The sequence below is a fragment of the Aquabacterium sp. genome (assembly GCF_044226965.1).
Lineage (GTDB): Bacteria > Pseudomonadota > Gammaproteobacteria > Burkholderiales > Burkholderiaceae_C > Pseudaquabacterium.
This window is the reverse complement of record NZ_JBGAGA010000004.1, coordinates 55,610-161,802: the sequence shown is the minus strand read 5'-3', so window position 1 is coordinate 161,802 and position 106,193 is coordinate 55,610. Positions and strand designations below refer to the sequence as shown.

96 protein-coding genes (1 of these 96 cut by a window edge) are annotated in these 106,193 nt (G+C 71.7%); 53 read left to right on the top strand and 43 right to left on the bottom strand.

The window, feature by feature from the left end:
- Positions 1–59 precede the first annotated feature (59 nt).
- From ACILR4_RS03555 to ACILR4_RS03540, 4 genes are all read right to left on the bottom strand, one after another.
- Positions 60–644: an amino acid synthesis family protein gene (locus ACILR4_RS03555; protein ID WP_395699447.1), complete on the bottom strand. Its 585-nt coding sequence runs from the start codon at positions 642–644 to the stop codon at positions 60–62.
- Between the two features lie 414 nt (positions 645–1,058).
- On the bottom strand, positions 1,059–1,706 hold the full coding sequence (locus tag ACILR4_RS03550) for an amino acid synthesis family protein (RefSeq protein WP_395699446.1): 648 nt from the start codon (positions 1,704–1,706) through the stop codon (positions 1,059–1,061).
- A 36-nt stretch (positions 1,707–1,742) separates the two neighbouring features.
- Complete coding sequence (locus tag ACILR4_RS03545; protein WP_395699445.1) at positions 1,743–2,630, bottom strand: UPF0280 family protein; 888 nt, start codon at positions 2,628–2,630, stop codon at positions 1,743–1,745.
- Between the two features lie 4 nt (positions 2,631–2,634).
- A complete protein-coding gene (locus ACILR4_RS03540) occupies positions 2,635–4,230 on the bottom strand; it encodes a 6-hydroxynicotinate reductase (RefSeq protein WP_395699444.1) in 1,596 nt (531 codons plus the stop codon).
- 80 nt (positions 4,231–4,310) lie between these two features.
- On the opposite strand from ACILR4_RS03540, the gene ACILR4_RS03535 reads away from it, so the two are divergent.
- From ACILR4_RS03535 to ACILR4_RS03525, 3 genes are all read left to right on the top strand, one after another.
- Positions 4,311–4,994 carry a TetR family transcriptional regulator gene (locus tag ACILR4_RS03535; RefSeq protein ID WP_395699443.1) on the top strand — a complete coding sequence of 228 codons (684 nt, stop codon included), beginning with the start codon at positions 4,311–4,313 and terminating at the stop codon, positions 4,992–4,994.
- Positions 4,987–6,180 (top strand): amidohydrolase family protein, encoded by a 1,194-nt coding sequence (locus ACILR4_RS03530; RefSeq protein ID WP_395699442.1) that lies wholly within the window; start codon positions 4,987–4,989, stop codon positions 6,178–6,180. Before ACILR4_RS03535 ends, ACILR4_RS03530 begins: the two co-directional genes overlap by 8 nt.
- 117 nt (positions 6,181–6,297) lie before the next feature.
- Positions 6,298–9,294, top strand: a complete 2,997-nt coding sequence (locus ACILR4_RS03525; protein ID WP_395699441.1) for a two-component regulator propeller domain-containing protein — start codon at positions 6,298–6,300, stop codon at positions 9,292–9,294.
- Positions 9,295–9,324: 30 nt separating this feature from the next.
- Here ACILR4_RS03525 and recJ read toward each other — a convergent pair whose 3' ends face one another.
- Together recJ and ACILR4_RS03515 are read right to left on the bottom strand one after the other, a co-directional pair.
- Positions 9,325–11,064, bottom strand: coding sequence for a single-stranded-DNA-specific exonuclease RecJ (gene recJ / locus ACILR4_RS03520; protein ID WP_395699440.1), 1,740 nt, complete (start codon positions 11,062–11,064; stop codon positions 9,325–9,327).
- The gene (locus ACILR4_RS03515; RefSeq protein WP_395699439.1) at positions 11,061–11,987 is read right to left on the bottom strand and encodes a hypothetical protein; all 927 of its coding nucleotides are present in this window, start codon (positions 11,985–11,987) and stop codon (positions 11,061–11,063) included. The genes recJ and ACILR4_RS03515 overlap by 4 nt, the downstream gene beginning before the upstream one ends.
- 121 nt (positions 11,988–12,108) lie before the next feature.
- Between ACILR4_RS03515 and ACILR4_RS03510 the strand changes: the two genes are divergently transcribed.
- The 6 genes from ACILR4_RS03510 to ACILR4_RS03485 all read left to right on the top strand — a co-directional run bounded on the left by ACILR4_RS03510 (position 12,109) and on the right by ACILR4_RS03485 (position 18,109).
- Positions 12,109–13,260 (top strand): sensor histidine kinase, encoded by a 1,152-nt coding sequence (locus ACILR4_RS03510; RefSeq protein ID WP_395699438.1) that lies wholly within the window; start codon positions 12,109–12,111, stop codon positions 13,258–13,260.
- Positions 13,257–14,018, top strand: coding sequence for a LytR/AlgR family response regulator transcription factor (locus ACILR4_RS03505; RefSeq protein WP_395699437.1), 762 nt, complete (start codon positions 13,257–13,259; stop codon positions 14,016–14,018). Before ACILR4_RS03510 ends, ACILR4_RS03505 begins: the two co-directional genes overlap by 4 nt.
- Before the next feature lie 108 nt (positions 14,019–14,126).
- Positions 14,127–15,338, top strand: coding sequence for an acyltransferase family protein (locus ACILR4_RS03500; protein ID WP_395699436.1), 1,212 nt, complete (start codon positions 14,127–14,129; stop codon positions 15,336–15,338).
- Positions 15,335–16,591, top strand: a complete 1,257-nt coding sequence (locus ACILR4_RS03495) for a lipoprotein-releasing ABC transporter permease subunit (protein ID WP_395699435.1) — start codon at positions 15,335–15,337, stop codon at positions 16,589–16,591. Before ACILR4_RS03500 ends, ACILR4_RS03495 begins: the two co-directional genes overlap by 4 nt.
- Positions 16,584–17,276, top strand: coding sequence for a lipoprotein-releasing ABC transporter ATP-binding protein LolD (gene lolD / locus ACILR4_RS03490; RefSeq protein WP_395699434.1), 693 nt, complete (start codon positions 16,584–16,586; stop codon positions 17,274–17,276). The genes ACILR4_RS03495 and lolD overlap by 8 nt, the downstream gene beginning before the upstream one ends.
- Positions 17,277–17,323: 47 nt before the next feature.
- Entirely contained in the window at positions 17,324–18,109 is a 786-nt protein-coding gene (locus ACILR4_RS03485; protein WP_395699433.1) for an IclR family transcriptional regulator, read from the top strand.
- Here the strand turns inward: ACILR4_RS03485 and ACILR4_RS03480 are convergent.
- Entirely contained in the window at positions 18,021–18,890 is an 870-nt protein-coding gene (locus ACILR4_RS03480; RefSeq protein ID WP_395699432.1) for an N-formylglutamate amidohydrolase, read from the bottom strand. The two genes, ACILR4_RS03485 and ACILR4_RS03480, sit on opposite strands and share 89 nt — an antisense overlap.
- A gap of 204 nt (positions 18,891–19,094) precedes the next feature.
- On the opposite strand from ACILR4_RS03480, the gene ACILR4_RS03475 reads away from it, so the two are divergent.
- The 5 genes from ACILR4_RS03475 to ACILR4_RS03455 all read left to right on the top strand — a co-directional run bounded on the left by ACILR4_RS03475 (position 19,095) and on the right by ACILR4_RS03455 (position 24,668).
- On the top strand, positions 19,095–20,003 hold the full coding sequence (locus ACILR4_RS03475) for an N-formylglutamate amidohydrolase (RefSeq protein WP_395699431.1): 909 nt from the start codon (positions 19,095–19,097) through the stop codon (positions 20,001–20,003).
- Between the two features lie 5 nt (positions 20,004–20,008).
- A complete protein-coding gene (locus ACILR4_RS03470) occupies positions 20,009–21,028 on the top strand; it encodes a porin (RefSeq protein WP_395699430.1) in 1,020 nt (339 codons plus the stop codon).
- A gap of 30 nt (positions 21,029–21,058) precedes the next feature.
- Positions 21,059–22,018, top strand: a complete 960-nt coding sequence (locus tag ACILR4_RS03465; RefSeq protein ID WP_395699429.1) for a Bug family tripartite tricarboxylate transporter substrate binding protein — start codon at positions 21,059–21,061, stop codon at positions 22,016–22,018.
- 3 nt (positions 22,019–22,021) lie between these two features.
- Positions 22,022–22,729: an ABC transporter substrate-binding protein gene (locus tag ACILR4_RS03460; protein ID WP_395699428.1), complete on the top strand. Its 708-nt coding sequence runs from the start codon at positions 22,022–22,024 to the stop codon at positions 22,727–22,729.
- Positions 22,730–22,817: 88 nt separating this feature from the next.
- Entirely contained in the window at positions 22,818–24,668 is a 1,851-nt protein-coding gene (locus ACILR4_RS03455) for a diguanylate cyclase (RefSeq protein WP_395699427.1), read from the top strand.
- Here the strand turns inward: ACILR4_RS03455 and ACILR4_RS03450 are convergent.
- The 4 genes from ACILR4_RS03450 to ACILR4_RS03435 are packed head-to-tail and all read right to left on the bottom strand — an operon-like array spanning position 24,661 to position 28,723.
- On the bottom strand, positions 24,661–25,689 hold the full coding sequence (locus ACILR4_RS03450; protein ID WP_395699426.1) for a VWA domain-containing protein: 1,029 nt from the start codon (positions 25,687–25,689) through the stop codon (positions 24,661–24,663). The two genes, ACILR4_RS03455 and ACILR4_RS03450, sit on opposite strands and share 8 nt — an antisense overlap.
- A 42-nt stretch (positions 25,690–25,731) precedes the next feature.
- A complete protein-coding gene (locus tag ACILR4_RS03445) occupies positions 25,732–26,718 on the bottom strand; it encodes a DUF58 domain-containing protein (protein WP_395699425.1) in 987 nt (328 codons plus the stop codon).
- A complete protein-coding gene (locus ACILR4_RS03440) occupies positions 26,715–27,713 on the bottom strand; it encodes an AAA family ATPase (protein WP_395699424.1) in 999 nt (332 codons plus the stop codon). Before ACILR4_RS03440 ends, ACILR4_RS03445 begins: the two co-directional genes overlap by 4 nt.
- 20 nt (positions 27,714–27,733) lie before the next feature.
- Positions 27,734–28,723: a S1C family serine protease gene (locus ACILR4_RS03435; RefSeq protein WP_395699423.1), complete on the bottom strand. Its 990-nt coding sequence runs from the start codon at positions 28,721–28,723 to the stop codon at positions 27,734–27,736.
- Positions 28,724–28,835: 112 nt separating this feature from the next.
- Here ACILR4_RS03435 and ACILR4_RS03430 point away from each other — a divergent pair, with 112 nt between their 5' ends.
- Positions 28,836–29,678 carry a TatD family hydrolase gene (locus ACILR4_RS03430; RefSeq protein WP_395699422.1) on the top strand — a complete coding sequence of 281 codons (843 nt, stop codon included), beginning with the start codon at positions 28,836–28,838 and terminating at the stop codon, positions 29,676–29,678.
- Here ACILR4_RS03430 and ACILR4_RS03425 read toward each other — a convergent pair.
- Positions 29,605–30,564 carry a LysR family transcriptional regulator gene (locus ACILR4_RS03425; protein ID WP_395699421.1) on the bottom strand — a complete coding sequence of 320 codons (960 nt, stop codon included), beginning with the start codon at positions 30,562–30,564 and terminating at the stop codon, positions 29,605–29,607. The genes ACILR4_RS03430 and ACILR4_RS03425 overlap by 74 nt on opposite strands.
- A gap of 138 nt (positions 30,565–30,702) precedes the next feature.
- Here ACILR4_RS03425 and ACILR4_RS03420 point away from each other — a divergent pair, with 138 nt between their 5' ends.
- Positions 30,703–30,957, top strand: a complete 255-nt coding sequence (locus tag ACILR4_RS03420; protein ID WP_395699420.1) for a hypothetical protein — start codon at positions 30,703–30,705, stop codon at positions 30,955–30,957.
- Positions 30,958–30,970: 13 nt separating this feature from the next.
- Here ACILR4_RS03420 and ACILR4_RS03415 read toward each other — a convergent pair whose 3' ends face one another.
- The gene (locus tag ACILR4_RS03415) at positions 30,971–32,173 is read right to left on the bottom strand and encodes a helix-turn-helix domain-containing protein (RefSeq protein WP_395699419.1); all 1,203 of its coding nucleotides are present in this window, start codon (positions 32,171–32,173) and stop codon (positions 30,971–30,973) included.
- Between the two features lie 128 nt (positions 32,174–32,301).
- Here ACILR4_RS03415 and ACILR4_RS03410 point away from each other — a divergent pair, with 128 nt between their 5' ends.
- Positions 32,302–34,452 (top strand): PQQ-dependent dehydrogenase, methanol/ethanol family, encoded by a 2,151-nt coding sequence (locus ACILR4_RS03410; protein ID WP_395699418.1) that lies wholly within the window; start codon positions 32,302–32,304, stop codon positions 34,450–34,452.
- Between the two features lie 18 nt (positions 34,453–34,470).
- Here ACILR4_RS03410 and ACILR4_RS03405 read toward each other — a convergent pair whose 3' ends face one another.
- On the bottom strand, positions 34,471–35,433 hold the full coding sequence (locus ACILR4_RS03405; protein ID WP_395699417.1) for a sterol desaturase family protein: 963 nt from the start codon (positions 35,431–35,433) through the stop codon (positions 34,471–34,473).
- 144 nt (positions 35,434–35,577) lie between these two features.
- On the opposite strand from ACILR4_RS03405, the gene ACILR4_RS03400 reads away from it, so the two are divergent.
- Positions 35,578–36,156 carry a TetR/AcrR family transcriptional regulator gene (locus tag ACILR4_RS03400; RefSeq protein WP_395699416.1) on the top strand — a complete coding sequence of 193 codons (579 nt, stop codon included), beginning with the start codon at positions 35,578–35,580 and terminating at the stop codon, positions 36,154–36,156.
- A 43-nt stretch (positions 36,157–36,199) separates the two neighbouring features.
- On the opposite strand, the gene ACILR4_RS03395 is transcribed toward ACILR4_RS03400, so the two are convergent.
- Together ACILR4_RS03395 and ACILR4_RS03390 are read right to left on the bottom strand one after the other, a co-directional pair.
- Positions 36,200–38,356 carry a TonB-dependent receptor family protein gene (locus ACILR4_RS03395; protein ID WP_395699415.1) on the bottom strand — a complete coding sequence of 719 codons (2,157 nt, stop codon included), beginning with the start codon at positions 38,354–38,356 and terminating at the stop codon, positions 36,200–36,202.
- Between the two features lie 64 nt (positions 38,357–38,420).
- A complete protein-coding gene (locus ACILR4_RS03390) occupies positions 38,421–39,230 on the bottom strand; it encodes a mechanosensitive ion channel family protein (RefSeq protein WP_395699414.1) in 810 nt (269 codons plus the stop codon).
- A gap of 62 nt (positions 39,231–39,292) precedes the next feature.
- Between ACILR4_RS03390 and ACILR4_RS03385 the strand changes: the two genes are divergently transcribed.
- From ACILR4_RS03385 to ACILR4_RS03355, 7 genes are all read left to right on the top strand, one after another.
- Positions 39,293–39,820 (top strand): DNA-deoxyinosine glycosylase, encoded by a 528-nt coding sequence (locus ACILR4_RS03385; RefSeq protein ID WP_395699413.1) that lies wholly within the window; start codon positions 39,293–39,295, stop codon positions 39,818–39,820.
- Positions 39,821–39,861: 41 nt separating this feature from the next.
- Complete coding sequence (locus tag ACILR4_RS03380; protein WP_395699412.1) at positions 39,862–42,774, top strand: DUF3857 domain-containing protein; 2,913 nt, start codon at positions 39,862–39,864, stop codon at positions 42,772–42,774.
- Complete coding sequence (locus ACILR4_RS03375) at positions 42,771–43,580, top strand: spermidine synthase (RefSeq protein WP_395699411.1); 810 nt, start codon at positions 42,771–42,773, stop codon at positions 43,578–43,580. Before ACILR4_RS03380 ends, ACILR4_RS03375 begins: the two co-directional genes overlap by 4 nt.
- 15 nt (positions 43,581–43,595) lie before the next feature.
- On the top strand, positions 43,596–46,952 hold the full coding sequence (locus ACILR4_RS03370) for a PAS domain S-box protein (protein ID WP_395699410.1): 3,357 nt from the start codon (positions 43,596–43,598) through the stop codon (positions 46,950–46,952).
- Positions 46,953–47,023: 71 nt separating this feature from the next.
- Entirely contained in the window at positions 47,024–49,270 is a 2,247-nt protein-coding gene (locus ACILR4_RS03365) for a putative bifunctional diguanylate cyclase/phosphodiesterase (RefSeq protein WP_395699409.1), read from the top strand.
- Positions 49,271–49,289: 19 nt separating this feature from the next.
- A complete protein-coding gene (locus ACILR4_RS03360; RefSeq protein WP_395699408.1) occupies positions 49,290–49,904 on the top strand; it encodes a LysE family transporter in 615 nt (204 codons plus the stop codon).
- A gap of 14 nt (positions 49,905–49,918) precedes the next feature.
- Positions 49,919–50,452 carry a methylated-DNA--[protein]-cysteine S-methyltransferase gene (locus ACILR4_RS03355; RefSeq protein WP_395699407.1) on the top strand — a complete coding sequence of 178 codons (534 nt, stop codon included), beginning with the start codon at positions 49,919–49,921 and terminating at the stop codon, positions 50,450–50,452.
- A gap of 23 nt (positions 50,453–50,475) precedes the next feature.
- On the opposite strand, the gene ACILR4_RS03350 is transcribed toward ACILR4_RS03355, so the two are convergent.
- The gene (locus ACILR4_RS03350) at positions 50,476–52,404 is read right to left on the bottom strand and encodes a methyl-accepting chemotaxis protein (protein ID WP_395699406.1); all 1,929 of its coding nucleotides are present in this window, start codon (positions 52,402–52,404) and stop codon (positions 50,476–50,478) included.
- A 219-nt stretch (positions 52,405–52,623) separates the two neighbouring features.
- Positions 52,624–53,061, bottom strand: a complete 438-nt coding sequence (locus tag ACILR4_RS03345) for an FKBP-type peptidyl-prolyl cis-trans isomerase (RefSeq protein WP_395699448.1) — start codon at positions 53,059–53,061, stop codon at positions 52,624–52,626.
- 159 nt (positions 53,062–53,220) lie between these two features.
- Here ACILR4_RS03345 and ACILR4_RS03340 point away from each other — a divergent pair, with 159 nt between their 5' ends.
- The 5 genes from ACILR4_RS03340 to ACILR4_RS03320 all read left to right on the top strand — a co-directional run bounded on the left by ACILR4_RS03340 (position 53,221) and on the right by ACILR4_RS03320 (position 56,235).
- Positions 53,221–53,943 carry a hypothetical protein gene (locus ACILR4_RS03340; RefSeq protein WP_395699405.1) on the top strand — a complete coding sequence of 241 codons (723 nt, stop codon included), beginning with the start codon at positions 53,221–53,223 and terminating at the stop codon, positions 53,941–53,943.
- Between the two features lie 132 nt (positions 53,944–54,075).
- Complete coding sequence (minC, locus tag ACILR4_RS03335; RefSeq protein WP_395699404.1) at positions 54,076–54,840, top strand: septum site-determining protein MinC; 765 nt, start codon at positions 54,076–54,078, stop codon at positions 54,838–54,840.
- Between the two features lie 22 nt (positions 54,841–54,862).
- The gene (gene minD / locus ACILR4_RS03330) at positions 54,863–55,678 is read left to right on the top strand and encodes a septum site-determining protein MinD (RefSeq protein WP_395699403.1); all 816 of its coding nucleotides are present in this window, start codon (positions 54,863–54,865) and stop codon (positions 55,676–55,678) included.
- 7 nt (positions 55,679–55,685) lie between these two features.
- A complete protein-coding gene (gene minE / locus ACILR4_RS03325) occupies positions 55,686–55,949 on the top strand; it encodes a cell division topological specificity factor MinE (RefSeq protein WP_395699402.1) in 264 nt (87 codons plus the stop codon).
- A 7-nt stretch (positions 55,950–55,956) separates the two neighbouring features.
- Positions 55,957–56,235, top strand: coding sequence for a DUF2164 domain-containing protein (locus tag ACILR4_RS03320; RefSeq protein ID WP_395699401.1), 279 nt, complete (start codon positions 55,957–55,959; stop codon positions 56,233–56,235).
- On the opposite strand, the gene ACILR4_RS03315 is transcribed toward ACILR4_RS03320, so the two are convergent.
- The 3 genes from ACILR4_RS03315 to ACILR4_RS03305 all read right to left on the bottom strand — a co-directional run bounded on the left by ACILR4_RS03315 (position 56,232) and on the right by ACILR4_RS03305 (position 59,026).
- Complete coding sequence (locus tag ACILR4_RS03315; RefSeq protein ID WP_395699400.1) at positions 56,232–56,639, bottom strand: hypothetical protein; 408 nt, start codon at positions 56,637–56,639, stop codon at positions 56,232–56,234. The two genes, ACILR4_RS03320 and ACILR4_RS03315, sit on opposite strands and share 4 nt — an antisense overlap.
- A 96-nt stretch (positions 56,640–56,735) precedes the next feature.
- A complete protein-coding gene (locus ACILR4_RS03310; RefSeq protein WP_395699399.1) occupies positions 56,736–58,385 on the bottom strand; it encodes a wax ester/triacylglycerol synthase family O-acyltransferase in 1,650 nt (549 codons plus the stop codon).
- 26 nt (positions 58,386–58,411) lie between these two features.
- Complete coding sequence (locus ACILR4_RS03305; RefSeq protein WP_395699398.1) at positions 58,412–59,026, bottom strand: DUF1415 domain-containing protein; 615 nt, start codon at positions 59,024–59,026, stop codon at positions 58,412–58,414.
- A 108-nt stretch (positions 59,027–59,134) separates the two neighbouring features.
- Between ACILR4_RS03305 and ACILR4_RS03300 the strand changes: the two genes are divergently transcribed.
- On the top strand, positions 59,135–60,133 hold the full coding sequence (locus ACILR4_RS03300; RefSeq protein ID WP_395699397.1) for a tRNA dihydrouridine synthase: 999 nt from the start codon (positions 59,135–59,137) through the stop codon (positions 60,131–60,133).
- Here ACILR4_RS03300 and ACILR4_RS03295 read toward each other — a convergent pair.
- A complete protein-coding gene (locus ACILR4_RS03295; RefSeq protein WP_395699396.1) occupies positions 60,079–60,480 on the bottom strand; it encodes a DUF1761 domain-containing protein in 402 nt (133 codons plus the stop codon). The two genes, ACILR4_RS03300 and ACILR4_RS03295, sit on opposite strands and share 55 nt — an antisense overlap.
- 47 nt (positions 60,481–60,527) lie before the next feature.
- Here ACILR4_RS03295 and ACILR4_RS03290 point away from each other — a divergent pair, with 47 nt between their 5' ends.
- The 5 genes from ACILR4_RS03290 to ACILR4_RS03270 all read left to right on the top strand — a co-directional run bounded on the left by ACILR4_RS03290 (position 60,528) and on the right by ACILR4_RS03270 (position 64,496).
- A complete protein-coding gene (locus ACILR4_RS03290) occupies positions 60,528–61,667 on the top strand; it encodes a sensor histidine kinase (protein WP_395699395.1) in 1,140 nt (379 codons plus the stop codon).
- Positions 61,664–62,446 (top strand): LytR/AlgR family response regulator transcription factor, encoded by a 783-nt coding sequence (locus ACILR4_RS03285; RefSeq protein WP_395699394.1) that lies wholly within the window; start codon positions 61,664–61,666, stop codon positions 62,444–62,446. Before ACILR4_RS03290 ends, ACILR4_RS03285 begins: the two co-directional genes overlap by 4 nt.
- Positions 62,443–63,735, top strand: a complete 1,293-nt coding sequence (locus ACILR4_RS03280; protein WP_395699393.1) for an NAD(P)/FAD-dependent oxidoreductase — start codon at positions 62,443–62,445, stop codon at positions 63,733–63,735. Before ACILR4_RS03285 ends, ACILR4_RS03280 begins: the two co-directional genes overlap by 4 nt.
- A 105-nt stretch (positions 63,736–63,840) precedes the next feature.
- On the top strand, positions 63,841–64,104 hold the full coding sequence (locus tag ACILR4_RS03275; RefSeq protein WP_395699392.1) for an AbrB/MazE/SpoVT family DNA-binding domain-containing protein: 264 nt from the start codon (positions 63,841–63,843) through the stop codon (positions 64,102–64,104).
- The gene (locus ACILR4_RS03270; protein WP_395699391.1) at positions 64,101–64,496 is read left to right on the top strand and encodes a PIN domain-containing protein; all 396 of its coding nucleotides are present in this window, start codon (positions 64,101–64,103) and stop codon (positions 64,494–64,496) included. The genes ACILR4_RS03275 and ACILR4_RS03270 overlap by 4 nt, the downstream gene beginning before the upstream one ends.
- A gap of 17 nt (positions 64,497–64,513) precedes the next feature.
- Here ACILR4_RS03270 and ACILR4_RS03265 read toward each other — a convergent pair whose 3' ends face one another.
- Entirely contained in the window at positions 64,514–66,295 is a 1,782-nt protein-coding gene (locus tag ACILR4_RS03265) for a glutamine--tRNA ligase/YqeY domain fusion protein (protein ID WP_395699390.1), read from the bottom strand.
- Positions 66,296–66,374: 79 nt separating this feature from the next.
- Here ACILR4_RS03265 and ACILR4_RS03260 point away from each other — a divergent pair, with 79 nt between their 5' ends.
- Positions 66,375–67,601, top strand: a complete 1,227-nt coding sequence (locus tag ACILR4_RS03260; RefSeq protein WP_395699389.1) for a hypothetical protein — start codon at positions 66,375–66,377, stop codon at positions 67,599–67,601.
- Here ACILR4_RS03260 and ACILR4_RS03255 read toward each other — a convergent pair.
- From ACILR4_RS03255 to ACILR4_RS03210, 10 genes are all read right to left on the bottom strand, one after another.
- On the bottom strand, positions 67,588–68,400 hold the full coding sequence (locus ACILR4_RS03255; RefSeq protein WP_395699388.1) for a LytR/AlgR family response regulator transcription factor: 813 nt from the start codon (positions 68,398–68,400) through the stop codon (positions 67,588–67,590). The genes ACILR4_RS03260 and ACILR4_RS03255 overlap by 14 nt on opposite strands.
- 2 nt (positions 68,401–68,402) lie before the next feature.
- Positions 68,403–69,524 (bottom strand): sensor histidine kinase, encoded by a 1,122-nt coding sequence (locus tag ACILR4_RS03250; RefSeq protein WP_395699387.1) that lies wholly within the window; start codon positions 69,522–69,524, stop codon positions 68,403–68,405.
- Positions 69,525–69,581: 57 nt separating this feature from the next.
- Entirely contained in the window at positions 69,582–70,097 is a 516-nt protein-coding gene (locus tag ACILR4_RS03245) for a DUF6622 family protein (protein WP_395699386.1), read from the bottom strand.
- 119 nt (positions 70,098–70,216) lie between these two features.
- Positions 70,217–71,542, bottom strand: coding sequence for a hypothetical protein (locus ACILR4_RS03240; protein WP_395699385.1), 1,326 nt, complete (start codon positions 71,540–71,542; stop codon positions 70,217–70,219).
- 3 nt (positions 71,543–71,545) lie between these two features.
- Positions 71,546–72,283 (bottom strand): outer membrane lipoprotein-sorting protein, encoded by a 738-nt coding sequence (locus ACILR4_RS03235; RefSeq protein WP_395699384.1) that lies wholly within the window; start codon positions 72,281–72,283, stop codon positions 71,546–71,548.
- 10 nt (positions 72,284–72,293) lie between these two features.
- A complete protein-coding gene (locus ACILR4_RS03230; RefSeq protein ID WP_395699383.1) occupies positions 72,294–73,502 on the bottom strand; it encodes an ABC transporter permease in 1,209 nt (402 codons plus the stop codon).
- Positions 73,499–74,191 (bottom strand): ABC transporter ATP-binding protein, encoded by a 693-nt coding sequence (locus ACILR4_RS03225; protein ID WP_395699382.1) that lies wholly within the window; start codon positions 74,189–74,191, stop codon positions 73,499–73,501. The genes ACILR4_RS03230 and ACILR4_RS03225 overlap by 4 nt, the downstream gene beginning before the upstream one ends.
- Positions 74,191–74,862, bottom strand: coding sequence for a hypothetical protein (locus ACILR4_RS03220; protein ID WP_395699381.1), 672 nt, complete (start codon positions 74,860–74,862; stop codon positions 74,191–74,193). Before ACILR4_RS03220 ends, ACILR4_RS03225 begins: the two co-directional genes overlap by 1 nt.
- 120 nt (positions 74,863–74,982) lie before the next feature.
- Positions 74,983–75,483, bottom strand: a complete 501-nt coding sequence (locus ACILR4_RS03215; protein ID WP_395699380.1) for a cupin domain-containing protein — start codon at positions 75,481–75,483, stop codon at positions 74,983–74,985.
- 19 nt (positions 75,484–75,502) lie between these two features.
- Entirely contained in the window at positions 75,503–76,138 is a 636-nt protein-coding gene (locus ACILR4_RS03210) for an RNA polymerase sigma factor (protein ID WP_395699379.1), read from the bottom strand.
- A 304-nt stretch (positions 76,139–76,442) separates the two neighbouring features.
- Here ACILR4_RS03210 and ACILR4_RS03205 point away from each other — a divergent pair, with 304 nt between their 5' ends.
- The 3 genes from ACILR4_RS03205 to ACILR4_RS03195 are packed head-to-tail and all read left to right on the top strand — an operon-like array spanning position 76,443 to position 79,533.
- Positions 76,443–77,024, top strand: a complete 582-nt coding sequence (locus ACILR4_RS03205) for a YMGG-like glycine zipper-containing protein (RefSeq protein WP_395699378.1) — start codon at positions 76,443–76,445, stop codon at positions 77,022–77,024.
- 29 nt (positions 77,025–77,053) lie between these two features.
- Entirely contained in the window at positions 77,054–77,890 is an 837-nt protein-coding gene (locus ACILR4_RS03200; protein WP_395699377.1) for a DUF6515 family protein, read from the top strand.
- A gap of 32 nt (positions 77,891–77,922) precedes the next feature.
- On the top strand, positions 77,923–79,533 hold the full coding sequence (locus tag ACILR4_RS03195; RefSeq protein ID WP_395699376.1) for a M14 family metallocarboxypeptidase: 1,611 nt from the start codon (positions 77,923–77,925) through the stop codon (positions 79,531–79,533).
- A 42-nt stretch (positions 79,534–79,575) separates the two neighbouring features.
- Here ACILR4_RS03195 and ACILR4_RS03190 read toward each other — a convergent pair whose 3' ends face one another.
- Genes ACILR4_RS03190 through selD form a run of 3 tightly spaced genes read right to left on the bottom strand, consistent with a single transcriptional unit; the run spans position 79,576 to position 82,991 of the window.
- Entirely contained in the window at positions 79,576–81,159 is a 1,584-nt protein-coding gene (locus ACILR4_RS03190; RefSeq protein WP_395699375.1) for a helicase HerA-like domain-containing protein, read from the bottom strand.
- 37 nt (positions 81,160–81,196) lie between these two features.
- A complete protein-coding gene (locus ACILR4_RS03185; RefSeq protein ID WP_395699374.1) occupies positions 81,197–81,925 on the bottom strand; it encodes a hypothetical protein in 729 nt (242 codons plus the stop codon).
- A 13-nt stretch (positions 81,926–81,938) separates the two neighbouring features.
- Positions 81,939–82,991, bottom strand: coding sequence for a selenide, water dikinase SelD (gene selD / locus ACILR4_RS03180; RefSeq protein ID WP_395699373.1), 1,053 nt, complete (start codon positions 82,989–82,991; stop codon positions 81,939–81,941).
- Positions 82,992–83,142: 151 nt separating this feature from the next.
- Between selD and ACILR4_RS03175 the strand changes: the two genes are divergently transcribed.
- From ACILR4_RS03175 to ACILR4_RS03140, 8 genes are all read left to right on the top strand, one after another.
- Entirely contained in the window at positions 83,143–83,868 is a 726-nt protein-coding gene (locus ACILR4_RS03175) for a YebC/PmpR family DNA-binding transcriptional regulator (protein WP_395699372.1), read from the top strand.
- Positions 83,865–85,145: a phosphoribosylamine--glycine ligase gene (gene purD, locus ACILR4_RS03170; protein ID WP_395699371.1), complete on the top strand. Its 1,281-nt coding sequence runs from the start codon at positions 83,865–83,867 to the stop codon at positions 85,143–85,145. The genes ACILR4_RS03175 and purD overlap by 4 nt, the downstream gene beginning before the upstream one ends.
- A gap of 17 nt (positions 85,146–85,162) precedes the next feature.
- Positions 85,163–86,092, top strand: coding sequence for an oxygen-dependent coproporphyrinogen oxidase (gene hemF / locus ACILR4_RS03165; protein ID WP_395699370.1), 930 nt, complete (start codon positions 85,163–85,165; stop codon positions 86,090–86,092).
- A gap of 65 nt (positions 86,093–86,157) precedes the next feature.
- A complete protein-coding gene (gene rsfS / locus ACILR4_RS03160) occupies positions 86,158–86,832 on the top strand; it encodes a ribosome silencing factor (RefSeq protein ID WP_395699369.1) in 675 nt (224 codons plus the stop codon).
- Positions 86,832–87,302, top strand: a complete 471-nt coding sequence (gene rlmH, locus ACILR4_RS03155) for a 23S rRNA (pseudouridine(1915)-N(3))-methyltransferase RlmH (RefSeq protein ID WP_395699368.1) — start codon at positions 86,832–86,834, stop codon at positions 87,300–87,302. The genes rsfS and rlmH overlap by 1 nt, the downstream gene beginning before the upstream one ends.
- Positions 87,299–87,910 carry a Maf family protein gene (locus tag ACILR4_RS03150; protein WP_395699367.1) on the top strand — a complete coding sequence of 204 codons (612 nt, stop codon included), beginning with the start codon at positions 87,299–87,301 and terminating at the stop codon, positions 87,908–87,910. The genes rlmH and ACILR4_RS03150 overlap by 4 nt, the downstream gene beginning before the upstream one ends.
- A 2-nt stretch (positions 87,911–87,912) precedes the next feature.
- The gene (gene rng / locus ACILR4_RS03145; RefSeq protein ID WP_395699366.1) at positions 87,913–89,391 is read left to right on the top strand and encodes a ribonuclease G; all 1,479 of its coding nucleotides are present in this window, start codon (positions 87,913–87,915) and stop codon (positions 89,389–89,391) included.
- Positions 89,392–89,488: 97 nt separating this feature from the next.
- On the top strand, positions 89,489–90,277 hold the full coding sequence (locus ACILR4_RS03140; protein ID WP_395699365.1) for a VOC family protein: 789 nt from the start codon (positions 89,489–89,491) through the stop codon (positions 90,275–90,277).
- Between the two features lie 16 nt (positions 90,278–90,293).
- Here the strand turns inward: ACILR4_RS03140 and ACILR4_RS03135 are convergent, their stop codons facing one another.
- Complete coding sequence (locus tag ACILR4_RS03135) at positions 90,294–93,761, bottom strand: AAA family ATPase (RefSeq protein WP_395699364.1); 3,468 nt, start codon at positions 93,759–93,761, stop codon at positions 90,294–90,296.
- Between the two features lie 4 nt (positions 93,762–93,765).
- Positions 93,766–95,016: an exonuclease SbcCD subunit D gene (locus ACILR4_RS03130; RefSeq protein ID WP_395699363.1), complete on the bottom strand. Its 1,251-nt coding sequence runs from the start codon at positions 95,014–95,016 to the stop codon at positions 93,766–93,768.
- Between the two features lie 173 nt (positions 95,017–95,189).
- Between ACILR4_RS03130 and ACILR4_RS03125 the strand changes: the two genes are divergently transcribed.
- From ACILR4_RS03125 to ACILR4_RS03105, 5 genes are all read left to right on the top strand, one after another.
- Entirely contained in the window at positions 95,190–95,624 is a 435-nt protein-coding gene (locus ACILR4_RS03125) for a hypothetical protein (RefSeq protein WP_395699362.1), read from the top strand.
- Between the two features lie 109 nt (positions 95,625–95,733).
- Entirely contained in the window at positions 95,734–97,095 is a 1,362-nt protein-coding gene (locus tag ACILR4_RS03120) for a TolC family protein (RefSeq protein ID WP_395699361.1), read from the top strand.
- 22 nt (positions 97,096–97,117) lie between these two features.
- Positions 97,118–98,506, top strand: a complete 1,389-nt coding sequence (locus tag ACILR4_RS03115; protein ID WP_395699360.1) for a multicopper oxidase family protein — start codon at positions 97,118–97,120, stop codon at positions 98,504–98,506.
- Positions 98,507–98,543: 37 nt separating this feature from the next.
- The gene (locus ACILR4_RS03110) at positions 98,544–99,041 is read left to right on the top strand and encodes a plastocyanin/azurin family copper-binding protein (protein WP_395699359.1); all 498 of its coding nucleotides are present in this window, start codon (positions 98,544–98,546) and stop codon (positions 99,039–99,041) included.
- 47 nt (positions 99,042–99,088) lie between these two features.
- Entirely contained in the window at positions 99,089–99,718 is a 630-nt protein-coding gene (locus ACILR4_RS03105) for a copper-binding protein (protein WP_395699358.1), read from the top strand.
- Here the strand turns inward: ACILR4_RS03105 and ACILR4_RS03100 are convergent.
- The 5 genes from ACILR4_RS03100 to ACILR4_RS03080 form a co-directional block, all read right to left on the bottom strand.
- On the bottom strand, positions 99,702–102,830 hold the full coding sequence (locus ACILR4_RS03100) for an efflux RND transporter permease subunit (RefSeq protein ID WP_395699357.1): 3,129 nt from the start codon (positions 102,828–102,830) through the stop codon (positions 99,702–99,704). The two genes, ACILR4_RS03105 and ACILR4_RS03100, sit on opposite strands and share 17 nt — an antisense overlap.
- 20 nt (positions 102,831–102,850) lie before the next feature.
- Complete coding sequence (locus tag ACILR4_RS03095; RefSeq protein ID WP_395699356.1) at positions 102,851–104,155, bottom strand: efflux RND transporter periplasmic adaptor subunit; 1,305 nt, start codon at positions 104,153–104,155, stop codon at positions 102,851–102,853.
- Positions 104,152–105,477 carry a TolC family protein gene (locus ACILR4_RS03090; protein WP_395699355.1) on the bottom strand — a complete coding sequence of 442 codons (1,326 nt, stop codon included), beginning with the start codon at positions 105,475–105,477 and terminating at the stop codon, positions 104,152–104,154. The genes ACILR4_RS03095 and ACILR4_RS03090 overlap by 4 nt, the downstream gene beginning before the upstream one ends.
- A 154-nt stretch (positions 105,478–105,631) precedes the next feature.
- Positions 105,632–105,997, bottom strand: a complete 366-nt coding sequence (locus ACILR4_RS03085; protein ID WP_395699354.1) for a hypothetical protein — start codon at positions 105,995–105,997, stop codon at positions 105,632–105,634.
- Between the two features lie 154 nt (positions 105,998–106,151).
- On the bottom strand, positions 106,152–106,193 hold the 3' end of the coding sequence (locus tag ACILR4_RS03080) for a hypothetical protein (RefSeq protein ID WP_395699353.1). The gene runs 792 nt beyond the window's last position; 42 of the gene's 834 nt are visible here — the last part of the coding sequence; the start codon falls outside the window, past its right edge; its stop codon occupies positions 106,152–106,154.

The window sequence follows — 106,193 nt, the reverse complement described above, 5'->3', positions numbered from 1 at the left end:
TTGAGCAGCTGGACGACGAAGCCTGAAAAGTTCATGCGGTACGGTGCTCTCGTCGTCGTTCAGCGCAGGCCGTCTTCGCCCTTGATCTCGCTGACCTGCAAGCCGCCGATGCGCGGCAGCGGCCGGCCGCTGTCCGTCACCGCGACGGCGACGACGATCTCGTCGGCCCGCGGCGCATCGCTGACGCGGGCTTCGATCGCGTCGAAGTGGCTGCGCACGAAGGCGGCATCCTTGTGGCCCAGCGGCACGTCGATGGCCGTGCCCAGACCGCCGCGCTTCTTGGCCGAAGGCACCAGCGCGGCGCCTTTTTCCACCGCCTTGCGCAAGGGGGCGCCGAGCTTGGGATGCAGGATGGCCGCGGCATGCTCCAGCTCGCCGTTCTCGCCGACGATCGCGGCCTTGCCGTAGCTCTGCGCTGCGCCGGGCGCGATGCCCAGCGCCTGCACGCATTTCTCGCCGAGCAGGCCGCCGAGTTCCTCGCCGATGGCGATCAGCTCGTCCAGGTTCTCGGCATAGCGACCGGCATACGGGTTCGCGATCACCGCGATGGCCAGCGCGCGGCGCGTGGGCGGCTGCACCTCACGGCCCATCTCGATGCGGGTTTCGTCCACCTGGACGATGAGCTTGCGGATCTTGGCGGTCATGGCAATGGCTCCATCAGGGATGGGGTGTGCGGGGAGTCGTGCGGATGGGGCTATGAGGTGCGGCTGCTCTCGGCAGGTTGCCGCCTTTCGCGTGCGGCGGCAGGTGCGCGATCAGGCCGCCGGGGCGCTCCACTCCGCTCATGTCCCCCGGCCCGGGCTGCGCCCGAGCCTCCTCCTTTACTTCGCTGCGCGAAGCGCCCCACCGTCCTGATCCGAGCCACTGTGGGCATGCGCCTGCCAGAGCGCTGCGCGAGCCAAGGGCGCCGGGTGTCCGGTGGAGCGAAGTAAAGGAGGAGGTCCAGGCGCAGCCTGGGCCGGGGGACATGAGCGGAACCGGACACCCGGTGGCCTTGGCCTGCTCGGTACAAGCATGCAAAGACCGCAACGGGCCGACAGCGGACGAGGACACGAGCTTCATCGCAACCCGTTCCACTGCGAGATGCCCGAGGCCTGCAGCCCACCGACGCGGGCGTGCACGCGGGCGCCGGTGCTCATCACGAGGATGAACACCAGCTCGTCGGCGGCCGGGGCGCCGGGCACGCGCACTTCCATCGCGTCGTAGTGGCTGCGCACATAGCTGGCGTTGATGTGGGTCAGCGGAATGTCGAGCGTGGCGCCAGGCCCGGCGACCTTCTTGGTGGAGGGCACGATGGCCAAGGCATTGCCGGGCTGGCCTGTCTTTTCCTCGACCGCGCGGCCCTGCATGTAGGCCTGCTTGTCGCCCTTCCAGCCCAGCAGCTCGCGCATCGCATAGCCGCCGGGCACGTGCCACAGCGCACCGTGTTCCAGCTCGCCTCTTTCGCCGACGATCGCACCCTTGCCATAACTTTCAATGCGCGCGGCCGGTACGTCCATCGCGGCCAGCAGGCGGTGTGCCATTTGCAGGCCGACGTCGTTCAGCGCTTCCATCATCGGCAGGATGTCGGGCTCGTAGCGACCGGCGTACGGATTGGTCAACACGGCGGCCACCGCGCCGCGGCGCTGCGGCTGCGGCGGCGGCGGGCCGAACTCGTGGAAGATGTCCTCGACCTGGGTCAGCACGCGGCGGATCTCGATCTTCATCGTGGGCTCGTTGTCTTCGGATGGGCTCTCAGGCGCTCAGGCCAGCGCGGGCTCGGCATCGGCCAGGTGCTGCGGCAGCGGCGTGTGCAGCAGCTCGCCCTGGCACACCAGTGCGGCGCCGACGATCAGGCCACGCGCTTGCAAGTCCTGCGCCCGCTTCAGGCCGGCGCGCAGCGCGGCCTGGCGCAGCGCCGGCGGCAGCGGCTGCACGTCCACCGTGACCGGGATGTCGCCGAGGTCGGTGTCGTCCTTCAGCGTGCTGGCCGGGCGGCGCTCGATCAAGGCTGGCGCATCGACGTTCACCGAGTTGGCGATCATCGTCGCCGCGGCATCGGCCTCGGCCGCGTGGCGCGCGAGCACGGTGACGCTGTCGGCCACGCCGAGCGAGAAGCTGCGGCCGCGCCAGCCGCTGGTGGCGATGCCGCGCACCGACATCGCGGCGTCGATGGTGAAGCGGCCGTCGAGCGCCAGGCCCTGGCGCAGCTGGCGCGCGTCCAGCCGCGCCAGGTCGGCGAACAGGCCGACGCGCAGGCTTTCGCCGGCGGCCAGGTGCAGCGCGATGTCGCCCCCGTTGTTGACCCAGGCGCGCACGACGCCTTCGCGCTGGTAGTGCGCGATCAGCTCCTGCGCCACCGCGCCGGCCACGGCGGCCATCGGCGTGACGTACTCGTCATGAAAGGGCCGGCAGGCGCACCACATGCGCCGCGCCACGGTGCCGCGCAGCGGGCAGGGCCCGCGCACCGGCTGGCGCAGCAGCGGCAGCTCGGCCACCAGCGCCGGCAGGACGTCGCCGAAGCGCTGCCACGCGGCTTCGTGCGCGGCCTGCAGTGCCTCGGGCTCGCCATCGGCGCCGATGACGATGTCGATCGGGCCGTGTTGAAGGTGCCAGCGGCCACCGGGCAGGAGATGACGCGTCGCTTGCACGTTATCAACCCAACATGGGAGGACGGCCCAGCGGCCAGGGGTTGTCGGACACGACTTCGGCGAAGCGCCGGCCCTGCGGCGCACCGTCGTTGTGCCAGGCGCCGCTGGCCAGCACCTGTTCGAGCGTGTGCACCTGGGCCAGGTGGCCGCCCAGTGCTTCGTAGTCGGCCAGCCGCATGCTGAACTCGATGGGTGCGACGATCGCCGGTGTCGGCACGGTGCCGAAGCTGCGCTGGGGCATGCGCATCACGTCGGCCATCACGGTGATGCCGCCGCCCGGCCACACATAGGCCGGCGCGCCGCCGCAGGTGACGTTGACCAGCGCCTGCTTGATCGCGCGGGTCAGCCGCACCGGGTTGTCCGTCACCCCGGCGCGCAGGCTGCCGCCGGCGCCGCCGAGGAACAGCACCGAGCACAGCGAAGGCTCGCAGTTCTCGCCGATGCGCTCGACCACCTGGCGCACGGCCGCCGGCATCTCGTGCTCGACCGGCCGCAGCTGTTCGTCGAGCACGTACCACGCGGCATGCTCGCCGGTGGTGGAGGTCATCAGCAGCTTCAGTCCCGGCCAGGCCAGCTCGGGGTCCCACGATTCGATGATGCCCAGCGGCTCGGTCAGGTCGGTGCCGCCCCAGCCGGTGCCGGGGTTGGCCACCTGGAAGTAGCGGCCCGGCGTGGACTTGCGGCCATTCATGCGGATGCCCGAGCGGCGCATGTCCAGGCAGCGGCCGGCCTGGTGTTCGCTGAGCACGCCGGTGATGTGGTCATCGACCACCACCACCTCGTCGGCCAGGCCGAACAACTGCTTGGCGAAGATGCCGATGGTGGCCGAACCGCAGCCCACGCGCATGCGCTGCTCCTCGACGCCGTTGACGATGGGCGCGCGGCCGGCCTGCACGATGACGTTCGAACCGCCGTCGATGGCCAGCTCCACCGGCTCGCGGTTGCCCAGCGCCTGCATCGCCTCCATCGTCACGCGGCCTTCCTTCTTGCTGCCGCCGGTGAGGTGGTGCACGCCGCCGATCGAGAGCATCTGCGAGCCGTATTCCATCGTCGTGACATGGCCCACCACCTCGCCCTTGTGGCGCACCTCGGCACGCTCGGGGCCGAGGAAGCGGTCGGTGTCGATCTTCAGCTTGAAGCTGCAGTAGCTGAAGATGCCCTCGGTGACCACGGTGACGAGGTCGACGCCCTCGACCTGCGAGGCCACGATGAACGGCGCGGGCTTGTAGTCGGGGTAGGTGGTGGAGCTGCCGACGCCGGTGACGAAGACCTCGCCGCCGGTGACCGGGTTGCCGTCCCACGGCGCATCGGTGCCGCGGGCGACGAAGGGCACCACCGCGCCGGCTTCGTCGGCGGCCAGCTGGCGCTTGAGCAGGATGACGGGATCGACACGGATCAGCGTGCCGCCCTGGTTGGCATAGCGGTCGCAGGCGCCGGACTTGCCTTCGCTGATCTGGCACAGCACCGGGCAGGCGTTGCACTCGATCTTGCTGCTGGCCATGCGCTCGTTGCGCGGGCGGGACTTGTCCAGCACCACCGGCTCGGCGGACGCTGCGCTGTCGCTCAGGGCCGGTAGGCCGTCGGTCTTGCTGTGCTCCATCGTCACTTGTCCGGCTCGATGGCTCAATGTAGCATTCACTACATGAACTGCAAAGCGGTTCGAACCCTGACAAGGCCCGCATGCCCGCAGCGAAGAAGAAGCAGGACCTGAAGGCAGACAGCAAGCCCGGCGTGCGTCAGCTGGCGGCGCAGGCCACGCGCGACAGCATCCTGCGCGCGGCGATCAAGGTCTTCGCCAAGCATGGCTATGCCGGCGGCCGGGTGGAGCAGATCTCCAAGGCCGCGAAGTCGTATGACCGGATGATCTACTACTACTTCGGCAGCAAGGAAGGCCTGTTCGTGGCCGCGCTGGAGGAGATCTACCGCCGCTTCAACGAGGCCGAGAGCGAGCTGGCCATCGACGAAGCCGACCCCGAGTCCGCGCTGCGCACGGTGATCCGCTTCATGTGGACCTATTACCTGAAGCACCCGGAGTTCATCACGCTGCTGAACACCGAGAACCTGCACCGCGGCAGGCACATCGCCAAGTCGCCGCGGGCGCGCGAGTATTCGTCGCCGGCCATCGGCGTGATCGTGCGCGTGCTGCAGCTGGGGGCCGAACGCGGCATGTTCCGCGGTGATCTGCCCGCGCGCGACGTGTACCTGATGGTCGCGGGCCTGTGCTATTTCTACCTGTCCAACCGCTACACGCTGTCGGCCTTCCTGGGCGAGAACCTGGAAGCGCCGGCCGCGCTGGCGCACTGGGAAGCCACCGTGTGCGACGCCGTGCTGCGCGCACTGAAGAAGGAGTCTGCTCATGGCTGAAGCCGCCGCCACCGGCAAGTCCGGCAAGGTCGTCATCCGCAACATCGGCCTGCTGTTGTCGGGCGACATCGACCGGCCGGTGCTCGAGGCCGACACGATCGTCGTCGACGATGGCGTGATCGTCGCGGTCGGCCGCGAGCCCGATCTCGACACCGCGCACGCGAAGACGGTGATCGATGCGCGCGGCACCTGCGTCTGCCCCGGCCTGATCGACAGCCACGTGCACCCGGTGTTCGGCGACTGGACGCCGCGGCAGAACCAGATCGGCTGGATCGATTCGACGATGAACGGCGGCGTCACCAGCATGGTCTCGGCCGGCGAGGTGCACCTGCCCGGCCGGCCGAAGGACATCGTCGGGCTGAAGGCGCTGGCCATCACCGCGCAGCGCGCGTTCGACAACTTCCGCCCCGGCGGCGTGAAGGTGATCGCCGGTGCGCCGGTGATCGAGAAGGGCATGGTCGAGCAGGACTTCATCGACCTGGCCGCGGCCGGGGTGAAGCTGCTCGGCGAAGTGGGCCTGGGCTCGGTGAAGGCCGGCTACGAAGCCAAGGCGATGGTGGACTGGGCCCGGCAGCACGGCATCCAGAGCACCATCCACACCGGCGGCCCGTCGATCCCCGGCTCGGGCCTGATCGACAAGGACGTGGTGCTGGAAGCCGATGCCGATGTCATCGGCCACATCAACGGCGGCCACACCAGCTTGCCCGAGCGCGACGTGTGCACGCTGTGCGAGAAGAGTTCGCGCGCGATCGAGATCGTGCACAACGGCAACGAGCGCGTGGCCATCGCCGCGGCGCAGGCCGCGATGCAGCTGAAGTGCCCGCACCGCGTGATCCTGGGCACCGACGGGCCCGCCGGCTCGGGCGTGCAGCCGCTGGGCATGCTGCGGCTGATCGCGCTGCTGTCCAGCCTCGGCAACATTCCGGCCGAGCTGGTGTTCTGCTTCGCCACCGGCAACACCGCGCGCATCCGCGGCCTCAACGGCGGGCTGATCGAGCCCGGCCGCGATGCCGATTTCGTGTTCATGGACCGCGCCCAGCACACCGCCGGCCGCACGCTGCTGGACAGCGTGCAGCTCGGCGACATTCCCGGCGTCGGCATGGTGATGATCGACGGCATCGTGCGCTGCGGCCGCAGCCGCAACACGCCGCCGGCGACGGAGGTGCCGGTGGTGGTGGGCGGCTGAAGCGCCGCCGGGCCCGCCGCGAGCCGGGCCGCCAGGCGCCAGGAATGCCCTGTCAATCCGGTGCATCAGCACCGACCGGGCAGGCCGGCGCTCTTGCAGAATGGGTCCACAAGTCCAATGACCCTGCTCGCTTCCTCCTGCCTGCCCGCCTGGCGGCGCTGGCTGCTGCTGATGCTGTCGATGGCGCTGCCGATCTGGCTGGGCGCCCAGCCGGTGCTGCCCGCGCCGAACGTGCCGGCTTCAGGCAGCCTGGACCCGGCGCGCCCGGCGCTGTCGCAGTTCAAGATCGACCGCTGGCAGACCGAGCAAGGCCTGCCGCTGAACACCGTGCAGGCCATGCTGCAGGCGCGCGACGGCACGCTGTGGGTCGGCACCGGTGGTGGCCTGGCCCGCTTCGACGGGCTGCGCTTCAGCACCTTCGAAGACGCGCCGGTCACCGAGCTGGCCTCGGGACCGATCTTCGGCTTCATGGAAGACGCGCAGGGCGCGCTGTGGATCGGCCACAGCCTGGGCGCCACACGCTACCGTGCGGGCCGCTTCGAGCGCGTGTTCACCGACGAGCAGATGGAAGGCCGGCGCGTCTGGGCCTTCGCGCAGGGCCGCGATGGCGTGGTGTGGTCGGCCACCGAGAACGGGCTGGTGCGCTGGGACAAGGGCGCGGTCAGGATCTTCAAGGAAGCCGACGGCCTGCCGACGAACCGGCTGCGCACGCTGGCCTTCGACAAGGACGGCACGCTGTGGATAGGCACCACCGGCGGCGGGCTGGTGTCGTATGCCGGCGGCCGCTTCCAGGTCTTCAATCCGTCCAACGGCTTCCCGCACCTCGAGGTGCGCCAGGTGCTGGCCGATCCGGCCGGCGGGCTGTGGGCCGCGACCGCGGGCGCCGGCCTGGTGCGGGTGCAGGACGGGCACTTCACCATCTACACCACCGCCAATGGCCTGCCCACCAACCACCTCACCGCGCTGGCACGCGACACCGCCGGTGCGCTGTGGGTCGGCAGCTGGGGCGCGGGCATCAGCCGGATGGTGGGCGAGGGCCGCTTCGAGACCCTGTCCAGCAGCAGCGGGCTGGATGGCGACCAGATCTGGGCGCTGCACGCTGACCGCGAAGGCAGCCTGTGGGTCGGCACCTGGTACGGTGGCCTGAACCGGCTGCGGCCGCGGCCCTTCATCGTGTTCGGCAAGCCCGAGGGCCTGAGCAGCGACAACGTGCGCTCGGTGCTGCCGGCGCGCGACGGCAGCCTGTGGCTGGCCACCGCCGGGGGCGGCGTCAACCGGCTGGCGAACGGCCGCATCAGCCTGCTGGGTCGCCAGCAGGGCCTGCGCACCGACGAGACTTCGGGCCTGTTCGAGGACCGCGACGGCGCGATCTGGATCGGCACCTACACCGAAGGCCTGGCGCGGTGGCGCGACGGCCGGCTCGAGCACTTCGGCGTGGCGCAAGGCCTGCCGCACGTGGACGTGCGCGTGCTGTACCAGGACCGCCAGGGCACGCTGTGGGTCGGCACCAAGGGCGGGCTGGCCCGCTTCGACGGGCAGGGCTTCGTTGCCGTGCGCGGGAATGGCGTGCCCATCGAAGGCGTGGCGGCGATCCTCGAGGACCGCAGCGGCACGCTGTGGTTCGGCACCACCGGGCAGGGCCTGGTGCGCCTGCGCAACGGCGAGTTCCAGACCTTCACCCGCAAGGACGGGTTGGCCTCGAACTGGATCATGGCGCTGTACGAGGACGCCGACGGCTCGCTGTGGATCGGCTCCAACGGCGAAGGCCTGAGCCGCCTGCGCGACGGCCGCATCCGCAGCATCCGCGTGACCGACGGCCTGTGGGACGGCATGGCGCAGGTGATCCTGGAAGACCGCCAGGGCAACCTGTGGATGACCTGCAACCGCGGCTTCTACCGCGTGAAGAGAACGGAGCTGGACGCCTTCGTCGAAGGCCGCGTCGCGCGCGTGCAGGCCAGCGGCTACGGCCCTGGCGACGCGCTGCGCTCGACCACCTTTGCCGGCGGCCTGCAGCCCGCCGGCGCGATCGACGCCCAGGGCCGGCTGTGGCTGCCCTCGTTCCGCGGGCTGGTGATCGCCGACCCGGCGCGGCTGCCCGGGGCCGGCGACCCGCCGCCGGTGCGCATCGACGAAGTGCGGGTCGGCGGGCAGCGCGTGCCGCACGACACCGAGCTCGTGCTGCCGCCGGGCCCGGCGCCGCTGCTGATCCGCTACCTGGCCGGCACGCTGGCCGATGCCGAGCGCGTGCGCCTGCGCTACCGCCTGGAAGGCCTGACGCCCGGCTGGGTGGAAGCCGGCAAGGCGCGCGAAGCCAGCTTCGCGGCGCTGCCGCCGGGCCGCTACGTGTTCAGCCTGGCCGTGTCGCTCGACGGCCAGCGCTGGCAGGACGCACCGCAGGCGCTGCACATCACGGTGCAGCCGCGGCTGGTGCAGACGCCCTGGTTCATCGCGCTGGTCGCGCTGGCGCTGCTGCTGGCCGCGGCCGCGCTGTACAAGCTGCGCACGCATGCGCTGCGTCGCCGCTCGGCCGAGATGGAACGGCTGGTGGCGCAGAAGACCGAGGAACTGCGGCAGGCCAACGAGCACCTGTCGCGCCTGTCCTTCGCCGACGCGCTGACCGGCCTGGCCAACCGCCGCCGGCTCGACGAGGTGCTGGACACCGAATGGCGGCGTGCGCAGCGCATGCAGACGCCGCTGGCGGTGGTGATCGCCGACATCGACGCGTTCAAGGCCTACAACGACACGCTGGGCCATCCCGAGGGCGATGCCTGCCTGGTGGCGGTGGCCGAGGTGATCCGCCAGGCCGCCAACCGCGCCAGCGACTTCGCCGCGCGCTATGGCGGCGAGGAATTCATCCTGCTGCTGCCGGGCGCCGACGCCGAGGCCGCGCGCGCCTTTGCCGAAGTGCTGCGCCAGGCCTGCGAGGCGCGTGCGCTGCCGCACCCGGCGTCCAGCGTGAGCCCGGTGGTGACGCTGAGCCTGGGCGTTGCGGCATGCGTACCGACCGCCGAATCCTCGTCCGCCGCGCTGGTGGCCGCGGCCGATGGGGCGCTGTACCGCGCCAAGCAGGAAGGCCGCAACAGGGTCTGCGTGGCCGCTGCAGTCGTGCGCTAGGCACGCGCGGCTGCGCGCCGCGGCCCCCGGTCAGGCCGGCAGCGCCGTCTCCACCACCATCTGCAGGCGTTGCTGGCCCTGGAACTCGTCCAGGTTCAGCCGGTAGGCCAGGCGCACGCGCGGCGGCAGCGGGTCGGCATGGCCGAACCAGATGGCGTCACGGATCGCGCCGGCATGGCGCACGCGCAGCTTCAGGTGCTTCTCGCCGACCAGGCGCTGCTGCAGCACCTCGACCTCGTCGCAGAACACCGGCGCCTCGAAGCCGGCGCCCCACACCTGCGCGTCGATGCGGGTGACGGTGTCGGCGCAGAAGTATTCGCCGGCCAGCGGCCCGTCGGTGGCGACGGTGCGGCTCAGCGCCTCGGGCTGCAGCCATTCGCGCGCCACCTGCTGCAGCGCGGTGTCGAAGGTGGCGAAGTCGGGTTCGCCGATGGTGCAGCCGGCCGCCATGGCATGGCCGCCGAAGCGGCGCAGCACGCCGGGGTGGCGCTTGCTCACCAGGTCCAGCGCATCGCGCAGGTGAAAGCCCGGGATCGAGCGGCCCGAGCCCTTCAGCAGCCCGTCGCTGCCGCGCGCGAACACGAAGGTCGGCCGGTGCAGCCGGTCCTTCAGGCGGCCGGCGACGATGCCGACCACGCCTTCGTGGAACTCGGCGTCGAACAGCGCCAGCGCCGGCGGCGTGCCGTCGGCCTGCTCGTCGGCCATGAGCTGGTCGACGAGCAGGGCCGCCTGCTCGCGCATGTCCGCTTCCAGCTCGCGGCGTTCGCGGTTGATCTCGTCGAGCTGCTTCGCGAGCGCGGCGGCACGTGTCGGGTCGTCGGTCAGCAGGCATTCGATGCCCAGGCTCATGTCCGACAGGCGCCCGGCGGCATTGATGCGCGGGCCCAGCGCGAAGCCGAAGTCGAAGGCCGAGGCGCGCTGCGGTGCGCGACCGGCGGCGGCGAACAGTGCCGCGACGCCCGGCTGCATGCGCCCGGCGCGGATGCGCCTGAGCCCCTGCGCGACCAGCCGGCGGTTGTTGTCGTCGAGCTTCACCACGTCGGCGACCGTGCCCAGCGCCACCAGGTCGAGCAGCGCATCGAGCCGCGGCTGGCTGGCCGCGTCGAAGCGGCCGCGCCGGCGCAGCTCGGCCCGCGTGCCCAGCAGCACGTAGAACATCACGCCGACACCGGCCAGCGCCTTGCTCGGAAACTCGCAGCCCGGCTGGTTGGGGTTGACGATCACGTCGGCCGCGGGCAGCCGCGCACTTTGCGTGTCAGGATCGATCGCCGGCAGGTGGTGGTCGGTGATCAGCACCTGCAGGCCCAGCGCGCGGGCATGGGCCACACCGGCTTCGCTGGCGATGCCGTTGTCCACCGTCACCAGCAGCTGCGGGCGGTGCGCCAGCGCCAGGTCGACGATGGTCGGCGTCAGCCCGTAGCCGTGCACCTGCCGGTCGGGCACCACATGGCTCAGGGTGCCGGGCGCGGCGCCCAGCATCGCCAGGCCGCGCAGGCCCACCGCGCAGGCGGTGGCGCCGTCGCAGTCGTAGTCGGCAACGATGCAGATGCGCTCGCCGCGCTCGAGGGTGTCGGCCAGCAGCCGGCCGGCCTCGGCCGCGCCCTTCAGCGCGTCGGGCGCCAGCAGCCGGCCCAGGCCGTCGTCCAGGTCGTCGGGGTGGCGCACGCCGCGCGCGGCGAACAGGCGGGCCAGCAGCGGATGCACGCCGGCCTGTTCCAGCGCGAAGGCCACGCGCGGCGGAACGTCGCGCAAGCGGAGGGTGGGGGTCACAAGGTTTCCAGCAGGGGGGTGGCCGCGGGCGCGCGCCAGCGTGCGGACAGGCGCTGCCACAGGCCGCGTGGCAGGTCTTCGAAGGTCTGGGCCGCGCGCTCGCCGCACAGCACCAGGCGCAGCGGGCCGGGCGTGGCGGCCAGCGTGGCCAGCGGGCCGGCGTCCAGCGCGGCCCAGGCCTCGCGCCAGGCGGTCCAGTCCTCGTTCAGGGCCGGGCCGCGCAGGCGGTCGTCGACGCGCGGGGTGGGCAGCGTGGGGCCGGCGGGCAGGCGGCCGCAGCCGCTCAACCAGAACGAGTTCACCGTCGGCAGGCCGGCGGCTTCGCGCCGGTCGTTCACCGCATGCGTGTACAGCAGCATCTGCACTTCGTTCTGCAGCCGGCGGATCAGCCGCGCGCTGCGCTGGTCGGGCAGCCAGGGGTCGATGTTGCGGCCGATCACGCGGTCGATCGAGGCGGTGGCCAGGCCGTCGAACAGCGCGTGCGTGGCCAGCCACTGCAGCGGTCCGGCCCAGTGCAGCGTGAAGCCTTCGGTCTCGAACAGCGGCGCCACGATGGACAGCAGCTCGCGCGAAGCGGCTTCGTCGAGTTGCAGCGCCGCCGGGTCGGTCATCGAGACCTGCTCGGTGCCCACGTGCAGGTGCACCGGGGTCAGCAGGCCCCAGGGCTGCGTGTTGTCACCGGACAGCCGCGCGGCCCAGGGCAGCGTGCCATCCTCGGCCTGCCAGCCCAGCGCCGCGGCCAACGCGCGCTCGTGCGGGGGCGAGAGGCTCAGCGCATCGGCCTCATCGCGCGTGCCCGGGCTCAGGCGTGCCAGCAGTCGGTCCAGCTGCGGCAGCGGCAGGTCGTGCAGGGCATGGCGGGCGGCTTCGTTGGACGCACCCGCGAAGGGCACGATCAAGGTGGCAGGGGACGGCGAAGACATGGGTGCGCGATTATCGGCGGCGCGGTGCCGTGCGCCTTGGGGCCGGCGGGTTCCGCGGCGGGGCGAAGCGGCCGGGGAAACGCCGGACGTGGTGCTAGCCTGCACGGCTGTGAGTGCGCCCTTGACCCTGCCGGCCTCCGCCGAAGCTTTTGCACCGGCCTTGCCGCGCCTGCACCTGCGGCCGCTGCACGCGCTGCTGTACGTCGCGTTCTGGGCCGCGGTCGGGCTGTTCCTGGCGATCGCCGAGCTGCAGCACTACGTGCAGCGCGGCGGACAGCACCGCTGGGAGCCCTTCCTCTGGGAGCTGTCGAGCAGCCTGGTGGTCGGGCTGCTGATGCTGGGGCTGTTCGCGGGCCACCGCGCGCTGGTCGGGCGCGGGCTGCCATGGCCGCGGCTGCTGCTGTGGCATGCCGGCGGCGCGCTGCTGTACGTGCTGCTGCACTCGGCGCTGATGTATGCGTTGCGCGCCATCGTCTACGCGCTGACCGGCGTGGTCTACGAGCCGGGCGACGTGGCCTCGGTGCTGGCCTACGAAGGCGCGAAAGACCTGGTGAGCTATGCGCTGATGGTCGGCCTGTGCCATGGCGCGCTGCTGTATCTGCTCGACCAGCAGCGCCGCGCCGCGTGGCAGCGGCTGAACGAAGAACTGGCCGCGGCCCGCCTGGCGCGGCTGCAGGAGCAGATCCAGCCGCATTTCCTGTTCAATGCGCTGAACCTGGTGTCGGCGGTGATGTACGAGGATCTCGAACGCGCCGACCGCCTGCTGGCCGAGCTGTGCGAGTTGCTGCGCCTGTCGCTCGACGCCGGCCGGCAGCCCACCCACAGCCTGCGCGAGGAATTGCGCCTGGTGACGCCGTTCCTGTCGATCATGCGGCAGCGCTTCGAAGGCCGGTTGCACACCGCCATCGAGGTCAGCGACGAGGCGGCGGCCTGCGCCCTGCCCAGCCTGCTGCTGATGGCGCCGCTGGAGAACGCGGTGAAGCATGGCGTCGCGCACAGCGCCGCGCCGGTGTCGCTGAGCGTGCAGGCCGCGGTGCGCGAAGGCCGGCTGGAGATCCGGGTCTGCGACAGCGCTGCAGCGGCCGGGCTGAGCACGGCGCGGACGCCCGCACTGCCGGGCAGCGGCATCGGCCTGGCCAACACCCGCGAGCGCCTGGCAACGATGTATGGCGAGGCCGCCAGCGTGTCGCTGACACGCGAAGACGCTGGCACCGTGCTGTGCCTGCAGCTGCCGGCGCACGCCGCCGGCTCAGAGTCCGCGCCACGACGATGAAGCTGCTGCTGGTGGACGACGAGCCGCAGGCGCGCGCCAAGCTGCGCCGCTTTCTGGCGGACATGCCCGAGGTCGAGCTGGTCGGCGAGGCGGGCGATGGCGCCGAGGCGCTGGCGCTGCTGCTGCACACGCCGGCCGATGCGGTGCTGCTGGACATCCAGATGCCGCGCCTGGACGGGCTGGCCACCGCGGCGGCGCTGCCCGAAGGCACGCTGGTGGCCTTCACCACCGCCTACGACGAGTTCGCCGTCAAGGCCTTCGAGCTGAACGCGGTGGACTACCTGCTCAAGCCCATCATCCGCGAGCGGCTGCAGGCCTGCATCGCGAAGCTGCAGCGCCAGCTGGCGCCGCCCCAGCGCGAGCAGCAGCGCCAGGGCCTGCTGAGCGCGCTGCACGGGCTGCAGCCGCTGGCGCGCGCTGCCGGCGACAGCGGCCACTGGCTGGTGCTGCACCGCGGAGCGCTGCAGCGCGTGGCGCTGGCCGAGGTGGAAGTGCTGGAGGCCGAGGACAACTACGTCTGGCTGCACACGCCGGCGCAGTCCTGGCTGGACCGCGGCACGCTGGCCGCGATGCTCGAGCATCCCGCGGCCGGGCCGCTGTTCGTGCGCGTGCACCGTTCGTTCGCGGTGAACCCGCGCTGCATCGCGCGCATCGCGCCGCTGGCGCGCGGCGATGCGCAGCTGGTGCTGGCCAGCGGGCGCGAGGTGCGGGTGTCGCGGCGCTTTCGCGAGCAGCTGGCGGCGGGCATCGGCCGTTGATCCGGGCCCGCTGGCCCCGGCGCGCATCCCATCCGTCCCACGGCGCTGGCCACGCGATGGGGGCGAGCCGACGATGCGTGCCTCGCCTGCTTCACACGAGCCCTCGCCATGCACCAAGACCCCGCGCTGCCGCCGCGCCGCTTCGACCTCGACTGGCTGCGCATCCTCGCCTTCGGCCTGCTGATCCTGTACCACGTGGGCATGTACTACGTCAGCTGGGACTGGCATGTGAAGTCGCCGTTCGCGTCGGCCACGCTCGAGCCGCTGATGCTGGCCAGCTCGCCCTGGCGGCTGTCGCTGCTGTTCTTCGTCTCGGGCGTCGCCACGGCCTACCTGCTGCGGCGCCAGCCCACGGGCTTCGTCGCCAGCCGCGCGCGGCGCCTGCTGGTCCCGCTGCTGTTCGGCATGCTGGTGATCGTCGTGCCGCAGGCCTACTACGAGGTGGTCGAGAAGGCCGGCTACGCCGATGGCTACCTCGCGTTCTGGCAACGCTACCTGCTGGCCGACCCGCACTTCTGTCGCGGCAACGACTGCCTGCGCGTGCCGACCTGGAACCACCTGTGGTTCGTGCCCTACCTGTTCGTCTACAGCCTGCTGCTGTGGGCGCTGCAGCGCACGGCGCCGCAGGGCTGGTTGCGGCTGTGCGATGGCCTGGCGCGCCGGCTGTCCGGCTGGGGCCTGCTGCTGTGGCCGGTACTCTTGCTGGCGCTGTGGCGCGTGCTGCTGGTCGCGCGCTTCCCGGCCACGCACGACCTGGTGCAGGACTGGTACAACCACGCGCAGTACCTCAGCATGTTCGGGCTTGGCGCCGCGCTGGCCTTCCAGTCCGCGCCCTGGGCCGCGCTGGCACGCTGGCGCTGGTGGGCGCTGGCCGGTGCGGTGGCGAGCTATGCCTTCATCGCCTGGTACTTCACGGTGTATGCCGTTGGCCGGGCCGAGGTGCCCGATGCGCTGCGCATGTGCCAACGCCTGATCTACGCGGCCAACCAGTGGTGGACCATCGCTGCCGCGCTGGGCTTCGCCCGGCGCTGGGCACCCACCGACAGCCCGCTGCGCCGCTACCTCACCGAGGCGGTGTTTCCGTTCTACATCGTCCACCAGAGCGCGATCATCGTGCTGGCCGAGCAGCTGAAGCCGCTGCGGCTGCCACCGGCGGTCGAAGGGCCGCTGCTGGTGCTGGCCACCGCGGCGGTGTGCGGGGCCAGCTTCGAGGCGATGCGCCGCGTGCGCTGGCTGCGGCCGCTGTTCGGCCTGGCGCCGCAGCCGGCGCTTGCCGCGACGGCCGACAGGAGGCGGCCTGCTAGCATCGCCTCCCCATGAATTGGCCCTACGAATGGCAGATCGGCTGGCGCTACACCCGCGCCGGCCGCGCCGGGCGGCGCAACGGCTTCATCTCGTTCATCTCGGCGATCTCGGTCGTCGGCATTGCGCTGGGCGTGGCCGCGCTGATCATCGTGCTCAGCGTGATGAACGGCTTCCAGAAAGAGGTGCGCGACCGCATGCTGGCGGTGATTGCGCATGTCGAGATCTTCTCGCGCGACGGCGCGGCCTTGCCGGATTGGCAGGGCACGGCGGCCAAGGCGCGCGAGAACAAGGCGGTGGTCGGCGCGGCGCCCTTCATCGCGGCGCAGTCGCTGATCGCGCGGGGGGACGACATGCGCGGCGCGGTGGTGCGCGGCATCCTGCCGGCGGCCGAGGCCACCGTCACCGACATCGGCGCCAAGCTGCGTGACACCACCTTCGCGAAGCTGCAACCGGGCGCGTGGAAGATCGTGCTCGGCATCGAGCTCGCACGCCAGCTCGGCGTGCGTGAAGGCGACTCGGTCACCATCGTGGCGCCGGGCGGGCAGGTCACGCCGGCCGGCGTGGTGCCGCGGCTCAAGACCTTCACGGTCGCCGGCACCTTCGAGGCCGGGCACTACGAATACGACAGCGGGCTGGCGCTGATCCATGTCGACGATGCGGCGCGCCTGTACCGGCTGGACGGCCCGAGCGGCGTGCAGCTGCGGCTGCGCGATGCGCAGGCCGCGCGCGAAGTGGGTTACCAGCTGGCCATGACCATGGGCCCGGGCCTGGTGGTGCGCGACTGGACCCGCACCAACCGCAACTGGTACGACGCGGTGCAGATCGAGAAGCGCATGATGTTCATCATCCTGACCCTGATCGTCGCGGTGGCCGCGTTCAACCTGGTGTCGACGCTGGTGATGACGGTGACCGACAAGCAGGCCGACATCGCGATCCTGCGCACCCTGGGCGCCAGCCCGCGCTCGGTGATGGGCATCTTCGTCGTGCAGGGCGCGGCCAGCGGCATCATCGGCACGGCGGTCGGCGTGGGCCTCGGGCTGCTGGTGGCCTTCAACATCGACGTCATCGTGCCGGCCATCGAGCATGCGCTGGGCGTGAGCTTCCTGCCTGGCAGCATCTACCTGATCAGCCGCATGCCCAGCGACCCGCAGATGGGCGACATCGTGCCCATCGGCGTGATCTCGCTGCTGCTGGCCTTCGTCGCCACGCTGTACCCGAGCTGGCGCGCCAGCCGCGTGAACCCCGCGGAGGCGCTGCGCTATGAGTGAGGCCCACACCGCGCCGCCGGTGCTGCGCTGCCAGGGGCTGGCCAAGCGCTTCCAGGAAGGCGGGCTGGACGTGGCGGTGCTGCAGGGCATCGACCTCGCCGTGCAGCCGGGCGAGACGCTGGCCATCGTCGGCGCCTCGGGTTCGGGCAAGAGCACGCTGCTGCACCTGCTGGGCGGGCTGGACGCGCCCAGCGGCGGCAAGGTGGAGCTGGCCGGGCGCGACTTCGCCACGATGGGTGCGGCCGAGCAGGGTGCCTGGCGCAACCAGCAGCTGGGCTTCGTCTACCAGTTCCACCACCTGCTGCCGGAGTTCAGCGCGCTGGACAACGTGGCGATGCCGCTGCGCATCCGCCGCCAGCCGGTGGCCGCGGCACAGGCGGCCGCACGCGCGATGCTCGAGCGCGTGGGGCTGGGCCCGCGCGTGCAGCACCGGCCGGGCGAGCTCTCGGGCGGCGAGCGGCAACGCGTGGCGATCGCCCGCGCGCTGGTCAGCCAGCCCGCGTGCGTGCTGGCCGACGAGCCCACCGGCAACCTCGACCGCGGCAGCGCCGATGCGGTGTTCGCATTGATGCTGGAACTCGCGCGCGAGCGCGGCACCGCCTTCGTGCTGGTGACGCATGACCCCGGCCTGGCTGCGCGCTGCGGCCGAACGCTGACGCTGGAGCGTGGGCGCCTGCAGGGCTGATCGAGCGGGTCGCGCGGCACAATGCGCATTCGTGCTGGAGGCTGAGCTTGGACTACACCGTCGCGGCCGTGGACGAGGCCATCAAACTGCTGTTCGCCGTGGCGGCGGAGCCGGGGCTGGGCGTCACCGAGCTGTCCAAGCGGACCGGCATCACCAAGGCGCGTGCATTCCGCCTGCTCAGCACGCTGGAGCAGCGCGGGCTGGCGCGCCGCCACGGGGACAATCCGGTGTATCGCCTGGGCCTGCAGGCCCTGCGGCTGGGCGCCAGCGCCGCCGCACAGCTGGACGTGGTGCGCGAGGCCAACCTGGCCCTGCAGGAGCTGGGTTCGGCGCTGAACGAGATGGTGATCCTGCGCGTGCGCGACGGGCTCGAGAGCGTGTGCGTCGCGCGCTGGGAATCGACGCAGCCGCTGCGCGTTCACGACGAGATCGGCCATCGCCGCCCGCTGTATGCCGGCGCCTCGGGCAAGCTGCTGCTCGCCCACGCGCCGCAGGCGGTGGTGGATGCGGTGTTCGAGGCGCCGCGCGAGCGCTTCACGCTGCAGACCCCGGTCAGCCGCACCGCGCTGCAGCGCGAGATCGCGCGGGTGCGCGAACAGGGCTATGCGGTGTCGGCCGGTGAGTTCGCGAAGGACACCACCGCGCTGGCGGTGCCGATCTTCGACGACGAAGGCGGCATCGAGGCGGCGCTCAGTGTCAGCGCGCCGTCCAGCCGCATGGACGAGCGGCGCCAGCGTGCCTGCCTCAGCCTGATGCGCAGCAAGGCCGAGGAAGTGTCGCGTCGGCTGGGCTGGCGGCCCGGCCTGGCAGCGGCGCCAGCGGCGGCCGGCTGAGGCACGACGCCGGCCGCAGCTCGGCGCGCAGGCCGGCATCGAGCTGCCGCACGAAGTGCGCCAGGTGCCGCAGCAGGCGCGCATAGCCGCCGTGGCGCACGCAGCCGGCCTCGTGCATGTACAGCGCGCGGTTCACCGCGATCTGCACGCTGTGCCGGCCCAGGGCGGGCTGGCCATGGCGGCGCAGCAGCTCGTCGCCGCGGTAGGGCCGGTTGATGCGCACGCTGTGGCCCGTCGCGCCCAGTGCGGCGGCCATCCAGCGCAGCAGGAAGGGCTCGGCGCTGCCGCCGTTCAGGTCGCTCAGCACGAAGTCGGGTCGCGGCTGGCCGGCGTCGTCGTTCATCGCGTTGCCGACCGACTTCATCGACAGGCAGACGACGTGCACGCACAGGCCGTGGTGCGCCTGGGCCGCCCCGATCAGCCGGTCGAGCGCGGCGTGGTAGGGGTCGTAGCACTGATCAATACGGCGTTGCACCTCCTGCACCGATAGCGCAGCGCGGTAGATCGGCAGGCCGGGCAGCGCATCGCGCCGGATCAGGCCCATGCCGCGGTGCGAGCTGGGGCAGGGCACGATGGCCTCGGCCCAGAGGGCATCGACATAGGCGCTCCAGCAGCTGTCCAGTGCGTCGGGCGGCACGGCCGCGGGCGTGGCCCCGGCCGGCCAGTGGGTGCCGCTGTGCGGCGAATCGAAGACCAGCGGTGAAGGCGGCTCGGGCTGCGCATGCAGCACGCAGAAGGGGGAGGCCGGCGGGCTGTCGACGATGGCGGCGAGTGTCTTCACGGTTTCGACTCCGGCAACGATGTTGCGATGGATGAAACAGTTTCGTCCATCGCGGGCAGACATTCAAGATGGATTCGGACACGCAATGCCTGAAGGTTCCTCTGAATAGGAGGGCGCGAGCGGCTTGCATTGTGGCTGGGTCTGCTCCACAATGTTTCAAACAACGCGACAGCGTCTTGTTAAACGAAACAGATGCGGAGATCCATGGCTGCTACCAAGTCCCCGGCACCCTACGCACTGATCGGCGATCCGAGCGCCGCCGCCTCGCCGCTGGTGTTCGATTCGCCGCACAGCTGGCGCGACTGGCCCGCCGACGGCACGCCGACCAGCGCGCCTGCGAGCGCGGTGAAGACGAGCTGGGACGCCTTCGTCGACGAGCTGTGGGCCGAGGCGCTGGACGGCAGCGCGCCGCTGCTGGCCGCGCGCTTCCACCGTGCCTACATCGACGCCAACCGGCCGCGTGACGACATCGATCCGGCGCTGCTGGCCGCGCCCTGGCCGGGGCCGCTGAACCCGGGGCCGACCTCGCGCCGCGGCATGGGCCTGATCCGCCGCCTGGCGCTGCCCGGCGTGCCGATGTACACGCACCTGCTGTCGGTGGAGGACGTGAGCGGCCGCATCGAGCGCTGCTACGACCCCTATCACGCCAAGTTGGCGGCGCTGGTGGAAGCCGCGCATGCGCGCTTCGGCATGAGCGTGCATGTCGACTGCCATTCGATGAAGTCCACCGGCAATGCGATGAATGTCGACAGCGGCGCCGCGCGGCCGGACATCGTGGTCAGCGACCTCGAGGGCCGCAGCGCCGATCCCTTCCTGGTCCGCTGGATCGCCGCCAGCCTGGGATCGCTGGGCTACCGGGTGCAGATCAACCACCCGTACCGCGGCGAAGAGCTGGTGCGGCGCCATGGCCGTCCGGCCAGCGGGCGCCACAGCGTCCAGATCGAGATCAACCGCGCGCTCTACATGGACGAGGCGCGCTTCATGCGCCATGCCGGCGCAGCGCGCCTGGTGCGCGACCTCGCCAGCTTCGTCAGGCAGCTGGCCGCCGGGCTCAGCGCCGAGTTTTTGCCGCGCCTGCAGGCGCCGCTGGATTCCCCCCCTCAACAGGAGTGATTGGCATGTCGAACCTCATCCGCCACACGCTGGCTTGTGCGCTGGGCGCGAGCCTGCTGTGCAGCCACGCCCAGGCCCAGTCGGCCAGCCAGGTGCAGATCGGCGGCCAGCTGCGGCTGACCGTCAACAGCACGCGCACCGGCAACGCCGGTAGCGTGACCAGCCTGACCGACAACGCCTCGCGCCTGTCTTTCAAGGGCGCCGAAGACCTGGGCGACGGACTGAAGGCCCTGTTCGGGCTGGAGTTCGGCTATGGCGCCGACACCGGCGAACTCGGCACCCCGGCATTCCGCTACTCCTACGTCGGCCTGGGCGGCGGCTTTGGCAGCGTGGCGCTGGGGCGGCTGGACTCGGCCAATCCCACCGGCTCGCCGCTGTACTCGCAGGTGACGGCGATCACCAGCTTCGCGGCCAATGACGCCGGCGCCACCGCCATCGGCACCTCGATGCTGAACGCGCGCAACCGCACCTCCAATTCGGTGGGCTATCGCAGCCCGCGCTTCGGCGGTGCCGAGCTGATGACGCGTTACTACCAACGCGGCGCCGGGTCCGGTACCGAGGCCGAGGACGATGCGAAGTCGCTGGACCTGGGCGTGCTGTACCGCGGCAAGGGGCTGACCGCTGCCATCGGCTACGCCAAGGACAAGCGCTCGGGCGGCCTGAAGAACAACGAGTTCGACGACAAGTGGCAGCTCGGCGTGCGTGGCGACTTCGGCGACTTCGAGCCCTACGTGCTGCTGGGCGTGGACCGCTACCGCAACACCGCCAGCTCGCGCCGCGACGTGAAGTACTGGATCGTCGGCGCGCAGTACACCCTGGGCCTGAACAGCCTGGTGCTGAACCTGCTGCAGCGCGACGTGCAAACGTCCCTGCACGGTACGCGCAGGCGGGTGCAGGCGGCCTGGGTGTATGCGCTGTCCAAGCGCACCGACCTGCAGACCTTCATCGACAGCGACGGCATCGATTCGTCGAAGGCCAATGTGCGGGTACGCGCCATCGGCGCGGGCCTCAAGCATGTGTTCTGAAACCCGCAGCTCCATGCAAGGATGGACACCATGAAGGCAGCCGCCATCAGCATGCTCGTCGGCCTGGCCGTGATGGCCGGGCTCGCGCGGGCGGGTGAGTTTCCCGAACGGCCGGTGAAGGTGCTGGTGCCCTTTCCGGCCGGCGGGGCGGCCGACAACGCGATGCGCGTGGTCGGCAAGAAGCTCTCGGAATACTGGAAGCAGCAGGTGCTGGTGGAAAACAGCGCCGGCGTGCACGCCATCAAGACCGGCGCCATGGCGCCGGCCGATGGCTACAACCTGCTGCTGGCCGCGGGCTCGCAGATCGTCACCTACCCGCTGCTGCGCAGCAAGCTGCCTTACAACCCGCAGACCGACCTGCTGCCGGTGGCGCGGCTGGTGACGAACCCGCCGGTGCTGGTGGCGCACCCGTCGCTGGGTGTGAAGACGGTGGCGGAACTCATCGCCATGGCGAAGCAGAAGCCCGGCGCGCTGAACTACGCCTCCAGCGGCATCGGCAGCCCGAACCATCTGGCGATGGAGATGTTCGAGGACATGACCGGCACCGAGCTGACGCACATCCCGTACAAGGGTGGCGCGCCGGCGGTGGTGGAGCTGGTGGGCGGGCAGGTGCAGCTGGGCGTCAACGCGATCCCGAGCGTGCTGGCGCACATCCGTGCCCGCAAGCTGGTGCCGCTGGCGGTGGCCAGCAGCCAGCGCGCGCGCTCGCTGCCCCAGCTGCCGACGATTGCCGAGGCCGGCGTCACCGGTTTCGAGTACACCATCTGGTATGGCCTGTTCGCGCCCGCGAAGACGCCGCCTGCGCTGGTGCAGAAGATCAGCGACGACGTGCAGCGCGCGTTGGGCGAACCCGAGGTGCAGCGCCTGCTGCTGGAGCAGGGCAACGAGCCGTCGCCGACCTCGGCCGCGAAGCTGGCGCAGTTCATCCAGCAGGACAGCGCGCGCTGGACGCGGCTGGTGCGAGATCGCAAGTTGAAGATCGAGGAGTGAGCGGTGCGCGGCCGCATCCGCTCGCCCGGTAACCAGCTGCGCCAGGGCATCGCGCTGTCCTTCGATGCGCAGAATCGGCGCGGCGGCGTCCATGGCGCACGGCTGAAGCTCGTCAGCCGGCATCGTGACCGCGAGCCCGAGGACATCGTGCCGCAGACGCGGGCGCTGATCGCGGAGGCCGCGCCGGTGGCGCGGATCGGCTTCCTGGGCACCGGGCCGATGGAGGCGCTGCTGCGCTCGGGCCTGCTGCAGGCCAGCGGACTGCCGGTGGTGGGCATCCGCACCGGCGCCACCACGCTGCGCGAGGGCCGCGCCAGCGAGTGGCTGTTCCATACCCGTGCCGGCTACCGCGCGGAAGTGGCCAAGGTGCTGGCGCACATGGCCACCATCGGCACCCTGCGGCTCGGCCTGTACCAGGAGGACAGTGCCTTTGGTACCGAGGTGCACACGCTGGTGCAGCAACAGGCCGGCACGGCAGCGCCGCCCCTGACCACCGGCGTGGCCGAAGGCTGCATCGCCGCCCGCACGCTGGCCGAGGCACTGCGCCGCGCGGGCCCGCTGCCCACGCCGGCGCGCACGCGGCAGGCGCTCGAATCCATGAGCAGCTTCGACGTCGGCGGGCTGACGATCGGCTTCACGCCGCGCGACCACCGGGGCGGCAGCCACGTCGACATCGCCATCCTCGACAGCCGCGGCCGTCTCTTGCGCTGAGCGCGCTGTCCCGCTGCCGGGCCGCGCCCAGCCCCTGGGCAAGCACGGGCTGTTGCTGGCGCGGCCCTGGACGTACGATTGTCTGGCCGTGAAGCTGACCGGTGATCGGGTTGTCCGCCGTGAGCTGTGCGCAAGCCCTTGGAGCGCGCGGGCGCTGCTTTGCTGGTCGCTGTGCTGGCTGTGGCTGGCCTGGCTGGCGGCACCGGCACTGGCGGCCGACCAGCAGTCGCCGTCGCGCGCGCTGCGGGTGCTGGTGATCGCCAGCTACGACAAGGACCTGCCGTCGCAGCGCCACCTCGAGGAGGGGCTGAACGACGCGCTGGCCGCGATGGCCGGGCCGCCCCCGCAGTTGCACTTCGAGTACCTCGACGCGGCGCGCATCGACCTGGCCGCGCAGCGCGGCGCCCTGCTGCCGTACCTGCAGGCGCGCTACGGCGACCAGGGCATCGACGTGGTGGGGGCCACCAGCACGCAGGCCGTGGACTTCCTGGCCGGCGAGCCGGGCCTGCTGCCGCAGGCGCGCCGCGTCTTTGCCGACGTGCCCGCGACCGTGCTGCCGCGCATTCGGGCGCGCGACCCGCAGGTCCCGGTGATCGCGGTGCAGAGCAACTACCCCGCCTCGCTGCGCGAGGCCCTGCGGCTGACCGCCCCGCGCCGGCTGGTGGTGATTGGCGAGACGCGCGACGAGGCCGCCCGGCTGCGGCTGACGCTGTTCCAGCAGGCCGCGGCGCAGGTGCTGGCGCAGCCACTTCCGATCGAGTACTGGCTCGACCGGCCGCTGCCCGAACTGCTGCAGCGCGCCGCGCGGCTGGAGCCCGGCGCGGTGCTGTACTACCTGCTGCAGTTCAGCGACGGGCAGGGCCACGAAGTGACACCGCTGGCGCTGGCGCGGCGCATCACCGCGGTGGCCAGCGTGCCGATGGTCTCGCAATGGGAAACGCTGGTGGGCAGTGGCGTGGTCGGCGGCTACTGCACCAGCCAACGGATGATCGGTGGCCAGCTCGCGCGGGCGATCGTCGCCGGTGCCGTGACGTCCGGCGGCACGGCGGCCGATGCCGGCATGCGGCCGGTCTACGACTGGCGGGCGCTGCAGCGCTGGCATCTGGACGAAGCCGCGCTGCCGCCTGGCAGCGTCGTGCTGTACCGCGAGCCCGGCCTGCTCACCCGCTACCGTGGCGCCGTCTTCGTGCTGGGCGCGATGCTGGCGATCCTGCTGGTGCTGCTGGGCCTGCTGCTGGCGGCGCAGCGTGCGCGCCAGCGCATGCTGGACGCGCTGGCCGGCGAGCGCAGCCTGCTGGCGCAGCGGGTGGCCGAGCGCACGGCCGAGCTCGGCGATCGGGTGAGCGAGCTGGCGCGTCGCAACGAAGACCTGATGCGGGTGAAGACGCAGCTCTCGCTGCTGGCCAACACCGACGGCCTCACCGGCCTGGCGAACCGCCGCCACCTGGACGAGGTGCTGGCGCAGGAGTTGCGCCGGATGCAGCGCAGCGGCAGCGAGCTGTCGCTGCTGATGCTGGACGTCGACCACTTCAAGGAATTCAACGACCGCTACGGCCACACCGAAGGCGACCGCTGCCTGCAGGCGATTGCCGGGCTGCTGGCCGGGCTGTGCCGCCGGCCGGCCGACCTGGCCGCTCGCTTTGGCGGGGAGGAATTCGTGCTGGTGCTGCCGGACACTCCGCTGGCCGGCGCGCTGGCGCGGGCGCAGCAGATGATGCATGCGCTGGCGATGCAGGACTGGCCGCATGCCGCCTCGCCGGTGGCGCCGCGCGTCACCGTCAGCATCGGCGTGGTGGCCACGCAGGGGGCGGTCAGCGCCGAGGCGCTGCTGGCCCGGGTGGACGCGCAGCTCTACCGCGCCAAGAGCGAGGGGCGCAACCGCATCGCCGCCGCCGGGCCGGGCGCGCCGGCGGCCGCCGTGCGGGCCGCGGCTACATGACGCGGCCGAACCACCAGACGCTCAGGCCCGCCGCCAGCAGCGCCAGCAGCGCGCCGACGGCCGTGAACAGCGCGGTGACCTCGGTCTCCTTGGTCTCGACCACCAGCCGGCTCGACAGGCCCTGGTACACCTGCTTCAGGTCTTCGGCGGTGCCGGCATAGAAGTAGTTCGCGCGGGTGAAGGTGGAGATGGCCTTCAGCGTGTCCTCGTCCAGCCGCACCCGCATGCTCCAGCCCTCGAAGCCGATGATCTCGCCGTTCTTGGTGCCGATGCCCACGGTGTAGACGCGCACGCCGCGCTCGGCGGCCATCTTGGCAGCCTCCATCGGGTCGGGGCCGGTGGTGCGCTGGCCGTCGGTGAGCAGGATGATCGCGGCCGAGTTGTAGCTGCCCGGCTCGACCGGCTTGAACACCTTCTTCGGCTTGTCGCCCGGCGCGGGTGGCATCTCGCGCGCGCCGGTGATCTGCGACAGGTCGATGCCGTCGTCCGGGAACAGCGTGGCCAGCGAGAGCACGATGCCCGAGCCGATGGCCGTGCCGCGCTGCAGCTGGAAGCGGTCGATCGCCGCGTACACGTCTTCGCGGCTGAAGGTGGGCGCCTGCACCACCGCCGCGGTGCCGGCGAAGGACACCACGCCGATGCGCACGCTGCGCGGCAGCCCGGCGACGAAGGCCTTGGCGGCCTCCTGCGAGGCCACCAGCCGGTTCGGCTGCACGTCGGCCGCGCGCATGCTGCCCGACACATCCATCGCCAGGATGATGGTCTCCTGCTGCGAGGGCAGCTTCAGCACCGCCATCGGCCGCGCACTGGCCAGCAGCAGCACGGTGAAGGCCAGCAGCATCAGCGCCGGTGGCACATGGCGGCGCCAGCCCGGGCCCTTGCCCAGCGCCTGCTTGACCAGCGCGACGCTGGCCAGCCGCACCGTGTTCTTCCGGCGCCGGTGCAGCAGCCACAGGTACAGCAGCACCAGCGCCGGCACCAGCAGCAGCAGCCACAGCATCTCCAACCACTGAAAGCTCATCGTCGTTCGCTCGGGCTCGGGTCCATCGGTGGATCGTCGGGTTCAGGCCGGCACCGCCTGCACCGATTGCCGCAGCGCGGCCGGCAGGCGCTGGCCCATCGGCATGCGCAGGCGCTGGCGCCGCAGCGCAACGAAGCGCAGCAGCGCGGCCAGCAGGTCGTCGTCGGTGGCCAGCTCCAGCGTGTCGACGCCGGCGCGGCCCAGCGCTTCGCGCAGCGCGGCCTCGTGCGCGGCGGCCAGCTGTTCGTAGCGCTCGCGCAGGCCGGGTTCGTGGGTGTCGACGAACAGCTGCTCGCCGCTTTCGGCGTCTTCGATGGTCACCAGGCCGACATCGGGCAGCACCATCTCGAGCGGGTCGTACAGCCGCACCGCATGCACCTCGTGCCGCCGCGCCAGCCGCGCCAGCGCGTCGGACCAGCCCGGCGCGCTGATGAAGTCCGACACCACGAAGACCAGCGAGCGCCGCTTCAGGATGCCCTCGGCCGCGCGCAGCAGATCGGCCAGCACCGTCTCGCGGCCGCTGGCCTGCGGCGCGCGCTGGCGCATGCGGGCCAGCAGGTTCAGCACATGCGGCCGGCCGACGCCCGGTGGCAGCACCGCCACCGGAGCCTGCGACGCAGCCTGCGTGCCGTACAGCAGGGCGCCCACGCGGTTGCCGTGCCGCGTGAGCAGCCGCGCCAGCACGGTGACGAAGCCTTCGGACACCGCGAGCTTGGTGCGTTCGTTCGAGCCGAAGTCGACGCTGCCGGTCAGGTCCAGCAGGAACCACGCGGTGAGTTCGCGGTCTTCGGTGAACTGGCGCACGTGCGGCACCTGCAGGCGCGCGGTGACGTTCCAGTCGATGTGGCGCACGTCGTCGGCATGCTGGTATTCGCGCAGGTCGGCCAGGTCCAGGCCGGTGCCGCGCCACAGCGTGCGGTAGTCGCCCTGCAGCAGGCCGTCGAGCCGGCGCAGCACGGTCCATTCCAGCCGGCGCAGCAGCGCGTCGGGGGTCTGGATCGGGCCCTCGGCCGGCGCTTCGTTCGTCATGCCGCGTGCTGCATCGGCTTGGCCGGGACCGGCACCTTGGCCATCACGCGCTCGATCAGCGCATCGGGCGTCAGCCCCTCGGACAGCGCCTCGTAGCTCAGCACCAGGCGGTGGCGCAGCGTGTCGGCGGCCAGCGCGGTGAGGTCTTCGGGCAGCACGTAGCCGCGGCCGCGCAGGTAGGCCAGCGCGCGGGCGCCTTCGACCAGCGAGATGCTGGCGCGCGGGCTGGCGCCGAAGCTGAAGTAGGGCGCCAGCTCCGGCATGCCGTGCTGGTCCGGCCGGCGCGTGGCGCCAACCAGCTTCACCGCGTAGCTGATCAGGCTGGGGTCGACATAGACCTTGCGGCATTCCTGCTGCAGCTCGGCCAGCTGGCTGGTGGTGGCCACCGGCTCCACCGTCACCGGCGCGCCGATCACCCGCTCGACGATGACGAACTCTTCCTCGTCCGCCGGGTAGTCCACCAGCACCTTCATCATGAAGCGGTCGACCTGTGCCTCGGGCAGCGGGTAGGTGCCCTCGGTCTCGATCGGGTTCTGCGTCGCCATCACGACGAAGGGCGAGGGCACCTTGTGCGACTCGCCGGCAATCGTGACCTGGCGCTCCTGCATCACCTCGAGCAAGGCACTCTGCACCTTGGCCGGCGCGCGGTTGATCTCGTCGGCCAGCAGCAGGTTGGCGAACACCGGGCCCAGCGTGGTGCCGAACTCGCCGGTCTTCTGGTTGTAGATGCGGGTGCCGATCAGGTCGGCCGGCACGAGATCGGGCGTGAACTGGATGCGCTTGTAGCTGCCGCGCAAGGTGGCCGCCAGCGTGCGCACCGTGAGCGTCTTGGCCAGCCCCGGCACGCCCTCGACCAGCAGGTGGCCCTGGGCCAGCAGCGCGACCATCACGCGTTCGAGGAACTTGTCCTGGCCGACGACGACGCGCTTGACCTCGTAGAGGATGCGCTCCATCAGGGTGGAGGCTTCTGCGGCTGTGCTGGGAGATGTGCTCATGCGGGTGGAGACCTGGGAGTTCAGAAAGGTGGCATGCCGACGGCCGCGGCGGCGTTCTCGATCGGCACCGCGAAGCCGATGCCGATGAAGGTGCGCTGCTGGTTCGGGTTCATGATCGCGGTGACGATGCCGACCACCTGGCCGTCGGTCGTGACCAGCGGGCCGCCGGAGTTGCCGGGGTTGGCCGCGGCGTCGAACTGGATCAGGTTGCTCAGGATGCGCTGGCCCTCGGGCGAGCGGAACTCGCGCTTGAGCCCCGACACCACGCCCTGCGAGGCCGAGGGCCCGATGCCGAACGGGAAGCCCACCGCCACGACTTCATCGCCCGGCGCCAGGCCGGCGGTGGACCGCAGCGTGGCGGCATGCAGGTCGTCGGGGATGGTCTTCGCGCGCAGCACCGCGAGGTCGTTCTCGGGCTGCAGGCTCACGACCACGGCCTCCGATTCGCTGCCGTCGAAGAAGGTCACGCTGATGCGGTTGGCATGGGCCACCACATGCAGGTTGGTCAGGATCAGGCCGTTGTCGACGATGACGACGCCGGTACCGACGCTCCTGCCTTCCTCGTCGTGCGACTTGTCGCCGGGCGCACCCTTGGCCATGAGCTTGCCGGACCGGCCGGCCGGCTTGCCCGGCAGCGTGGGCGACGGCCCGTGCTCGCCGATCACGCGCACCACCGACGGGATCACCGCCGCATAGGCGGCCGCGGCGGCCGAGGCCAGCGGCTCCTTGGCGATGGAGTCACGCATCGCCCCGTCGATTTGCTCGATGGTCAAGGCCGGCTTGATCTTCTGCGTCCAGGCCGGCCAGCCGGCGGCCAGGGCCAGCAGCAGCGCGCCGGCGCACCACAGCCAGCGTTCGTGGCGGACGAACCAGCGCCCGCGTGCGGCGGCCCGGCCGACATCGGCCGCTGCGACGGTGGCCGCGGCGGGTTCGGCAGGGGCTGCGGCGGCCGGCGTTGCCACCGGCGCCTGGCGCGGCGGCGTGCGACTGTACAAGGGCGTTCTTGCCATGCTCGCCAGCTCCGGCAGCCCCCGACGGGCCGCATGCGCATCACACTACCACGACCGCCAAGGCTTTGTGCAGTCCTGGTTTGGCCAGCACGCGACAGGGCATCATCGGCCCATGGCAACGACCTGGATCGACACCCATTGCCACCTCGACGCGGCCGAGTTCGACGCGGATCGCAGCGCCGTCTTGACGCGCGCTCAGGCCGCCGGCGTCGGCCTGCAGGTGCTGCCGGCGGTGGCCGCCTTCAACTTCGACACCGTGCGCGCCCTGGCGCATGCGCAGGGCCTGGCCTACGCGCTGGGCATCCACCCGCTGTACGTGATGCAGGCCGCCGACGAGGACCTCGACCGGCTGGCGCAGGCGCTGCGCGACGCGCGCGACGACCCGCGGCTGGTGGCGGTGGGCGAGATCGGGCTCGACTTCTTCGTGCCCGGCATCGACCCGGCGCGGCAGGAGCGTTTCTACCTCGCGCAGCTGAAGCTGGCGCGCGAGGCCGGCCTGCCGGTGATCCTGCATGTGCGCCGCTCGGCCGACGGCCTGCTGAAGGGCTTGCGCCGCATCGGCGCGGCCGGCGGCATCGCCCATGCGTTCAACGGCAGCGAGGCGCAGGCGCTGCAGTTCGTCGAGCGCGGGTTCGCGCTCGGCTTCGGCGGCGCGATGACCTTCGAGCGCGCGCTGCAGATCCGCCGCCTGGCCACGGCGCTGCCGGCGCAGGCGCTGGTGCTGGAGACCGACGCGCCGGACATTCCGCCGCAGTGGCTGTACCGCACCGCGGCGCAGCGGGCGGCTGGTGCGTCCTCGCGCAACGAGCCCGGCGAACTGCCGCGCATCGCCGAAACCCTGGCGGCGCTGCGCGGCTGGACGCTGGCGCAGACCGCAGCAATCACCGCGGCGAACGCCTGCGCCGCGCTGCCGCGCCTGCGGCCGCTGCTGGCGGGCGCGGCGCCGCCGGCGTGAGCGCCGCTGCCGCGCCGGGCCGGCGCAGCGACACCTGCGCGGTGTGCGCGCCGGCCACCTGGCGCAGCCCGTCGAGCGCCGGTGCCAGCAGCGCGGCGTCGGCGCTCTCGGCGTACACCGCGTAGGCCGGGTACAGGAACTCCGGCGCGTTCTTCACGCGGCGCAGCCGGCCCGCTTCGATCGCGCCGCTCACCACGTCGAGCCGGAAGTAGCCGGCGCCGCCTGCGGCCAGCACGTATTCGCGGCCGAGCGGACCGAGGCTGGCCGAGACCGGCGCGCGCGAGAACTGCGGAAAGGCCAGCCCGTGCTGGGCCGCGAACTCCGGACCCCAGTCGACATAGACATAGTCGGCTGGCGCGGGCATGCGGCCGCTGGCGGCGGTGGTCACCAGCACCAGCTTCTCCTCGATCAGCAGGTCCACGCGCAGGCCGGGGCGCTGCTGCGGTGCGTAGACCACCGCGATCTCCAGCGTGCCCTCGGCCACGCGGTTCAGCAGGTCCGACGGGAAGCCGACCTCGGTGTGCAGCGCCAGGTGCGGCGCGGCACTGCGCATGTGCAGCAGCCAGTCCAGCAGCAGCGGGTCCCACAGGCTGAGTTCGCAGCCCACCGTGAGCACCGCGCGCCGGCCCGGCGGCACGGCCACCTGCTGGCGCGCGCGTTCCCACACCTGCACCAGCGTGGCGGCATGGCGCACGAACTGCTCGCCGGCGCCGGTGAGCGTGGCGCCGGCCTTGTTGCGCACGAACAGCCGGCTGCCCAGCTGCGCCTCCAGCGTCTTGACGCGGGCGCTGATGGCCGTCTGCGTCAGGTGCAGCTGCTGCGCGGCCCGGGCGAAGCTGCCGCCCGAGACGATGGCGAGGAAGGTGCGGGCGAGCGAGATGTCCATCGCAAGAGGCCTTCATCCGGCATTTGGATGCAAGAGTTTTGCATTGAATTGGCAATCAATCTCGCTTTACGTGGAGTCAGGCACCGCCCAAGATGCGGTTCAGCACATGGCCCTTTCCCCTTCGCCCAGGAGTGCCCGATGCTCGAACCCTACGAGTGCATGGCGCCGCGACCCGACTCGCGGCGCGCCAACGCGGTGCTGGAAGGCCGCCGCATCGACGTGCAGGTGACGCAGGACGTCGTGCGCGAGGGCAGCTACATCGTCGTGCAGGTGCAGGGCGACGATGCGGGCCACGGGCCGCAGCAGGCCGAGTACATCACCGACTACCTCGAGTTCGACGTCGCGATCCGCGCCGGCTTCGAGATCGCGCGCGAGCTGATGCGCGGCCGCTGACGCGGCACGCGCCTCAGGCGCGCTGCCGCAGCCGCCGGTACAGCAGCCCGCGCGACACGCCGAGCCGCCGCGCGGCCTGCGACACGTTGCCCTGGCACTCGGCCAGCGCCTGCTCGATCAGCCGGTGGTTCAGCTGGGCCAGCGTGCTGCCCGGCGCTGCTGCCGCGGCGTCGGCCGCCGCGCCGTCCGGGGCGGGCGTGGCGGGTGGCAGCTCGGTCGCGGCCACGGTCGCGGTGATCGGCGAGGCGGTGGGCGAGGCACCGTCCTCTTCAGGGCTGCCATCGCCCAGGTCGCGGTATTCGGCCTGCAGCCACACCGTCAACCCGTTGGGCAGCGGCAGCGGCCGCGGCTCGCGCGTGAGGCTGCGCGCCAGCACCTGCTGCAGGTCGCAGCCCAGCAGTTCCTCGCAGCGGAACTGCCGCGCATCGGCCGCGTTCACGCCCAGCAGCGCCGCGGCCAGGCCGTTGAGCCAGCTGATGCGCCCGCCTTCGTCCACCGCCGCCAGGCCGGCCCGCGGGCCCTGCAGCTCGGCGGGCATGCTGTGCAGGCGCAGCAGCACCTGCTGCCGCGTCTGCGCGATGCGCAGGTTGTTCTCGATCGTGCCGGCGTAGACCTGCACCAGCCACAGCGCGTCGAAGCCGAAGGGCTGGTCTTCGATCGTCAGGTCCAGCACCGCGACGACCACGCCATGGCGGTTGCGGATGGGTGCGGCGGCGCAGCGGATGCCGGCGAGCTGCTCGTAGAAATGTTCGCCGGGCCCGATGGTGCAGCTGGCCCCGGCCTGCGCCGAGACGGCCGGCGCATTGGTGCCCACCAGCAGCTCGCCGAGGTCGACGCCCACGCGGCAGCCTGCATGCACCACCGCGCCGTCCTCGCGCGTGGCCGGCGTCACGCGCAGCAGCACGCCTTCGCGGTCGGTCAGCAGCACCTTGCAGCGGCTGCGCGCCAGCGCGGCCTGCAGTTCGTCGAACGGGCGCTGGGCCGCGCGCAGCAGTACGTGGTCGCGGCCGGCCAGGTAGTTCACCTTCGCGCGGCTGACCGGCTGGAACACCGGCCGGTGCTCGGGCTGCAGGCCGGCCTGCACGCAGCGCTGCCACGAGTGCAGCACCAGGTCGGACACCTGTCCCGCCGGCGACAGGCCCTCGCGAAAGAAGCGCTGCCGCGCCAGGGCTGAACGCTGCGTGTCGGCGGCATGCCAGGGCAGGGCGACGGGCATCGGTGATGAGCGCATGGGCTGTGTGTCGAGACAGAACAGTTTTCGATGCGGGATTCCCCGAGATTGGACCTCTCGGCCAATCCGCGGATGCTGCGCGAGGATTCCGATAACACCCCGAGGAGACTGACATGCAGACGACGCATCCGCTGCGCTGCGGGCGATGGTACGGGTTGAAGGCGGCCACCGCATCGGTGGCATTGCTGGTGTCGGCGCTGGTGGCGCCGGCCTCGGCCGCGACGCCGGCCAAGGGCACGCCCGAGCACATCCGCGCGGCCACCGCGCGCATCGACGGCGCGGCCATCCGCGCCAATGCCAGGACCACGGCCGACTGGCCCAGCCACGGCCTGGACTACAGCGAGACGCGCTTCTCGAAGCTCGCGCAGATCAACGAGGGCAACGTCAAGGACCTCGGGCTGGTGTGGTCCTATAACCTCGAATCGACGCGGGGCGTCGAATCCACCCCGCTGGTGGTGGACGGCATCATGTACGTCACCGCCTCGTGGAGCGTCGTGCATGCGGTCGACGTGCGCACCGGCCAGCGCCTGTGGACCTACGACCCGAAGGTCGATCGCAGCGGCGGCTACAAGGGCTGCTGCGACGTGGTGAACCGCGGCGTGGCGCTGTACCAGGGCAAGGTGTTCGTCGCTTCCTACGACGGCCGGCTGATCGCGCTGGATGCCGCCACTGGCGACGTGAAGTGGGAGGTCGACACCATCATCGACCACAAGTTCTCGTACACCATCACCGGCGCGCCGCGGGTCTACAAGGGCAAGGTGATCATCGGCAACGGTGGCGCCGAGTTCGGCGTGCGCGGCTACATCACCGCCTACGACGCGGCCAGCGGCAAGCAGGTCTGGCGCTGGTTCACCGTGCCGGGCGACCCGGGCAAGCCCTTCGAAGACGAATCGATGGCCAAGGCCGCGAAGACCTGGGACCCCGCCGGCAAGTGGTGGGAGTTCGGCGGCGGCGGCACGGCCTGGGACACGATGAGCTTCGACCCCGAGCTGAACCTGATGTACGTGGGCACCGGCAACGGCTCGCCCTGGGCGCGCAGCAAGCGCAGCCCGGCCGGCGGCGACAACCTGTACCTGGCCTCGATCGTCGCGTTGAACCCCGACACCGGCAAGTACGTCTGGCACTACCAGGAGACGCCGGGTGACAACTGGGACTACACCTCGACGCAGCCGATGATCCTGGCCGACCTGAAGATCGAGGGCAAGCCGCGCAAGGTGATCCTGCATGCGCCGAAGAACGGCTTCTTCTTCGTCATCGACCGCAAGACCGGCCAGCTGATCTCGGCCGAGAAGTACACGCCCGAGGTCAACTGGGCCACCGGCTACGGCAAGGACGGCCGGCCGATGGAAACGCCGGTGGCCCGCGCCGGTGACCGCCCTCGCGAGGTGACGCCCAGCGCCTACGGCGCGCACAACTGGCACTCGATGTCGTTCAACCCGAAGACGGGCCTGGTGTACCTGCCGGTGCAGAACGTGCCGGTGAACATCGTGGACAACAAGGAGTGGAAGTTCAACGGTGTGCGCCCCGGCGAGCCGATGAGCGGCGTGGGCTGGAACCTGGCGATGTACGCGAACGTCGAGCCGCCGCAGTCCAAGCCCGCCGGCCGGCTGGTGGCCTGGGATCCGGTGAAGCAGCACGCCGCCTGGCAGCAGGAGCATGTGTCGCCGTGGAACGGCGGCACGCTGACGACCGCCGGCAACCTGGTGTTCCAGGGCACCGCCGATGGCCGCCTGGTGGCCTACAAGGCCGACACCGGCGACAAGCTCTGGGAAACGCCCACCGGCACCGGCGTGGTGGCCGCGCCGATCAGCTACCTGGTCGACGGCAAGCAGTACGTCTCGGTCGCGGTGGGCTGGGGCGGCGTCTACGGCATCACCACCCGCGCGACGGAGCGGCAGGGCCCGGGCACGGTCTACACCTTCGCGGTGGGCGGCACGGCCAAGATGCCGGACTTCGTGGCCTACCGCATGGGTGCGCTGCTGAAGGGCGTGGCCTACAACCCCGAGCACTACAAGGAAGGCACCGCGCTGTACGTCAGCAACTGCGTGTTCTGCCACGGCGTGCCGGGCGTGGACCGCGGTGGCAACGTGCCGAACCTGGGCTACTCGGCCGCCGACACCATCAGCAACCTCGATCGCTTCGTCTTCAAGGGCCCGGGCATGCCCAACGGCATGCCGGACTTCACCGGCAAGCTCAGTGCCGACGACGTGGCCAAGATCAAGGCCTTCATCCAGGGCACGGCGGACGCGATCAGGCCCAAGTAGAGAAGCCCGACGGGCCCGCTACGGGATTGCTGCCGAGCGGGCCTCGCGCCCTGGTGCCGCGGCGTCACGCCGGAACGGAAGCAGCAGCACCTGCCCGATCTCCTCGCTTGCCGGATAGTCCGCGGGCTGGGCCACGCCCAGCGCGGCCGGCAGGCGGTCCGGGTGATACGAGAAGGTGCCGAACACCAGGTCCCATACGGGCGTCAGCACACCGAAGTTCCTGGCCTCCTCGATGCGGGCACTGTGATGGAAACGGTGCAACTCGGTGCCAACGAGCAGGTAGTTCATCGGTCCGGCCTTGATGTCCACGTTGAAGTGGGACACCAGGCCCTGCAGGCCCATCAGCGCGTTGAAGAGGAACAGCGTCTCCTGCCGTGCCCCCAGCAGCAGCAGCGGCAGCTCGACGATGGCCAGTGACGCCACGAAGTTGATCGGGTGGCTGACGGGGTGCATCAGCAGGTACACCCGGTCGGGCAGGTGGTGCGGCACATGCACCTTCCACAGCCAGGCGCCGAGCCGGCCGCGGCCTTCGTGGCTGAGCCGGTGGTACCAGTACTGCACGAACTCGAAGCTCAGCAACACGCCCAGGAACTCGACGGCCATCGGCATGCCCGACACGATGCCGGTGTTGAAGCGGCTCAGGTCCAGCGCCAGCCAGCCCAGGCCGTACCGCAGCAGGGCGGCCGTGCCGCCATTGACGGCCATGTACTTCAGGTCGCGCCGAAAGCTCGGCCAGGTCATCTTCCACGCCGGACGCGCCGGGTGCAGGCGCTCGACGGTCAGCAACAGCACCAATCGAACGGCGGCCAGCACCATGAAGACTCGCGCCAGGTCCCAGTGCAGCGCCAGCGACGTGGCGAACATGCCCAGCGTGGCAGCGAGCAGCAGGGGGTAGAAGGCGTAGGTGACGAAGAAGCGCGCGGTGCCACCGGACCGGGATGCCGGTGGCTGCAGCGGCGTTGAACCAGAACGATCTGGCATCATGGTGCTCCTGTTCGTGGACATCGTGTTCAGTAAAGAACGTGATGACCAGAATCGTCACTGTGGCGCTGCTGCGTGCCCAGCGCCCCGGTCCATGAACTGCCCGATAACGGACAGAAGGCCTTCAACCGTCCAGGAGCGCACATGCCCAGGCGAACCAGCACCGACGACATCGTGGACCGGCGCGTGCAGCGCACACGCAATGCGCTGCGCTCCGCATTGATGGACCTCATGGTCGAGCGTGGCTGGGATGCCATCGACGTGCAGACGCTGTGCGACCGGGCGGACATCGGGCGCTCCACCTTCTATCAGCACTACTCGAACAAGGAAGAACTGCTGAAGCAGAACTTCGCCGGGCTGCGCGATGCGCTGCTGGTGCATGCCTCGCAGCGCGGCACCCGGTCCCAGATCGGCTTCGTCTGGCCACTGCTGGAGCATGTCCACGAGTTCCAGGCCGTGTTCCGGGCGTTGATCGGCCGGCGCTCGGGCCACTACGTGCAGGATCGGTTCAGGGAATTGCTGGTCGAACTGGTGCAAGCGGGGCAATCTCGCCCGGCCAGGCGGCCCGGCTCATGGCAGGTCGAGGCGCGGGCGCACTACCTGGCAGGGGCCTTGTTCGAGATGCTGGTGTGGTGGCTGGGAAGCAACCGGCCGCACCGGCCGCAGGAGATCTGGGAGGTCTTCGAGCAGTGGAGCCAATCCGTGCCGGCTGCCCAGGGCTGAACCGGCCCGGCCCGGTCGCTGCCGGGGATGCCGGCGTGCCCTGTCACCACCGGTGCTGCCAGCGCAGCGACAGCAGTGCGCTGCGCGGCGTACCGGGTTCGAAGAAGCGGCCGTTGCCGTCGTTGACGATCACGCTGCCGGCGTGCACGCGGTCGAAGAGGTTGTCGACGCGGGCCAGGATCTCCAGCGTGTTGCCGGCGCCCAGTGCCAGCGTGTGGCGCCAGCGCAGGTGGGCCAGGGCGTAGCCGCCGGCGAAGTCCGAGTTCGCGTCGTTCACCGCGGTGCGGCCGACCGCGCGCCACTCGATCGCCCACTCACCCGACAACCAGCCCGGCAGCCCGCCCGGCCGCCACGCGGCCTCGGCATACGCGCTGGCGTTCGGTGCGCCGGCAATGCGGTTGCCGGCGGCCACCGGCACGTTCGGGGCGGTGCAGGGCACCGCGCTGCAGGTGAGGAAGCCGTCGCGGTAGGCGGCATGGAGCCAGCTGGTGCTGGCCTGCAAAGTGAGCGTGCGCGCAGCCTGCCAGCGCAGGGCCAGCTCCAGCCCGCGGCGCTGCGTGCGGCCGACATTGCGGAAGCTGGAGCGGCCGCCGCTGTTGCTGAGCACGCCGATCTCGTCGTCGACCTCGGCGCTGAACACGGCGGCCTCGAACTCCACCGCCTGGCCGCGCACTTTGGTGCCCAGCTCGAACTGCCGGCTCTGCTGGCCCTTCAGCTGCAGGTTGAAGCCGGCCTGGCCATCGGGCCGGTAGGCCAGCTCGCCGAGGGTGGGGGACTCGAAGGCGCGCGCCGCGCTGGCCTGCAGCGCCCAGCCGGGCTGCGGCTGCCATTGCAGGCCCAGCGCCGGGTTGGTGTAGCGGAAGTCCAGCGCGCCGGAATCGTCGCCGTTGGCCAGGTAGCGGTCGGTGGTGCTCAGGCGCACGCGGCCGCTGCGCAGGCCGCCGGTGATCGCCAGCGCCTCGGCCAGCGGCCAGCGCGCCTGGGCGAAGCCTTCGCGCGTGGTCGCGCGGTTGTCCTCGTCGCGCCGCAGCCTGCCTTGCACGCCCAGCTGCTGGCCGGCGCCGCTGCCGGTGAAGTTCTCGTAGCCCTGGCGGTCGTCGCGCTGGTCTTCGATCGACAGGCCGGTCACCAGCTCACCGGGGCCCAGGCGCCAGCGGGCACGGGCTTCGGCGCCGCGGTAGGCGCGGTCGAAGTCGACCAGGCCGCCGCCATGGCGCGCCGGCGCCTGCGTGGCCGGTGCGATGGCCTGCCATTGCGTGACGCCGCGTGTTCCGTTGTAGACCATCACGGTGGTGTCGGCGAGCACGCCGTCGCCGTCGACCCGGTGGCGCCACTGCAGCCCCTCCTGCGTCTGGCGGATGGTCTTGCGGGTGTCGAACTGCAGCGCCTGCGGCGTGGTCTGGCGCGGGTCGGCATTGAACTGCGCACGGTCCAGGCCCAGCGGGTCCTGCGCCCGCTGCGTGTGGTCGGAAATGCGCAGCACCAACGTGTCGTTGCCGCTCTGCCAGCCCAGGCGCAGGTTGCCAAGCTGGCGCTGCGCGGCGCTCTGCGGGCGGAAGCCATCGGTCTCCATCGCCGAGAGGCTGGCGCGCAGGTCCAGGCCTGCGCCCAGCGGTGCGGCGAAGCCCACGCGCGCCTGGTGCAGGCCGAAGCTGCCGACATCGGCCGAGGCCTCGACCTGCTGCCCACGCACCGGCGCGCCGAACACCGCGATCACGCCGCCCGAGCTGTTGCCGTACAGCGCCGAGAACGGCCCGCGCAGCACCTCGATGCGCTCGGCGCCGGCCAGATCGATGTGGGCCACCTGGCCCTGGCCGTCGGGCATGGTGGCGGGAATGCCGTCGGCATAGAGGCGCAGGCCGCGCACGCCGAAGGCCGCCCGTGCGCCGAAGCCGCGCGAGCTGATCTGCAGGTCCTGCGCGTAGTTGTTGCGGTTGTTGGCCACCAGCCCCGGCACGCGCGTCAGCACTTCCGAGAGGTTGACCATCGCGCCGGCCGCGCGCAGCGCATCGGCATCGATCACCGAGACGGCGAACGGTGAATCGAAGGCCTGCTGCGCGCGGGCCGAGCCCAGCACCAGCACCGATTCGACGGGCCTGGGCTCGGGCGCGGCCTGCGCCCAGGCGGCGCTGGCGCAGCACAGCGCCAGCGGGGTCAGCAGGCAGCGCGGGACGAAGCGAACAGGGTGATCGGCGGGCATGGCCCGCATCACACCTGCAAATGCGCCGGGCCCCAAGCTGGTAGTGACCCGGATCGACAAGGCCTCAGCGGTTGCGCGGTGCCAGCGGCGTGTCCGGCACCGGGTAGCCGGCCGCGCCGAAGGTCGCGACGACGGCCTTGTGGGTGTCGAAGTACACCTGCCAGTAGTGGTCGGTGTGGGTGTAGGGCCGCACGCACAGCAGCGGGCCTTCGGGCGTGAAGCTCAGGATCTCGATGTCCGGCGCCGGCGTGGCGGCGACGTTGGGGACCTTGGCGATCGCTTCCTTCAGCCGCGCGATCGCGTCCACCGGGTCGACGCTGTTGGCCACCTTCGCGACGCAGTCGACACGCCGGAACGGCAGCGCCGAGAAGTTCTGGATGCTCTCGGAAAAGATCTTGTTGTTGCCGACGATGGTCATCACGTTGTCCGGCGTGATGATGGTGGTGCCGAACAGGCCCACCTCGTGCACCGTGCCGGTCACGCCCCCGGCCTGCACGAAGTCGCCCACCTTGAAGGGCCGCAGCACCTGCATGAACACGCCGGCGGCGAAATGCGTCAGCAGCCCGCCCCAGGCGGTGCCGATGGCCAGGCCCGCGCCGGCCAGCAGTGCCGCGAACGAGGTGGTGCGCACCCCGAAGATGTCGAGGATGGCCAGCACCAGCACGATGTTGAACACGACGTTCAGGATCGAGGTCAGGTACTTGGCCAGCGTCGAATCGATGCGCTTGCCGCGCGCCACCGCGGCATTGAAGCCCTTGAGCACCAGGCTGATGATCCAGCGGCCGATGATCCAGGCGGCCAGCGCGCCCAGCAGCTTCAGACCGAAGTCCACGCCTTGCGTGCTGAGAAAATTGACGATCGTTTCGACGTACATATGCTTTCCTCCGTGTGAATCGAGTCCGAACCCGGGCCTCTGCGGCCCGCACCCATTGCACCATGGCAGCGTGCGCCGGCAATGACAATCCTCAGCGGCAGCGCCTGCAGGGCCTGCCGCCGGTGCTGGACCTGCGCAGCCGGCTGATCGTGCTGGGCAGCTTCCCGGGCGTGGCCTCGCTGGCCGCGCAGCAGTACTACGCCCACCCCCGCAACCAGTTCTGGCCGCTGCTGGGCGCGCTGTGGGGCCTGGACCTGCGCGCGCTGCCCTACGAGCAGCGCCTGCAGCAGCTGCGCGAGCGCGGCCTGGCGCTGTGGGACGTGTATGCCGCCTGCCGCCGCGAAGGCAGCCTGGACAGTGCGATCGAGGACGCCGAGCTCAACGACCTGGCCAGCCTGCAGCAGCGGGCGCCGCAGCTGCAGGCGGTGGCCCACAACGGCGGCGAATCGGCGCGCTGCATGCGCATCACCCGCAGCCTGGGCCTGCCGGTGCACCGGCTGCCTTCCACCAGTCCGGCCAATGCCAGCTGGTCGTTCGAACGCAAGCTCGCCGCGTGGCGCGAGGTCTTTGCCCGCTGCGGCCTGCTCTGAACCGCCAGAATGCGCGTTCAACAGACGATCAGGGAGCCATGGTGAAACGCTGGCGTTGGGGATGGATGGGCCTGTGGCTGGCCTGCTGGCTCGGCACGGCCTGGGCCGAGGCGCCGAAGGCCGCGCGCGCGGCACCGGCTGTGGCCGCAACGCCCAAGGCCAGGGCGCCGGGCGCGAACCGTCCGCCGGCGGCCGCCCGGCCGCAGGGCGAGGCCAGCGCGGCGGCCGACGCCGCGGCGGGCTTCCAGATCGCGCCGGTGCCGGACTGGGTGCAGCCGGTGCCGGTGGACGCGTCGATCGCGCTGCCGTCCGCCCCGGTGCAGGTGCTGGTGATCGACCACCAGACACGGCTCGGCCCCGCCGGCGCGCAGCAGTTCCTGCGCAGCGTGCGCCAGATCAACGAGCCCAGCGGCCTGGTCGAGGCCTCGCAGCTGCAGGTCAGCTTCGATCCGCAGTACCAGCAGCTGGTGCTGCACCAGGTGACGGTCTGGCGCGGCGACCAGCGCATCGACAAGCTCGAGCGCCGCCACGTGCGCCTGTACCAGCGCGAGACCCAGCTCGAGCGGCTGATGCTCGACGGCCGCATGACCGCCTCGATCGTGCTCGACGACGTGCGGGTGGGCGACCGCATCGAATGGTCGCTGTCGGTGATCGGCATCAATCCGGTGTTCGACGGCCGCTTCGTCGACGTCGACCTCGCCGCTGGCCGCGGCGGACCGCTGGGCCTGTACCGCTACCGCCTGCTCGCGCCGGAGGGCCGCAGCATCCAGCACCGCTTTGCCGACGGCGCGTTCGAGGTGCAGACCGGCCTGCAGGGCGGCCTGCGCGAGACCGTGTTCACGCGCCGCAACGTGGCGCAGTTCGTGCACGACCCGCAGGCGCCGCCCTGGCTGTGGCTGGCCGACGCGCTGCAGCTCAGCGAGTTTGCCGACTGGGCCGACGTGGCCCGCTGGGCCGAGGCGCTGTTCAAGGACGCACTGCGGTCCGACGGCGAGGTGCTGGCCCGCGCGGCCGAGATCCGCGAGCGGGCCGCCACGCCGGCCGAGCGGCTGCGCCTGGCGCTGGACCTGGTGCAGACCGAGGTGCGCTACTTCGGCATCGAGATCGGCGCTTCCAGCCACCGGCCCGCGCCGGCGGCCCGGGTGCTGCAGCAGCGCTTTGGCGACTGCAAGGACAAGGTGGCGCTGCTGGTCTCGCTGCTGCGCGCGCTGGACATCGACGCGACGCCGGTGCTGGTGTCCAACGGCCTGCGCCGCGGCGCCGCGCAGATGCTGCCGAGCCCGCTGGCCTTCGACCATGCCATCGCCCGCGTGCAGCTCGAGGGCCAGACCCTGTGGCTGGACGGCACACGCTCGCAGCAGACCGGGCCGGCGGCACTGCGCCAGTCGCATGGCCTGGGAGAGGGCCTGCCCGCCAGCGCCGCCACCAGCGCGCTGGCCCCGCTGCCCGGCACCGACGACGAGCTGCGCGTCGACGGGGTCGATACCCTGCGCTTCGGCAAGCTCGGCGAGCCCGGCAGCCTGCAGGCGCGCCATGTCTTCCACGGCGAGATGGCCGAGTTCCTGCGCAGCGTGCTGGCCAGCCGCCCGCGCGAGGAGTTCGACCGCCAGATCAGCGCCGACTACCTGCGCATCTACAACGGCGCGCAGCTCGACGGCCCGGTCGAGGTGGCGCCCGACAACGAGCACAACGCGGTGGCAGTGACGGTGCGGCTGAAGCTGCCGAACTACTGGCGGCTCAACGACAAGGCCCTGCTCACCGGCGAGCTGCCGCTGAACTCGCTGATCACCGCGATCCGCTTGCCGGACCAGGCGCCGCGCACACGGCCGCTGTACATCGGCCGGCCGGGCATCTACCGGCAGGCGGTGGTGGCCGAGTTCGCCGAGGACGTGTTCGCCAAGGACGTGCGCGAGCGCTTCGACGAGAACAACAGCTTCTTCGACCTGCGCGCGCAGCTCGACGGCACGCGCCGCAGCATGCGGCTGGAGGCCGAGGTGCGGCAGCTGGGCGATGCGATCGAACCGGCCGACTGGAGCCGCTACCGCGAGCTGCTGAACAAGGTGGCGCCGCGGCTGGTGCTGTCGCTGTTCATCAGCCCGATCGAACCCGGGCGGGCCCGGCAGGTGGGCGATCAGATCAAGGACATCGTGGCCCAGATCCAGCGCGGCACCGCGGGGGGCGCCACGCCGCAGCTGGCAGCCCAGGTGATCGAGCTGGTGACGCGCGCCCAGCTCGAAGGCGACCGGCTGAGCCCGGCGCTGCGCGCGCAGGTGCAGCAGCTGCGCGCCCCGGCGCTGGACACGCTGGGCCGCCTGCCCGAAGGCGCCGAGGCCTACCGCGCGGCGCTGGCCTTCAAGCCCGACAACGCCGACGCGCTGGCCGGCCTGGCCGGCAACGCGCTGCGCCAGGGCGACGATGCGGCCGCCCTTGAACGGGCGAACCAGGCGCTGAAGATCGCGCCGCGCCACCTGGCCGCGCGCCAGGTGCATGCCTTCGCCAGCTACTACCTCGAAAATTACGCGGCCACGCGCGACGACCTGCAGGAGCTGCTGAAGTCGCGCGGCAGCGAGCTCGGGCGCAGCCAGGTGCCGCTGTGGCTGTACCTGGCCACCCGCCGGCTCGGCGGCGATGGCGTCGCCGCGATGGCCGCCGCAGGCAGCGGCGGCGGCAGCAGCAGCGGCGCCGAGGGCAGCAGCGCCTGGCCCGCGCCCCTGCTGCAGTTCTACGAGGGCAAGCTCGACTTCGACGCCGTGCTGGCCCGCGCCGGCAGCGAGGCGGCGCTGAAGAAGCTGCGCGAGACCGAGGCCTACTTCTACGCCGCGCAGAAGGCGCTGCTCGACGGCGATGCCGCCCAGGCACGGCGCTACTGGCAGAAGGCGGTGGCGCTGGGCGCGGTGGAGACCAAGGAATACACGCTCGCCCAGCGCGAGCTGAAGCGGCTGGACAGCCGATGAAACGCCGCCGCTCCGACCCCCCGCCGCCCGGCACCCGGCTGGCCGGCACCCGGCTGGCCGGCGCCACGCTGTCCGAGTTCGAGGGCGTGCGCTACCTGCACCTGGGCACACCCTGGGTGCAGGGCGCGATGCGCATCCGCCAGCCCCGCAAGATCGAGCTCGAATACGTGCAGCGCATGATGGCCTGGCTGCTCTGGCGGCCCACCGAGGCGATGGCCGAAGGGCATGCGGTGCAGCTGGGCCTGGGCGGCGCGGCGATCACCCGCTTCACGCACCAGGTGCTGCGCATGCGCACCACGGTGGTCGAGATCAACCCGACCGTGATCCAGGCCTGCCGGCTGTGGTTCCACCTGCCGGCCGACGACGCGCGGCTCAGCGTGCTGCAGGCCGACGCCGGTGCCTGGGTGGCCGACCCCGTGCATGCGCAGACGGTCGACGTGCTGTGCGTCGACCTCTACGACCACGAGGCCGCCGCGCCGGTGCTGGACGATGCCGCTTTCTACGCCCATTGCCGCGCGGTGCTGGCACCCGGCGGGCTGATGACGGTGAACCTGTTCGGCCGCGATGCCAGCTTCGAGCGCAGCGCCGGCCACATCGCCGCGGCCTTCGGCAGCGACCAGGTCTGGCAGCTGGCGCCGACCAAGGAGGGCAACACGGTCGTCGTCGCGGCGCGTGGCGTCGAGGTGCCGGACCGCGACACGCTGGTGCGCCGCGCCGAGGCGATCGAGGCGCGCTGCGGCCTGCCGGCGCGCAAGTGGCTGCGCCTGGTGCGGCCCTATCGTCCAACGTCAGCGGCCGCCGGCTGAGCGGGGCACCGCGCGATGAAACTGCTGCCCAAGATCGTGCTGGCCGTGCTGGCGCCGGTGGTGCTGGGCATGCTCGGCGCGGCGGTGGTGCTGAACCGGCGCCTGGAAAGCGAACGCCAGCTGGCGCTGGTGCAGGCGGGCAGCCAGCTGCAGCAGCGCGCCGAGACCCTCGCCACGCGCCTGCGCCAGCGTCGCGAGGCCTTGCGGCTGCTGGCCGCCACGCCGCTGCTGCGCGGCGGCGACACGCCGGCCATCGATGCCGCGCTGCAGGCCTGGGCCGGACCGGCGGGCCTGTTCGACAGCCTGGCGTTCGCGCCGCTCGACGCCGACGGCCGCGCCGTCGGCGAGGCGGCCGCGCTGGTGCTGGCGCCGGAGGAGCGCACGCTGCTGCGCAGCGGCCGCGACGACAGCCTGCTGCGCCTGCAGCCCGCGGGCGCCGGCGAGGCCGCGGCGGGTGGTGCGCGCCTGCGCCAGCTGGTGGCGGTGCGCGGGCCCGATGGCACGCTGGCCGGCGTGCTGGCCGCCAGCGTGCCGCTGGCCGAGGTGCTGGCGCAGCCCGCGCCAGTGCCCGGCGGGCTGCGCTGGCTGCTGTTCGACGGCCAGGCGCAGCGCCTGGACGGCCCGGCCGACGACGCACTGGCGCAGGCCGTGCGGGCACTGCCGGGCGCGGCCGCCGGCACGCCGCAGTGGGTGAGCGCGGGCGACCAGCGCTTCCAGCTGCTGCAGGCCGCGGTGATGGGCACCGACTGGCGCCTGGCGCTGGCCGAGCCCGAGAGCCGGCTGCGCGAGCCCCTGCGCGGCCCGGTGCTGCGCGTGACCGCGGTGCTCCTGCCGGTGCTGCTGCTGGCACTGCTGGGCGCCTGGTGGGTGCGGCGTCAGGTGGCCCGCCCGCTGCTGGCGCTGGCCGAGGCGCAGGCCCGGGTGCAGGCCGGCGACCTGGGCGCGCGCGCGCCCGAGCTGGGCCAGGGTGAGCTGGCCGACCTGGCGCGCTCGTTCAACCGCATGGTCGAGGCACTGCAGGCCGCCGACCGCAAGTTCCGGCTGATCTTCGAGGCCTTCCCGTACCCGGTGCTGATCAGCCGCCTGGACGACTACCGCTACGTCGATGTCAACCCGGCGTTCGAGCTGCAGAGCGGCGTGCCGCGCGCGCAGGCCATCGGCCGCACGCCGGTCGAGCTGGGCCTGGTCTCCGATCCCGCGGCCGTGGTGGCCCACGCGCAGGCCCTGCGCGCGCAGGACCGGCTCGACGACCAGGCGCTCACCGTCGTCGGGGCCGATGGGCGCCGGCACCGGCTGCTGGTGTCCTCGCGCCGGCTGCAGCTGGGCGGCGAGGCGGTGGCGCTGACGGTGGCCATCGACATCACGCCGATCAAGGAGGCCGAGGCGCGGCTGCGGCACAGCGAGCAGGCCTTCACCGCGCTGTTCGAGATGGCACCGCTGCCGCTGGCCTACGCACGGCAGGCCGACGACTTCCGCTTCAGCACCTGGAACCAGGCCTGGTACCGAGACTTCGGCTACCCGAAAGACCTGGCGCATCACCGCGCCGGCAAGGACTTCGGGCTGTGGGTCGATGCCGCTGATCGTGCGCGTTATGGCAGGGCCGTGCGCCAGCGCCTGCGCGTCGAGGGTTTCGAGGCCCAGCTGCGCCTCCACGACGGCACGCTGCGCTGGTACGAGCTGGCCGGCCAGGTGATCGACACGCCCGACGGCGGGCTGCTGATGACCGCCTTCGTCGACGTCACCGCGCTGCGCGAGGCGGTGGCCGCGGCGCAGGCCAGCGAGGCCCGGCTGCAGGCGGTGTTCGATGCCTCGCCGGTGGCGATGATCGTCTCCGATGCCGCGCGCGGCTTCAAGGCGGTGGCGGCCAATGCCGCCTGGTACCGGCAGTTCCAGCGCACGCCGGCGCAGGTGATTGGCCGCGATGGCGAGGAAATGGGCCTGTGGGCCGACACCGTCGGCCGCGCACGCCTGCTCGGGCAGCTGCAGCGCAGCGGCGACGAGGTCGACGGCTTCGAGACCGACCTGGTGCGTGGCGACGGCAGCCGCCTGCGCGGCCGGGTGGCCGCGCGCCGCTTCACCGCCGGGCCCGAGGACCTGATGGTGATGGTGCAGGAGGACATCACCGAGCGCGTGCGCGCGGCCCAGGCGCTCAGCGAGAACCGCGAGCTGCTGGCGCACACCGTGGACCTGATGCCCGAGCCGATGGCCATCGTCGGCGGTGACGACGGCCGCTACGTCGACGTCAACCGGATGTGGGTGCAGGTGCTGGGCATCCCGAAGGAACAGGCGGTGGGCCGCGACTCGCTGGAACTCGGCCTGTGGGAAGACCCGTCCGAACGCGACAACGTGCGCAGCCAGCTGCAGACGCAGGGGCGCGTGGTCGACGTGCCGGTGACCTATCGCCTGCCCGACGGGCGCCGGCTGCGCTGCGAGGTCTCGGGCGCGCAGATGATGGCGCAGGGCCGGCCGATCGGCATCTGGGTCATCCGCGACATCACCGCCCGCGAGCAGGCCGAGGCGGCGCTGCGCGAGCTCAACGAGACGCTGGAGGTGCGCGTGGCGGCGCGGACCCGCGAGCTCAGCGATGCGCTCGAGGGCCTGCGCCGCGCCCAGGCCGAGCTGGTGCGCGCCGAGAAGCTGGCATCGCTGGGCGCGCTGGTGGCCGGCGTCGCGCACGAGCTGAACACGCCGATCGGCAATGCGGTGATGGTGGCCAGCACGCTGGCCGACCACCAGCGCGAGTTCGAGACCGGCATCGCGGGCGGGCTGCGCCGCTCGGCGCTGGACGGCTACCTGGCCGGCTCGCGCGAGGCGCTGCAGGTGCTGGAGCGCAACCTGCAGCGCGCGGCCGAGCTGGTGGGCAGCTTCAAGCAGCTGGCGGTGGACCAGTCGAGCTACCAGCGCCGCCGCTTCGTGCTGGCCGAGGTGGTGCAGGAGGTGCTGCTGGCGCTGAGCCCGACCCTGCGCCGCAGCCCGGTGCAGCTGCAGGAGCAGGTGCCGCCGGCGCTGGCGCTGGACAGCTACCCGGGCCCGCTGGGCCAGGTGCTGGTGAACCTGATCACCAACGCGCTGGTGCACGCCTTCGAACCCGGCGCGCACGGCACCATCACGCTCGCGGCCGAGCCGCTGGGCGACGACCGGCTGCGCCTGCGGCTGGCCGACGACGGGCGCGGCATCGCCCCGAGCGAGCTGGGCCGCATCTTCGACCCGTTCTACACCACGCGGTTGGGGCAGGGCGGTTCGGGGCTCGGGCTGCACATCGTCTACAACCTGGTCACCGGCCTGCTCGGCGGGCGCATCGAGGTGCACAGCCAGCCCGGGGCCGGCACCGAGTTCGTGATCGAGTTGCCACTGGCGGCGCCGCAGGCCTGAACCTCGGGATTCAACGAAGCAGGGCCGGCCCTTGCTCGGGCTAGGATGTGCGCTAGCCCACGCCCGCTACCGTGACCCCTTCCGCCTCCGCGACATTGCCGCCCGATGAGCCCGACTTCGTCGAGGTGCTCGAGGATGGCGCGGCGGAGCCCGCCGCCGATGCCGGCGCGCGCTGGAAGGTGCTGATCGTCGACGACGACGAAGACGTGCACCAGGCCACCGAGCTGGCCCTGCGCGGCGTTCACATCGAGGGCCGGGCGCTGGAATTCCTGCATGCGCACTCGGCGATGCAGGCCCGCGCGCTGGTGGCCGCGCACCCCGACATCGCGGTGGCGCTGCTCGACGTGGTGATGGAATCGCCCGACGCCGGCCTGCAGCTGGTGCGCCACCTGCGCGAGGAGCTGAACCGCCGCGCGCTGCGCGTGGTGCTGCGCACCGGCCAGCCGGGCTACGCGCCCGAGATCGAGACGATCCGCAGCTACGACATCAACGACTACAAGACCAAGGCCGAGCTCACGCGCGTGCGGCTGTACACCAGCCTGACCGCGGCGATCCGCTCGTACCGCCAGATCCTCGCGCTCGAGCAGACGCGCAACGGCCTCGAGATCATCGTCTCGGCCAGCACCCAGCTGGGCCGCCAGCGCGGCCTGCAGCGCTTTGCCGAAGGGCTGGTGACGCAGCTGGCCGCGATCCTCGGCGTGCCGCCCGAAGGCCTGGTGTGCGCCCACGAGCCGATGGATCCGTACGACGGCGCGCGCATCATCGCCGCGGCCGGCCGCTACCGCGAACTGATCCACCGGCCCCTGGGCGACCTGGCCCCGGGCCCGGTGCGCCAGGCGCTGGAGCGCTGCCTGCGGCAGCGCGGCAACCTCATCGAAGGCGCTTCGCTGTGCCTGTACTTCGCAGCGGCCTCCGGGCGCGGCATGGCGGCCTACGTGGACGCCGGCCGGCCGCTGGAATCGCTGGACGAGCACCTGCTGTCGGTGTTCTGCGCCAGCATGTCGGTGGCCTTCGAGAACGTGCTGCTGTACGGCCAGCTGGTCGACTATGCGTACCAGGACCAGCTGCTGCGCATGCCCAACCGCAACCGCTTCATCGAGCTCATCACCGAGCAGTTGCAGCAGCCCGCGGGCATGGCGCTGGCGCTGGTGGACATCGACGACTTCGCCGCCATCAACGACACGCTGGGCCACCGCGTCGGCGACCAGGTGCTGCAGGCCGCCGCGCAGCGCCTGCTGCAGTCGCTGGGCTCGCAGGTGGTGATCGCGCGCATCGGCGGCGACACCTTCGGCCTGCTGGGGCCCGAGAGCGCCGTGAACCCCGCGGTGATCGAACGCGCGTTCGGCGAGGTCGTCGAGGTTCAGGACGAGCGCATGCGCATCTCCGCCACCATGGGCCTGGTGCGGCTGCGTCCCGATTCGCCGCCCGGCGCCGAGCTGATCAAGGACGCGCACCTCGCGCTCAAGCAGGCCAAGGCGCACCGGCGCGGCGGCTCCTGCTACTTCTCCGAACGCATGGGGGTCGACGCGCGCGAACGCATGCGGCTGCTGCGCAGCCTGCGTGGCGCCTTCGACGAGCGGCGCCTGTACGTCGCCTACCAGCCGATGATCGACCTGACCGATGGCCGCGTCATCGGCGTCGAGGCCCTGATCCGCTGGCGGCTCGACGACGGCAGCTTCGTCGCGCCCGACCGCTTCATCCCGCTGGCCGAGCGCTCGGGCCTGATCGTCGCGATCGGCGAGTTCGTGCTGCGCACCGCCTGCCATGAGCTGCGTCGGCTGCACGAGCACGGGCACCCGGGGCTGCGCATGTCGGTCAACGTGTCGAAGTCGCAGTTCACCGATCCGGACTTCCTGCCCTCGGTGTCGCGCGCGCTGGCCGATGCGCAGGTCGATGCCCGCTTCGTCGAGCTCGAGATCACCGAGTCGGTGGCCGCCGAGGACCTGGAGTTCATCCTCAGCGTGCTGAGCGAGCTGCGCGCCATCGGCGTCGGCCTGGCCATCGACGATTTCGGCACCGGCTACTCGTCGCTGAGCGTGCTGCGCCAGCTCGGCGCTCAGCGGCTGAAGATCGACCGCGCCTTCATCCACGAGATCGAACTGACCGAAGCGCCGGGCGCCGAGCCCGGCCATGGCAGCATCGCGCGCATGGTGGTGGACCTGGGTCGCGCGCTGGGCATGGAGATCATCGCCGAAGGCGTCGAGACCGAGGCGCAGCAGCAGGTGCTGCGCGCGCTGGGCTGCCACATTGCCCAGGGCTATCTCTACGCGCGGCCGATGCCGGCCGATGAGCTCCACCGCTGGCTGACGCGGCCCTGAGCCCCACCGAGGATTCCAGATGTTTGGCATTGCCGACTACGGCGCGTTCGTGATCGCGGTGATCGTGTTCCTGGCCATCCCCGGCCCGGGCAACCTGGCGCTGATCACCTCCACCAGCAAGGGCGGGCTGCGCGGCGGGCTGGCGGCCACCGCGGGGCTGATCCTCGGCGACCAGGTGCTGATGTGGCTGGCCGTGGCCGGCGTGGCCACCTTGCTGGCGGCCTGGCCGCTGGTGTTCGGCGCGGTGCAGTGGCTGGGCGCGGCCTACCTGGCCTGGCTGGGCCTGCGCATGCTGCTGGCCCGGCCCGGCGACGCGCCGGTGATCACCATCACGCCGGGTCACTACATCCGCCAGGCCTTCGCGATCACGCTGATGAACCCCAAGGCCATCGTGTTCTACATGGCCTTCTTCCCGCTGTTCGTCGACCCCGCGCGGCACCAGGGCCTGCTGACCTTCGGCGTGATGGCGGCGACGATTGCGGCGCTGACCTTCGCGTACGCGCTGATCGTCGTGCTGCTGACGCGCCGCTTCGCCGCCGCGCTGCGCGGCAGCCCGCGCGTGACGCGCTGGCTCAACCGCCTGGCCGGCACCTTGCTGCTGGGCTTTGGCGTCAGGCTCGCGCTGTCGCGCTGAGCAGGGCGCTGGCCATGGCCGGCTGGGCCGTCTTCGACACCGCGATCGGCGCCTGCGGCATTGCCTGGGGCGACGAAGGCATCTGCGGTGCGCAGCTGCCGCATGCCAGCGCGGCCGGCACGCGCCAGCGCATGCGGCGCCGCTTTCCGGCGCTGGCCGAGCGCGAGCCGCCGGCCGAGGTGGCCGCGCTGATCGCCGACATCCAGGCGCAGCTGCGCGGCGAGCCGCGCGACCTCTCGGCCACGCGGCTCGACTGGCGCGAGGTGCCGGCATTCCATACCCGCGTCTACCGCATCGCGCTGGGCATTCGGTCCGGAAGCACGCTCACCTACGGCGATATCGCCCAGCGCCTGGGCGAACCCGGCGCGGCGCGCGCGGTGGGCCAGGCGCTGGGCGCGAACCCCTTTGCGCCCATCGTGCCCTGCCACCGCGTGCTGGCCGCCGGTGGCCGCAAGGGCGGCTTCTCGGCCCCCGGCGGCACCGACACCAAGCTGAAGATGCTGCTGATCGAGAACGCCAGGCCGGACGACCAGCCCTCGCTGTTCTGACCCCCGCTGCCGGCGCCGCGTGATCAGGCCGCGGCGAGCCGGAAGGCGCCCACCGCCTCGACCAGCCGGCTGGCCTGCTGGTGCATCGAATCGGCGGCCGCCGCGCTTTCCTCCACCAGCGCAGCGTTCTGCTGCGTCACCTCGTCGAGCTGGCTCATTGCGTCGCCGACCTGGGCGATGCCCTGGGCCTGCTGCTGTGTCGATTCGCCGATGGCCGTGACCAGCGCGTCCACCTCCTGCACCTGCAGGACGATGCGCTGCATCGTCGCGCCGGCGTCGGCCACCTGGCGCGCGCCGGTATCCACCTGCTCGGCGCTGGCGTGGATCAGCGTCTTGATCTCGCGCGCGGCCTGCGCGCTGCGCTGCGCGAGGCTGCGCACCTCGGCCGCGACGACCGCAAAGCCGCGGCCCTGCTCGCCGGCGCGGGCGGCTTCCACCGCAGCGTTCAACGCCAGGATGTTGGTCTGGAACGCGATGCCGTCGATCACGCCGATGATGTCGCCGATGCGGCGGCTGGCCGCGCTGATCTGCTCCATCGTCTGCACCACCTCGGAGACAGCGGCGCCGCCTTGCTGCGCCACCTGGGTGGCGGCCTGCGCCATCTCGGCGGCCTGACGCGCCGATTCAGCGTTATTCTTGACGCTGGCGCCCAGTTGTTCCATCGAGGCGGCGGTCTGCTGCAGGTTGCTGGCCTGTTCCTCGGTGCGCTGGCTCAGGTCGGTATTGCCCACGGCGATCTGGCCGGCGCCGGTGGCGATCTGCTCGCTGCCCTGGCGCACATGGCGCACCACCGCGCCCAGGTTGTCGTTCATCGTCTTCAGTGCCTGCAGCAGCTCGCCGGTCTCGTCGCGGCCGCGCACCACCACCTCGGTGCCCAGGTCGCCACTGGCGACGGTGCGGGCCACCTGCAGCGCCGCGTCGATGCCGCGCGCGGTGGCGCGGGCGATCTGCCACAGCAGGCCCAGGCACAGCAGGCCCAGCAGCGCGATGCCGCCGCCCAGCCAGGCCAGCGTCGCGCGCGCACGGTCCACGCGCTGCTCGAGCGTGCGCGCCAGCTGGCCGAAAGCGGCGTCGACGAGCTGGAACTGCGCGTCGATCGCCTGGGTCTGGCTGGCAAAGTAAGCGGCCGCCGGATGGTCCAGCGTCTCGGCGCGCAGCACGCGGCTGTCCAGCAAAGCCAGCGCGGCCTCGCCGTGCCGCGCCGCGTTGTCGATGGCGGCGTTCAGCGCCTGGCCCATGGCAGCGTCGGCCGCGGCCATGCGCTCGAAGGCATAGGTCGCATTGCGCTGGTACAGCCGCGCCATGCTGGCCAGCGCCTCGAGGCGGGCCTTGTCCTGCAGCGTGGCAGCCTGCTGCTGCAGCGCCACGTTGCCGCGCGCACGCAGCTGGCCCAGCGCCTCGGTCAGCCGGGGCAGGTCGGCCAGGGTGGCGCCCACCAGCGCATGCGCGGCGGGCTCGCCGTCCAGCGCCAGCGCGGTCTGGTCGACCACGCTGCGCAGCAGGTCGAGCTGCTGGTCGACCAGCGCGGTGTGGCGGCTGAAGCTGGCCGGCGCGTCCAGCGTCTTCGCGGCCAGGGCGTCGGCCAGCGGCTGCCATTGCGTACGCATGGTGGCGGCCTCCTTATCCAGCGCGGGCTGGCCCAGGGCGGCGATCGCCGCCTCGGTCTGCTGCAGGCTGTTGGCCAGCTCGGCCTGTACCGCCACGCGTTGCGCACCGGCCTGCGTGTTGCCTGCCAGCGTGGCCGCGCTCAGGCCGCGATGTTGCTGCGTCAGGCGAATCAGCTTCAGCAGCTCACCGGCGGGCGCGATGCCGGCCGCCTCTGCACGCGCCGCGGCAATCGCCTGCAGCCGTTCGCGCAGCACCAGCGTCGCCGGTGCGGCCGTCATGGCCACTGCCATCAATGCGACGACTGCGAACTTGGTGCGCAGGCGCAGGTTGTTCAGAAATTCCATCGTGGGTGCTCCTGTTCTTGGTACGGCATCGCATGCCGCATGGCCGCTTTGTCGGCAGCGCGAACAGGGGCTTGATGGATCTAGATCAATGTGGCCGGCGCTTGGGTGATCTCCCCACAGTCATGATCGAGAGGGTCATGACACCGGTGCCCGCTGCCGGTGCCCAGGTCACCGCAGTGGTGCACTGCTGCGGCCCCGCACCGGCGGCGGGCGGTGGCTTCAGCGCCCCGCAATGCCGAGCAATTCGACCTCGAACAGCAGCGTTGCATTCGGCGGGATCACGCCGCCGGCGCCGCGCTCGCCGTAGGCGATGCCGGGCGGGCAGGTGAGCTTGGCCTTGCCGCCGACCTTCAGGCGCTGCACGCCTTCGGTCCAGCACTTGATGACGCGGTTCAGCGGGAACTCGGTGGGCTCGCCGCGCTTGTACGAACTGTCGAACTCGCGGCCATCGGGAAAGGTGCCGCGGTAGTGGACCTTCACGGTGTCGGTGGCCGCCGGCGAGGGGCCCTTGCCTTCGCGCAGCGAGCGGTACACCAGGCCGCTGCCGGTGACCACCGCGCCGGGTTCCTTGGCCGACTTGGCGGCCACTGCGTCGAGCGCGGGGGTCGAGGCCGCCGCTGCAGCCGGCGCCTGCGCGAAGGCGGCGCAGGACATCATCAGGGCCAGGACGCCCAGGGTCTTGAGGATCATGGTGACGAAGGTGAAGCGATGAAAGGCCGCGATCATCGCATCCCGCCAGGCTCGGCCCAGACACATTGAAAAGGCCAGCAATATTCCAGTCACACGGGCTTGACGGCCTGGCGTCACAGTGGCGCCATGACGCTGATCACCAGCCGCCCGGCCCCGGCCCGCGCTGCCGACCTTCCTGAGCCGCTGCCGCGCCACCATGCCGTGATCACCGGCACCGGCCGCGCCGGCACCACCTTCCTCGTCGAGCTGCTCACGCTGCTGGGCCTGGACACCGGCTTCAGCAGCCGCGACCTCGTGCACCGCAAGAGCGCCGTGGCCCAGGCCGGCCTGGAGATCGACGTGCGGCGCCAGGGCGCGCCCTACATCGTGAAGGCACCGGCCTTCTGCGAACATGCGGCGCAGGTGTTCGCGCGCCCGGACATCGTGATCGACCACGTGTTCGTGCCGATGCGCGCGCTGCACGAGGCCGCCGAGAGCCGGCGCCGCGTGATGAACCTGCACCTGGCGGACATGTCGTGGCCGCGTCGTTTGAAGGTTTGGCTCAAGCGCAAGGAACTCGCCGGCGGCCTGGTCGGCACGCGCAGCGGCAGCGACCAGGAGCAGGTTTTGCGTGACCGTTTGTACCGGCTGATGCTGGCCGCCGCCGAGCATCCGGTGAACGTGACCTTGCTGCACTTCCCGCGGCTCGTGCAGGACAGCGCCTACCTGTACCGCAAGCTGCGGCCGCTGCTGCAGGACATCCCGTTCGAGCGCTTTGACCGCGTGCACCGGCGGCTGGCGCAGCCGGACCTGGTGCACTCGTTCGCGCTGCCGCCGCTGCAGGGCGAACGTCTGGTCACGACCCCGTAGAAGCCCGCCCCCGGGGCGGGGCGGAGGCTGCCGGACGGGCGGATACACTTCGGGCCTGTCGCGGCCGCCCGCGTGTCCTGGTGGGCAGGGCCGCCGCCCAGCCTCCCACGTCGTGTTCTTCCTGGCCCGCCCATGGCCCCCGTCACCTCGGCAACCTCCCCCTTCGACCTCAAGAGCACGGCCTGGACGCTGACCGCGCTGCGCCTGCAGACCGCCGACCTCGATGCCTTTCGCCAGGCGCTGGCCGCCCGCGTGGCCGAGGCGCCGGGCCTGTTCGACAACGACCCGCTGGTCATCGACTTGAGCCCGCTGCGCGAGGCCGATGCGACGATCGACTTCGCGGCGCTGGTCGCCTGCCTGCGCGAATATCGGCTGCAGCCGATTGCGGTGCAGGGCGGCAGTGCCGCGCAGGTGGCGGCGGCGCAGGCCGCCGGCCTGGCCGAGGCGCTGGACGCCGCGCCGGTGGCCGCACCTGTGGCGCCCCGCGCGGTCGTCAACGAGGTGGTGCGCGAAGTCGAAGTGCTGCGCGAAGTGGAGGTCGTGCGCGAGGTGCCGGCCGCCGCGCCGGCCACGCTGGTGGTCGACAAGCCGCTGCGCTCCGGCCAGCGCGTGTATGCGCGCGGCGACCTGGTGGTCTTGGCGGTGGTGAGCTTCGGCGCCGAGGTGATTGCCGACGGCCACATCCATGTCTACGCACCGCTGCGCGGCCGGGCGATCGCCGGCGCGCGCGGCAACACCGAGGCGCGCATCTTCAGCACCTGCCTGGAGCCGCAGCTGCTGTCCATCGCCGGCATCTACCGCACCACCGAGACCGAGCTGCCGCCCGAGGTGCTGGCCAAGCCGGCGATGGTGCGGCTCGAAGGCGAGAAGCTGCGCATCGAACCCCTGAAAGATTGAACCGAAAGAAGGAGCCCTTCCGATGGCCAAGATCATTGTGGTCACCTCCGGCAAAGGCGGCGTCGGCAAGACGACCACCAGCGCCAGCTTCGCCTCCGGCCTGGCCCTGCGCGGGCACAAGACGGCGGTGATCGACTTCGACGTGGGCTTGCGCAACCTCGACCTGATCATGGGCTGCGAGCGCCGCGTGGTGTACGACCTGATCAACGTGATCCACAACGAAGCCAACCTGAACCAGGCGCTGATCAAGGACAAGCAGTGCGAGAACCTGTTCGTGCTGGCCGCCAGCCAGACGCGTGACAAGGACGCATTGACGCAGGACGGTGTCGAGCGCGTGCTGAACGACCTGGCCGGCATGGGCTTCGACTACATCGTCTGCGATTCGCCGGCCGGCATCGAGACCGGCGCGCTGATGGCGATGCACTTCGCGGACGAGGCGCTGGTGGTCACGAATCCCGAGGTCTCGTCGGTGCGCGATTCCGACCGCATCCTGGGCATCCTGTCGAGCAAGACCAAGCGCGCCATCGACGGCAAGGAGCCCATCAAGGAACACCTGCTGATCACGCGCTACAACCCCAGCCGCGTGGTCGGCGGGCAGATGCTCTCGCTCGACGACATCCAGGAGATCCTGCGCATCCCGCTGATCGGCGTCATCCCCGAGAGCGAATCGGTGCTCGACGCGTCGAACCAGGGCGTGCCGGCGATCCACCTGAAGGGCAGCGACGTCAGCGAAGCCTACAAGGACGTGGTCGGCCGCTTCCTCGGCGAGACGATTCCGGTGCGATTCACCGACGCCGAGAAGCCCGGCTTCTTCAAGCGCCTGTTCGGCGGGAGGTAGGCCGCCCATGTCGCTGCTTTCCTTCCTGCTCGGCGAGAAGAAGAAGACCGCCTCGGTCGCCAAGGAGCGGCTGCAGATCATCCTCGCCCACGAACGCTCGGGCCGCGGCAGCCGCGCCGACTACCTGCCGCAGCTGCAGCAGGAACTGGTGGCCGTGATCTCGAAGTACGTGGCCATCAAGGCCGACGACATCAAGGTGCACCTGGAGCGCCAGGACAACCTCGAGGTGCTGGAGGTCAAGATCGAGCTGCCGGACGGCATAGCCCGCTGAGGCGCGCATGCCGATCACGCTCACCAAGGAATCCCGCGCCGAAGCGCTGCGCTCGATCGAGCGCTACTTCAGCGAGAACTTCGACGAGCCGATCGGCAACATCGCCGCCGGCGCGCTGCTGAACTTCTTCATCGAAGAGGTCGGGCCCTCGATCTACAACGCCGCCGTTGCCGAGGTGCAGGAACGGCTGCAGGCGCGCGTGGCCGAGATCGACATCGAGGTGCACGAGGACGAGTTCCAGTATTGGCGCAAGTTCGACGCGGCGCGCGCCAAGCCGCGCCGCTAGCGGGCCGCGGTCGCGACGTCGAAATACTTGCGCAGCAGTGACGCGGTGATCGCCAGCGGCCGTGCGACGACGGTGGCCGTGAAGCACATCTCGCCGCTGCGCGAAGGATCTTCGAGCAAGGTGACGTAGAGCCAGGCGCCGCTGTCGGGCCGGCGCCAGAGGGCGATGCGGCTGGGCACCAGGCCGTCGCGCTGCAGCACCGGGTAGCGCTGCATCATCTGCTCGAACACGGTGAGGGCTTCATCCTCGGCCAGCATCACCCAGGGGTCCGGGGCGGCCAGCTGCAGCCTGTCCTTGCTGACGCAGCTTTCCACGGTCAGCGCGGCATCCGGCGGCTGGGCATGGCCGACCAGCGCCGTGGCCAGCAGGCAGGTCAGTGCGGCAACTCGAAGCGGCGAGGCCATGGCCGCAGCATGCGCCTGCGGCGGCGGTCTGTGAAGAGGGCGAAGCCTGGCTCGCGCGATGGGCGCTTGGGCGCGTGCGCGCGGGCCGCGCCGGGTTCAGCCCGCGCGGGCGGCCTGGCGGCGCGCCTTCTTGGCGCCGGTCTTCCGGGCCACGGCCAGCGGCGGCGCTGCGGGGGCACGGGGCTTCGCCGGGGCCCGCCGGCGGCGGGGCGCCGCGGTGGTCGTCGCGGCCGGCGGTGCGGCCTCCTGCGGGGCAGCCTGTGGCGCGGCCTGCGGGGGCTTCTGCGAAGTCTCCTGCGCCGGGTCCTGCACCGAGGCGCCCAGCGCCTTCAGCTGCTCGAAGGCCTGCTGCAGGTGCGTGGCCAGGTCGCCGATGTCGGGCACCGCGCGGCGGCAGGCGATCAGGCCGAAGCACAGCCGGCCCATGTAGCTCTGCACGGTGATGTTCAGCGCCACGCCGTGCACGACGATCGACACCGGGTAGTAGTCGGTCATCTTCGCGCCGGCCAGGTACACCGGCACCGGTGCGCCGGGCACGTTGGAGATGGCCACGTTCATGATGCGCAGCCGGTCGGCCAGGCGCGAGCGGCCGTACAGCGAGGCCAGGCCGCTGAGCAGCCAGGGCGAGCCGAGCGAGGGGAAGTCGGTCGGCACCACGCCGCTCAGGGTGCCGATCTGCTTCTTCATCGCGGCCGTGCCGGCCAGGATCTCGGCCAGGCGCTTCATCGGATCGGACTGCTGGGTGCCGAGGTCGATCACGGTGCCGGCCACCTGGTTGTTCATGCTGGTGTCGCCCTGCTCGCGCAGCGAGATCGGCACGCCGGCCACCAGCGTCTTCGCGGGCAGCTCGCGCGATTCCTTCAGGTACGCGCGCAGCGCCGTGCTGCACAGCCACAGCACCATGTCGTTGACCGAGGCGCCCAGCAGCTTGCCGATGCGCTTGGTCTCGTCCAGTGGCAGCGTGACGCCGGTGAACGAGCGCTGGTTGGTGATCGGATGGTTGAACGGCGTGGGCGGCGCGAACTTGAAGACGTTGCCTTTCTTCGCGCCCTTCTTCCCACCCTCGGCCGTCGACTGGCTGCGTGACTGCAGCGCATCCACCGCCAGCGCGGCCACCGATTTCGCCAGGCCCGGCAGCAGCCTGGCCAGCGTGACGATCTGGTTCAGCTGGTTCTCGATGCCGGCGGCCAGCAGTTCGGCCACGCCCAGCTGGTAGCGCTGGGTGCGGCGCGGCCGCGGCGGCTTCACCTTGCGCGGCTCGGGCGTCAGGTCGAACACGCTCTGGCCCAGCACCACGCCGGCCTGGCCGTCGATGGCGGCATGGTGCACCTTGCCGTAGAAGGCCAGCTCGCCGCTCTCGAGCCCGTCGATGACGTAGAACTCCCACAGCGGGCGGCTGCGGTCCAGCAGGCTCGAATGCAGGCGCGCCACCAGGGTTTCCAGCTGCTGGCGCGAGCCGGGCTTGGGCAGCACCACGTAGCGCATGTGGTAGTCGAGGTCGAGGTCGTCGTCGTCGATCCACACCGGGTTGGCCAGGTCGAAGGGCATCATCGCCAGCTTGCGCGTGAACACCGGCGCCAAGTGCAGGCGGCTGGTGATGTGCTTCTTGACGTCCTCGTACCAGTGCCCGTCGTAGCCGGCGGGCCGTTCGAACAGGTTCAGGCTGCCCACGTGCATCGGCATCTCGGCGGACTCGAAATGCAGGAACGCGCCGTCGACGATGCTCAGGTGTTTCAGGTCCTTCAAGGCAGGCTCCGGTGTTCGACCGGCGCTCAGTCTTCACCGGCGGCGGCGCCGCGTCCAGTCGGGTCAACGTTGAGGGCCGGCGCCACGGCCTCGGCGCTCCAGTGCCGCTGCAGCGCGGCCCAGCCGGCCGGCCCCAGGCGCTGCAGTGTCGCCATGTTGGCTTCGTAGATCGTCTCGGCCTCGGGGAAGGCCTCGACCGCGCGGTCGATGCTGTCTTCGCGCAGCAGGTGCAGCGTGGGGTAGGGCGAGCGGTTGGTGGCGTTGGTGACGTCGTCCGGCGCGGTGCCGGCGAACTGGAACTGCGGATGGAAGCTCGCCACCTGCAGCACGCCCTCCAGGCCCAGCGACTGCAGCGTGTCGTCGGCCACCGCGAGGAACTGGTTGAAATCCTCGAAGTCCTGCAGCACCTGCGGGTGGATCAGCAGCGTGGTGTCGGTCTGCTCCGGGTCGGCCGCGGCCAGCGCCAGCAGCGCGCGGGCCAGCTCGGCCTGCAGCGATTCGACATCCACCGCATCGCTGACGATGCAGGCCACCTGGCCCTTCACGTGCACGCCCTTCGCGAAGGGGCAGAGGTTGAGCCCGATCACCGCGGCCTCCAGCCAGGCGCGGGTGCGGGCGATCACGAGTTCGGTGCTGTCCATCAGTGCCCGCCCGGCCGCCCGTAGGGCACTGAGCCCCCCTCGGGGGGAGCGAGCGAAGTGAGCAGGGGGCTGTTCATCCGCGCATTGTCTGCCGCGACAATCCACCCCATGTTGCTACTTGCCCCGATGGAAGGGCTGCTCGACTTCAGCCTGCGCGACATGCTCACCCGCGTGGGCGGCATCGACCGCTGCGTGTCCGAGTTCATCCGCGTCACCGACCGCGTGCTGCCCGACCGCGTGTTCACCCGCGTGATGCCCGAACTGCTCAGCGGCAGCCGCACGCCGGCCGGCGTGCCGGTGCGGGCGCAGCTGCTCGGCTCCGACCCCGCGGTGCTGGCCGACAACGCGGCCGCGCTGGCGCGCTTGCAGCCGGCGGGCATCGACCTGAACTTCGGCTGCCCGGCCAAGACAGTGAACCGCCACCGCGGCGGCGCGGTGCTGCTGGACGAGCCCGAGCTGGTGCATGCCATCGTCGCCGCGGTGCGGCGCGCGGTGCCGGCGGCGATGCCGGTGTCGGCCAAGATGCGGCTGGGGCACCGCGACCGCTCGAAGATGGTCGAGAACGCGCAGGCGATCGCCGCGGCCGGCGCCAGCGAGCTGGTGGTCCATGCCCGCACCAAGACCGATGGCTACCGCCCGCCGGCGCACTGGCACGAGATTGCCCGCATCCGCGAGTCGATGGCGATCCCGGTGGTGGCCAACGGCGAGATCTGGACGGCCGACGACGCACGCCGTTGCCGCGAGGCCTCGGGCTGCGACGCGCTGATGCTGGGCCGCGGCATGGTCACCGACCCCGGGCTGGCGCTGGCCGTGCGCTCGCCGCACCAGCCGGCGGTGCCGTGGCGCCAGATCGAGCCGCTGCTGCTGCACTACTGGCACCGCATTGCCGGCCATGTGGTGCCGCGCCACCGCGCCGGGCGGCTCAAGCAGTGGCTGAACCTGCTGCGCCGGCGCTTTGCCGAAGCGCAGGCGCTCTACGACGCGGTGCGCTGCATCAACGAGCCGGCGCGCGTCGAGCAGCTGCTGCTGAGCCTGCGCTCAGCGCCGCAGGATCATTTCCACCAGGCCAGCAGCCCACCCATCAGCGTGAGCGAGACCACGTGGTAGCCGGCGTTGATCAGCCACAGCGCCAGCGGCCGGCGCTCGAACAGGTCGTTGACCGCGAAGCACATCGCGACCCAGCCGATGCCGGCGGCCGCGCCGGCCGCCAGGCCGAAGCCCACCGTGGCCTGGGCGCCCAGAAAGGCGGCGAGGTTGGCCGCCATCACCAGCGCGCAGACGAAGCTCAGGCCGAAGACGCGCGCCTGGCCGCCCTTGAGCTGGTCGTCGCGCAGGCCGGCGGCCTGTTGCCAGCGCTTGGCGAACAGGATCGGCGAGTACCAGACGCCGCCGATCAGGAAGCTCATCACGGCGGCGGCCAGGATGGCCAGTGGGTTCAGGTGCATCGAGTCCATGGGGGGCTGCGCGGGGGTGGTCGAAGTGCGCAGCCTAGGGCGCCCGCATGAAGAGCGCCAGCCCGCCGGCGCCGAACTGGGAATCTGCCGTGCCGAACGCGGCTGTGGCGCTGCCCAACGCGGCTGTGGCGCTGCCGAACCCCTTGCCGGCGCGCGGGGCGCGCTTCGACGACCGCCCGATCATGGCCTTCGGCATCCCCGGCTTCGGGCTGACGATCCCGCTGTTCAGCGGCCTGCTGGGCCTGCAGCCGCCGCACATCACGCCCGATCGCGGCCTGTTCTGGGCCGGCATGGTCTGGTTCGTCGGGCTTTCGTTCAGCATCTGGTGGGGCAACCGCTGGCTGCTGTTCAAGCAGCGCGAGCACTGGGACTGGTTTGCGCAGCCGCTGCGCAAGCTGATGATGCTGGTGGCCGCCTGCACGCTGTACACCGCGCCGCTCACCGTGGCCTGGCTGCTGGCCTGGTATGCCGCCAGCGGCCAGGTGACCGACTGGGGCGTGATCCGGCTGGTGGCGCTGGCCAACGTGATCTGCGTGATCTTCGTGACCCATGCCTACGAGACGATGTTCCTGATCCGCGAGCGCGAGTCCGACGCGCTGCACCTGGCCCAGCTCGAACGCAGCCGCGCGCAGGCCGAGCTGGCGGCGCTGAAGGCGCAGATCGATCCGCACTTCCTGTTCAACGGCCTCAACACGCTGGGCCACCTGATCGCCCACGACGGCCCGCAGGCGCGCGAGTTCTGCGACTGCCTGGCCGAGGTCTATCGCTACGTGCTGGTGAACGGCCGGCGCGAGCAGGTGCCGCTGCAGGACGAGCTGCAATTCGTGCGCCAATACGCCCGGCTGCTGGCGCTGCGCTTCGGCAGCGACGCGGTGCAGCTGCAGTGGCCGGCCGACGAGGCGCTGCCGGCCGAGGCGCTGATCGTGCCGCTGGCCTTGCAGGTGCTGGTGGAGAACGCGGTGAAGCACAACGCGGTGTCGGCCGACACACCGCTGCAGGTGCGCATCGAAGCGGTGGCCGACGGGCTGCGGGTGCACAACCGCCGCCGGCCGCGCCTGGGCCCGGCCGCTTCGGCCGGCGTCGGCCTGGCGAACCTGGATGAACGCTGCAAGCTGGTGTGCGGACGCGGCCTGCGCATCGAGCAGGATGGCGCGCGCTTTGCCGTGACGGTGCCGGTGAGCGGATGAGCGGCTTGCGCCTGTTCATCGCCGAGGACGAGCCGCCGGCCCTGGCGCGGCTGCTGGAGGCGCTGCAGCGCGTCGCGCCCGCGGCGCGCGTGGTCGGCACGGCGGCCTCGGTGCAGGCTGCGCGTGCCTGGCTGGCCGCGCATCCGGCGCCGGACCTGATGCTGCTGGACATCCAGCTGGGCGACGGCCTGTCGCTGGCGCTGTTCGACACCGGGGTCGGTGACCCCGCCCCGGGTGTGCCGGTGATCTTCACCACCGCGCACGACGCCTTCGTGCTCGACGCCTTCAAGTGCCATGCGATCGACTACCTGCTGAAGCCGGTGAGCGACCGGGACCTGGACGCTGCCTTGGCGCGTTATGACGCGTTACGCCGCCACTTCACCGGCGACCTGGGCGGCCTGCTGGCCACCCTGCAGCTGCAGGCGCCGCTGCGCAGCGCCTGGCGCCAGCGCCTGGTGCTGCGCCGCGGCGCGGCCTTCGCCAGCGTGCGCTGCGATGACGTGGCCTGGTGCACCTCGATCGACAAGCTGGCCTTCGTGGTCACCCGCGGCGGCGAGCGCCTGCTGGCCGACGAGACCCTGGCCGAGCTGGAAGCCGCGCTCGACCCGCAGCGCTTCTTCCGCGCCAACCGCCAGTTCCTGGTGGCGCTGGACGCCATCCAGGCCTTCCGGCCGCACGGCAAGGGCCAGCTGAAGCTGCAGCTGCAACCGGCGCCCGAGGCCGAGGTGCTGGTGAGCCAGGAGCGCGCCCGGGCGTTCCGCGAGTGGATTCAACGATGACGACAGCGATGCCACCGAGCTACTACGAAGCGACGATCGCCCCGCGGCCGCCGGCCGAGCCGCTGCAGGGCCGGCACGAGGCCGAGGTGTGCATCGTCGGCGCCGGCTTCGCCGGACTGGCCACCGCACTGGGCCTGCAGGACCGCGGCCTGGCCGACGTTCATGTGCTGGAAGCCCAGCGCGTGGGCTTCGGCGCCTCGGGCCGCAACGGCGGCTTCGTGTTCGGCGGCTACAGCCTGGACTGCGCCGACCTGCTGGCCCAGCTGGGCCCGGAGCGCGCGCGCGCAAGCTACGCGCTGACCCGCGGCGCCGTCGACCTGATCCGGCGGCGCATCCGCGAGCACGCGATCGATTGCGACATCGTCGAAGGCGGCGCGCTGCTGGCGAACTGGTTCGACGACGAGGCCGTGCTCACGCGCCAGCAGCGCCTGATGGCCGATCACTTCGGCGTGCAGTGGCAGCTGCTGCGCAAGGCCGAGCTCGACGCGCATGTGCGCTCGGACCGCTACTTCGGCGCGCTGCTCGAGCCCGATGCCTTCCATTTTCATCCGCTGAAGTACGCGCTGGGGGAGGCGCAGCTGCTGCGCCAGCGCGGCGGCCGGCTGCACGAGGTCTCCCCGGTCACGCGCATCGTGCGCGAGGGCGCGGGCTGGCGCGTGCACACGGCCGCGGGCAGCGTCGCCGCGCGCCATGTGGTGGTGGCCGGCGGCGGCTACCTGCGCGGCCTGGTGCCGGACATCGAGCGCGCGATGCTGCCGATCGCCACCTACGTGATGGCCACCGAGCCGCTGGGCGCGCAGCGCGACGCGCTGATCCCCAGCCGCGCGGCGATCTACGACACCCGCTTCGCGTTCGACTACTACCGCGTGCTGCCCGACACCCGGCTGCTGTGGGGCGGCCGCATCCATGTGCGCGACCGCCGGCCCGAGGACATCGCCCAGTTCCTCAAGCGGGACCTGCTGCGGGTCTACCCGTCGCTGGGCGGCGTGAAGGTCGCGTTCGCGTGGAGCGGCATGATGAGCTACGCGCGCCACAAGATGCCGCAGATCGGCCGCCTGCAACAGGGCGAACTGGCCGGCGTCTGGTACGGCCTGAGCTTCGGCGGCCATGGCGTGGCGCCCACCACGGTGGCCGGTGAGGCCCTGGCAGCGGCCATCGCCCAGCGCCAGCCGCTGCCCGAAGGCTTCCGCCGCTACGGCCTGCCGCGCACCTTTGGCCCGCTCGGGCTGGCGGCGGCGCAGGCGACCTACAGTTGGTACGAGACCCGGGACTGGTTCAAGGCGCTGTAGGCCTGCGTCGCCCGTTCCGAGGAGCCCAAAGAATTCTGAAATCAGTCGGCAATTCCAATCGGTGGAAATTTGTATGATGGTGGCATTGATTCGGAGCGCTTCTTCATGTCGACCATCGCCACCGTCAGTGACAAGGGCCAGGTGACCCTGCCGAAGCAACTGCGCGACCAGCTCGGCATCGTGCCCGGCTCGCGCCTGGCCTTCGAAGTGGAGGCCGATGGCGCGCTTCGGGTTCGCATGCTGGCCAAGGGCGCCGTCAGCCTGTTTGGCCTGCTGGCCAGGCCTGGCGAGCCGGCGCGCAGCCTGGCGCAGATGGACGAGGCAGTGAGCCAGTCGGTCAAGGGCCGGGCCGGGAAGAAGTCGCGGTGATCGCGGTCGACACCAACGTGCTGGTGCGCCTGCTCGTCAATGACGATGTGGCCCAGGCCAGCAAGGCGCGTCGCCTGTTTGACGCCCAGGCAGAGGGCGATGCGCCGATCTGGGTGGCCGACACGGTGCTGGTGGAACTCGTCTGGACGCTGGCGCGCGCCTATCAACGGCCGCGCGTCGATCTGGTGACCGCGCTGCGTGCATTGGCAGGCCATGCCACCGTGGCGCTGGAATCGCCGCGAGCCGTGGCCCTGGCGATCGACAGCTACGAGCGTGGTCCCGCCGACTTCGCCGACTGCCTGCTCAGCGCCAAGGCCGCGCTGGCGGGCTGCGAGGCGGTGTTCACCGTCGACCGCGGGATGAAGGCGCTACCGGGCGTCAAGTTGCTGTAGCACCTGGCAAGACTGCGCTACTTCGCCCAGCTGTCCTTCAGCCCGGTGATGCGGTTGAACACCGGTGCCTCGGCCCGGTGGTCCTTGCGGTCGGTGATGAAGTAGCCGTGGCGCTCGAACTGCACGCGGTGCTCGGCCGGCAGCGCGGCGAGCGCGGGTTCGACGTAGCCCTGCACCACCGTCATGCTCGCTGGGTTCAGCGCCTCGCGGAAGTCGCGGTCGCCGGCGTCGGGCTGCGGCTGGCTGAACAGGCGGTCGTACAGGCGCAGTTCCACCGGCACGGCCTCGTGCACGCCGACCCAGGTGATGGTGCCCTTGACCTTCACCGCATCGGCGCCGGGCGTGCCGCTCTTGGTGTCGGGCACGACGCTCGCTAGCACGGATGTGACGCGGCCCTCGGCGTCCTTCTCGCAGCCGGTGCATTCGACGACCATGCCGTACTTCAGCCGCACCTTGTTGCCGGGGAACAGCCGGAAGAAGCCCTTGGGCGGCGCTTCGGCGAAGTCGTCGCGCTCGATCCACACCTCGGGGCCCAGGCTGAACTGGCGGGTGCCGAGCTCGGGCAGGTGCGGGTGCGCCGGGGCCTGGCAGGGCTCGCGATGGCCGGCGCCGAACAGCGTGTCCCAGTTCGTGAGCTTCAACTTCAGCGGGTCGATCACCGCCATCGCGCGCGGCGCCTTGCCTTCCAGGTCGTCGCGCAGCGCGATGTCGAGCACGCTGTAGTCGACCCAGATGTTGGTCTTGCTGGCGCCGGTGTCCTCGGCCATCTTGCGCACCGCCTCGGGCGTGTAGCCGCGGCGGCGCATGCCGGCCAGCGTGGGCATGCGCGGGTCGTCCCAGCCGCCGACGATCTTCTCGTCCACCAGCGCCTTGAGCTTGCGCTTGCTGGTGATCACGTAGGTGAGGTTCAGGCGCCCGAACTCGTGCTGCTTGGGCAGCGGGCGCTGCAGCAGGCCGCCGTCGGCCAGCGCGTTCAGCAGCCAGTCGTAGAACGGGCGCTGGTCCTCGAACTCGAGCGTGCAGATGCTGTGGGTGATGTTCTCCAGCGCGTCCTCGATCGGGTGCGCGTAGGTGTACATCGGGTAGATGCACCACTTGTCGCCGGTGTTGTGGTGGTGCGCGCGCTTGATGCGGTAGAGCGCCGGGTCGCGCAGGTTGATGTTCGGCGAGGCCATGTCGATCTTCGCGCGCAGCACCATCGCGCCGTCGGCATGCTGGCCGTCGCGCATCTCGCGGAAGCGCGCCAGGTTCTCGGCCGCTGACCTGGCGCGATAGGGGCTGTCGGTGCCCGGCGTGGTGAAGTCGCCGCGGTTGGCGCGCATCTGCTCGGCGCTCTGCTCGTCGACATAGGCCAGGCCGGCGCCGATCAGGTACTCGGCGGCGCGGTACATGAAGTCGAAGTAGTTGCTGGCGTAGTACAGGTGGCTGGTGCCGTTGACGTCCCAGCTCCAGCCCAGCCAGTGCACCATCTCGACGATGGCGTCGACGTATTCCTGCTCCTCCTTCTCGGGGTTGGTGTCGTCGAAGCGCAGGTGGCAGACGCCGCCGAAATCGCGCGCCAGCCCGAAGTTCAGGCAGATGCTCTTGGCATGGCCGATGTGCAGGTAGCCGTTGGGCTCGGGCGGGAAGCGCAGCCGCACCTTGGCGGGATCGGGGCCGCCGGCGGCATGGTGCGCGCCATCGCCCGGCGTACCGCCCCAGCGCCGCTGCGCGTACACGCCCTCCTGCTGCTCGCGCTCGATCAGCGTGCGCAGGAAGTTGGCGGGCTTGGGGCTCTCGGGCTTTGTGGGGGCGGACATCGTGGGGCCGGCTGGCATCGCAAGTGCGTCGAAGGGACCGATTCTAGGAGGGGTGGGCCCGGCTATATTGCCGCCCACGATGAGCAGCCCGCGCGTCCCGCTTGCGATCGGCTTGTACCTGGCGGTGGTGCAGCTGCTGTTCGCGCTGACCTGGGTGGTCTACGTGATCTACCTGCCGCAACTGGCCGAGAGCGCGGGCCTGCCGCGCAGCGTGGTGCCGTGGCTCTTGATGGCCGACCAGCTGATCTTCATCGCCTGCGACCTCGCCGTGGGCCTTGCCAGTGACCGCGCGGTGCGGCTGCTCGGCAAGCTGGGCGCTGGGGTCGTTGCGGCCACGCTGGCCTCGATGCTGACCTTCGTGGCCCTGCCGTTCGCCGCGCCGGGCGCTTCGCCGCTCGTGCTGCTGGGGTTGACGATCGTCTGGGCGGCCACCTCGTCGCTGCTGCGCGCGCCGCCGCTGACCTTGCTGGGCCGCTACGTCGCGAAGCCGGCTCAGCCGCTGATGGTGGGGCTGCTGATGCTGGGCAACGGCCTGGCCGCGGCCTTCGCGCCCTACCTGGGCCTGCAGCTGAAGGGGCTGGACCCGCGCGGACCGTTCGTGCTGTCCTCGCTGGCGCTGGCGGCGGTGACCCTGGGCATGGTGGCAGCCGAGCGCGCATTGGCGCGGGCCGGGGCGCCGGCGTTGTCGGCCCCGGCGGTGCTGCGCAGCACGCCGGTGCGGCCCGTCACCGCGATCCCCGGATTCCTGCTGGCCGCGCTGCTGGCCGCCTGTGCGTTCCAGCTGCAGGCCAACATCGTGCAGGCGCCGCTGTACCTGCGCCAGGCGCCGCCCAGCCAGCTGCCCTGGCTGATGCCGTTGTTCTGGGGCGGCTTCAACCTGGCGCTGCTGCCGGCCAGCCTGGCCACCCGGCGCTGGGGCGGGCTGCCGGTGATGGCCGTCGGCGCGGCCGGTGCCGCGCTGGCGGCGGGTGCCAGCGGCCTGGCCGACGGCCTGCCGACGCTGGGCGCGACGCTGGCGCTGGCCGGGGCCTGCTGGGCCGGACTGCTGACCAGCGCCTTCAGCAGCGCGCTGGCGTTCGGCCATGTGGGCCGCGAAGGCCAGCTCAGTGGCGCCCTGAATGCCCTGCTGGCCGCCGCGGCGTTGACGCGCATGGCGCTGGCGGCCGGGCTGGCCCCGTCGCCGGCGGTCGCCGCCGGCTGGGCCTGGCTGCCGGCCGCCGGCTTTGCCGTGGTGGCCGGTGGCCTGTGGCTGATCCTGCGGCGAACCGGCCCGTCGGCGGCCGGATCCGCCCCTACATGCCCTTGAACAGGTGCGCGTAGAGGCGGCTCGCGGTCAGCCGCTCGGGCCGGCCGCGCAGCGTCAGATACACCTTGCCGGATTCGTCGCGCAGCGCGGTGGTGATCGCGCTGGCGCGCACCACCAGGCTGCGGTGCACCTGCCAGAACTTCTGCGGGTCCAGCTGCGGCAGCAGCTCGCGCAGCGACAGGCGGATCAGGTGCTCGCGCTCGGCGGTCACCACGCGCAGGTACTTGTCGGCGGCCTCGAAGTACAGCACCTCGTCCACCGGCACCATGTGCACCAGGTTGCCGACGCTGGCCTGGATCACCTCCAGCCGCGGCAGCGCGGCGGCCGGTGCCGGGCTGGCGCCACCGGCGCCGAGCAGCGCGCGCAACTGGTTCAAGGTCTGGTCCAGCGCGGCGCCTGCGGCGGCCGGCGCCGCGCGATCGGCCAGGCGCTTCTTCAGCCGCTCGATGCAGGCCGCGAGCCGCGCGCCGTCCACCGGCTTCACCAGGTAGTCCACCGCCTGTGCCTCGAAGGCCTGCACCGCGTACTGGTCGTAGGCGGTGACGAAGACCAGCAGCGGGAAGGGTGTCCCCTCGGGCCAGTCTTCGGCCAGCGCCTGCGCGGCTTCGAGCCCGGTCATGCCGGGCATGCGGATGTCGAAGAAGCCGATGTCCGGCCGCTGCTGCAGCGTCTGGGCCAGTGCGCTGCAGCCGTCGCAGACCTGGGCGATGACCTGCAGCTCGGGCCACAGGCGGGTCAGCTCGGCCTGCAGGCCGGCGGCCAGCAGCGGTTCGTCTTCGGCTATCAGCGCGGTGGGCATGGCTAGGTGGCGGTGGCGGAGGAAGCAGGGGCGGCGGCCGTGGGCGGCAGCGGCAGCAGCAAGGTGGCCAGCGTGCCGCCTTCGGGGCCCGAGGCGCCGGCGAGCTCGAAGCGTGCCTGCTCGCCGAACAGCGCGGCCAGGCGCTCGCGCACATGGCTGGTGCCGTAGCCGCTGCCATCGGCATTCGGCGTTAGCGCCGCCGCCTGGGCCAGGCCGATGCCGGTGTCGCGCACCGTCAGGCGCAGGCGGCCGGCATCGCGCTCGGCACGCACCTCGATGCGGCCGCCCTCGACCTTTGGCTCCAGGCCATGCTTGATGGCGTTCTCGACCAGCGGCTGCAGCAGCAACGGCGGCACCAGCCGTTCGCGCAGATCGTCCGGCAGGTCGAACTGCACGGTCAGCCGCGGGCCCATGCGCACCGCCATCAGCGCCAGGTAGTCGGCCAGGCGGTCGAACTCGGCGCGCAAGGTGTGGCTGCCGTTGCGCGAGCCGTTCAGGGTGGCGCGCAGGAAGGCGATCAGCCGGTCCAGCATGGCTTGCGCGCGCGGCGGGTCCAGGCCGATCAGCACCCGCAGGTTGGCCAGCGTGTTGAACAGCATGTGCGGCTCGAGCTGCGATTCCAGCAGCTTGAGCTGGTTTTCCAGCGCCAGCCGGCGCGCCGCCTCGGCGGCGGCCATCTCGGCATGCAGGCGTTCGCGCGACCAGAAGAAGTAGGTCATCGAGCCGGCCACCAGCAGCGTGACGACGCCCGGTGTCACCGCGTCGAAGATGCTGGCCGATCGCAGCCCGAGCAGCCGGTCGACCAGCATGGTGCCCAGCTGGTAGCCCGCCAGCGAGCCCAGCACGATGGTCAGGCCCATCGAGCCCCAGCCGGGCCACTGGCCCTTGTTGGCGGCCTTGTCGCCGAGCAGCCTGATCGTGAGCTGCCGGCTGCCGTCGATGAACAGCCAGATCAGGTTGCCGATCACCATCGAGTACGTCAGCGTCATCCAGTACGCACTGCCGCGGTGGGACAGCAGCCAGAACGGCACCGAGATGCCCAGGCAGATGCACTGGTTGATCAGCCCGCGCTGCAGGAAGCTGCGGCGCGGCCGGGGCGGGGCGGTGGGCAGGGCGGGCAGCATCGGATGGGGAGACATTCTCGTGCAGCCTGCCGGGGCGGGCGAAGCGTGGCCCCGGGTTCAGGCGGTCAGCACCACCGCCGCCCGCGGTGCCTGGGCCAGGATGCGCCAGGCGCGTCTGGCGAACAGGCCGGCCACCCCGCCGTACAGCAGGCTGGCACCCAGCGCGAAACCGGTGGCATGGGCCAGCGCCGGGTGCATCGCCAGCGAGGCGGACACCGCGTAGCGCAGCAGGAACACGCCGATCAGCAGCACCATCGGCAGCCAGCTGCCGCCCACCGCGAAACGGCCGTCGGGCAGCGTCTGCGCGCGCAGCGGCAGCTTCAGCAGCGTGAAGGCCACAGCGCCGGCAGCCAGGCCGGTCAGCCAGGCCAGCACCACTCCGGGCAGCAGGCCGAAGGCGTTGCTGGCACCGGCCAGCGACATCGTGGCCAGCACCAGCGGCAGCACCAGCAGCGCGCCGCGGCGCAGCACATGGTCGCGCGCCTGGCGCAGGCCCAGCGCGATCAGGCCGGCCAGCAGGCCCCAGACCCAGAGCGGGGTGTGGCTGACGATTTGTTCGAGGGCGTATCCCATGGTGAAGCTCCCGTGGCGTGGTTGGAGGTCGATGACGGGATGTTCGGCGTCATCGGTCCGCGGCACGAGGGCTTGGCGACGAAACGACGACAGTGGTCGTGAAACGGCCGCCGGCGCCGTCAAAACGAGCGCGTGGCCGCCAGCAGCAGGCTGCGGCGGACCGGCAGCTGCACCAGCAGCCCATCGGCCGGGCCGCTGTTCACGCGCCAGGCGGCGTTGAAGCGCCAGCGGTCGCCCTGCCATTGCGCGGACGCGGTCACGATGCGGCCGCGGTCGGCCGGCGTGATCAGCGCATCGAGCGACACCGTCCAGTGCTCGGGCTGCCAGGCCAGGCGGATGAACAGGTTGTCCTGGCGCAGGCTCTGCGCGCCGAAGGGCGTGCCCTGCCAGGCCAGGTTGGCGGCCACCGCCGCTGCCGGCACCGCGGCCGGCAGCGTGGCCAGCGCGGCGTTGCGCTGCTGCCAGCGGTCCCACTCGCGGTCCGGCAGCGCGCTGCCGTCGTGCCAGTACTCGACCATCAGGCTCTGCTGCTGCAGGCCGGTCCAGCTGGCGCCCAGCAGCCATTGCGCGGCCGCGCCGCGCGTGGCCTGCTGCCAGGGGTCGCTGCGCTGCAGGCCGTCGCCCGCGCCGGAGGCGAGCTGCCAGCCGTCGTGACGCTGCAGCCAGCGCGCCGAGGCATGCAGCTCCAGTTCGTCGGTGGCCACCCAGGCCAGCGCCGCGCCCAGGCTGTTGCCGGTGTGCGCGCCATGGCGGGCGAAGGCGAACGCATCCAGCGCGCCGAAGCGGCGGTAGCCACGCAAGGCGAAGGCGCTTTCGGCCGCACCGCGCGTGGCATCGGCGCTGCGCTGCCAGCGCTCGGGGTTCACCCACACCAGCGACAGCGCGTCCTCGCTGCCGAAGCGCTCCAGCTGCAGCAGCGGCCGGCCTTCGGGCGTCAGCGACAACAGGGTGCGGCGGGTCTCCTGCTGCACGAAGTCGTTGGGCCGGAAGCCGTAGCCCACATCCCAGCCGACCACCTTCTTGCCCGCCGAGAGCTGCCAGGCGCCGAGGTCGGCCGAGCCGTAGAGCTCGTTGGCACGCAGCGTGCTGCGCGAGGGCGCGCTGCCGGCGGCCTGCTCTTGCGCCGCGAGCAGGTCGGTGCTCAGCGACAGCGGCGTGCCGGCCGTCTTCGCGCGCAGCGTGTGCCGCAGTTCGGCCTCGGCGCTGAAGCTGTCGACCGCCGGCGCCGCGATGCCGGGCTGGCGCTGATTGGCGGCGGCCAGCGCGCCTAGTGCAGAAGATGAGCGGCCTGTGGCGTAGCCACGCAGTTCGATGTCGGGGCCGTTGGCGTCGGCCGTGCCGGCCTCGGCCGCGCAGGCGGCGGCCTGGGCCAGCAGGCCGCCGGTCAGCAACGCGCAGGCCGCGGCGACGGCGCGCCCGCGCGGCCGTCGGACAAGGTGCGCCATGGCCTACTCCAGCGCCGGGTTGCGGGCCAGGAACATCGGGTTCAGCCAAGTCTCGGGCACCTGCCTGCCCTGGCGCGAGAGGTAGCGCACGCGGGTTTCCTTGTGCGTGCTGAGCTTGTCCACCAGCACCATCTCGGTCACCACTGTCGGCGCGGCCGGCTTGTCGAACACGAAGCTCGCCAGCTTGGCCAGCTTGTCCGATTGCACGTAGAGCTCGGCCTTCAGCGGCTCCTGCCGCGCCTTGCCGATCCACAGCTCGATGCGCTGGTACGACAGGCCCTTGCGCGCTGCCTGCAGGCTCAGGTGCACACAGCTCTGCGCCTCGCACTTCTCTTCGCCGACCACGGTGCCGGTGTAGTCCTCGGCCCAGCTCATCGTCGCGATGTCGCCGGTGGAGGCGTCGCCCAGCAGCTTCTGCGTCGGCGTGATGCGCAGCGGCCGCTGGCTGCCGGGCAGCAGCAGCCAGAAGTCGTCGCCGAGCATCAGCACCTTCTGGCCGGCTTCGGCCGGCGAGCGCATCAGCACCAGCGACTTGTGCTGGGCCTGCGAGAACACGGTGTAGCGGCGCTCCTTGTCCGGCGTGCCGTCGCGGTTCAGCACGCTGACCTGGGTCTCGACCTGCAGGTTGTCGGCACCGGTGCGGTAGCGGTCCGCGGCCTTCAGCAGCGGGGTCACGTCGTCGGCGGCACGGGCCGCCAGCGTGCCGGCGGCCAGCGCCAGCAGCGTCAGTTGGGTCTTCATGAGAGGTCCTTCAGACATGCGCCAGCGCGTCGACCACCGGCTTGTGGACGGTGGTGCGCGCCACCAGCGCCGAGGCCAGCGTGGCCAGTGCGAGCATTGCCACCAGGGTGCCGGCGTACAGCGCCGGGTCGATGGCCACCTGCAGCGGGTAGCCCACGCTGCGGCCGGGCGGCGGCGGCATCATCACCGGGAACACCAGCAGCGCCACCGACACCGCCACCGACAGCAGCGCACCTGCCAGCGCACCGCTGCCGCCGAGCAGCAGGCCTTCGAGCGCGAAGCTGCGCACCAGCTGGCCAGGCAGCGTGCCCAGCGCGCGCAGGGTGCCGATCTCCCGCGTGCGTTCGATGATCGCCATTGCCATCGCGTTGGTGACGACGAAGACGACGATCACGCCGATGATCAGTCCCAACGCGCCAAAGATGCGGTTGTAGAGCTCCTTCACGCTGCGGTAGAAGGTGGCCTGGTCGAGCCAGGTCTGCACCGCCAGCTGCGGCAGCAGCGCCTGGATGCGGGCCTGCGCGGCGGGTGTCGAGTCCATGCGGTCGAGGAACACGCCCAGGGTCGAGACCCGCTGCGTCACCAGCAGCTTCTGCGCGCTCTGCACGTCGATGTAGACCAGGCGCTTGTCGATGTCGGCAATGCCGGTGGAGAACACGCCGACCACGGTGACGTCCACCGCGTTCAACGCGCCCTCGGTGGTGCTGGCCAGCAGCGTGAGGCTGCTGCCCGGGGCGGCCTTCAGGCTGCGGGCCAGGCCTTCGCCGAGCATGATGTTGTTGCGTTCGCCGCCCGGCAGCACCTTGCCGGACTTGATGGTGAGGAACGGGCCTTTCACCGCGAATTCGGCGTCGGGGTCGATGCCGGCGGCCAGCATCACGGTGGACTTCTCGCCGTTGCTGATGAGACCCGAGAACTCCACCCGCGGCAGCACCTGGCGTACCGCGTCGTCGGCCATCAGCTTGGCCTTCAGCGCGTCGACATCGTCCAGGCCGTGCTGCAGCGGCGTGTCTTCGTCGCGCTCGAACTGTGCCGGCTTGCCGACGATCAGGTGCCCCGTCGTGCGCGCCGACGATTGCGCCAGCGCCTGGTAGGTGAACAGCGCGAAGCCGCCGGCCAGCAAGATGGCCGCGGTCCCCAGCGCCGCGATGGTCGCCGTCACCGCCGAGCGTCGGCGGTTGCGCAGCGTGTTGAGCCACGCGAACTTGAGCCACTTCATTGGATCTTCCCGTCAAGCAGTGCAATGGCACGGTCGCAGCGGCCGAGCAGGCGCGCATCGTGGGTCGCCACCAGAAAGGCGGCGCCATGGCCGTGGCCCTGTTCGCGCATCAGGTCCAGCACCTGGTCGGCGGTGTGCGAGTCGAGGCTGGCGGTGGGCTCGTCGGCAATCACCAAAGCCGGCCGCTTGACCAGCGCACGGGCAATCGCCACGCGTTGGCGCTGGCCGCCGGAGAGCGCATCGGGCCGGTGCTGGGCATGCTCGTGCAGGCCCACGGCTTCGAGCATCGCGGCCACGCGCTGCTGGCGTTCGGCCGCCGGCACGCCGGCCAGGAACAACGGGTAGTCGACGTTCTCGGCCACCGTCATCACCGGCACCAGGTTGAAGCTCTGGAACACGAAGCCGATGGCATCGCGGCGCAGCAGCGTGGCGCTGGCGGTGTCCAGCTGCGTGACGTCCTGGCCGCGCAGCAGGATCTGGCCGGCATCGGCACTGTCGATCAGGCCGGCCAGGTTCAGGATCGTGCTCTTGCCGCTGCCCGAGGGGCCGGTCAGCGCCAGCATCTCGCCGGGCTGCAGCTGCAGGTCCACGCCTTGCAGCGCGGGGACCACGTGCGTGCCGAGCCGGTAGGTCTTGCGCACGCCGTCGAGCGCCAGTACCGGGCTGGCGGTGGGGCGGGTCGCCATCATCACAGCGCCTTCAGCTTGGCTTGCGCCGCGGCGGCCTGCGGCGCACCGCTGGCGGCCGCCTTCTGCAGCCACTGGCGGGCTTCGTCGCTGCGCTGGGACTTCTGCGCCTCGAGCCCGGCGCGCAGCCACACGCTGGCCTTGAAGCCGACCGGCGCGGCGTCGAACAGCGGGCTCTTCAGCACCTCGTCCAGCAGCTTGGCGCCGCGCTCGTGGCGGTTGAACATCGAGGGCAGGGCCAGGAAGGTGCCGGCGGCGACGAAGCGCGTCTCCAGGCTGGCCGGCGTGCCGCGGTACAGCGGTGCGTCGTGCGCGGGCGTCAGCTGGGCCAGGGCCTTGTCGATCAGCGCCAGGCCGTCTTCGGCAGCCCCCATCTTCTTCCACGGCAGCAGCGTGGTGCGGGCCTTCATCGCCGTGGCCGCGCCGGCATAGGCGCGCAGCACCGGGTCCTGCGGCTCGGCCTGCGAGAGCTTGCCCAGCTGCTGGGCGGCGGCCTCCACCGCGCTGTCGTTGCCGTCGACGGCCTTGATGAATTCGCCGGTGGCGGCGCTGAAGGCCGCTGCGTCGGCGGCGGCATGGGCGGGTGGCGCGAGGGTCGCGCCCGCCAGGGCTGCAGACAGCAGCAGGGCGGACAGCATCAGCCGGGCCGGCTGGGTGGTGGGGGGGGTGTGCATGGTGCGTGCTCCTCGGTGGCGAAGTGCACGCAGTCTCTTCAGCGGGCCGGTTTCGCGCCGCAGCGGCGCGACGAAATGCGGCCGGCCGTCGCGAAACGCGGCCGGTCCGGCGTCAAGGGATCAGATCAGCAATGCCGCCTCGGGCGCCGCGCCGCGCAGGAAGATCAGCGCCCCCTGCTCGCTGACGATCGGCATGTGCAGCACGTCCTGCCGGCCGAGGTGGAAGCCGCCGGCACCCACTTCGAGATCGCCGATGCGCAGGCTGCCTTCGAGCACCACGCATTCCTCGTCGATCGGGTGGCGGTGTGGCGGCAGGGTGGCGCCCGGCGCCAGTCGCACCAGGTAGGACATGATGCCCTCGTGCTCGTGCAGCACCTTCAGCGTCAGCCCGGGGCCGAAGGGCTGCCACTGGCCGTCGGCCGCACGCACCGTGACATGCCGTGCGCGCTGCGCTTCGGCCACGTGGGCCAGCAGCTTGCGCTTGACGCGCGCGATGCTCAGCGCATCGCCCGGCGAAGGGGCGCTGGCGCCCTGGTTCAGCATGTCGACGATGTCGGCATCCAGAACGGCACCGGCCTCGGAGGGTTCACCGGGGCGTGAAGGGTCTTGATGGTCGGTCATGGCGTGGTGGTTCCGGCCGTCATGCGGACATCAGATGACGCAGCTTCTGCTGGCCGCGCAGCAGCAGCGACTTCACGGTGCCCAGCGGCAGGCCGGTGACCTGCGCGGTGGCGGCATGCGAGAGCTCGCGGAAATAGGCCAGGCCCAGCACCCAGCGCTCCTGGGGCGACAGCGCGGCCAGCGCGTGGTACAGCCGGCTGCCGGCCTCGGCCAGGGCCAGCAGTTCGTCCGGGCCGGGCAGCTGCGAAGCCAGGCCGGCCAGCGTGAGTTCGTCGCTCTCGCCACCGGCCGCGGCCTCGCTGGCCTCGTGCGCCTGCGCGCGCCGCAGGTCGATCGCGCGGCTGCGCACGCGGGTCAGCAGCCAGGTCACCGCGCTGCCACGGCCGGCGTCGAAGCGCGGCGCCTCGCGCCAGCACTGGAAGTAGCTCTCGGCCAGCACGTCGTCGATGTCGGGCTCGCGCAGCAGCCGGCGCGCCAGCGCCTGCGCATAGCCGATCGTCGCGTCGTAGAAGCGCTCGAAAGCCTGCGCGTCGCCCTCGGCCGCCTGGGCCAGCCAGCCGGCCAGGCGTTGGTCGCGCTCGGCGCGCTCGGCGCGCGCCTGCTCCTCGGCGTGGCCGAGGGCCTGCGGGGCCGGCTCGGAGCGGGCGGGTTGCATCAGGAACTGGCGGGCGGCCGGCGGATACGACGGCGCGGATCTTGCCAGAGCCCGCCCGGCGCGACCAGCCGCGGCTGCAGGGGCGGGGAGGGGGGTCGGGGCGGGCGCGGCGGTGGGCCAGGCGGTGTTCATGGCACCCACTACGGGCGCAGGGTGCGCCTGGATTCGCATTCCCTCCTGCGCGCGGGGTTGCTGCCGCGGCAGCGGGCGCCGACCGCGCGTGCTGGAACGGATTCCCCCGAACTTTGCACTGCTTTACGTCAACGCAAACCCCCCGGGCCGGCGTTGCGTCAGCATGCATGCCATGTCTGCCGATGCCCTGAATCCGCCCCGTTCCCAGCGCCTCTGGCTGCTGGCCCCGCTGCTGTGCGCAGCGCTCAGCGGTTGCGTGGTCGCACCCGCTCATCGTCCGGTTTATTCCGCCGAAGGCCGGCGCGCGCCGCCGCCGGTGGTGGAAGAAGCGCCGATGTACTTCTACCCCGAGCGCGGCCAGCCCGACGAACTGCAGAGCCGCGATCGCTACGAGTGCTACCGCTGGGCCGCCCAGCAGACCAACACCGATCCTGGCATGACGCCGGTGCGCCAGGTGCGCGGCCCGACGATCATGCCGCCGGTGCGGGACGGGGCCGACGTGGTGGCCGGTGCCGCCACGGGTGCGGTGCTCGGCGCCGCGGTGTCCTCGCCGCGCCACGCTGGCGAGAACGCGGTGATCGGCGCGATCTTCGGCACCTTCCTGGGCGCGCTGGCGCAGGAGTCTCGGGCCCAGGCCATCGAACAGGCGCAGGCGCGCCAGCAGCAGGCGGCCGCCGCGTCGCGCGTGCCGACCGACAACTTCCGGCGCGCGATGGCGGCCTGCATGCAGGGCCGCGGCTACCGCATCGGCTGATGGCGGGCCGGAGCCAAGGAGAACCCACGATGCGCCGCTTTGCCTCTTTTGCCGCCACCGCGCTGGCTGCGGCCACGCTGGCCACCTTGCCACCCGCCCTGCAGGCCGCGCCGGGCGAAGGGCGCGACGCCCCGCCCGCCGGGGCGCCCCGCGCGGCGGGTCCCGGCCCGCACGAGGGCCGGGCACCCGGACCGGGTCTGCCGGAGGGTCGGGCCCCCGGGCCCGGTCCGCAGGAGGGCCGTGCGCCGGCGCCCGGTGTGCGCGAAGGCCGTGCCCCGGTGCCCGGTGCGCCGCACCGTGGCGAGCCGCCGCGCTGGTGGGACGGTGCGCATGGCCATGGCCATTACTACCCGACGCCGGGCTGGGCGGTGCGCACGTTGCCGCCGCATTCCCACACGGTGGTGTGGGCGGGCGTCAACTACGGCTTCTACGACGGCGTGTGGTACGCCCCCGGGCTGCATGGCTACACGGTGGTGCGCCCGCCCTACGGCATCATCGTCGACGACCTGCCGCTGTTCCGCACCATGGTCGTCATCGGCGGCCTGACCTACCTGTATGCCAATGGCGTGTACTACCGCGAGCGCGTCGAGGGCGGCTACGAGGTGGTGCCGACGCCCGTGGACGGTCGCCCGGCGCCGGTCTCCGGTCCGGCGAACGACAAGCTCTACGTCTACCCCCGTAACGGTCAAAGTGCGCAGCAGCAGTCCACCGACGAGTACGAGTGCCACCGCTGGGCCACGTCGCAGACCGGCTTCGACCCGACCGCCGCCGCGGTGGGCCAGCCCAGTGGCGATGCCAGCCGGCGCGGCGACTACCAGCGCGCCCGCACCGCCTGCCTGGAGGGCCGGGGCTACACCGTTCGTTGAGCGTGCCCCGCGCCGCACGCTACAGTGCGGCGATGCTTCGTCCTGCCTTCTTGCGCGCCGCGCTGCCGGCGCTGCTGCTGATCGGTGTTGGCCTGTTCGCCGCGCGCCCGGCGCCGGCGCAGCTGGCACCCTATTCCGAAGCGGTGGCCGCGCGCTTTCCAGCGCCCAGGCTCGACTACGAAGCCCCGGTGCTGGCCGACGGCCGTGACGACTTCAGCTCGAACGACGAACTGGCAGCCGTGCTGAACCGGCTGGCCCGGTCCGGCGGCAGCAACGGCACCCGCATCGAGGGGCTGGACCTCGGCCGCTCGCAGGAGGGGGTGACGATCCAGGCGCTGCGCTTCAGCCGCGGCGCCGGCCGGCCGGTGGTGCTGCTGATCGGCCAGCAGCATGGCGACGAGCCGGCCGGTGCCGAAGCGCTGCTGGTGATCGCCCGCGCGCTGGCGGGCGAGGCCACGGCCGGCCCTTCGCTCGCGGCGCTGCTGGACCGCATCGACGTGATCGTGCTGCCGCGCGCCAATCCCGATGGTGCGGCCTGGGGCCGGCGCGTGGCAGCCAATGGCTTCGACATCAACCGTGACCACCTGCTGCTGCGCACGCCCGAGTCGCAGGCCATCGCCAGGCTGGTGCGCGAGCACCGGCCCGTGGTGGTGGTGGACGCCCACGAGCACACGGTGGTCGGCCGCTACCGCGAGAAGTTCAACGCGGTGCAGCGCAACGACATGCTGCTGCAGTACGCGATGGCGGCGAACCTGCCCCCGGCCCTGAGCCGCGCCAGCGAAGACTGGTTCCGCCAGCCGGTGCTGGCGGCGCTGGCCGCCCAGGGCCTGCGCACCGAGTGGTACTACACCAATTCCACCGCGCCCGGGAACCTGCGCCTGTCGATGGGCGGCGTGCAGCCGGACACCGGCCGCAACGTCAATGGCCTGCGCCACGCGGTGAGCCTGCTGCTGGAAACACGCGGCGTCGGCATCGGCCGCCTGCACCTGGCGCGGCGCATGCAGGCCCATGTGGTGGCCTTGCGCACGGTGCTGGCCAGCGCGGCCGACCACGCCGCCGACCTGCAGGCACTGCAGGCGGCGGCCGATGCCGAGGTGGCGGCCACCGCCTGCCGTGGCAGCGTGGTCGTGGCCGCGACGACCACGCCGACCCGACGCGAACTGCTGATGCTGGACCCGGACACCGGCGCCGACAAGCCGCTGCAGGTGGACTGGGACTCGGCACTGCAACTGCGCACGCAGCTCGAGCGGCCGCGCCCCTGCGGCTACTGGCTGGCCGCCGACGAGACCGCCGCGGTGTCGGCCTTGCGGGCCCTGGGGCTGCGCGTGCAGACGCTGGACAAGCCGCTGGCACTGCAGGCCGAGGCCTGGGTCGAACAGGCCCGCGGCGAGATGGCCCGGCCCGACGTGCGCGGCAGCGTGGCCGACGGGCGGCAGACGATCCTGCGCGTGCAGGCCAGTCTGGCGCCGTCGCATGCCTTCCGCGCCGAGCCCGGCAGCCACTACGTGCCGCTGGACCAGCCGTATGCCAACCTGGCGATCGCGGCGCTGGAGCCGGACACGCAGAACAGCTTCTTCGCCAACCGGGTGCTGACCCGGCTGGATGCGGCGATGCGCGTGACGGTGCGGCCCGAGGGCTTCTGAAGCCCGGGTCCCGGCGGCCCCGGTGGCCGCACCGGATGCGTATTAGCGTTTGCCGCCGCCCAGCAGCGAGCCCAGCACGCCGCGGATGATTTCCCGGCCGACGCTGGAGCCGATCGAGCGCATCGCCGAGCGCGCTGCCGATTCGGCCAGCCCTTCGTGGCGGCCGCCGCGCGGGCCTGTGCTGCCGAACAGCACGCTCTTCAGGCCGTCCAGCATGCCGGGGCCGGCTGGGGCTGGCGCAGGGGCCGGGCCCGCCGTGGGGACGTTGGCCTGCGGCGGCAGCATGGTCCCGCCAGGCGCCTGCTGCTGCGGCGGCAGGGGCGCGGACTGCGGCGCTGGCGCCGAGGCGGCCGCGCGGCCCTTGAGCTTCTCATAGGCCGATTCGCGGTCGATCACCTTCTCGTAGACGCCGGCCACCAGCGAGCTGCTGCGCAGCGCCTGCCGCTGCTCGGGCGTGATCGGGCCGATCTGGCTGCCCGGGGGCAGCACGAACACGCGCTCGGTGACGCTGGGCCGGCCCTTGGCGTCCAGGAAGCTGATCAGCGCCTCGCCGACCGCGAGCTCGGTGATGGCCGTGGCCATGTCGCCGAGGGCGGGGTTCTGGCGCATCGTCTCGGCGGCGGACTTCACCGCCTTCTGGTCGCGCGGCGTGAAGGCGCGCAGCGCATGCTGCACCCGGTTGCCCAGCTGCGCGAGCACGGTGTCGGGCACGTCCAGCGGGTTCTGCGTCACGAAATAGACGCCCACGCCCTTGCTGCGCACCAGCCGCACGACCAGCTCGATGCGCTCGACCAGCGCCGCGGGCGCGTCCTTGAACAGCAGGTGCGCCTCGTCGAAGAAGAACACCAGCTTGGGCTTCTCGAGGTCGCCCACCTCGGGCAGCAGCTCGAACAGCTCGGACAGCATCCACAGCAGGAAGGTGGCGTACAGCCGCGGCGCGGTCATCAGCTGGTCTGCCGCGAGGATGTTGATGACGCCTTGACCCTCGACCGTCTGCATGAAGTCGGCGATGTCCAGCATCGGCTCGCCGAAGAACTTGTCGCCGCCCTGCTGCTCGATCGTGAGCAGGCCGCGCTGGATCGCGCCGATCGATGCGGCGCTGACATTGCCGTATTCGGTGGTGAACTCGCTGGCGTTGTCGCCCACGTGCTGCAGCATCGCGCGCAGGTCCTTCAGGTCCAGCAGCGCGAGGCCGTTGTCGTCGGCGATCTTGAACACCAGGTTCAGCACGCCGGACTGGGTTTCGTTCAGCGCCAGCATGCGCGACAGCAGCAGCGGGCCCATGTCCGAGACGGTCGCGCGCACCGGATGGCCGTCCTTGCCGAACACGTCCCACAGCGTGGCCGGGCAGGGCGCATGCACCGGCTCGGGCAGGCCGCGTTCCTTCAGGATGGCGGCCATCTTCGGGCTCAGCGAGCCGGTCTGCGTGATGCCGGTGAGGTCGCCCTTCACGTCGGCCATGAACACCGGCACGCCGATGCGGCTGAAGTTCTCGGCCAGCGTCTGCAAGGTGATGGTCTTGCCGGTGCCGGTGGCGCCGGTGATCAGCCCGTGCCGGTTGGCCAGCGCGGGCAGCAGTTCGCAACGGATGTCGCCGTGTTGGGCGATCAGCAGGGGGTCGGCCATGGTCGGGTCGCAGCGCGGATGAAGGTTGGCGGTGAGTCTAGTGGAGCAGTGCCTTCGCGGCCTCGATGCGCAGCGCCAGCGGCACGCTGTCGTCGTTCATCACGCGCAGCAGGAAGGCGCGCGGTTCGTCGGCAAGGGGCGTGGCGGCCGTCGGGCCCGCGGGCCCGGCCGGCGCGGCCGCAGCCGGCGGTGCCAGCGTGGCCAGGCTGGTGGCCAGCCCGTCGGCCGGCAGGCTGCTCAAGGCGGCCAGCAGCTTGGCCTGGCCGTCTTCGCTCGGCGGCATGTCCAGCCACGGGGTTTCCGAGAAGATCGGGGCCAGGTCGGCTGCGACGAAGGCCGACCAGCGGCTGCCGTCGGGCTGCGGCGCGGGCACGCAGGCCAGTTCCGCCGGCGGCGCGCTGGCCGCGTCGGCGCCAGGCCACAGCACCAGGCGGTGGCGCGCCACGGCGGGCAGGTAGCGCTGCCGCAGCGCCTCCAGAAACCGGTGCGCCTGCGTGGCGGGCACCGGTGCCGGCGCCGAGAACCACAGCTGCAGCCCGTCCTGGCCCGACACCGCGATGGCCGGCGCCGGCAGCCCCAGGTCGGCCTGCACGCCGCGCCACACCGCGCGCAGCGGTTCCCAGTCGGCCGGCCCCCGCAGCATCAGCACCATCGCGCGCACATGGCCCCCGGCGTCCTGCAGGTCGGCCATCGTCGCGGGCCGGTCCGGCGCCTGGGCGGGGTCGGGCAGGAAGAGCCGGGCGAATGCGCTGCGCAGCGGGTTCATCGGGCAGGTCCTCTCAGGCGATCACCAGCATCGGTTCGGACGTCGCGGCCTCGACGCGGCCGATCTCCGCCGCGGCGTCGAAGCCATGGCGGCGGAACACCGCCAGCACCTCGGGCACGGTCTCGGGATCGCACGAGACCAGCAGGCCGCCGCTGGTCTGCGGATCGGTCAGCAAGGCCTGCGCGGTGGGGTCGAAGCCGGCCGGCAGCGACACCTGCCGTCCATAGCCGGCCCAGTTGCGGCCCGAGGCGCCGGTGACCAGCCCGCGCGCCGCCAGCTCGGCCACGCCCGGCAGCAGCGGCACGCGCGACCAGTCGATGCGCAGCCGGCAGCCGGCGCCGCGCGCCAGTTCCAGCGCATGCCCGGCCAGCCCGAAGCCGGTGACGTCGGTCAGCGCATGCACGCCGGGCAGCGCGGCGAGCGCGGGCCCGGGCGTGTTGAGCTGGGTGGTCGTCGCGATCATGCGGGCATAGGCCTCGGGCGGCAGCTGCTCCTTCTTCAGCGCCGCCGACATCACGCCCACGCCCAGCGGCTTGCCCAGCACCAGCGCATCGCCGGGCTGCGCGTCGGCATTGCGGCGGATGCGCGAAGGGTGCGCCAGCCCCATCACCACCAGGCCGTAGATCGGTTCGACCGAATCGATGCTGTGACCCCCGGCGATCGGGATGCCGGCGGCCTGGCACACGGACGCGCCGCCTTCGAGGATGCGCGCGATGGTGGCCGGCGACAGCACGCTGATCGGCATGCCCACCAATGCCAGCGCCATGATCGGCGTGCCGCCCATGGCATACACGTCGCTGATCGCGTTGGTCGCGGCGATGCGGCCGAAGTCGTGCGGGTCGTCGACGATCGGCATGAAGAAGTCGGTGGTGGCGATCAGCGCCTGCTCGCTGTTGAGCTGGTAGACCGCCGCGTCGTCGGCGGTGGCAATGCCCACCAGCAACTGCGGCGGCACCGGCAGCGCGGCGGTGCCCTGGAGCATCTCGGACAGCAGGCCCGGCGCGATCTTGCAGCCGCAGCCGCCGCCGTGCGAGAGCGAGGTGAGTCGGGGTTCGGGGGTCGTCATGGTCGGTCGGGATCGAGGCAGTCGTTGTTGCGCGGCAGCATAGCGGCGGCCTGCGGGATACCCCGCTGGGTAGAATCCCGGGTTCCGCACAGACAGCGCGCCATCTGCAGCCATGCTTGGCTGCGAGCGTGCGCCACGAGAGAGAGACGACATGGCCGGACATTCCAAATGGGCCAACATCCAGCATCGCAAAGGCCGCCAGGACGAGAAGCGCGGCAAGGTCTGGACCCGTGTGATCCGCGAAATCATGGTCGCCGCGCGCCAGGGCGGCGGTGACATCACGGCCAACCCGCGGCTGCGGCTGGCGGTCGACAAGGCCAAGGCCGCGAACATGCCGGCCGACACCGTCAAGCGCAACATCGACAAGGCCACCGGCAACCTCGAGGGCGTGAGCTACGAGGAAATCCGCTACGAGGGCTATGGCATCGGCGGCGCCGCGATCATCGTCGACTGCATGACCGACAACCGCGTGCGCACCGTGGCCGAGGTGCGGCATGCCTTCAGCAAGTACGGCGGCAACCTGGGCACCGAGGGTTCGGTGGCCTTCCAGTTCAAGCATTGCGGCCAACTGATCTTCGCGCCCGGCACCAGCGAGGACAAGGTGATGGAAGTGGCGCTCGAGGCCGGCGCCGAGGACGTGATCACCGGCGACGACGGCGCGATCGAGGTGCTGAGCGCGCCGGCCGACTTCGAGGCGGTGAAGAACGCGCTCGAGGCCGCCGGCCTGAAGCCGGAACTCGCCGAGGTGACGATGCGCGCCGAGAACACCATCGCGCTCGAAGGCGAGGACGCGCAGCGCATGCAGAAGCTGCTGGACGTCATCGAGGATCTGGACGACGTGCAGGACGTGTTCCACAACGCTGAAATCTCCGAATGAAGGTGCTCGTGATCGGCGGCGGCGGCCGCGAACACGCGCTGGCCTGGAAGCTGGCGCAGAGCCCGCGCGTGCAGCGCGTGTTCGTGGCGCCGGGCAATGGCGGCACGGCGCGCGACAAGCGGCTCGAGAACGTGCCGATCACCGCGCCCGAGGCGCTGGCCGACTTTGCCGAGCACGAGAAGGTCGGCCTCACCGTGGTCGGCCCCGAGGCGCCGCTGGCCGCCGGCGTGGTGGACGTGTTCCGCGCGCGCGGCCTGCGCATCTTCGGCCCCAGCAAGGCGGCCGCGCAGCTGGAAAGCTCGAAGGCCTTCGCGAAGGACTTTATGCAGCGCCACGGCATTCCCACCGCGCTGTACGCCACCTTCAGCGATGCGGCGCAGGCCCATGCGCATGTCGACAAGGTCGGTGCGCCGATCGTCATCAAGGCCGACGGCCTGGCCGCCGGCAAGGGCGTGGTGGTGGCCACCAGCCTCGAAGAGGCGCACCAGGCCATCGACTTCATGCTGGTCGACAACACCCTCGGCGTGCAGCACAACGCCGGTGGTGCGCGGGTGGTGATCGAGGAGTGCCTGCAGGGCGAGGAAGCCAGCTTCATCGTGCTGGTCGATGGCCACCACGTGCTCCCGCTGGCTTCGAGCCAGGACCACAAGCGCCTGCAGGACGGCGACCTCGGCCCCAACACCGGCGGCATGGGCGCCTATTCGCCCGCGCCGGTGGTCACGCCCAACGTGCATGCGAAGGCGATGCACGAGATCATCCTGCCCACCGTGGCCGGCATGGCCAAGGATGGCATCCCGTTCACCGGCTTCCTCTATGCCGGGCTGATGATCGACGCCAACGGCCACCCGAAGACGCTGGAATTCAACACCCGCATGGGCGACCCCGAGACGCAGCCGATCCTGATGCGCCTGAAGAGCGACCTGCTCGAGGTGCTGCTGCACGCCACCGACGGCACGCTCGACCAGGTCGAGCTGCAGTGGGACCGCCGTTTCGCGCTGGGCGTGGTGATGGCCGCGGCCGGCTACCCGCAGGCGCCGCGCAAGGGCGATGCCATCACCGGCCTGCCCGAGGACACCGAGGATGCGGTGGTGTTCCACGCCGGCACGGCGCTGGAAGACGGCGAGGTCCGTGTCACCGGCGGCCGCGTGCTTTGCGTCACTGCGCTGGGCGACTCGGCCAGGCTGGCGCAGGCGCGGGCCTACGAGGCCTTGCGCAGCATCCAGTTCGACGGCGCCCAGTACCGTCGCGACATCGGCCACCGCGCGATCAAGCGCTGACCCCGGACGCCCTCCGCATGACCCCCAACGGTGCCATGGACGCCAATGCCGTCCGCAATTACCTGCTGGACCTGCAATCGCGCATCGTGCGCACGATGCAGCAGGTCGATGGCAAGCCCTTCACCACCGACGCCTGGACCCGCGAGCCCGGCGGCCGCCTGACCGGCGACGGCCGCACCCAGCTGGTGGAAGAGGGCGGCCTGCTGGAGCGCGGCGGCTGCAACTTCAGCCACGTGCTGGGGGCCACGCTGCCGCCTTCGGCCACGCAGCACCGGCCCGAGCTGGCCGGCGCACCGTTCGAGGCGATGGGCGTCTCGCTGGTGTTCCACCCGCGCAACCCGCATGTGCCCACGGTGCACATGAACGTGCGCATGTTCGCGGCGCTGCCCGAAGGCCGCCCGCCGGCAGTGTGGTTCGGCGGCGGCATGGACCTGACGCCCTACTACGCCCACGAGGAAGACGCGCGCCATTTCCACCGCGTCTGCCGCGACGCGCTGCAGCCCTTCGGCGACACGCTGTACCCGCGCTTCAAGCGCTGGTGCGACGAATACTTCTTCCTGAAGCACCGCAACGAGCCGCGCGGCATCGGCGGCATCTTCTTCGACGACTTCAACGAGCTCGGCTTCGAGCAGAGCTTCGCGATGCTGCGTGCGGTGGGCGACGCCTTCCTGCCGGCCTACCTGGCCATCGTCGAGCGCCGCCGCGACATGCCCTACACCGAGGCCCAGCGCGACTTCCAGGCCTACCGGCGCGGACGCTATGTCGAGTTCAACCTGGTGTTCGACCGCGGCACGCTGTTCGGCCTGCAATCCGGCGGCCGCACCGAGAGCATCCTGATGTCGATGCCGCCGGTCGTGAAGTGGCGCTACGACTGGCATCCCGAGCCCGGCAGCCCCGAGGCCCGGCTCTACGAAGACTTCCTGCGGCCCCGGGATTGGGCCGCATGACGCCGCGCGATTCGCGCGCTATATTGCCTCGCACCAGCCCCGACGCGGGGCGATCCAGGAGCTGAATGGACATTCGCAAGCTGCAACGCGCCATCGTCGATGGCCTCGAGGACGTGAAGGCCCAGAACATCGTGGTCTTCAACACCGAGCACCTGTCACCGCTGTTCGAGCGGGTGATCATCGCCTCGGGCACCAGCAACCGCCAGACCAAGGCGCTCGCCTCCAGCGTGCGCGGCGCGGTCAAGTCGCAGGGGCTGCCGGTGCTGAGCACCGAAGGTGGCGAGAACGGCGAGTGGATCATCAAGCCGGTGAAGCTCAAGCTCGCGGCCGAGGGCGCGAAGGGCCTGGTCAAGGCCTCGTCGGACGGCGACGACGACGAAGACGCGCCGGCGCCGAAGAAGGCGGCCGCCGCCAAGTCCGCGGCGAAAAAGCCTGCGGCGAAGAAGGCGGCAGCGGCCCGGACCGCGAGCGCAGAGTCGCCGGCGGCCAGGAAGACCGGCGCGCGCAAGTCGGCGCTCGAGGCCCAGCGCGCTGTGTCGAAGCAGCCGCCGGGCGCCAAGAAGGCGCCGGCCGCGAAGAAGGCCGCCGCCAAGGTCAGCACGGTGAAGGTCGGGGTGCCGAAGAAGGCGCCCGCGAAAGCGCCGATGAAGGCGCCGGTGAAAGCGCCGGTGAAAGCGGCGTCCGCCAGGACGGCCGCCGCGAAGAAGGCTGCGCCGCGCAAGACCGCCGCGAAGCCCTGATGCAGCTGCTGCTGGCGGCCGTCGGCCAGCGCCAACCGGCCTGGGCCGGCACCGCCTACGAGGAGTTCGCCAAGCGCTTCCCGCCCGAGATGCGCCTGGTGCTGAAGGCCGTGAAGGCCGAGCCGCGCGTCAGCGGCAAGACCGCCGCGCAGCTGATGTCCGCCGAAGCGCAGCGGCTCGAAGCCGCCTGCCTCAAGGGCGCGCGCCGCGTGGTGCTGGACGAACGCGGCAGCCGGCTCACCACCGCGCAGCTGGCCGAGCGGTTGCAGGCCTGGCGCGCCGACGGTCGCGACGTGGTGCTGCTGATCGGCGGGCCCGACGGGCTCGACCCCGCGCTGAAGGCCACCGCCGACGAGACCCTGCGCCTGTCCGACCTGACCTTGCCGCACGCCTTCGTGCGCGTGCTGCTGGCCGAGGCGCTGTACCGCGCCTGGTCGCTGGGCACCGGCCATCCCTATCACCGAGAATGAGCGACCACCCGATGCGCCTGTACCTGGCCTCGCAAAGCCCGCGCCGGCGCCAGCTGCTCGACCAGCTGGGCGTGGCGCACGACCTGCTGCTGCCCGACGCGGACGAGGATGCCGAGCGCCTGGAGGCCGAGCGCGCCGGCGAATCGCCCGAGGACTACGTGCAGCGTGTGACGCTGGCCAAGCTGCGGGCCGCGCGCCAGCGCGCCAGCGCACGCGGCCTGCCGCCGCAGCCCATCCTGGCGGCGGACACCACCGTGGCGCTGGGGCGCCGCATCTTCGCCAAGCCCGCCGATGCCGCGGATGCGCGCCGCATGCTGCGGGCGCTGTCCGGCCGCACGCACCGCGTGCTCACCGCCGTGGCGCTGTGGGCCGGCCGCCGCACGCTGACCGCGCTTTCGAGCTCGAAGGTCCGCGTGGCGCCGATGACGGACGCTGCCATCGAGCGTTATGTCGCCAGCGGCGAACCCTTCGGCAAGGCCGGCGCCTACGCGATCCAGAGCCAGTACGCCGGCTGGATCGCCCATATCGAGGGCAGCTACTCCGGTATCATGGGTTTGCCTCTCTTCGAGACGGCCGAGTTGCTGAGGCAGGCGCGCTTCCCGATCTGACCATGCATGACATCCTGATCAACTGGGCGCCGCAGGAAACCCGCGTCGCGATCATCGAGAACGGCGCGGTGCAGGAACTGCACATCGAGCGTGCGCTCGAGCGCGGGCTGGTCGGCAACGTCTACCTCGGCAAGGTGGCGCGGGTGCTGCCCGGGATGCAGAGCGCGTTCATCGACGTCGGCCTCGAGCGCGCGGCCTTCCTGCATGTGGCCGACCTGCACGGCAGCGGCCACCACGGCCCGGCGCGCGGCGACGTGGCGGTGCCGGTGCCGATCGAGCGCCAGGTGTTCGAAGGCCAGACGCTCATGGTCCAGGTCATCAAGGACCCCATCGGCACCAAGGGCGCACGGCTGTCCACGCAGATCAGCATCGCCGGCCGCATGCTGGTGTTCCTGCCGCAGGACAACCACATCGGCATCTCGCAGAAGATCGGTTCGCCCGAGACGCGCGAACTGCTGCGCGCGCGGATGCAGCGCCTGGCCGCCACCCCGGCCGACACGCCCACCGGCGGCTTCATCCTGCGCACCAATGCCGAGGAAGCCACCGACGAGGAGCTGGCCGACGACATCGCCTACCTGCGCAAGGCCTGGGCCGCGATCCGCGCGCAGGGCCTGTCGCAGCCGCCGGGCACCTTGCTGCACCAGGACCTGAACCTCGCCGAGCGGGTGCTGCGCGACATCTCCACCGAGTCGACGCAGTCGATCCGCATCGACTCCAAGCTGCAGTTCGACGCGCTGAAGGCCTTCGGCGATGCCTACACCCCGTCGTCCTGCGCCAAGCTCGAGCACTACAAGGGCGAACGCCCGATCTTCGACCTGTTCGGCATCGAGGAAGAGATTGCACGCGCGCTGGCGCGCCGCGTGGACCTCAAGTCCGGCGGCTACCTGATCATCGACCAGACCGAGGCGCTGACCACGGTGGACGTCAACACCGGCGGCTTCGTCGGCGCGCGCAACTTCGACGACACCATCTTCAAGACGAACCTCGAAGCGGCCGGCGCCATCGCGCGCCAGCTGCGGCTGCGTAATTTGGGCGGCATCATCATCGTCGACTTCATCGACATGACGCGCGAGGAACACCAGCAGGCCGTGCTGGCCGAGTTCCGCAAGCAGCTCAGCAAGGACCGCACCAAGATCACCGTCTCCGGCTTCACGCAGCTCGGCCTGGTGGAGATGACGCGCAAGCGCACCCGCGAGAGCCTGGCCCACATGCTGTGCCAGCCTTGCCCCACCTGCGACGGCCGTGGCCAGGTGAAGACGGCGCGCAGCGTGTGCTACGACATCCTGCGCGAGATCCTGCGCGAGGCACGGCAGTTCAACCCGCGCGAGTTCCGCGTCGTCGCCAGCGCCACGGTGGTCGAGATGCTGCTCGACGAGGAAAGCCAGCACCTGGCCGGCCTCAGCGACTTCATCGGCAAGCCGATCTCGCTGAGCGCGGAGCCGTCGATGAATCCTGAGCAGTACGACATCGTCCTGCTGTAGCGCTTCACCCCCGGCCGCCCGCCGGCGAGGTCTGTCTTGCCGCCGTCCGGGCGGCATGCTGCAATCGTTGCCCCGATCCTTGCGAAGGAGCACTGCGATGACCGACTTCCGGGGCAAGCATGTCTGGTTCGAGCTGAACACCACCGACCTGAAGGCGGCCGAGGCCTTCTATGCGGCCGTCATGGACTGGGTGCCGCGCGATGCCGGCATGCCGGGCATGGCGTACACGATGGTCGGCCCGGCGGACCATGCGGTGGGCGGCATGATGGCCCTGACCGACGAGATGAAGGCGGGCGGCGCCTGCCCGGGCTGGACCGGCTATGTGGCGGTGGACGACGTGGACGCCGCCGCGGCGCTGGCGCAGCGCCTGGGCGGCCGGGGGATCGTGCCGCCGCAGGACATTCCGGGCGTGGGTCGCTTCGCCATCGTGTGCGACCCCCAGGGCGCCGTGCTGGCGCTGTTCAAGGGCGCGCCGTCCGAGGGCATGGCCCCGCCGCCAACGCCCGCGCCGGGCACGCCGGGCCACATCGGATGGCACGAGCTGCACACCACCCGCCTCGACGGCGCGCTGGCCTTCTACGGCGAACTGTTCGGCTGGCGCAAGGGCGAGACGATGGACATGGGCCCCAACGGCGTGTACCAACTGTTCGCCACCGGCGCCCAGGGCGACAACGCCGACGGCGGCATGGTCCTGAAGCAGCCTGACGCCCCGCGGCCGCACTGGCTGTACTACGTGAACGTGGCCAGCGTGGACACCGCGGTGGCGCGCATCCCGGCCGCGGGCGGCCGGGTGCTGATGGGCCCGCACCAGGTGCCCGGAGGCAGCTGGATCGTGCACGGCCTGGACCCGCAAGGCGCGGCGTTTGCCGTGGCGGGACCCCGCTGATGGCCGTGCCGGCCGATCACGGACCGCCCAGTTCGATGACGTGGAGCTGCGGGTCGATGCACTGCCGCGCCACGTCCACCAGATGCGCGTGGTGGGTGAGGAAGATCACCTGGGTCTTGCGCGCCAGCTCGCCCAGCGCCGCCAGGCCGGCACGCGAGCGGCTGTCGTGGAAGTTGACGAACAGGTCGTCCGCGATGAAGGGCAGCGGCCGGTCGGCGGCGATGTGCATCTCCAGCGCGGCCAGGCGCAGTGCCAGGAACAGCTGGTCGCGCGTGCCTTCGCTGAGGCCGCCGATGTCCACGCGCTCGCCGCTCGGGCGTAGCGCGATCAGCCGCGGCGGCGTGACCTCGAAGTCGGGCACCAGCCGGCTGAAGCTGCCGAGCGTGAGCTGCGCGAACAGCGCGCCCGCGCGTTGCAGCAGCGGCCCCTGCTTGCGCTCGCGGTAGCGGTCGATCGCCCAGCGCAGCAGGCGCGCGGCGGTGGCGACGGTGACGTAGCGCTCGGCCGCATCGCCCAGCTGGGCCAGCGCTTCCAGGCGCTTGGACTCGGCCACCGCGGCGTCGGCACCGCCGCGCATGCGGTCGAGCTCGGCCTGGGCCTGTGCCTCTTCGCCGGCCAGGCGGGCGCGCTGGTCCACCACGGTGGCCAGTTGCGCATCCAGCGCTTCCAGCTGCGCCGGCAGCGTCGCGGGCGACACCGCATCGCATTCGGCGAGCAGGGCCTCCAGCGCCAGGCCGTCGCCGGCATCGACGATGGCCTGGCGGTGCTGCTGCTCCTGCTCGTGTAGCATGCGGCGGCGGTCGCAGTCGGCAATCTGCGCGCGGACCACGGCGGCATCGTCGCTGCGGGCCAGCTGGTACAGCCCGTCCAGCGTGGCCTGGGTGGCGGCCAGCGTGGCCTCGGCACTGCGCAGGGCGGCCGCGCTGGCCTCGCGCTCGGCCGTCAGGCGCTGGCGCTCCTGCCGTGCCTCGCGCGCCCGCTGCAGGCGCTGCAGCAGGGCGCCGGCCAGCGCGAACGGGTCCTGCCCGTCGTCGTCGGGCAGGCCCAGCGCCGCCCGCAGCGCCTGCGCCGCCGCGTGGAGCTCGGCCAGGTCCCGTTGCATCGTGCCGATGCGCTGCTGGCGCCACGTGTCCACCTGGCCCAGCAGGTCGATCACCTGCCCGGCCAGTTCAATCGCCGGGCCGGCCGCATCAGGCGTTATCACGCCCCCGTCCAGCGCGGCGGCAGCGGCGGCCTGCTGCCACCGCGCCTGCCATTGCGCGAGCGCGGTGGACCGGCTCTGCAGCAGCTGCTGCTGGTGATGGCATTCGGCCTCGGCGTCCGAGCGCTGGCGGGCCTGCATCTCGGCGCCGGCCCGGGCATTGCGCTCGGCATCGAGCAGCTGCTCGGCCTGGGCGCACAGCGCGGCGAGGCGGCTGCCCTCTTCGGGCGCGCTGCCGGACGCCTGCAGTGCCGCGCGCAGGGCCGTGGCGGCGGCCTGCTCGGCCTGCTGTTCGGCGGCCAGGGCCTGGGTGTGGCTGTCGAGCTGGGCGGCGGCCTCGAGCGCGGCACGGCGGTCGGCCAACCAGCCGGACAGCCCCAGCAAGGCCATGCCGGGCAGGCCGGCGGCCGCCATGCGGGCGGCCCATCGGGCATCGAACGCGGCCAGGGCGGCCGCGGCGTCGTCCTGCTGCTGCTGGCGGGCCTGCGCGGCCGCGGCATCACGGTCCTGCGCCTGGCGCAGGCTGTCGAGCCGGGCCGCCGCCTCGGCATGGTCGCGCTGGCGATCCACCAGGCGGTCCGCTTCGGCGATGGCCTGGTCCAGTCGTGGCGCGCCGGTGGCCAGCGGTTCCTGCTGCGTCTTGATGCGATCCCACCAGGCGTCGCGCGCCGCGCGGGCCTGCAGCACCTCGGGCAGCGTCACCACGCTGTGGCTGGCGCTGAACTGCGCGAGGGCCAGTGCCGACTGGCGCGCCTGCTCCTGGGCCTGGGCCTGCTGCTGGCGGGCGGCATCGAGCCCGGCGGCCAGCGTGGCGCGAGCGTCCTTCAGCGCTGCCAGTTCTTCTTCGGCCGGCACGGCCAGCGCGGCCAGCGCCGCCGGTTCCATGTGCCAGGTCGACAGCGCCGACAAGGCCGCGGCCAGGCGGCCGCGGGCCTCGCCGAGGGTGGCTTCGAGCGCGCGTTGCCGGGTGGCGCTGGCCTTGAAGGGCTGGGCGTCCTGCAGCGCCGCGGCGAGCGCGGGCGACAGCGGCGCCGCGGCCGGACCGGCCTGCTGCCGCTGCAGCCGATCGAGTGCGGCCTGCGCGCGGTCCAGGCTGTCCTGGGCCGACTGCTGGCCCTGCGCCAGGGCGCCGCGCTGCTGCAGCAACGCGAGCAATGTCTTCAGGGCCAGCGGCGTGGGCAGGCGCGCCCGCAGGGCCGCTTCGTCCGTGGGCCAGCCCAGCTGCTGCGCGCGGGCCGCGGCGTCGCGCAGCCGGGCCTGCACGTCCTGCTCGGCATGCGCGATGTCGCGCGGATGGTTGAGGCAGGCCTGGCCCGCAGCGGCCAGGGCCTCCACCGCCGTGTCCAGCGTGAGGATGGCGTCGTCGACGGCCAGCGCGTCGAGCCGGGCCTGCAGGTCCTGCGTCCGCTCGCGATGCAGGGCCCGCGCGGTGCCCTGCGTGGCCAGCGCCACTTCGCCATCGGCCAGCCGGCGCGCCGCGTCTTCCGGGAAGGCCACCGTGCCGGCCAGGGCCTGCAACTGGGCCTGGGCATCGCGCAGCTGTGCCACGCGCGGGGCAATGCGCCGGATGCGTTCCAGCTGCTGTCGCGCGGCGGACAGGCTGCGGTACTGCTCGGAGGCCGCCTGCCGCGCGGCCTGCACCGAGGCCAGCTGCGCCGTGGCGGCGGACCAGCTGCGCGTGTGCACGGTCGCGGCGCGCAGTGCCTGGCGCGCCGCCTCGTGGCGCTCCAGCGCCTGGTAGAACAGACGGTCGCCAGACTTGCGCGGGGCGTAGAGCCTGTTCGCTTCCTCGGCCAGCGCATCGCGCACGCTGCCCAGGCTGGACAGCCCCGCGGCCGACTGGAACAGCAGCTGACCGACATCGTCGGACGCCTCCAGGATCGTCTGACCGCCGGCCAGCAGGCCCGCCAGGTCCAGGCAGAACATGCGGTTGAACAAGGCCTCGCCGGTGTCGCCCAGATGCGCGGCCAGCGCCGTGTCGGGCAGCGCTTCGTCGTCGGGGCGCCGAAGCGACTTGCGGCTGCGCGAGCGGTGGAAGGCCAGGCTGCCGGCGGCGGACTCGACCACCGCGCCCAGCCGCAGCTCGGACACCGGATGCAGGAAGGCCATCTCGCTGCGCAAGGCCATGCCGAACAGCAGCTCGGACACCGCGCGCCGCAGCGTCGACTTGCCGGCTTCGTTGGCGCCGACGACCAGGTGGAAGTCGCAGTCGCGGCGCGGAAAGTCCAGCACCTGGTCGGTGAAGCGCCCGTAGCGGATCAGGGACAGCTGTTGCAGCCGCACCGGCTCACTCCTTCATCGCCAGGCGCGCCAGCAGGCCGGGCACCACCTGCTCGAACACCGCGGCCAATTCACCTTCGCGTGCACTGCGCAGCACCGGCACCTCGGCCAACAGCTCGGGCGCCTTGCCGAGCATCTGGCTGAAGTCGTCGCGCAGCTCGCGCTGCAGCGATTCGTCGTGGCGCGCCTCGGCCAGCAGCGCGGCCAGCTCGGCCAGCGCGTCGGCGCCCAGGCCGCCGGCCGCCGGCGCCTGGCCGGGCCGGGTGGCGAGCTTCACTTTCTCCAGCCACAGCCGTTCGGGGCCGATGGCGCTGATTTCGGCCAGCACATGCGCCCGCAGGTCGAGCTCGCGCTGGAACAGCTCGCCATGGATCGGGCTCTCGCCGACGAAGCTGACGCGCAAGGCACGCGGCACCTGGGCATCGGTCTGCAGCAGCTGCGCCAGCGCGCGCTGCGTGGCGCGGCCCACGTCGTCCAGCGTGGTGCAGGCCGACAGGTCCACCGCCAGGTGTTCCCAGCGCAGCAGGTCGATGTACAGGCGCTCCACCCGCGGCACGCGGTCTTCGCCCACCGTCACCATCACCGCGCCGCGGCGCCCGGTTTCGCGGATGCTGCGGCCCTGCAGGTTGCCGGGAAAGCAGATCGTCGAGCGCCCGGTCCAGACCTTGTGCTCGTGCACGTGGCCCAGCGCCCAGTAGTCGTAGTCCTTGGCCTGCAGCTCGGCCAGCGTGCAGGGGGCGTAGCTGGCATGCTCGCTGTGGCCTTCCAGCGCGGTGTGCAGCACGCCGATGTTGAAGTGGTCGCGCAGCGGCGGGCCATAGCCGGCGGCCAGGTTCTCGGTGGTGTCGCGCTCCCGGAAGCTGCGGCCGTGCAGGGCCACCTTCAGCGGCTCGATCGTGTGCACCTGGCACTCGGCGGCCGAGAAGCGGCGCACGTTGTCCGGCAGGCGCAGCGCGCGCGTCATGTGGCTCTCGGCATCGTGGTTGCCGAACAGCACGAACGCGGGGATGCCCGCGCGCTGCAGCCGGCCCATCTCGGCGCAGAAGAACAGGCCGGTGTTGAAGTCGGGCCAGTCGCCGTCGTACAGGTCGCCGGCGATCACGATGAAGTCCACCCGCTCCTCGATGGCGGTGCTGATCAGCTGGCTGAAGGCTTCGCGCGTGGCGCCGCGCAGCTGCTCGGCCGGCGCGTCCTGGTAGGCGCTCAGCCCGCGCAGGGGGCTGTCCAGGTGGATGTCGGCGGCGTGGATGAAGCGCAAGGGCAGGGGCTCCGTGGGGCAATCGGCTGGTGCGAGTCGGGTCGTGCGAGTCGGGAACTGTATCGGCTGCCAGGGGCCTTTGCCTGTCGCGCGTGGGGTCATGCTTGACCTTGCCACGATGGCAAGGTTCAGAATGCGGCGCTTGGTCAACGGCTGCGTGCTAACCTGGATTCGTGAAGACTGCCCGCCTCTGGCTCCTGGTGCTGCTGGCGCTGCTGCTGCCCTTGCGGGGCGCGCTGGCGGCAGCCATGCTGTGCCCGGTGGCGGCGGTCGACCTGCAGCCCGTTGGCCTGCAGGGGCCCGAGCATCGTCACACCGATCATCACCCGGCCCAACATGCAAAAGACGCGGCCAGCGTGTCGGTGCAGGCGGGTCATTCGCACGATCACCCGCACGACCAGCACCACGACCAGCACCACGACCACGGCAGTGGTGGCGCGGGCAAGTGCAACACCTGTTCGGCCTTCTGCTCGGTGACGCCCCTGCCCACGCCCGACGCGGTGTGGCCGGTGCCGGCCGCTGCGTCGCCCATCCGATTCCCCGACCTGGCGGCGCCCTTGGCGGGCTTCGTGCCGGCAGGCCTGGAACGCCCACCCCGCGCCGCCTGAGCCTTGCGCCGGGCCTCGTGCCGAGGCCTGCCTGCGCCTGTGCCGCCGGGGGGTGGCACGGGCTGTGGCCGGCGGCCCTGTCCGCCGGCGATTCACCTGGGTTCACGTCATGACTTTCCTGCGTTCCGCCGCGGCAGCCGCTGCGCTGCTGGTATTGGCCGGCTGCGCGTCGTTCTCGCCCGATGGCGGCTTCGACACCGTCGCGCAACTCAGCCGCGAACGCATCGGCCAGACGCCGGTGCTGCAGCGCGGCGTCGAGCCTTCCGCCACCGTCCGCGCGCGCGTGGCCGAACTGCTGGGCCAGCCGCTCAGTGCCGATGCGGCGGTCGAGCTGGCCCTGCTCAACCACCGGGGCCTGCAGGCCCGCTATGCCGAGCTGGGCATTGCCGAGGCAGACCTGGTGCAGGCCGGCCGCCTGGCCAACCCTGCGCTGCGCTTTGGCCGCCTGGCGGGCGGCGCTGCGGTCGAGATCGATCGGGCCGTGATGTTCGACGTGCTGGGCCTGCTGACGATGCCGCTGGCCCGCCAGGCCGAGCAGCAGCGCTTCGAACAGGCACAGCTGCGCGCCGCGGCCGACACGGTCAGCCTGGCCATCGAGGTGCGCAAGGCCTTCTTCGAGGCGGTGGCGGCGCAGCAGCTGCTGGGCTACCAGGGGCAGGTGAAGCAGGCGGCCGATGCCTCGGCCGAGCTGGCGCGGCGCATGCTGGCCGCCGGCAATTTCAACAAGCTCTCGCAGATGCGCGAGCAGGCGTTCCAGGTCGATGCGGTGGCCCAGCTGGGCCGGGCCCAGCATCAGCAGGTGGCCACCCGCGAGCGGCTGACGCGGCTGCTCGGGCTGGACGGCGTGACGCAGGCCTTCACGCTGCCCGAGCGCCTGCCCGATCTGCCCGAGCTGCCTGCCGCGAGCACCGAGCAGGCCCAGCTCGAGCAGCGCGCGATGGACAAGCGGCTCGATGTGCTGATGGCGCGCCGCGCCACCGCAGCCACCGCCAGCGCGCTGGGCCTGAGCCGCGCGACGCGTTTCGTCAACGTGCTGAATGCGGGCTATCAGAACCAGAGCAGCAGCGGCGAGCCGCGCCGCAATGGCTACGAGATCGAGCTGATGCTGCCGTTGTTCGACTTCGGCAGCGCGCGTGTCGCGCGGGCCGAGAGCGTGTACCTGCAGGCGCTGCACCAGGCCGCGCAGGTGGCCACCGACGCACGATCGCAGGTGCGCGAGGCGCATTCGGCCTACCGCAGCGCCTACGCGCTGGCACGCCACTACCGCGACGAGCTGGTGCCGCTGCGCAAGCGCATCTCGGAAGAAAACCTGCTGCGCTACAACGGCATGCTCGGCAGCGTGTTCGAGCTGCTGGCCGATGCACGCGAGCAGATCGCCGGCGTGACCGGCGCGGTGGAAGCCCAGCGCGACTTCTGGCTCGCCGATGCGCAGCTGCAGGCCGCCCTGGCCGGTGCCACGCCGGCCCCGTGACCGATCTCGAAGGACTCTTGCCATGACCACCCCCCGCAACACCCGCCGCGGCTTCTTCCAGGCCGCCGGTGCCACGCTGCTGGGCGCCGCGGCCGTCAGCCGCGCCGGCGCGGCACTGCTGCCCGAAGCCGCCGTGCAGTCCAGCGCCACGATGCAGCCGCCGCCGCTGCCACCGAACGGCCGGCCGTTCCAGCCCATCGTCACGCTCAACGGCTGGTCCTTGCCCTGGCGCATGAAGGACGGCGTCAAGGAATTCCACCTCGTGGCCGAGCCGGTGCTGCGCGAAATCGCGCCCGGCATGACGGCGAAGCTCTGGGGCTACAACGGCCAGAGCCCGGGCCCGACCATCGAGGCGGTGGAAGGCGACCGCGTGCGCATCTTCGTCACCAACAAGCTGCCCGAGGTCACCACGGTGCACTGGCATGGCGTGCTGCTGCCCTCGGGCATGGATGGCGTCAGCGGCCTGACGCAGCCGCCCATCGGCGTGGGCCAGACCTGGCTGTACGAGTTCGTGCTGCAGCGCTCGGGCACCTTCATGTACCACCCGCATGCCGACGAGATGGTGCAGATGGCGATGGGCATGATGGGCCTGTTCATCGTGCACCCGAAGGATCCGCGGCAGTACAAGGTGGACCGCGACTTCGGCTTCATCCTGAACGCCTACGACATCGAGCCCGGCAGCGCCACGCCGCGCGTCAACACCATGCTGGACTTCAACCTGTGGACCTGGAACAGCCGCGCCTTTCCCGGGATAGACCCCTTCGTGGCGCGCACCGGGGATCGCGTGCGCATCCGCGTCGGCAACCTGACGATGACCAACCACCCGATCCACATGCACGGCCCGCACTTCGAGGTCACCGGCACCGATGGCGGCTGGGTGCCGAAGTCGGCCCGCTGGCCGGAGGTGACCACCGACGTGGCGGTGGGCCAGATGCGCGCCTTCGAGTTCGACGCGGTGGCCGGCGACTGGGCGATCCACTGCCACAAGTCGCACCACACGATGAACGCGATGGGCCATGGCGTGCCGACGATGATCGGCGTCGACCACCGCGACGTGGTCGAGAAGATCACCGGCCTGGTCCCCGACTACATGGTGATGGGCGACAAGGGCATGCACGACATGGCCGAGATGGAGATGCCATTGCCGGACAACACGCTGCCGATGATGACCGGCCAGGGCCCGTTCGGCCCGGTGGGCATGGGCGGCATGTTCAGCGTGGTGAAGGTGCGCGACGACGTGAAGCGCGGCGACTACCGCGACCCCGGGCCGTACCCGCATCCCAAGGGCACGCTGGCCAGCGAGTACACCGCCGAGCTGCCGCCGCCCGTGCGCGCAGCCGCACCGAGGCCCGACGACAAGGCGATGCAGGTGCGCAAGCCCAGCGGCCACGAAGGGCACCAGGGCCATTGATGTTGCCGGACCACCCCTCGATTTCAGGAGACGCTTGATGAAACGCCACACTGCTCTTGCACTGGCCGCGGTGCTCGGTCTTGCCGCGGCGCGCCCGGTCGCCGCCCACGGCGACGAGCACCATGAGGCGACCCGCCGCTACGACCCGGCCAAGGTCGAGGAGACGGCATTCGGACGCGAAGGCGACCCGAAGAAGGTCGTGCGCACCATTCGCCTGGACATGGCCGACACCATGCGCTTCACGCCGGCCGATGTGACCATCCGGCGCGGACAGACGGTGCGCTTCGTGGTGCACAACAGCGGCAAGCTGCTGCACGAGATGGTGCTGGGCACCGCGGAAGCGCTGAAGGCGCATGCCGAGCTGATGAAGAAGTTCCCGGAGATGGAGCACGCCGATCCGAACATGGCCCATGTGAAGCCCGGCGCCAACGGGCAGATCGTCTGGCAGTTCACGAAGGCCGGCGAGTTCCAGTTCGCATGCCTGCAGCCCGGGCACTTCGAGGCCGGCATGGTCGGCAGGCTCAGCGTCAAATGATCGCCCGCCAACCACCCCGACTTCTTCCGCCTTCGAAAGGAACGCCCATGCCGCTGCTTCGCCTGTTGACTGCCTTGCTCGTTGCCGTTGCGCCGCTCGCGCAGGCCCAGGGTGCCGCATCGGCTGCCGCGGGCGCCGCGGCGATGGCCGATGGCGAAGTCCGCAAGGTCGACTTGGCCCAGGGCAAGGTCACGCTCAAGCACGGGCCGCTGCAAAGCCTGGACATGCCGCCGATGACCATGGTGTTCAAGGTGGCCGATCCCAAGATGCTGCAGGGCCTGAAGGAAGGCGACAAGGTGCGATTCAGCGCCGACCGGATCAACGGCGCCATCACCGTGACCCGCCTGGTGGCCGAGGCCCGCAACGAGCTGATCGACATCGCCTGGAACGCCGACCGCGTGTTCGAGCGCCAGGTGCAGGTCGCACCGAAGAAGTTCGCCGAGCTGTGCGGCAAGCTCGGCCGCGGCGAGCAGGTGGCCTGGTCCTTCGAAGGCAGCGCGCCGACCGACTTCAACATCCACTACCACCAGGGCAAGCAGGTGGTGTACCCGCAGCAGCAGGCGGCGGTGGCCGGCAGCAGCGGCACGCTGGTGGCGCCGCTGGACCAGGACTACTGCTGGATGTGGACCAACCAGGGCGCGGCCGAGGTGTCCCTGCGCATCAGGCTCCAGCACTGATGCGCCGCTGCTTCACCAGCGCATAGATCGCCGGAATCACCGCCAGCGTCAGCACGGTGGAGGAGATCATGCCGCCGACCATCGGCGCGGCGATGCGGCGCATCACTTCCGAGCCGGTGCCGCTGCTCCACATGATCGGCAGCAGGCCGGCCATGATGGCCACCACGGTCATCATCTTCGGCCGCACGCGCTCGACCGCGCCTTCCATCACCGCCGCGTAGAGCTCGGCGCTGCCGGCGTGCCCGCCCGCGTCGCGGCAGCGGGCCTGCGCGGCGCTCCACGCGTGGTCCAGGTAGATCAGCATCACCACGCCGGTCTCGGCGGCCACGCCGGCCAGCGCGATGAAGCCCACCGCCGCGGCCACCGACAGGTGGTAGTCCAGGGCCCACATCAGCCACACGCCCCCCACCAGCGCGAAGGGCACCGAGAGCATCACGATCAGCGTCTCGGCCAGGCGGCCGAAGTTCAGGTACAGCAGGCCGAAGATGAGCAGCAGCGTGACCGGCACGACGATCTTCATGCGCTGGCCGGCGCGCTCCATCGCCTCGAACTGGCCGCTCCAGGTGGCGTAGTAGCCGGGTGGGAACTTCACCTGTTGCGCCACCGCCTGCCGCGCGTCGCTGACGTAGGAGCCGATGTCGCGCCCGCTGACGTCGACGAACACATAGGCCGAGAGCAGCGCGTTCTCGGTGCGGATGGCCGGCGCGCCGCGCTCGATGCCCACGCGGGCCAGCTGGCCCAGCGGCAGCATCGCGCCGTCCGCTGTCGGGACGAGCACTTCATGCGCTATCTGCTGCGGGTTCGCGCGCAGCTCGCGCGGGTAGCGCACGGCCACGCCGAAGCGTTCGCGGCCCGCGACCATGGTCGTCACCATCTCGCCGCCCAGCGCCGTGGCCACCACGTCCTGCAGTTCGCCCACGGCCAGGCCGTAGCGGGCCAGCTGCGTACGGTCCGGTTCCACCGTCAGGTAGCTGGCGCCGGTCAGGCGTTCGGCGAACGCGCTGCGGGTGCCGGGCACCTGCCTGACCACCGTCTCGATCTGCCGCGCCAGGCGGTCGATCTCGGCCAGGTCCCTGCCGAAGACCTTCACGCCCACCGGCGTGCGGATGCCGGTGGACAGCATGTCGATGCGCGCCTTGATCGGCATCGTCCAGGCGTTCGAGATGCCGGGGAACTGCAGCGCCTGGTCGAGCTCGGCGATCAGCTTGTCGGTGTCCATGCCCGGCCGCCACTGGTCCTGCGGCTTCAGGTTGATGACGGTCTCGAACATCTCGGTGGGCGCGGGGTCGGTGGCGGTGTTGGCCCGGCCGGCCTTGCCGAACACCGAGGCCACCTCGGGGAACTGCCGGATGATGCGGTCCTGCGCCTGCAGCAGCTCGGCCGCCTTGGTGATGGACATGCCCGGCAGCGAGGCCGGCATGTACAGCAGCGTGCCTTCGTTGAGCGTCGGCATGAACTCGCTGCCCAGGCGGGTGGCCGGCCACCAGCTCAGCGCCAGCAGCAGCGCCGCGGTGGCAAGGGTCAGGCCCTTCCAGCGCATGACGCCTGAAATGAGCGGCCGGTAGAGCCGGATCAGCACCCGGTTGACCGGGTTGCGCGCCTCCGGCAGCACCGGGCCGCGGATGAACAGCAGCATCAGCACCGGCACCAGCGTCACCGAGAGCAGCGCCGCGCCGGCCATCGCGAAGGTCTTGGTGTAGGCCAGCGGCGCGAACAGCCGCCCCTCCTGCGCTTCCAGCGTGAACACCGGCAGGAACGAGACGGTGATGACCAGCAGCGAGAAGAACAGCGCCGGCCCGACCTCGATGCAGGCCTCGAGCATCGCCGCGGCGCGCTCGCGCAGCGCGGCCTGCGCCGGCAGCCGCTCCAGGTGCTTGTGGGCGTTCTCGATCATCACGATCGCCGCGTCGACCATCGCGCCCACCGCGATCGCGATGCCGCCCAGGCTCATCAGGTTCGAGTCCATGCCCAGCAGCCGCATCGCGATGAAGGCGATCAGCACGCCCACCGGCAGCATCAGGATGGCCACCAGCGCCGAGCGGGCGTGCAGCAGGAACACGAAGCACACCGCCGCGACGATCAGGCTCTCTTCTAGCAGCGTGTGCTTCAGCGTCTCGATGGCGCGGTGGATCAGCTCGGAGCGGTCGTACACCGGCAGGATCGAGACACCCTCGGGCAGGCCTGTGGCGACTTCGGCGATGCGTTGTTTCAGGTCGCCGATCACCTGCAGTGCGTTCTGCCCATGGCGCGCCACGGCGATGCCGGACACCACCTCGCCCTCGCCATTCAACTCGGCCACGCCGCGCCGCTCGTCGGGCACCAGCTCGACGCGGGCGATGTCGCGCACCAGCACCGGCGTGCCGCGCTCGGCCTTCACCACCAGCGTCTCCAGGTCGCCCTTGCCGCGCAGGTAGCCCTTGCCGCGCACCATGTACTCGGTCTCGGCCATCTCGATGACGCGGCCGCCGACATCGCGGTTCGCGTCGCGGATCGCCTGCGTCACCCGGGCCAGCGGGATGCCGTAGCTGCGCAGCTTCAGCGGGTCGACGGTGACCTGGTAGGTCTGCACGAAGCCGCCGATCGACGCGACTTCGGCGACGCCCGGCGTCCTGGCGAGCTGGTAGCGCAGGAACCAGTCCTGCACTGTGCGCAGCTCGGCCAGCGTGCGCTGCCGGGCCACCAGCGCGTACTGGTAGACCCAGCCGACGCCGCTGGCATCGGGGCCCAGCGTCGGCGTCACGCCGGCGGGCAGGCGTGCGGCGGCGGCGTTCAGGTACTCGAGCACCCGGCTGCGGGCCCAGTAGATGTCGGTGCCGTCCTCGAAGATCACGTAGACGAAGGAGGCGCCGAAGAACGAGAAGCCGCGCACCGCGCGCGACTTCGGCACCGCCAGCAGCGCGCTGGTCAGCGGGTAGCTGACCTGGTCTTCCACCACCTGCGGCGCCTGGCCCGGTACCTCGGTGTAGACGATCACCTGCGTGTCGGACAGGTCGGGCAGCGCGTCCAGCGGCATGCGCAAGAGCGCAAAGATGCCGGCGACGACGATGCCCAGCGTGGCCAGCAGCACCAGCCCCGGATGGCGGCCCGACCAGCGGATCACATGGCTCAGCATGAGGATGCTCCTTGCCGGCGCTAGCGCGCGAGAGGAGCGGCCGTGGTGGCGGACGCGGCCATCGCACCGACCACCGCCTTCAGGTTGCTCTCGGCATCGATCAGGAAGTTGGCCGCGACGACCACCTGTTCGCCGGGCTGCAGGCCCTGCAGCACCTCGACGTGCTCATCGCCACGCGCGCCGAGCGTCACGTCGCGCGGCTCGAAGCGGCCTTCGCCGCGCTGCACCAGCACCAGGCGGCGGGTGCCGGTGTCGATGACGGCCGAGTCCGGCACGGTCAGCACCGCCGCAGCGCTGCCCGCGGCCACGTCGACCTGCGCAAACATCGCCGGCCGGAGCAGGCGCTGCGGATTCGGCAGTTCGATGCGCAGCGTGGCGCTGCGCGTCTCGGCTTTCAGCGTCGGGTAGAGGTAGGCCACGCGGCCCTCGAAGCGCTGGCCCGGGAAGGCGTCGAAGCGCAGCCAGGCCTTGGCGCCGAGCTTCAGCAGGCCGAGGTCCTGCTCGGGCACGTCGGCCAGCACCCACACGGCCGACAGATCGGTCACCTGATACAGCGCCTCGCCGGGCATGAAGCGCATGCCCTGCAGCGCCTTCTTCTCGGTGACGATGCCGGCCACCGGGGAGCGCAGCGTCACGCTGCGCCGCGGCTCGCCGGTGCGCACCAGCGCCGCGATCTCTTCCTCCGCAAGGCCCCACAGGCGCAGCCGTGCCAGGCTGGCGTCGGCCAGCTGGCGCATGCCCGCAGCCGAGGCCTCGCCGGCGCCCTGCATCGCCTGCAGGCCCTGCATCGCGATCACGTACTCGCGCTGCGCGGCCAGCAGCTCGGGGCTGTAGACCTCGAACAGCGGCTGGCCCGCGGCCACCGCCTGGCCGGTGGCATTGACCAGCAGGCGTTCGACGTAGCCCTCGAAGCGCGGCGTCACCAGCGCGATGCGCCGCTCGTCCGGCTCGACGCGCCCGGCCGCATGCAGCAGGCGGGCCAGCGGGCGCAGCTGCGCGGCCTCGGTGCGCACGCCCAGCTTCTGGACCTTCTCGGTGCTGATGCGCAGCGGCGCCATGCCGCTGGTGCTGGCTGCGGGCGGCTCGGCCTCGTCGGCGTAGACCGGGATGTAGTCCATGCCCATCGAGTCCTTCTTCGGCACGGGCGAGGTGTCGGCCAGGCCCATCGGGTTGCGGTAGTACAGCGGTCGGCGCGCCGCCGGCGTGGCCGGCGCGGCCGCCGCGGCCTCCGGGGGCCTTGCCTGCGAGCGCGAGCCCAGCCAGTAGCCGCCCCCGGTGGCGAGCGACAGCAGCAGCGCGGCGAGCGCGGGTACGACGGGCTTCATGGTGCTTCTCCCACCAGGCGTTCGATGTCGGCCAGCCTCAGCCGGGCCTCGACCTGGGTCTTCAGGCGGTCCTGGCGTGCCTTGCGGATCTGCCGCTGGGCGTCCAGCAGCGTCGCGAAGTCGGCCTTGCCGGCTTCGTAGGCGACCAGCGCAGACTGCAGGCTCAGTTCCGCGCGCGGCAGCAGTTCGTGCTGGAGCAGGGCGTCGTTGCGCTGCGCCGCCTCCAGTGCGGCCAGTTGCTCGGCCAGCTCGCCCTGCAGCTGGCGGGCGACGGCCTCGGTGCGGGCGCGCTGTGCGGCCAGCAGTGCCTCGGCCTCGCGTTCCTGCGCCGCGCGGGCTTCGCGCTGCAGCGGCAGCCCCACTTCGAGCATCAGGCCCCAGGCGCTGACGCGCGAGCCCATCTGCGTGGGCGCGATGCCGATCTGCAGCGCCGGGTAGCGCTGGCTGCGCACCAGGTCGCGGCTGGCCTCGGCGCCTTGCAGCCGCGCCTGCTCGGCGGCCAGCACCGGGCTTGCGGCCAGCGCGCGCCGGGTCAGCGCCGCGGCATCCAGCGGCGCGGGGGACGGCAGGGGCGGCAGTGGCGGCGGCGATGGCGCCGCGGCCAGCGCGGTCGTCGTGGCCTCGGGGCCGACCAGGGTGTCCAGCCTGCTGCGGGCCTGGCGCTGCTCGGCCTGCAGCCCGATGAGCTCGGCGCGCAGCGCGCTCTGCTCGAGCTGGGCGCGCAGCACGTCCTGTTGCGCGGCCAGGCCGACCGCATAGCGGGCCCGGGCCAGCTGTTCCAGGCGCAGCAGCAGCTCGGCCTGTTCGCGCGCCAGGCCTTCGCTGCCGACGGCCAGCACCAGCTGCAGGTACGCGCCCTTGATGCGCGAGGCCAGCTCCAGCCACAGGCCCTGGCTGCGGGATTCGGCGGCGCGGGCATCGGCCTGCGCGGCGTCGCGCCGCAGCGCGCGCTGGCCCCAGCCCGGCAGGGGCTGCAGCAGCGTGTAGCGGGTCTCGGCGGCACGCCAGGGCAGGCGGGCGGGGTCGGGCGAGCCCCGGCGCCATGACAGGTCCTCCTGCTCCACCCGCAGCGTCGGCTCGGGCCAGGCGCCGGCGGCCGGCAGGCGCTGGCGCATCGCATCGGCGTCGAGCCGCATCGCGGCCAGCTCGGGGTTCTGGGTCCGGGCCTGGGCGAGCAGGCTGGCCAGCGCGTCGTTCGCATCGGTGGCCCGGGTCGGCGGGGCCAGCAGCAGCAGGGTCAGCAGCGCCATGGCGCTGCGGCGGCGCAGGCGGCGCGCCGGCGGGGTCGGCGCGGCACCGGGTTCAGGCAGGTTCGTGGCCATCGTGGTGCAGGGGCGAATGAAGGGGCAAATCAAGGGGCCCAGGGCCGGCAGGGCAGCGGGCGGGCGGCAATGCACGGATTGCCCGCCAACGGGGGCGACAACGCCAGGTCCCAGGCCTTGCGCAGGCCGCGACGGATGACGCTGACTTGGCGCGCTAGGGCGTCAGGTGCCGGAAGGCGATGCGCGCCGGCACGCGCGCCAGCGGCGGCGGTGCGGCGGCAGGGCGTTCAACGGGCCGGTCGAGGCCGACCGCCAGCGCCAGGGCGCGCGTCGGCAGCAGGGCCATGCCCAGTGCCGCGCCGGCATCGAAGGCCGGTGTGGCCGATTGCAGGCTGCCGGCGTTGTCGTGGCAGTACTGCGCGCAGGCCGATGTCGTGGTCGCGGCGCCGTCTTCGCCCTGGCAGCAGGTCGGCATGCTGGTGCCCGACGCTGCGGGCCCGGCGCCGGGCGTGAGCACGCAGGCGTTGACCAGGCCGCTGGCCAACAGCAGCAGCCATGCCGCCAGCAGACGGGCGGTCATCCTGAACAGGGCGTGGCGGCGCGGAACCATGAAGGGCACGGGCATGTCGAGCACCCATTGTTGGCCGACGACCCCGCCCCCGTTCTTGATGTTGCGCAATTGGCGCTGCGAATGCGGCGTCGTGTCGCGCCGCTCGGCAGCCCCTGCGGGCCGCCTATTCCAGCCAGGGCTGCAGCGTCGGTGGCAGGCGGTAGCG

What these genes read in the sequence shown, in the direction of transcription:
- ACILR4_RS03540 (WP_395699444.1), bottom strand. Translation starts at nt 4,230, where the DNA reads ATGGAGCACAGCAAGACCGACGGCCTACCGGCCCTGAGCGACAGCGCA.
- ACILR4_RS03465 (WP_395699429.1), top strand. Translation starts at nt 21,059, where the DNA reads ATGAAGGCAGCCGCCATCAGCATGCTCGTCGGCCTGGCCGTGATGGCC.
- ACILR4_RS03245 (WP_395699386.1), bottom strand. Translation starts at nt 70,097, where the DNA reads ATGGGATACGCCCTCGAACAAATCGTCAGCCACACCCCGCTCTGGGTC.
- ACILR4_RS03550 (WP_395699446.1), bottom strand. Translation starts at nt 1,706, where the DNA reads ATGAAGATCGAGATCCGCCGCGTGCTGACCCAGGTCGAGGACATCTTC.
- ACILR4_RS03240 (WP_395699385.1), bottom strand. Translation starts at nt 71,542, where the DNA reads ATGGCGCACCTTGTCCGACGGCCGCGCGGGCGCGCCGTCGCCGCGGCC.
- ACILR4_RS03285 (WP_395699394.1), top strand. Translation starts at nt 61,664, where the DNA reads ATGAGCGGCTTGCGCCTGTTCATCGCCGAGGACGAGCCGCCGGCCCTG.
- ACILR4_RS03235 (WP_395699384.1), bottom strand. Translation starts at nt 72,283, where the DNA reads ATGAAGACCCAACTGACGCTGCTGGCGCTGGCCGCCGGCACGCTGGCG.
- ACILR4_RS03100 (WP_395699357.1), bottom strand. Translation starts at nt 102,830, where the DNA reads ATGCTGAGCCATGTGATCCGCTGGTCGGGCCGCCATCCGGGGCTGGTG.
- ACILR4_RS03420 (WP_395699420.1), top strand. Translation starts at nt 30,703, where the DNA reads ATGCTCGAACCCTACGAGTGCATGGCGCCGCGACCCGACTCGCGGCGC.
- ACILR4_RS03400 (WP_395699416.1), top strand. Translation starts at nt 35,578, where the DNA reads ATGCCCAGGCGAACCAGCACCGACGACATCGTGGACCGGCGCGTGCAG.
- ACILR4_RS03535 (WP_395699443.1), top strand. Translation starts at nt 4,311, where the DNA reads ATGCCCGCAGCGAAGAAGAAGCAGGACCTGAAGGCAGACAGCAAGCCC.
- ACILR4_RS03225 (WP_395699382.1), bottom strand. Translation starts at nt 74,191, where the DNA reads ATGATGGCGACCCGCCCCACCGCCAGCCCGGTACTGGCGCTCGACGGC.
- ACILR4_RS03210 (WP_395699379.1), bottom strand. Translation starts at nt 76,138, where the DNA reads ATGCAACCCGCCCGCTCCGAGCCGGCCCCGCAGGCCCTCGGCCACGCC.
- ACILR4_RS03440 (WP_395699424.1), bottom strand. Translation starts at nt 27,713, where the DNA reads ATGAGCACATCTCCCAGCACAGCCGCAGAAGCCTCCACCCTGATGGAG.
- ACILR4_RS03445 (WP_395699425.1), bottom strand. Translation starts at nt 26,718, where the DNA reads ATGACGAACGAAGCGCCGGCCGAGGGCCCGATCCAGACCCCCGACGCG.
- ACILR4_RS03495 (WP_395699435.1), top strand. Translation starts at nt 15,335, where the DNA reads ATGAATTGGCCCTACGAATGGCAGATCGGCTGGCGCTACACCCGCGCC.
- ACILR4_RS03350 (WP_395699406.1), bottom strand. Translation starts at nt 52,404, where the DNA reads ATGGAATTTCTGAACAACCTGCGCCTGCGCACCAAGTTCGCAGTCGTC.
- ACILR4_RS03435 (WP_395699423.1), bottom strand. Translation starts at nt 28,723, where the DNA reads ATGGCAAGAACGCCCTTGTACAGTCGCACGCCGCCGCGCCAGGCGCCG.
- ACILR4_RS03140 (WP_395699365.1), top strand. Translation starts at nt 89,489, where the DNA reads ATGACCGACTTCCGGGGCAAGCATGTCTGGTTCGAGCTGAACACCACC.
- ACILR4_RS03265 (WP_395699390.1), bottom strand. Translation starts at nt 66,295, where the DNA reads ATGTCCGCCCCCACAAAGCCCGAGAGCCCCAAGCCCGCCAACTTCCTG.
- minE (WP_395699402.1), top strand. Translation starts at nt 55,686, where the DNA reads ATGTCGCTGCTTTCCTTCCTGCTCGGCGAGAAGAAGAAGACCGCCTCG.
- ACILR4_RS03515 (WP_395699439.1), bottom strand. Translation starts at nt 11,987, where the DNA reads ATGTCTTCGCCGTCCCCTGCCACCTTGATCGTGCCCTTCGCGGGTGCG.
- ACILR4_RS03175 (WP_395699372.1), top strand. Translation starts at nt 83,143, where the DNA reads ATGGCCGGACATTCCAAATGGGCCAACATCCAGCATCGCAAAGGCCGC.
- rsfS (WP_395699369.1), top strand. Translation starts at nt 86,158, where the DNA reads ATGGACATTCGCAAGCTGCAACGCGCCATCGTCGATGGCCTCGAGGAC.
- ACILR4_RS03085 (WP_395699354.1), bottom strand. Translation starts at nt 105,997, where the DNA reads ATGACCGCCCGTCTGCTGGCGGCATGGCTGCTGCTGTTGGCCAGCGGC.
- ACILR4_RS03555 (WP_395699447.1), bottom strand. Translation starts at nt 644, where the DNA reads ATGACCGCCAAGATCCGCAAGCTCATCGTCCAGGTGGACGAAACCCGC.
- ACILR4_RS03375 (WP_395699411.1), top strand. Translation starts at nt 42,771, where the DNA reads ATGAAACGCCGCCGCTCCGACCCCCCGCCGCCCGGCACCCGGCTGGCC.
- ACILR4_RS03195 (WP_395699376.1), top strand. Translation starts at nt 77,923, where the DNA reads ATGCTTCGTCCTGCCTTCTTGCGCGCCGCGCTGCCGGCGCTGCTGCTG.
- ACILR4_RS03185 (WP_395699374.1), bottom strand. Translation starts at nt 81,925, where the DNA reads ATGAACCCGCTGCGCAGCGCATTCGCCCGGCTCTTCCTGCCCGACCCC.
- ACILR4_RS03190 (WP_395699375.1), bottom strand. Translation starts at nt 81,159, where the DNA reads ATGGCCGACCCCCTGCTGATCGCCCAACACGGCGACATCCGTTGCGAA.
- ACILR4_RS03395 (WP_395699415.1), bottom strand. Translation starts at nt 38,356, where the DNA reads ATGCCCGCCGATCACCCTGTTCGCTTCGTCCCGCGCTGCCTGCTGACC.
- ACILR4_RS03290 (WP_395699395.1), top strand. Translation starts at nt 60,528, where the DNA reads ATGAAGAGCGCCAGCCCGCCGGCGCCGAACTGGGAATCTGCCGTGCCG.
- ACILR4_RS03200 (WP_395699377.1), top strand. Translation starts at nt 77,054, where the DNA reads ATGCGCCGCTTTGCCTCTTTTGCCGCCACCGCGCTGGCTGCGGCCACG.
- ACILR4_RS03525 (WP_395699441.1), top strand. Translation starts at nt 6,298, where the DNA reads ATGACCCTGCTCGCTTCCTCCTGCCTGCCCGCCTGGCGGCGCTGGCTG.
- ACILR4_RS03275 (WP_395699392.1), top strand. Translation starts at nt 63,841, where the DNA reads ATGTCGACCATCGCCACCGTCAGTGACAAGGGCCAGGTGACCCTGCCG.
- minD (WP_395699403.1), top strand. Translation starts at nt 54,863, where the DNA reads ATGGCCAAGATCATTGTGGTCACCTCCGGCAAAGGCGGCGTCGGCAAG.
- minC (WP_395699404.1), top strand. Translation starts at nt 54,076, where the DNA reads ATGGCCCCCGTCACCTCGGCAACCTCCCCCTTCGACCTCAAGAGCACG.
- ACILR4_RS03450 (WP_395699426.1), bottom strand. Translation starts at nt 25,689, where the DNA reads ATGAGCTTTCAGTGGTTGGAGATGCTGTGGCTGCTGCTGCTGGTGCCG.
- rng (WP_395699366.1), top strand. Translation starts at nt 87,913, where the DNA reads ATGCATGACATCCTGATCAACTGGGCGCCGCAGGAAACCCGCGTCGCG.
- ACILR4_RS03095 (WP_395699356.1), bottom strand. Translation starts at nt 104,155, where the DNA reads ATGAAGCCCGTCGTACCCGCGCTCGCCGCGCTGCTGCTGTCGCTCGCC.
- ACILR4_RS03280 (WP_395699393.1), top strand. Translation starts at nt 62,443, where the DNA reads ATGACGACAGCGATGCCACCGAGCTACTACGAAGCGACGATCGCCCCG.
- ACILR4_RS03500 (WP_395699436.1), top strand. Translation starts at nt 14,127, where the DNA reads ATGCACCAAGACCCCGCGCTGCCGCCGCGCCGCTTCGACCTCGACTGG.
- ACILR4_RS03340 (WP_395699405.1), top strand. Translation starts at nt 53,221, where the DNA reads ATGACGCTGATCACCAGCCGCCCGGCCCCGGCCCGCGCTGCCGACCTT.
- ACILR4_RS03105 (WP_395699358.1), top strand. Translation starts at nt 99,089, where the DNA reads ATGCCGCTGCTTCGCCTGTTGACTGCCTTGCTCGTTGCCGTTGCGCCG.
- rlmH (WP_395699368.1), top strand. Translation starts at nt 86,832, where the DNA reads ATGCAGCTGCTGCTGGCGGCCGTCGGCCAGCGCCAACCGGCCTGGGCC.
- ACILR4_RS03315 (WP_395699400.1), bottom strand. Translation starts at nt 56,639, where the DNA reads ATGGCCTCGCCGCTTCGAGTTGCCGCACTGACCTGCCTGCTGGCCACG.
- ACILR4_RS03355 (WP_395699407.1), top strand. Translation starts at nt 49,919, where the DNA reads ATGGCCGGCTGGGCCGTCTTCGACACCGCGATCGGCGCCTGCGGCATT.
- ACILR4_RS03205 (WP_395699378.1), top strand. Translation starts at nt 76,443, where the DNA reads ATGTCTGCCGATGCCCTGAATCCGCCCCGTTCCCAGCGCCTCTGGCTG.
- selD (WP_395699373.1), bottom strand. Translation starts at nt 82,991, where the DNA reads ATGACGACCCCCGAACCCCGACTCACCTCGCTCTCGCACGGCGGCGGC.
- ACILR4_RS03425 (WP_395699421.1), bottom strand. Translation starts at nt 30,564, where the DNA reads ATGGACATCTCGCTCGCCCGCACCTTCCTCGCCATCGTCTCGGGCGGC.
- ACILR4_RS03250 (WP_395699387.1), bottom strand. Translation starts at nt 69,524, where the DNA reads ATGCTGCCCGCCCTGCCCACCGCCCCGCCCCGGCCGCGCCGCAGCTTC.
- ACILR4_RS03475 (WP_395699431.1), top strand. Translation starts at nt 19,095, where the DNA reads ATGGCTGCTACCAAGTCCCCGGCACCCTACGCACTGATCGGCGATCCG.
- ACILR4_RS03300 (WP_395699397.1), top strand. Translation starts at nt 59,135, where the DNA reads ATGTTGCTACTTGCCCCGATGGAAGGGCTGCTCGACTTCAGCCTGCGC.
- ACILR4_RS03530 (WP_395699442.1), top strand. Translation starts at nt 4,987, where the DNA reads ATGGCTGAAGCCGCCGCCACCGGCAAGTCCGGCAAGGTCGTCATCCGC.
- ACILR4_RS03115 (WP_395699360.1), top strand. Translation starts at nt 97,118, where the DNA reads ATGACCACCCCCCGCAACACCCGCCGCGGCTTCTTCCAGGCCGCCGGT.
- ACILR4_RS03320 (WP_395699401.1), top strand. Translation starts at nt 55,957, where the DNA reads ATGCCGATCACGCTCACCAAGGAATCCCGCGCCGAAGCGCTGCGCTCG.
- ACILR4_RS03110 (WP_395699359.1), top strand. Translation starts at nt 98,544, where the DNA reads ATGAAACGCCACACTGCTCTTGCACTGGCCGCGGTGCTCGGTCTTGCC.
- ACILR4_RS03385 (WP_395699413.1), top strand. Translation starts at nt 39,293, where the DNA reads ATGGCAGCGTGCGCCGGCAATGACAATCCTCAGCGGCAGCGCCTGCAG.
- ACILR4_RS03220 (WP_395699381.1), bottom strand. Translation starts at nt 74,862, where the DNA reads ATGCACACCCCCCCCACCACCCAGCCGGCCCGGCTGATGCTGTCCGCC.
- ACILR4_RS03230 (WP_395699383.1), bottom strand. Translation starts at nt 73,502, where the DNA reads ATGAAGTGGCTCAAGTTCGCGTGGCTCAACACGCTGCGCAACCGCCGA.
- ACILR4_RS03090 (WP_395699355.1), bottom strand. Translation starts at nt 105,477, where the DNA reads ATGGCCACGAACCTGCCTGAACCCGGTGCCGCGCCGACCCCGCCGGCG.
- ACILR4_RS03415 (WP_395699419.1), bottom strand. Translation starts at nt 32,173, where the DNA reads ATGCCCGTCGCCCTGCCCTGGCATGCCGCCGACACGCAGCGTTCAGCC.
- ACILR4_RS03255 (WP_395699388.1), bottom strand. Translation starts at nt 68,400, where the DNA reads ATGCCCACCGCGCTGATAGCCGAAGACGAACCGCTGCTGGCCGCCGGC.
- ACILR4_RS03405 (WP_395699417.1), bottom strand. Translation starts at nt 35,433, where the DNA reads ATGCCAGATCGTTCTGGTTCAACGCCGCTGCAGCCACCGGCATCCCGG.
- hemF (WP_395699370.1), top strand. Translation starts at nt 85,163, where the DNA reads ATGACCCCCAACGGTGCCATGGACGCCAATGCCGTCCGCAATTACCTG.
- ACILR4_RS03360 (WP_395699408.1), top strand. Translation starts at nt 49,290, where the DNA reads ATGTTTGGCATTGCCGACTACGGCGCGTTCGTGATCGCGGTGATCGTG.
- ACILR4_RS03305 (WP_395699398.1), bottom strand. Translation starts at nt 59,026, where the DNA reads ATGGACAGCACCGAACTCGTGATCGCCCGCACCCGCGCCTGGCTGGAG.
- ACILR4_RS03150 (WP_395699367.1), top strand. Translation starts at nt 87,299, where the DNA reads ATGAGCGACCACCCGATGCGCCTGTACCTGGCCTCGCAAAGCCCGCGC.
- ACILR4_RS03370 (WP_395699410.1), top strand. Translation starts at nt 43,596, where the DNA reads ATGAAACTGCTGCCCAAGATCGTGCTGGCCGTGCTGGCGCCGGTGGTG.
- ACILR4_RS03505 (WP_395699437.1), top strand. Translation starts at nt 13,257, where the DNA reads ATGAAGCTGCTGCTGGTGGACGACGAGCCGCAGGCGCGCGCCAAGCTG.
- ACILR4_RS03345 (WP_395699448.1), bottom strand. Translation starts at nt 53,061, where the DNA reads ATGATGTCCTGCGCCGCCTTCGCGCAGGCGCCGGCTGCAGCGGCGGCC.
- ACILR4_RS03260 (WP_395699389.1), top strand. Translation starts at nt 66,375, where the DNA reads ATGAGCAGCCCGCGCGTCCCGCTTGCGATCGGCTTGTACCTGGCGGTG.
- ACILR4_RS03120 (WP_395699361.1), top strand. Translation starts at nt 95,734, where the DNA reads ATGACTTTCCTGCGTTCCGCCGCGGCAGCCGCTGCGCTGCTGGTATTG.
- ACILR4_RS03470 (WP_395699430.1), top strand. Translation starts at nt 20,009, where the DNA reads ATGTCGAACCTCATCCGCCACACGCTGGCTTGTGCGCTGGGCGCGAGC.
- lolD (WP_395699434.1), top strand. Translation starts at nt 16,584, where the DNA reads ATGAGTGAGGCCCACACCGCGCCGCCGGTGCTGCGCTGCCAGGGGCTG.
- ACILR4_RS03430 (WP_395699422.1), top strand. Translation starts at nt 28,836, where the DNA reads ATGGCAACGACCTGGATCGACACCCATTGCCACCTCGACGCGGCCGAG.
- purD (WP_395699371.1), top strand. Translation starts at nt 83,865, where the DNA reads ATGAAGGTGCTCGTGATCGGCGGCGGCGGCCGCGAACACGCGCTGGCC.
- ACILR4_RS03390 (WP_395699414.1), bottom strand. Translation starts at nt 39,230, where the DNA reads ATGTACGTCGAAACGATCGTCAATTTTCTCAGCACGCAAGGCGTGGAC.
- ACILR4_RS03215 (WP_395699380.1), bottom strand. Translation starts at nt 75,483, where the DNA reads ATGACCGACCATCAAGACCCTTCACGCCCCGGTGAACCCTCCGAGGCC.
- ACILR4_RS03295 (WP_395699396.1), bottom strand. Translation starts at nt 60,480, where the DNA reads ATGGACTCGATGCACCTGAACCCACTGGCCATCCTGGCCGCCGCCGTG.
- ACILR4_RS03410 (WP_395699418.1), top strand. Translation starts at nt 32,302, where the DNA reads ATGCAGACGACGCATCCGCTGCGCTGCGGGCGATGGTACGGGTTGAAG.